Source organism: Marinomonas algarum (assembly GCF_020532605.1).
In the GTDB taxonomy this organism is placed as follows: domain Bacteria; phylum Pseudomonadota; class Gammaproteobacteria; order Pseudomonadales; family Marinomonadaceae; genus Marinomonas; species Marinomonas algarum.
Genome location: NZ_JAJATW010000006.1, coordinates 57,385 through 172,727 on the forward strand (window position 1 = coordinate 57,385; position 115,343 = coordinate 172,727).

Consider the following 115,343-nt stretch of genomic DNA (forward strand, 5'->3'; position numbering starts at 1 on the left):
CTTTGAGTAATGCCGATCCTGCCGCTTTATTGCAAACCTTCTTGGCGGGACACCCCATGTTGATATCAATGATTTGTGCACCAAGTTCGACGTTTTGCTGTGCCGCTTCCGCCATCATCTGAGGGTCACCGCCAGCAATTTGTACGGACCTTGGTGACACTTCTGCATCGTGAATTAAACGATGTCGACTTTTTGTTGAATTCCAAAGACGGACATCCGATGTCACCATCTCAGATACAACTAATCCTGCACCTTGATCATGGCAAAGACGGCGAAAAGGCAAATCTGTTACACCTGCCATAGGAGCAAGAATAACGGGTTTGTCAACGCGATATGGGCCAATAGCAAATGCCATGATTTTCCTGAATACTGGATTGAATGTTAAAGATCGTCGACAGTGTCGAGCGGGCGTGAATAATACCTAGGCAAGGCGTGTTTTTGAAGTCTTGACAGAGGAAAAACTGGCTGTTTTTTGTGCTTTTTTCATAGATAGTAAAAAAAGCACAGAAAACTAATAAGAGCGGGTGTCCGCAGGAAAGGCAATGAGTTGATGGGTGACGGCACGAGCGGCTGGGTCCTGAATGGGAATGACAAGATGGATAGGGGTGTTTGGTGGCATATAGGTGATGTCTAAGAAATCTTTATGCAAATAATTGTTGGGTGAAAATAGCCTGGCCGCTACGGGCAAACCATTGAGGTCAAAAAACTCCAGCGCAATTTTAGGCATAGCCTGAGAGAAATTGCTGGTATTTGTAATAATCGCGTTAACAAGTAGGGCATTAGGGATAGAGGGGTGGCTCTGTATTCGGACATGCTGAATAGACATCGCGCTCATGTCTTCAAATCTTGGTAGAGTGCAGCCGGTATAAGAACAAAACGACTGATAAATGGGTCGAAATGTTGCAGAGCGGCTGCCTTCGTCAAAGTAATGGGCACCCACTTGCACGGCAAACACCATGAGCCCCAGAAACGTGGCAATTAGCCAAGGCCAAGTTCGGGATGAATGGGCTGACGCGTCTGTTTCGTCCTCTAAAAGCGGCGCTAGACTTTGCTGGGCAGACAACTGCTCAAGGGCCGTATGCTGATGCGTTAGATCTGATGGTTGCGTGTTTTCGGCGGCACTTTGGGCTAATGAATGCAGTGCCGTCATGTAATCTGGTTCTTGTACAGGCGTTGCCTTTACGGGTTTCGATGCTGAGGCCAGTGCTGATGCTAACTCAGGAGAGGTTTCAGGTTGCTCTTTGTCAAAGGAGGAATTGTTGAGCGCTTTATTGGTGGACTGTGTGATTTGTGCCTTTGTCTTTGCTTTCTGGGAGGTCGGTGTTGCTGGCACTGAGCTTGTATTGACGGTTGTGGTTGCTTTAAGAGGGGATGCTGTCGCTTCGCTCAAGGCGGCCTCAACTTCCGCCAACTCAAGCTCCCAAGGCGCAAGTTCACTGGTTTTTTTACCGGTATCAGCGTTCGGCTTTATGCCAGTATTGTCAGCGGGCTTTTTTCGGTCAGCTGGGTCGAGGCTGGGTGTGTTCTGTGTTTTCGGCTGCGGCTGAAGATCGTCATCATCAAACAAGGTATCGAGCCAATCAGGGTTGACGACTTCACTGGCGGGTGAAAGAGGAGGCTCGTCGACCGGTGGTGTATTTGGTTTGATGGGGTCGTTTACCGGTTTTTCTAAGGCGTTGGGTGCAGGGGTGGTTTTTGTCTTTTTGGTCGTAGAGGGTGTGTTAGGGCGAGAAGGCTTCCCCGCATCAAAAATATGAAAGCACTGCCCACAGCGAACCTTTCCTTTGGCCATGTTCAACACCTCATCACTCACACGAAATGCAGTTGAACATTTTGGGCAGCGAGTGATTATGCTATTGGCCATATGAAATGATCTTCCTTCTTAGCTTGGGGCAGTGTATTAAATGTGTTCTTGGTGCCAAGTCTGTTGGGTGACATGGCACCTTATATGACAACAAGCATGTTAAGCCTGTTTGGTACCGACAATGCGTACCCATTCCTCTTTCTCGACAACGGACTCAATCGTAAACCATTCTTCATACGCTTCAATGACTTCTTGGGCCTGATTTGCCAAAATGCCCGACAAAGCCAGTTGTCCTTGTGGTTTTACGAGTGCGGAAATAGTCGGCGCTAGGTGTGCTAATGGCCCAGCAAGAATGTTCGCTACCACAATGTCAGCTTGTAAATCGGATTCGTAAGGGGGGAGTTTTACCTCTAATCGGCTTGGATCGATATTATTGCGCCCGGCATTAGCCTGAGTCGCCTGTACCGCTTGAGGGTCGATATCAATGCCTACCATGTTATTCGCACCGAGTAATAACCCTGCGATACCTAAAATGCCAGAACCACAGCCATAATCAATGATGGTTTTGTCTTTGCACTCTATGCTGTCTAGCCATTGTAAGCACAGTGCGGTTGTTGGATGCGTGCCCGTACCAAACGCAAGGCCAGGGTCAAGCATTAGGGTAATAGCATTTGGCTCTGGAACTTCACGCCAGCTTGGGCATACCCAGAGACGCTCACCAAATTGAATAGGGTGGTAACTGTCCATCCATTCTCTTTCCCAGTCTTTGTCTTCGAGGATTTCGATTTTCATATCGATGTCCACCTCACCCAGTGACGTCGCTTTATGTTCTACAACAGGACGAATTTGCTCAACGTCTGCGTCTGCTTCAAACAGGCCAGTAATCTTGGTGTTTTTCCAAAGTGGGGTGGTGTTCAGTTCGGGTTCATAAACAGGGTCGTCATGTACGTCTTCAAAGGTGACAACCAAAGCGCCACATTCGAGCAAGGTGTCCTCGAAGGCAGGAGCGTGGTCGGGTGTGGTATGAATACGAATTTGAAGCCAAGGCATAAAATGAAGTCCAACAATAAACAAACAAGAGAAAAAACGAAGATAGAATAGCGAAGCTTGGCGCTTGAGGCGAGAGGAAAATGATTACCCCTATCGATTTGAATCATCGTTAGGGGCAATGGCTCGGCGTTTATAGGCCGAGTTTTTTCTCTAGATAGTGGATATTAACCCCACCAACAATGAAGTTGGCGTCATTTACGAGCTCTTTTTGTAGCTCAATGTTGGTTTTTATACCATCTATGAAGGTTTCATCTAGCGCACCTGATAGGCGCTTCAATGCAGCAGTACGATCTGGAGCATGACAGATGATTTTTGCAATCATGGAGTCATAGGTCGGAGGAACGCTGTAACCACTGTAAAGGTGAGAGTCAACACGAACACCCATACCACCAGGTGCGTGGAAGTAATCCACTTTACCAGGACATGGCATAAAGGTCTTAGCGTCTTCTGCGTTGATGCGAGACTCAACAGCATGTCCGTTAAGTTTGATGTCTTCTTGTTTCAAAGACAAAGGCTGGCCGCTGGCAATGCGAAGTTGCTCTTTAACGATATCAACACCGGTTACCATTTCCGTTACCGGGTGTTCAACCTGAACACGTGTGTTCATTTCGATAAAGTAGAAATGACCATCTTCGTACAAGAATTCAAACGTACCGGCGCCGCGGTAATTGATCTTAATGCAGGCATCCACACAGGCTTTTAGACACGCTTGACGAGATGCTTCGTCCAGCATAGGAGCAGGTGCTTCTTCTAACACTTTTTGGTGACGACGTTGCAAGGAACAGTCGCGATCGTAAAGGTGAACGGCATTGCCTTGACCATCCGCTAGAACCTGTACTTCTACGTGACGCGGGTTTGTCAGGAATTTTTCCATATAAACCGTGCTGTCACCGAAGTAGGAGCCTGCTTCAGATTGAGTAACGCTGATCGATTTCAATAGGCTGCCTTCGTTGTGAACAACGCGCATACCACGACCACCACCGCCCGCTGCAGCTTTTACGATAACGGGAAAACCAATTTCGTGTGCGATGCGGATACATTCTTCTGGATCGCTCGGCACAGGACCATTTGAGCCTGGTACGGTTGGAACGCCTGCTTCTTTCATGGCTTTGATGGCAGACACTTTATCGCCCATTAGACGAATGGTTTCGGCTTTTGGGCCAATGAAAGTGAAGCCAGAACGTTCTACTTGTTCTGCAAAGTCTGCATTTTCTGCAAGAAAACCGTAGCCTGGATGGATGGCTGATGTATCGGTCAACTCGGCAGCGCTGATAATTGCAGGGATGTTCAAGTAGCTTTGCGCAGATGGGTTAGGGCCTATGCAGATGGACTCGTCTGCTAGACGCACATGGAGAAGGTCACGGTCAATTTTAGAATGTACCGCAACGGTTTTGATACCGAGTTCTTTACATGCGCGTAATATGCGCAGTGCAATTTCGCCTCGGTTAGCAATCAATACCTTATCGAGCATGATGAAACCTTTGCGTTAGATTAAAGGATGGTAATAAGAGGTTGGTCGAATTCAACAGGTTCGCCGTCTTCTACCAAGATAGCACCAATTGTGCCTGCTTTGTCTGCTTCGATCTGGTTCATCATCTTCATCGCTTCAACGATACAGATAGTGTCGCCCACGTTCACTTTTTGGCCAACTTCAACAAAAGGTTTCGCGCCTGGCGCAGAAGACTTGTAGTAGGTTCCGACCATAGGTGATTTAACAGAATGACCTGCAACAGCTGCGGGTGCTTCTGGCGCCGCAGTAGGTGCGCTTGGTGCAGCGGTAGGGGCAGCCATAACAGGTGCTGACATGACGGGTGCTTGAACAGGGGCACCGCCACGGCTGATACGGACTGCTTCTTCGCCTTCTTTGATTTCAATCTCATAAACGTTAGATTCTTCAAGAAGTTCGATTAGTTTTTTAATTTTACGAATGTCCATAGTTACTCTCTTCTGTCTGTGTTAATTGGTTCAGTGATTGCGACATTCACTGATTATTATAAATTGGGTACGACTTACCGTATTCGGTAAACGCAGCTTTTACAGTATGGGCTGTGAAAAGCAGTTGACTGGAAATTATCGGTAAAAAGCAGGATATTGTCCAGTTATGCTATAAAAAAACCAAAAAATGTTTGTGCAGTGTGTTTTTTGATCTCTTGTAAACTGCTTGTTGATTGCGTTTCATTCTGTACGCTATTGAGCAATGTGAGCCTGCAGTCGAGCCGTAAGAGTGGATCGACTCGGCTCCCCCATAAGGGTGAGTTTCTTGCGCTCTTTGCCGCTGTTATCAAGAAAAATAAGAGCCGGTGGACCAAACACATCAAACGCTTGCATTAATGCTTTGTTATCCGCGGTATTTTTTGTAACGTCAACACGAACCAGTTGGATTTTCTCAAGTGTCTCAAAGATCTCTGGTTCAAGAAACATCTCTTCTAATACCTTACAGCTCACGCACCAGTCCGCGTAAAAGTCCAGTACGATAGGACGCTCATCAGAGGCCGCAACAAAGCGATCGAGTTGCACCAGTGACGTGATAGTGGTTTCAAATAACGCGGCTTCAGAGGGTCCGTTACTGGCCGAAGGTGAAGAGAGTTTGTCCAGTGGTTGCAACGGTTTGCTGCTGCCCGTAACGGCTCCTACAAATTGCAATGTGGCAGTAATAAAAAGAATCAAGGCAAAAAACCACCTTACGGGGTGCGATGTGTCCTTAGTTGCGCGATGAAAAAAGAAACTGCTCACTGACAAGGCCAATATTGCCCATAAGAATAAGTGTGTTTCGCTGGGCAGCCAGCGGGTTAACAGCCACACGGCCATGGCCAAAAGGCCAAACCCCATCAGGACTTTAATGTCGTGTAACCATTCACCATTTTTGGGCAGAACTTTGGGGCCAAACAATCCAACTAATAATAGCGGGATACCCATACCGAGCGCCATAACAAACAACATCATGGCACCGTACCAAGCGTCGCCTTGCCCACCGATATACAGTAATGCGCCAGCGAGAGGCGCGGAGACGCAGGGTGAGACCACTAAGGTAGACAACACTCCAGTAATGAACACGCTGACACTGGATTGCCACGTGGAATCGCTCGATTCGTTAGACATCTGTAGACGTTGTTGCCAAGAGGAGGGTAGCCTTAATTCGTAAAGGCCGAACATCGCAAGCGCCAGCAAGACAAACAAAACGGCGCTGAAGGCCAACAAAATAGGATTTTGCAGTTGGGCTTGTAGATTTAATTGCGTACCAAAAACGCCCACTAAGCCGCCGATGGCGGCATAGGTGAGTGCCATACCTAAAACATACAGAACGCTGTAATAAAAAGCCCCTAAACGTGAATCTCTCGTGCCAACAACAATAGCACTGACAATCGGTACCATAGGAAGAACACAGGGCGTTAAAGACAGCAATAACCCCAGACCAAATACAATCATGAGGGTGGACCAAAGGTCATCTGATCCAAGTAAAAGGCTAACGGACTCCGCTTCGGATGGTGCCACGTCTGGCGTTGTTGCGTTCTTTGTATTTTGGGTTGTTACAGGCTTTGCCGCTTCTATTGCCTCGATGGATGTTGTATTTGATGAAAGTGTATTCAATGAAGGTGTATTGGATAAAGAAAGTGGCACGGTGAATTGAACCGGCAGTGTTTGAGGCGGGTAACATAATCCTTGATCCGCACAACCTTGATAGGATAATTGTGCACTGATCTGCGTGCCCGGCGGTAGCTTATCTGTGTATTGAATAGGAACAGAAAGCTGCTCTCTGTACACAACCACTTCGCCGTAATAAGGGTCTTGTTTTAATTCGCCATTAGGGAAAGACGTAAGATTGAGGTGTTGCGCATCTGGGCCTGATAAAGAAAGTTGTGATTGGTATAAGTAGTAGCCAGGTTCTATGATCCAAGAGACGGTCACTTGACCTTCTTTGGGGTCGGAAAGGGTCGGTTTAAAGACTTGCTCTGCAGGCAAAAAGTCAGGTTGTGAAAAAGCGGAGGTCGCCCCAAATGTGAATGCAAAAGAGGTTGCTTGAAACATTAAAAGGAACAAGAACAAAAATAGGCGCATAAATCATCTTCAAGTCAGTAAAATTCGCAGCGAAGCAAGAGGTGTTGGTTTCACTGTGTCGAAAGGAACGTGTAGACTACCAACCCACTGTAATATTGCCAATCACAAGGGGGCAAATTGGTTATCTATCGGTTTACTTTTCTATTTTTTGCACTTTGTTTGGCGGGTTGTCAGGAAAATGTAAGGTCTTCCCAGTCTGTTGAAACGCGCACGGAGTCATCTGCCACGACGGCGGATCAACAAACAAGTACAGAACGCTCTGACGACACGGCTTCTGCTAAAAATACGAATACTCGCAAAAACAGAGTCAATAAACTGACCGAATCTGAAAAAATCACCTTGCGCTTACTTGGTCAAGGCGAAAGCGCCTTGTTGGCACAACGTTTACTGACGCCTGCAGAGGATAATGCAAACCTGTATTTTCAAGCCGCGTTGGGTCGTGATCCTGGTAATTTTAGAGCCATACAGGGAATTACCGCGATTGTTGACCGATATACCCAGTGGGCATGGCAAGCAGCTCAAGGCCGGAATTATCAAGCAGCAGAGCGATATTTAGACTCTGCTCGCTCAGTGAACCCAGAAGACCCTGCGGTGACGGAAATGTCGGGGCGTATAAAAGATTTAATGCAACGAAGAGCTGAGTCGGTAACCGCAGCAAAAATAACGTCTGGCAATAATGCGTCAACGAACGCCGTTGAAGCGGACTCATTCTTTTTGCCTAAAAGTCTGTTTCGTCAGTCCGAAGAAGAGATAATTGCTGACATTCAGCCTATTATCGATAAAGTATCTAGCACCAAACAGACAATTGCCATTTATTGGCCGAATGATAAAGAGGCACGTTTGATTTATCAGATTATTAATAGTCGAGTGACCGAGTTTCGAGTCCGCGCCATGATTTTTCATCGTGCCGACTACGCAGTCAAAATGGTTAATGAATAAAATATAACGGGATTAAGGTAGGTAAAAATGTCGCGGTTAACAAATAAGTTACAAGGTGTGATACCAAAGGTGAACCTTTCTGGTATGGGAAAAGGCGTCGCCATCGTTATTTTGGCTTTACTGGTCATATTGAGTGTGCTCGGAATGTATTGGAGTAACGAGCCGGATGCTTTTGATGTGGTGGCGTCTGCGAAAGAGAAGGCGGCTTCTCAAGGGTATCTTAACAACAGTAAAAAGCTAGCGGCAGGTTACACCACCGCCAGTACTCTGCACACTATGGTGGAAACCTTACTGGAAAAACCGGGTGGCTTTATTACCAATGACATCATGCCCCCAGGTTTGATAATGGATAATATGCCCGCCTGGGAGTTTGGTGTGTTAGTGCAGTCTCGTGATTTAGCGCGTGCTTTTCGTAAAGAATTCAGCCGTTCTCAGTCGCAGTCCACAGAAGATGTGAACTTAAAAATTGCTGAGCCACAGTTCAATTTTGACACCAAAAGCTGGGCGTTACCATCAAGTGAAAGCGAATACCGCCGTGGTAACAAAGAGTTGATGGCTTACCTTGATCGCTTGGCAGGCGCATCAGACAGTAAAGCGCAATTTTATGCACGAGCGGATAACCTGTCGGACTGGTTGTCAGATGTAAGCACCCGTTTAGGAAGCTTGTCGCAGCGCTTGTCTGCCAGTGTGATTGACGAAAGTGCACAAATTGATACGGATGAGAACAATCGCTATGTTCGTACGCCTTGGTCAAAAATAGACGATGTGTTTTATGAAGCAAGAGGAACCAGTTGGGCGCTTGTGCATATCTTACGTGCTGTGGAGGTAGACTTTTATAATATCCTACAAGACAAAAATGCTTTGGTTAGTTTGCGTCAAATTATTCGTGAACTAGAAGCCACGCAGACCAGTGTTTGGTCTCCGTTTATCTTAAATGGTAGCGGTTTTGGTCTGTTAGCCAATCATTCATTGGTAATGGCTTCTTATGTCGCACGTGCGAACACGGCCATCATTGATCTACGTCGTTTGCTAGAACAAGGTTAAACGATCCTGTGACAAACCCGCTAGGCCCAGTAGTTGTTCGCCTGTCAGAAATAGACGATGTGCCCGCACTGTTGGATATCTTCCAGCAGTGTGAAGCAGAGGCAGCTCCAGCCACAAACAGTGCTGATCATGACAAAGGTATTTGTCTTCTTGATGTGTTGGACTGGCAAGAGAGTAGCTCAGCACGACACCCTCTGCTGGTGGTTGAGCGTCAGGGTGAAGTCATTGCTTGGTGTGCACTGGAGCCTTTTTACGGTTTACCCGCCTTCGATCTTGCTCTAGAGATCAGTCTTTACGTCATGCCAGCTTGGCAGGGGTGTGGGGTTGGGCAAGCTGTTTTTCGCTATATTGTGGCCCATCGTGATGAGATTGTGTTCACTCATTTGGTCGCTTATGTCTACGCGAGCAATGTGAATAGTCGAACTTTCTTTTCTCGTCAGGGGTTTGAGCAATGGGGGCGACTGCCACGCATTGCTCGTCATCAAGGTGTGCAAGAGGATGTATTACTGTTGGGGCGAATATTTTAAGCTTTTCGCCGCTTTCCAATTAGCCTGCTACATAGGGTCAAATACAGAACCAGAGCTGGGTACGAAGAGTTTATTGTACATGCGACTGGCATAGTCATCCGTCATGGACGCCATGTAATCACAAATGATGCGTAAGCCACTATGGCCTTGTTCCTGATTTCTTCGCCATTCAGCGGCAATGTCCTGAGGTAACAGACGCTCAGGGTCAGCAGAGTAGGCTTCAAACATTTCTAACAGCATTTGTTGGCCCTTATAAACTAGCATTTGCACCTCTGGTCGCTGAATAATATGTTCCATCTCAAATTGTTTCAGCAGTGATAACGCTTGTTGTTGAGCAATGGGCAACGTCACCTGATAATCCAACAATGGGTGCTCAAATTGCGCTTTCTTCGTCACTTGGCAAGAAGTGATGAACCAACTCACCAGGCTGCCAATGGCTTCTTTGCGCAAATGACTTTGGCGACTAAACAGTTGTGTGCGTAGGGTGTTTAAATTTTCGTTCAGAAAAGGTGTATCAATGGCGGCAAGCTCAGGTTCAAGATGAGTGAGCCAAGTCTCTTTTGTGACCATGCCAAGCACGACGGCGTCTTCTAAATCATGAACGCCATAGGCAATGTCATCAGCAAGATCCATAATGCTGGTATCAAAACTGGCGTGTTGTGCTTTCGCATGCCTACTATGATGAGTCTTAATGGTTTCTTGTAGTGCTTGCTTATCCGAAGCAGAGAAGGGAGTCAGTACCCAGTCCAGCAAGGCTTGTTCTTCCTGGTAAACGCATTTCGGCGGTGCCCAGTCAGACGCTTTTAACTGTCGAAAACTGGTTAAATCGGCCGGGTAGTGACCCACAACCTGGTTGTTTGTGACGGGGTATTTCAGTATGCCTAACAGGGTACGCCGCGTGACGTCCATACCAAAGGTCGGAGAGTAAGAGCCTCGTTTACCAAGAATGCGCAGTGACTGAGCATTGCCTTCAAACCCACCGTGAGAACGCATCATATAATTGAGCGCCACCTCCCCACCGTGCCCAAAGGGAGGATGACCAATATCATGGCTTAAGCAAACGGTTTCAATGAGAGCGTCATCGGCAAGCCAATCTTGGAACGCCGCGTCGACTGGATTGCTGTGTTTTAGCTGATGGGCGATGCCGCTGCCAATTTGTGCCACTTCTAAAGAGTGAGTGAGACGAGTGCGGCTGTAGTCATTTTGGCGAATGGCAAGGATCTGCGTTTTAGATTGTAAGCGGCGAAAGGCGGCGCTGTGAATAATGCGTGCGCGATCTCGTTGATAGGGAGTTCGGTAATCGTTTTGTCTGGATGCTTTGGGGCCGGATTGTCTTTCGTGCCAAGTGGACATGGAATAAGGTGTGGTGGTCATGTCTAACGTCCGTAAAATGAATAATTCTCAGTCTTTCATGAAAACACGATATAGGTCAATGATAGACCAAAAACCCTTGTGCATAATGCGATCTACTATAAGGAACCTTTATGCTCAATACACAACATCTTACGACCTTTAAAGTATTAGTAGAAACAGGCAGTTTTACTAAAACAGCCCAGCGACTGGGTTTAACACAGCCTGCTGTGAGCCAGCATATCCAGAAGCTAGAAAGAGGCTTGAACGAACCCTTGCTTGTCAGACACGGCCGGACAACTGTCATTACGTCGGCGGGTAAATTACTTTTACGCCACATAGAAGAGTTAGAGGGGTGTTACTGCGGTTTTAAAGAAGCATGGCAGGATTTTCTACAAAGTGAGAAAACGACGTTAGACGCTTAAATAACGGTGGCTTAGATAGGCTAATAAAAAGTTAACATACGAAAAAAGTGGCGTCAGTCTGCCACTTTAGATTCAGTGCTTATTCTTGACTGGTTGAGATCAAATTTCCTACGTGTAAACCACATTCTTTGTGGGCAGATTCTTCCCACCACCAGCGACCTTCACGTTCATGTTGATTTGGCAGCGTTGGTCTTGTGCAAGGTTCACAGCCAATACTAACAAAGCCCTTTGCGTGCAACTCGTTATAAGGCACATCAAACATTTTTATGTAATTCCAGACATCCTCCGATGTCCAGTTGGCCAACGGGTTAAATTTAATAAGAGGGTGCGTTTCTGTGCCGAAGGTCGAGTCTTGTTCGGCAACGGCCAGTACGTTTCTTGTACCAGGGCTTTGGTCTTTACGTTGACCGGTTACCCAAGCATCAAGCGTGGCCAGCTTGCGTTTTAGGGGTTGTACTTTACGGATGCCGCAGCATTCTTGATGACCGTCATCAAGAAAGCTAAACAACCCTTTTTGGCGAGTAAAGCCCTCTAAAGCGTCGCGATCCGGCGATAAAATATCCATATTGAGTTGGTAGTGTTTGCGAATCTTTTCAATAAATTGGTAGGTTTCTGGGTGTAGTCGCCCTGTATCAAGCGAGAAAACTTGGACGTTTTTATTGGCTTTGACCGCCATGTCGATCAGCACCACATCTTCAGCACCGCTAAATGATAAGGCGATGTTATCAAAGGCGCTCATGGCATTGTGTATAATACGTTGAGGGTTGTTTTCTTGCTGGAGACGAATAAAGGAATCAACATCAAAAGTGGACATAACAGGAAATACCAAGGTCTGAATTACGTTGTCTTTACCATAGCAACTTGTTGTTGAAATGGAAAAGACGAAAGCGCGCTAACCTTATAATGGATCTTGCAAAGGTTTGTTGATGTGCTCTGCAAGTGTTTGATAAAAGCCGTATAAAATACCGGCAGTCACACCCCAGATGCGAATGCCATGGTATTCGATCTCAAGGAAGCTGCGTGTGATGGCCCCCACTTTTTTTTCTGTGAAGCAGTAATTGCTGGGCGTCAGTAAATAACGCAATGGGATCCAGTGAACGGAATGCACTTCATCTTCACACAGACAAAGTTCTCTTCTTGTCGTCATTTCCGCGACAATGGGTTTCACGCAATAACCCGAGATAGTGCAGTACTCACCAAGTTCACCAAGTAGGTCAAAGCAGTCAGGCGACAACCCAACTTCTTCCAATGTTTCACGTAATGCGGTGTATTCCATACTGGCGTCTTCAGGGTCGTGCTTGCCGCCAGGAAACGCCATTTGACCTGGATGGTTGCGCATGTGTAGAGCGCGTTGAGTAAACAAGACAAACAACTCTTGGCTTTTAGGCTCACGCCAAATAGGAATCAACACCGCTGCTGATTGGTATTGGGTATCGTTGTCGTCCGAAAGTCGGTTTTCGTCCGGGTTGTGGATTTGTTGCACATAGGGCGTTCGATCTAACGCGGTGCGAATGTCATCCAAATCCAAATAAATAGGTGGAGCATTTAGAAACTGCTCAATGTCAGACATGGTTCGGCCTATTTCAAAAAGTCTTGTTCTAGAGTATGTGTCAATTTACCCACCTTGGTAAAGGTTTCTTGGTATTCTTCTTGGCATTTTGAGTCTGCAACCAGCCCGCCTCCTGCCCAACAATGCAGATTGCCTTGGTCGGCCACGAGTGTTCGGATGGTGATACTGGAGTCCATTTGCCCGTTGGCGCTGAAGTAAGCGATGGATCCGCAATAAACTGAACGCTGATGTGGCTCCAGTTCATCAATGATTTCCATGGCGCGAATCTTGGGTGCTCCTGTAATAGAGCCGCCAGGGAAACTTTGGTGAAACACCTTAATTGCCTGATCTGCTTGATCAATGCGACCTTCCACTGTCGACACAAGATGATGAACATTGGCATAGCTTTCTAGTGCGAACAGCTTCGGTACCTTGATACTGCCTGTTAGGCAGGTGCGCCCTAGGTCATTTCTGAGTAAATCCACAATCATAAGGTTTTCTGCACGATCCTTGGTGGAATTCAGGAGTTGATTGGCGTTCGCTTGATCTTCCTCTGGCGTCTTGCCACGCGCAATGGTGCCTTTGATGGGTTTGGATTCCATTCGTCCCTGGTCGCACAATAAAAAACGTTCCGGCGAATGGCTTAGCAGGCTTTGTTCCGGTGATAGCTGCAAATACGCCGCAAAAGGCGTAGGGCAGGCCTCACGCAAACGCTGGTAAGCAGTGAATGTGTCCCCTTCATAGGTACTGGAAAAGCGTTGCGCCAAGTTGACTTGATAACAGTCGCCCGATTGAATGTAATCTTGCACTGCGGCGAATTTTTCCGCGTATGCATGTTCAGTGGTGTTTGATACAAAAGGGCTTGTTAAGCGAAAGGCTTGGTGATGGTGTAAATGATGTTTGACTAAAACATCGTCGCACGCACTGGTAAAACGATTAATTAGGTCAGCCGCAACATCACCATCACACCAAGGAGAGAGAATCAGTTTGGTCGTCTTATCCTGATGAGAGGTGACCACCGCCCATGAATACAGACCTAAGCTTAGGGTATCCAGCGCAATATCGTGTTTCACCGTATCAGGCAGTTGTTCAATATAATGACCCCCTTCATAAGTGTAATAGCCGAGCAAGCCACCAATAAAAGGCAGATTTTTAGGGGCGTTTTTTGCCCAAGGCTCTTGGCAAATTAAGCTCATAAGCTCACTAAGAAGCGTCATTGGGTTGTCAGTATAAGATAAGGTGTATAGAGGCTTGGTTAACCAGGTAATGGGTTGGTCACCCTTATTTGGATGAATTCTAGCCAAAGGGTCAGCGACCAGAATGTCATAACAAGTGTCTTGAAAGTGCGCGTGATTGCTGTCGAGTAAAGCAGGGTAAGGCAGGTCTCGTACTGCCGAGAAAAAGGACAACAACGACGATTGGTAAGGCAATTTTACTTGTTCGACTTCTGACATTTTAAATAAATACCTAGTAACATAGAATTTCACATGACAAGGACGCTTTGCCTACCTTGCAAACATAAAAAATAAAGCCATTTAGCTAATAGCAAACATTGTATTCTTTTAATAAGGCTCCTCACAGGTTAATTACAAGTGTCTGACGTATTTTTTCTTACTTTACCCAATGCGGACATTGCGTACCGCCTTTACGAAAACACCCACGCAGTCACCGATCGAGTGTGTTTATTGTTGCATGGTGCCGGTGTGGCAGGGGAAATCACTTATTCGCCGATGCTGCCTTATTTTACCCAATGGCGATGGATGTTGGTGCCCGATTTAAAAGGCATGGGAGAATCTTTTCATCGGCCGGGACACGAAGCCGCGGTGAGTATTGACGAGTTGACCGATGAAGTCGCCGCGTTGTTAGCCCATCTTCAGTGGGAAGATTTTGATGTAGTGGCTTACTCATTAGGCGGGCTTGTTGCGCTCAACTTAAATCGACAGCGTCGTTTACAGGGTAAGCCTGCGGTGAAGTTAGCACTGTTGGAGCCGGCGTCTTTAGATCGGGAAGACGTCAGTGATTTAATGACGGTACGCCAAAAATACCGACAAGCTTCGCAACTGATTCGAGATACTGGGGATGTGGAGTTGGGGGTCGCTAATTTTATGGACGGTGTATCGCCCAATCGACGTAAGCACCCTGTGGCAGAAGCCACCACACAATCTCGTTTGGCCCATCGTCCCTTTGGTTTTGCGTATGCGCTGGACGCCGTGACCGACTACGTGGAAGAAATGGCGAAACAGCCTGTACTGCGCCAAGCCATGATCGAGGCTTCTGAAGAGGTTTTTTTGTTTTCTGGTGCGTTAAGTCATGAGGCATTAAAACAACATTACGATCTATTGAGTGAGCAACAGGCAAACTGGCAGCACGCCTCTTTAAGCGCGTGCGATCACTCTTTGCCTTTTCAAAAGCCAAGACAAATTGCTCACCATATTAACAAATGGTTTTCAGTCGTGTAGTTTTACTAGGTCACTAAAAAAACAAACAAGGAGGTTTGTTTATGACTCATCAAGCGGGGTTCTCCCTCTTAGAACTGATGTGCGTTTTGGCGGTTATCAGCCTATTGGCATACATCGGTGCTACGCCAATATTGGCATTAGGTCAGCACAATCAAGATAAAAGTACGCTCAATATGGCTCGGCAGCAGTTGGCCGATGCCCTTACTCAGGCGCGTCAACTGGCCGTAGTGAGTGGTCAAGCCAGTTATGTGTGCGGTGGTACCGGCTGTGATGGTGATTGGTCATCGGGTATCAGTGCTCATCAAACAATGGCGTCGGGCGACATCGTCAACCCGTTTCTACAACATCGCTTTGCTTCTTCGATAAACATGGTGTGGTCAGGCTTTCCAGTGCAAAAAACGTTTATTGTGTTTGAGCATCACGGTTTGTCGGGTTATCAGAATGGTACCTTTGAGTTTTGCCTAGGCGACCTTCAAGCGGATCTTGTGTTAAATCAAAACGGTCGATTTTACACCACACCGCTGAAGCAAAAAGAGCAGGAGGCTTGTCAATGAAAGCGCGCCTTCCTGCTACTTTTTATTCACATCAAGGTGGCTGGGTCATGATCGAGATGATGCTGTGTCTGGTCTTGTTTTCCGTGGTGTTGCACCTTGCCCAACAACAGTCCAAAAGTCATTGGCAAACGATTCAATTGTCACATCATCAGCAAAGAATCGCTATAAACAAAGACAAGCAAAGCGCCATGGCAAATCTTACGCACTCGTCCTTTTGGCGATCAGTCAATGGCACATATGCTATAGAAAAAAAGGCTTACCCTAATTGTGTCGTGTGTCGAGGAGATTCCTTAAAGCAATGGTTTTCTGCGTCTCTCTATGGGGTGTATGATGGGGTAGATGATGCCTCTGACAGTGTATTTCCTGTTGTATCGACGATGGATCAGGAGGAAACACCATGAGGCTGAGTGCGTCTTTGAAAGGAAGTCTGTTGCTGGAAGTGTTGGTGGTGTGTTTATTGATTGCGTTGTTTTTGCCTTTTTTGGTTTCCGCTTTGGCGAATGTGCAAAACCGTCATCTTTTAGCACAGCAATACCAAAATCAATTTGCTCTTCAGTCCGCCATAGAGACCCACTTTCAAGCTCAATGGACACGCCTTCTTCCTGCGGGTTGTTCTCTAGATGAGCGTGCATCGATTACCATTCAGTCGGGTTCGATACCGCCTGATAGATTGGCTTCTCGTCGGGTGTTTTCCGAATCAGATTGGTTGTATGGAGAAAGTTATGGGTTGTGCCAAGGATCATTCACAGTGACGGAAAATCCCCAACAAGAGATAGCATTGGCGTGTCATTGGAAGGAAGGTGAGACAGCGCGCTTTATAACGTGTCGTGACCATTACCTTGGACAAATTATCGATATTAACAGCCGTGGCAATGTAAGTGACATAATGTTTGAGAGTGATGATGTCATTGGGCAGTCCGGTATCTTGGCCAGCCAAGATGGTTTTTATTGGTATTTATCGCCGGGTAAAGATGGCAGCCGTGCATTTTGGCGAACCCCTGCCATTAAGGGCAATTCCAGAGAGTTATTTAAAAATATTGAGCGCTTAGCGATATTTCCACTGCTGGACTTAGACGGCGATGGCGCTGTTGACGCGTTAGCAACAGAATACGGCGAATTTTCGTTAGAGCAGGTGCGCGCCTTGTGGGTTGAGTATCAATATCGTCTGAGCGATTGTCGTGAGAGCTTGAGTGATCAAGCAGCGCAGGAATACGTGTCGATGCGTGGGGATCAATGGATCTATCGGTCTCCTTGTCAACATGTTGGCAATCAAATTATCAACTTACAGCCGTGATCTGATGTGAGTGAACAGGTCGATTTATTACGACAGCGAACAAGGATGTAGCAAATGCACTATAACAACATCAAGACAGCGCAGTCTGGCTGGGTTTCTTTGCCGATTATTGGTCTTTTATTGGCCGTGGCAAGTATATCAAGTCATTATCAAGAGACGCTCATGGCGTCGTATCAGTGGCGGGGTAAGTTAAAAGCCGCACAAGAGGAACAGCGTTTCTGGACAGGGTTTGAGCAGACGTTTGTGTTGTCTGCCAATTTTTCTCAGGCGTTTTCCAGTCAATGTGCCGGGTTTTGTGATTTGAGTTCTGCTCAATACGGTCTGCAAGAGCAAATATGGCAGGGAGCCAGTGATCAGCCATTGATTTTTTACCAATGGCACACGTTTACAGAAACAGAGCAGAGGGTGTCCCATCGGCTGTGTGCGTCACAAAATCAGCGGCAATATCGTTGCTGGTGGTGGCGTGATGAGCAAGTCGTCGCAACAGGGTGGGTTACTGCTGGGAGTGAAAGGCTTTAAGGTGCTCATTGCTGCAAAAGGCGCGCGCTTCTTGATCGTGAACGGCGTGAGACCGCGGTACAAAGGTGCCACAATGTTCACATCGAACCATGGGTTCTTGCTGGTCTGGTTTGGTTTTAGCGTTGCCCGTTTGGCTCTGTGATTTTTTAGCTGGCGCTTGGCTGTGCTTAAAAGCAACAAACTGACGATATAACCACCAACCAATTGAGAAAATAGCAACAAAAACGATCAAACGTACAATCATATACTTTACCTAGCTTAGGGAATTCCAGACAATAACAGGCATATTCTAACAGAGTTCACGAGATAGCAACTGTATGACATTACGAATAGCAATGGCCCAGCTGGATATGCTGGTCGGCGACATCACGAAGAACACCCAATCCGTCATCGATGCGGCGCATAACGCCCGCGATGAAGAACAGGCTGACGTGGTGGTGTTTCCTGAATTAACACTCACTGGTTATCCGCCAGAAGATTTATTGTTGCGTTCTAGTTTGGATTTGCGCATTGAATCTGCTTTGGCAAAGATCTTGGCAGAGGTTCATGACATTTATGTGATTGTGGGCTACCCACGTCGTATTGATGGTGAGTTATTTAACTGCGCTGGGGTGATTTATCAAGGTGAGCTTTTATTAGAGTACGCCAAGCAAAAACTGCCGAACTTTTTGGTATTCGATGATAAGCGTTATTTCCGTGAAGGCGAGGAAGCGGGTATTGTCGACATTCGTGGTGTGCGTGTTGGCCTGAGTATTTGTGAAGATATTTGGCATCCACAGCCAATTGCACAGGCAAAAGCGGCCGGTGCTGAGCTGATACTCAATCTCAACGCTTCACCGTATCACACTGAGAAAATGGGTGAGCGCGAGGCTTTGCTGCATCAGCGCGCTACCGAAGTCAGTTTGCCTATTGTGTATGTCAATTATATGGGGGCGCAAGATGAATTGGTGTACGAAGGTGGCTCTTTTGCGGTGAATGCAAAAGGCTTAAAAGTCAGACAAGCGCCTTGGTTTGAAGCGGGTTTATACTGTGTCGACATCATTGTTGATCAAAGCCAACCAAACAAAGTAGAACCGGTTGCAGGGGCGATTTCCCCCGCGTTAGGCTTAGAGGCCAGTGTGTATCAGGCGATGGTGCTGGGTCTGCGAGACTACATCACTAAAAATCGCTTCAAAGGCATTGTATTGGGTCTGAGCGGTGGTATTGACTCTGCCTTATCCCTTGCGGTGGCCGTTGATGCCATTGGTGCCGATCGAGTGCAAGCGGTGATGATGCCCTACACCTACACGTCGTCGATCAGTTTGCACGATGCTGAAGAGGAAGCGAATTTGCTTGGCGTGAAATACAGCGTGTTGCCCATTGAACCCATGGTATCGGCCTTTACTGAGGTGTTAGCACCAGAGTTTGACGGCTATGGCAAGGACACCACCGAAGAGAATTTACAAGCGCGCACCCGTGGTGTGGCCCTGATGGCCATCTCCAATAAAAAAGGCTTAATGGTTCTGACCACCGGCAACAAGAGCGAAATGGCCGTAGGCTACGCCACTTTATATGGCGACATGGTGGGTGGCTATTCGGTGTTAAAAGACGTGTTTAAAACGCTCGTCTTTAAGCTATGCCGCTACCGTAACACGCTTGGTTATGTCATCCCAGAACGTGTCATTACGCGCCCGCCCTCGGCGGAATTAGCACCGGATCAAAAAGACGAAGATTCGTTACCAAGCTACGATATTTTGGATGAAATTTTGCGCCTATACATAGAAGAGGATCAAAGTGCTGGCGCTATTTTAGCGACGGGACAGTTTGACCGCGATACTGTGTATCGCGTGCTGCGTTTGGTCGATGTTAACGAATACAAACGTCGTCAAGCGCCAACAGGTGTACGTATCACTGCCCGTGGCTTTGGCCGTGATCGTCGTTATCCGATTACCAATGGCTGGCATATCGGTGAGTAACGGTTGTTGGGCCGCTTGCCCAGACTGCCAAGGCCGAGGTAAAAAAAGTCGTCGGCTGAGAAAAAAGGTACGACTCAATTACCTACAGGCCGTAGAAAAGTTTACTCAGTCCAATGGGAGGGGAGCGGCACCTGAGAAGCCCAGAGGTCATCTTGAGTCTTGTCAGACGTGCTCAGGTTCGGGGCTATTAGCCTCCCCTGTTTTTCCTGATGCCAACACGCAAGATTACCCTCATGTGGCGATTATAGGCGGCGGTATTGGCGGTGTTGCTCTTGCCGTAGCCTGTTTGCACCGTGGTATTCCTTTTACGCTTTACGAACGTGACGAATGTTTTGATGTGCGCTCTCAAGGTTATGGGCTTACTTTGCAACAGGCGAGCCGAGCCATTGAAGGGCTAGGCATTTTTACGTTAGACCAAGGCGTTGTGTCGACACGACATGTGGTTTACACCCCGGAAGGTAAGCAGGTGGGCGAGTGGGGCATGCGCAAGTGGATGGCGTCGTCAGAGCAAGCCAGTGTAAAACGCTCTAATGTGCACATTGCCCGGCAGTCATTGCGTTTGGCTTTGCTAGAGCAATTGGAAGGGCAAGAGCAACTGGAAGGAAAAGAGCAAGTACAGTGGGGCCATCAACTGGTGCGGTTTGAGCAACACAATAATGCGCCAGCCAGTCTTGTTTTTGATGTGAATGGCGAACAGCGAACAGCGACGGCTGACCTTGTGGTGGGCGCGGATGGTATTCGCAGTATGGTACGTCAACACTTGATTAACGAGGAGATTGCGCCATTAAGGTATTTAGGGTGTGTGGTGATCCTAGGTATTTGTCCATTGCGTGATTTGCCCGACACCGACGACGCGTTATTGGATTCAGCGACCGTTTTCCAGACGGCAAACGGCAATGAACGCATCTATATTATGCCTTATGATGCGGAATCCGTGATGTGGCAGTTGAGTTTTCCAATGGCAGAGAGTGAGGCCAAAGCATTGAGTGCACAGGGCGCGGAGGCGTTGAAGAAAGAAGCGTGCCGACGTACCCAGTGGCATGATCCTATCCCGCAAATTTTGGCGGCGACTCAAAGTAATCTGGTGTCAGGCTATCCGGTTTACGACCGAGCCCTGTTACAACCTGAGTGGTTACATTATGCGACACAGGCGACCTTGATTGGGGATGCGGCTCATCCTATGAGTCCTTTTAAAGGACAAGGAGCGAACCAAGCCATATTGGATGCCCTGTCGTTGGCCCGTGAAATTACCAAAGGTTGCTGGTCTTTATCTAATTGGCGTGAACAAGGCATTAGAGACCATGTTTTAGTGCCTTTTGAAGAGGAAATGACGGCTCGTAGCTCGGTAAAAGTAAAAGACTCTGCTGCAGCGGCGGAATTTCTTCATTCTGATATTGTTCTTTACGAAAGCGATGAGCCCCGTGGCCGTTGCCTTAAAAAAATACTTTAAACAGGGCGGTATTAATGCCCTGATGATTTCTTACAGATTGTTATTCATTCATTTCAATAAAACGGCGCTTTATGTTTAATGCTTCCTCAACACGACTAAATAAATACATCAGTGAAAGCGGTATCTGCTCCCGTCGAGATGCCGATCGCTTTATCGAGCAAGGCAATGTTTTTATCAATGGTAAGCGTGCCAAAGTCGGTGATCAGGTCACAGCGGGCGATACAGTGCGCGTGAACGGTCAAATTATTGAACCACAAGACGCAGAGGATTTTGTTTTTATTGTGCTGAATAAGCCGGTCGGTATTGTCAGCACCACGGAAAGTTCCGAAAGAAACAACATCGTCGATTTTGTCAGTCACGGTGTTCGAATTTTCCCTATTGGGCGATTGGATAAAGACTCGCAAGGGTTGATTTTCCTGACTAACAACGGCGACCTTGTCAATAAGGTGTTGCGCGCTGGGAACAATCACGAAAAAGAGTATCTGGTTACTGTGAACAAACCCATCACAGACGATTTTATTGCAGGATTAGCAGGTGGTGTGCCTATTCTTGGCACCATGACGAAAAAATGCCCTGTTAAAAAAGTGTCGCCCAATGTGTTTAATATTACCCTGGTGCAAGGTTTAAACCGTCAGATTCGTCGTATGTGTGAACATTTCGGTTACGAGGTGATGAAGCTTGAGCGCACGCGGATTATGAATGTCAATCTGAAAGGCTTGCCAGTGGGTGAATGGCGTGATCTCACGCAAAAAGAGTTGTCGGTGTTGCTAAAAGCCATTGAAGACTCTTCTTCTGAAGCCGCAGCGCCGGCAAAAAAATCTCGTCATGGTGCGAAGAAAACCAATAAGCCAAAAGTAGCGACGAAGCCATCGCTAACGGCAAAAGGCAACACCAAGCATCCACCAAAAGATTCCCGTCATGATGGTCGAAAATCAGGTGGCGCCAAGGGCAAAGACAAGCGGCCATTTGGGGAGGGCAAAAACCCAGTTGGAAAAGGAAAGCGTCCAACGGGTAAACCCTCTTCTGATTCTAAGCGTAACGGTAACGGCAAACGTCCGGTAAAAAATAAGGGCGGCGCATAAAGATAAAGGCTTTTAACCTATGCAGGTAAACAGTGACCGTCCTATGTTTTATGAAACAGTAACCACTTGTGAAGAGTGTGACTTTGTTCATCGCGTGCCACGTTTGCAACAAGGTGAGCGCCTTCGGTGTGAGCATTGTGGTCATGTTCTTATTACTCTTCATAAGCATGCTTTTGCACGTATTTTAGGGACGGGATTATCGGCATTATTAATGTTGATATTGGCGTTGAGCTTTTCCTTTCTCGGCTTTTCAGTGAATGGCCTTGAAAGGACCGTTAGCCTTTTTAACACCTTGAGTGTGCTGTTAAGTCAAGGTTACTTGATGTTAGGCGCCATTATTACCCTCGCTTTATTTGTATTCCCCGTTGTTTACCTTTCCTCGGTGCTCTTATTGGTCGCGTCTTTTCGATACCCAGATCGGCTTCGGAACATTCGGCGTTTTTGTCTGCGTTGGCTGGTCGTGGTACAGCCTTGGCTTATGGTCGATGTTTTTCTGGTAGGTATATTAGTGGCCTTGGTAAAGCTAAGCAGTTTGGCGGATATTTCTTTTAAACTGTCGTTTTGGGCTTTTTGTGGCTATGTTCTCTTGTTGTTAAAAACCGTTGTGTTAGTGGATAAACGTTGGTTTTGGAATCGGGTGGCCGGTCCATCGTCAGATCATCCCATTGTGAGTGGTACGGCAAAGCAACAGGGCTTGATTGGTTGCCGCTTCTGTGGCGCGACACTAGCAGGCAATGCGCATCACTGTGATCGCTGTGGGCACAGTGTCTACAGTCGTCGACCTCGAAGTGTTGTTTTCACGGTGGCGTTATTGATTGCCGCTTTAATTATGTACATACCCGCCAATGTTTTTCCCATCATGGAAACAACCTTTTTAGGCGGGACGGAGCCCTCAACCATTTTAGGTGGGGTGTTCGTGCTCTGGTCAATGGGGTCCTACCCAGTGGCGCTTATCATATTGTTTGCCAGTGTGGTTATTCCACTGGCGAAGGTCGTTTCTCTCAGTTGGTTATGCTGGCAAAGCTGTTACCCAAGCCGACGTTTAACCTCACAAAAAATCACGCTGTACCGCTGGACAGAATTGGTCGGACGCTGGTCGATGATCGATGTTTTTGTGGTCGCGATCTTAACCAGTATCGTACAAATGGGTCAGTTTATGTCAATTTTACCTGGGCCTGCTGTGCTGTCGTTTACCGCTGTGATCGTATTGACGATGTTGGCGGCGATGGCATTTGATCCTAGATTGTTGTGGGATAAAGATGCATCACGTACCCAAGCTCAAGAAGGAGAAGCCTGTGAGCGAGACACATAAAGCCATCGAAAGTGTTCGTAAGGTGCGCTTTAACTCCATTTGGTTGGTGCCATTGATTGCGCTGTCGGTTGCCGCTTGGATGCTGTACCAAAATTGGTCTAGCCAAGGCCCCATGATCACCTTAATTGCAGCAAATGCCGATGGCTTAGAAATGGGTAAAACCAAACTAAAGTCACGTAATGTTGATGTCGGGCGTGTGGTCGATATTCGTTTAAGTGACGACTATCAAAACGCCATCATTCAGGTGCGCATGAATGAGGGTACCCAACAAATGCTAAAAGACGATGCGCAATTTTGGGTGGTGAAACCTCGTGTGGGAAAAGAGGGTGTCAGCGGCTTGGGTACTCTGCTGTCTGGTCCTTATATTGATATGACCCCTGGGCTGGATGGTGAGCAGCAATCCAAATTTCGTCTGCTTAATCAGCCGCCTTTGTCTACGGAAAACGAAGGGGTACGAATTATGTTGTCGAGTCTAGAGGGCGCAAAGCTTGATGTCGGCTCCCTAGTGCACTTTCGGGGTTATGAAGTGGGTTACATTGAGAAAGTAGGGTTTGATTCCGAGCAAGAAGCGATTACATATCGCGTGGTGATTCGTTCCCCTTACGATGCTTTAGTGAGCAGCAATGTGCAGTTTTGGATGACTCCAGGCTTTCGCTTGAACAGTTCGGCCAGTGGCTTTGAGATGCGTCTGGATTCGTTAGAAACGTTATTTTCAGGTGGCATCTCATTTGGTTTGCCGAAAGGTAAGCAAGAGGACGCGCCAGTAAAAGACATGGCGACTTTCCGTTTGTACGAATCACGAGAAGAAGCAATAAATAACCGTTACGAGGACGTTTTAAACTACGTTTTTCTGTTTGACAACAACATCAGTGGCTTGATGCCAGGGGCGGCGGTGGAATACCGTGGCATCAGAATTGGTACGGTGCTGGATGTGCCTTACAAAGGTGTGTCTTTGTCTGAATTGGCGTCTTTGGAAACGCCGGTGTTGCCCGTTAGAGCGCGTATTGAGCCTCAGCGTTTAAACTTTCTTGACCCCGATGGGGTGGTGACCATGGATAAGTGGGAAGCGTTCATTGAAGACCGTATTGCGCATGGTTTGCGGGCAAACCTGATGATCAGCAATTATTTAAATGCAGCGAAAGTGATCAGTCTGGATTATGTAGAAGACCCTGAGCCTGCTAAGTGGCGACGTTATGATGGTCATTTTATCTTTCCAACGGCCCCCGATACCTTCGCCAACATCGAAACCAAGGTGAGCCGTATCTTGGATAATTTAGCCGAGGTGCCGTTAGCGCAAACCTTTAACCAACTTGGTAACACGATGGAAGAAGCGAATGAGACCTTGCGTGAATTGCAGTCGCTGAGTGCCAGCGTCACTCAGCTGTTAAATAAGCCAGAAACGCAACAACTGCCTGCGGACCTAGTTGGCACCATCAATGAACTTAACCTGACATTAGAAAGCTATCAAGCCAATGGGCAAATTGGTCGTCCTTTGCGGGAGAATATGATCTCACTGGGACGTGCCTTAAATGAGTTGCAACCCTTACTGCGTCAACTGAGAGAAAACCCCAATACACTGATTTTTGACCGTCAGCCGAAAACAGATATGGTCCCTAAAGCCGCAAAATAATCATAAGGATGACTATGAAAGGGTATAAAAAAATCGCCTTCATTGGGCTATTGAGTACGTGGTTAATAGGCTGTGCATCTTCAGAGATGCCGACCAGTAAAGAATACTTGTTGTTAGACACTTCTCTGGTGAATGCGCAGACGGTATCCACCGAGTCGCAGCCCATTCAACTGATGCCAGTGGTGGTGGCAAATTATTTGGCAGGCAATGAAATTGTGTTGATCAGTCAGCAAGGGGTTGTGCATCGTTCGCAAAATAATCTTTGGGCAGAGCCTTTGTCAGCACAGCTCACTCGTTTGACACAGCAGCGTTTGGAAAAAACACTGCCCAGTCTGACGTGGTTTGGTGGCCAACGTTTACCGGCTTACGCCATTGCACAACTTAACATTGACGTTGATAAATTTTACGCCGATTTAGAGGGCAAGGTGCACTTGTCAGGGCGTTGGCAGCTTATTTCGGCCACGGGAGAAATAGCGGCATCGCATACTTTTACCACACAACGCCGTTTAGCCTCTGATGGTTATACGAGTTTGGTGCAAACTTTATCGTCCGCTTGGTTTGACGATGTGATGACCCCCATGTCGAAAGCGATTGCAGAAGCACTTTAACGATCAAGCGTCGCTGTCTTTTGCCGCTTGGATGCTCTTCTCGATAAGCGGTGAGATGGTCAAGCCCTGTACTATAATGGAAAAAATCACCACAACGTAAGTAATAATAACCATGATGTCGTGAAGATCTAATCCTTCTACCGCAAACTGACCCGGAGGGATGGCTGCTGCCATGGCCAAGGCAAGACCACCACGCAAACCTCCCCAGGTGAGAATTTTTACTGAGTGTTTGTCGTATCGACGAAACTGTTTGAAAATTATGTACGGACTCCCGACGCTGATAAAGCGAGAAAACAGAACCACCGGCACCATGACCAAGCCTAAGCCGATGACCTGCCAAGTAAGGGGCATGGTAACAATCAGCATACCGATGATTAAGAAAAGTAGCGCATTCAAAAAGCTGTCTGTTGCATGCCAAAAGTCTTGCACATAACGCGTACCACTTTCGCCACGTCGTTTTGAGGCCGTGGCTCGAGTAATGTTACCCAGCAATATACCGCTAGTGACCATGGCCAATGCGCCAGAAATTTCCCAAATATTGGCTAAGGCAAAGCCTGCAGAAGGGATGGTGAGTGTTACCAATAATCTGGTGTTGATGTCCTTGCAGTTGATGATGACAAAATGCCCGATTAAGGCGATAACAAGACCAAAAACAATACCCCCCACCGCATCGACAAGGAAGAGCTCGGCGACTTCCTGAAAGCTGGCTTCTGTACCGTAAAAAGCCACGGCAAAAATGGTGGTGAAAATCACCAAACCAACGCCATCATTGAATAAAGACTCACCCTCGACTTGAATGGAAATCCCCTGCGGCGCGCTCATCTGCTTAATAATGGCTAAAACTGCAATGGGGTCGGTTGGGCTAATAAGCGCGCCAAACAGCAAGCAGTAAATAAAGGGAATAGGAAATTGGAGCGCAGCAAACAGATAGTAGCTAAGATAGCCGACCATAAACGTGGAGACTAGGGTGGAGAAGAGCACCAGAATAGTGATTTCCCAACGTTGGCGTTTCAATGCAGCAAGATCGATTTCCAACGCGCCAGCGAACAACAAAAAACCTAACATGCCTTTCAGCAGTAATTGGTTGAAATCAATACCAGACACAACCTGGGTAATAAAGAGGGCGGTTTCATCGCCTAACATTTTTACCGCAAGAATCAGTAAAAGCGAAATCACCACCGACCCCGTTGTGATCGCAATCGTGGTTTGCATCTTTAGGATGTATTGGTTGGTAAAGGCAATGATGACCGCTAAAGCGGATAGGAAGCAGATGAGGTACCAAGCGTTCATATGAGAACCTTAACGTTGTCAGTGAAATCGAAGATCAATAAGGGGAAGTCGTTGGATCGATATGGTAGCGTTAGGGTTTAACGCTGTCACTTGATGATTAAGGAAAAAGTTCCCAAAAAACTCATTTTTTTTGCGTTTTCTTCGATTTGCTATAAAATCCTTATTATTTGACGTTTTGAAGAAGCTAAGAAAAAGCGAGTAAGGCGTGCTGTAGAAATATTACCACCCAAAACGTAACAAAAAGTAAGCGATGGATGACGGCTTTTTATTCAATAATGATGAATTGTAATTTTTTCTGCCTCACAGGTGTTTTTTAAAGCGTGAAGTGCTAGTTTACCGATCAAAATTAACCATCCGGTTAGCTCATTATCATAAGGACGTGATGTTTTGAACAATAGAAATAACAACATAATTGAAATTTAGTGACATTTTAGGGGTACTTTATATGGCAACACCTTCTCAGCATGATTTACGCAACGACTTCAGAGCCTTGTTAGGCAGTGGGAAATGTTATTACACCGCGTCTACTTTTGATCCCATGTCTGCTCGTATTGCTGCGGATCTTGGTTTTGAAGTGGGTATTCTGGGTGGTTCGGTGGCGTCTTTGCAAGTGCTTGCTGCACCAGATTTTGCGCTTATTACACTCAGTGAGTTTACGGAACAAGCCACTCGTATTGGTCGGGTTGCTCGCTTACCGATTATTGCCGATGCCGATCACGGTTATGGTAATGCCTTAAATGTCATGCGGACGATTGTTGAACTAGAGCGTGCAGGTGTTGCCGCACTGACGATTGAAGATACGTTATTGCCAGCCAAATATGGCCATAAATCGACGGATCTGATTCCTATCGAAGAAGCCGTAGGCAAATTAAACGCCGCACTGGAAGCACGAATCGATCCTGTGATGAGCATTATTGCTCGTACCAACGCGGGTCAGTTAAGTGTCGAGGAAACCATTACACGGGTGAAAGCCTATCAAGCGGTGGGCGTTGACGGCATCTGTATGGTGGGCATTCGAGATTTTGCACACTTAGAAGCCATTAGTGCTCATCTGTCGATTCCGATTATGTTGGTGTCATACGATAACCCTGAGTTACGTGACCGTGAGCGTTTAGCAGCGAACGGCGTACGTATTGTCGTGAATGGTCATGCGGCCTATTTTGCGGCTATAAAAGCGACCTACGATTGTTTGCGTGAACAAAGAGGGATTGCGGAAGGAACCTTGAATGCGTCGGAATTATCAACACGTTATTCTACGCTAGAAGAAAACCGAGTCTGGGCAAACAAATATATGGACGTCCAAGAGTAAAATACTCCACCATCTAAGATAAAAAAGCGCCTCTGTAACTGGCTTCATATTGAAGTGTTATTTTATAGTGACAGGAGCGCTTTTTTTGTTGAGTAGAGTGATTAGCCTAGTTGTGCAAGTTGCTCATAAGTATTACGTAGCCACACTTTCATGCGTTGACGTTCGGCAATGTTCATGATGTTTTTATCGTTTGCCACTGCCCAAAAACTGCTGTTATTGAAGTCAATTTTTTGCGTCAGTTTGCTTTGTAGTTTTGGCAATTCGATGATCAATGCGCCACGGTCTACTGCGTTTTGATAGGTGTCAGACTTTTTGAAGCGTGAGAAATCACTGCCACGCCCCAAGTTTTGTACCACCACAAAATCCACCGAAGGTTGAGCATAGCGCTCTAAAAGATCATCCAATAGGGCGACCGAATCAGCGCCATCATCCATGACATGCCATAGACAAACTTGGTACCCCATTTCATCAAGTAAACCAAACACATCGGTTTCTTCGATCCATTTACCAAGGGGTTGGGCCGCTTGAGCAGCAAGGTCGATGATTAAATCACGATCAGGGTATTCTTCAATGGCCGCCAACATGCCGTCCAAACTGTCTTCTTCTCCAACTAAGATGGGTGATGAAAACTCATGATAAAAACGCGAAAACGTGCCGTGTGATGAATCACAGTCAAAGCCCAAAAAAGGCTGATCTTGGTCGATGCAGTATTGCGCTAGTACTCTGGCGGTCATGGATTTTCCGACACCGCCTTTTTCACCACCAATAAAATGTACTCTACCCATTGAGATGTCCTCTTAGCTGTGAAGCCATTGGTTAACGAAGAAGCTAGATTAGGCCAAGTTCTTCCATGATGTTGCGAATAGTGGCTTTTGTGCTGTCTTGTAGCGGTACCATGGGTAAACGGCATTCTTCTGTGCATAAGCCGAGTAATGACATGGCGTATTTTGGTCCAGCAGGATTTGGCTCAAGAAAGAGTGCGTTGTGTAATGCGAACAACTTATCTTGCAACTGAGCGGCTTCAATGTATTTGCCTTCTCGACACAAGCGTTGCAGTTCTACGACCTGCTTTGGTGCCACATTTGATGATACAGAAATACAGCCATTGCCGCCGCCCACGTTATAGGCCACAGTGGTAATGTCGTCTCCACTCAAGTAGTTAAATGGCTTATTGATTAAACCACGTTCACGAATGGGTCGAGTCAGATCCCCTGTCGCATCTTTCACACCGATAATGCGTGGCAGCTCCGCAAGGCGGGCGAGGGTACCGACTTCCAGTCCAACCACAGAACGCGGTGGAATGTTATAAACAATAATGGGTAATCTGCTGTTGTCGTGGACGTATTTGAAATGTTCGTACAAACCGGCCTGGTTAGGGCGGTTGTAATAACCCGCAACGTGTAACGTCGCATCAGCGCCCGCTTGGTAGGCATAGTCTGAGTAGGTGACGGCTTCAACAGGGTTGTTTGATCCGGCACCTGCTAATACGGGCACCGCTTTATTGGCTTCTTGAACGGTAATCTCAATAACACGTTTATGTTCATGCTCACTTAGAGTTGGCGATTCCCCTGTTGTTCCAACAGGGACAAGGCCATTGATGCCTTGATCAATTTGCCAGCGTACAATATTGCGCAAAGCGTTTTCGTCTAGTTGACCATCTCGAAAGGGAGTAATTAATGCTGTGATTGCACCGTAAAACATAACGTTGTCTCGTTTTGGCCGGTGTACAGTCTGCTGAAAGAGAGAGAAGCCGTCAGCAGAAATGCCGCCGGGAAATTATAGGGATCTTAATTCCACACGTCAGCGCCGCAGAGCTTTTTTGCCTTACGTTTATCGCCGTTGAGTTTTATTAAGAAAAGGGTTGTCATAAAAATACAAATTGTCAGTGTTTTTAAAGTTTTTCTATGCTCACCTTTTTCCTATTAAAGGTCAATATGCAGAGAACTTTTTATTTCCTTCTTTCTTCTGTTGAAGCCACTTATTATTAAGCCAAACGTGTTTGTGGTGATAATTGTTTCGTTTTTGGTAGGCGATTCGATATGATAAGCCGCGATTCTGTGGCGCTGTTTAGGGTATGTCAGGATTTTTTTGCGCCGTGATGGCTTTTCACTGCGGTAAGGCATTAACAAAGGAAAGGAATATGGACATAACAACCTGGCTATCACTGGCGACCGTTTGTGTTATGGGGGCTCTGTCACCTGGGCCTAGTTTGGCGGTGATTTTACGTGTCTCTATGTCGCAGTCATCTTTACACGGTGCTCTTGCAGCTGTTGCCCACGGTCTAGGTATTGGTTTCTGGGCTTTTTTATCCCTGCAAGGTTTGGCCATTTTGATGGCACGGTATGAAACGACTTTTGCTGTTTTAACCCTGTTAGGTGGTTTGTACCTTGCTTGGTTAGGTACAAAGGCTTGGCGTTTTGCTGGGCAAGGTCAGGACACAACGACATCGGTTTCGCAGTCATCTTATTGGGAATCGGCCCGTGACGGCTTTATGATTGCGATTTTGAACCCTAAGATTGCTTTGTTTTTTCTTGCTCTATTCAGTCAAATCATGCCCGCGGAGATGAACTCACTGGTTAAGCTGGAAATCTGGCTGACGGTGGTCTTAATTGACAGCGGTTGGTATGTCATTGTTGCGTTACTTTTGGCTGGTGGGCCGCTGTTACTGTGGTTACGACGCCACACAATCTGGGTCGATCGTATCATGGGGACGATTTTGATATCACTGGGATTAAAAGTGGTCATCGGTACGCTGCTGACCATGTTGTCATCGACCGTTTAATACTGTATTTAAGGTCTGATAGTGTGGTGAAAACGCCCCAAACTAACGAGAGTTTGGGGCGTTTTCCTGCAAGATGAGACTTATTTTTGAAAAATAAAAGCGGCTGTGGTTAGGAGCTTTTCAGTCCAAAGATCATATGCCTTGTGATTTAAGTGAAGTCGGTCGCCTTCAAATAAGTTCTCTTTTATGTTTCCTTGTCTATCCAACAAAGTAGAAAATAAGTCTAAATACTGTGTATTAGGACGCGTTCTCGCCAAACGCTCGATTTGTTGGTTGGCCTTTTCAATGGTGCTGCGCATCGTCAGTCGAGTTGGGCTGCATTTAATGCTGATCAAGGTGACTGGAATGCCGGGCAAGTGCTTGTCGATTTTTTGCAGTAACTCAACATACAGTTCCACCACTCGATTGCTGTCGCAGTGATTGCCAATGTCGTTGTCACCGGCATAAATGACCATTGATCTTGGTTTGTGCGGCAAAATAATGCGTTCGAAATAGTACACACAGGCCTCCAGTGTCGCGCCACCAAAGCCTAAATTAATGGCGTTATGGGGGCTGAAGTGTTTTGAGAAATCTGTCCATAAACGCATGGTTGAGGAACCATAAAATGCGACGGGAGGCTCTTTATATTCCTGATAAGCGAGATGGAATTCCAGTTCCCTAACGTCCGATTCAAACTCTACGTCAATCTGGTTTAGACTCATAACATTAGAGCGATAGCCGTTTTTACCGCTAAAAATAGGGTATTGGCGAATTTCTCTAGACAAGTCCACCGCTTCATCGACATAGCTCTTATATTCTGCTTGGTAAGACAGTAAAAAAGCATCTAATGCAGCTTTATCTTGATAATCCACTTTACTGGACAATTTAAACGCAGGTTTGATAATGACCGTATAGATATTATGGTCGGCACGTTTGTCAAAGTTGGCAACCGCGACCGGTACGATCCAAGGTTCGTCTTCTCCCATTGAGCCGGCAAGCTCAAAAGCGTGAGGCAGGAAAGCCCCTGGGGACTGCTGTGTGCTAAAGCTTTTACCCTCTGGAGAAATCATCAAGGGGAAATTCTGTTGTAATGTCTCCTGTGACTGACGAATAAACTCATCGTATTCTGGGGTGTCTCTTGTTAAATGTTCCCAGCTGTCGATGAACAAGTTGCCGAAGTGGCTGTAAAAGTCATCACGCCAAAATTCGCTTTCTTTACTGCGACGCACAACGCGCTGCCCAGACACACCGTATTCATTGTCAATCACCATAGAGCCGATAAACTGTGCATCCATGGAGAAGCGAAAGCCGTTCGGTAATCGATTGGTAGGTGAACCTAATAGGTGGTTATAAATAAACAGCGAGCCTGCTTTTTTAGGCAAGTTTTCCAAGCCTTTAATCACATAAGGAACCTGTTGGAAGGCTTGTTTAAACAGCTCGGTTCCTAAGCGTCGAGCATCCAGTGCAGGGGTTTCTTTTGGTAGGTTGTTGATGTTGTCGTACACGTTTTGTAAATGGCGATAAAAGGCATTTTCACGCTGTAAATCTTTTAAAATGTCCAAACACATCCCCGATATTGTACGCTCCAGTACGCAACCAAAGTGCAGGCATTTGTACAATACGCCAAAGGCTTCGTCTGTGGTAACGGCGCTTTTAAGCAGCTCACTGACTTTGTAAAGGGGAGAACTAACAGACAAAAGTGCCGCATTTTGTTCGATGACATTGCTAACGGCCAGCACCTCATCGTTGGCAATTTGCGATAAGTAGCGCATCCGTGCGGCCAGCAGGTGAGTGCCAACGAGCCAGATCAGTCGATACAGGTATTTAACGGAAAACTTAGGATTTTCAGCGAAAATCTCTAATAGATCGGCTTGTTTTATGAAAAGCACGCTGCTATCGCGAGAAGAAATGATTGAAGTACGATTTTTTAAAGTTTGGTTTTGAGTCGTCCAAGCCAATACGGTCCCTGCCCGAGATATAGAGCGAGTGGTGATTAAGTCCCCGGCATCGGTCTGATAACTGACAATTACCTTGCCTTTGATTAATAGGTACAAACCGTTTGCCGGCTGATCTTGTTGACTCAGTATGTCCCCTTGGTGTGCGAGTAAAATAGAGGACTTCTTGGCAAGGGTATGAATTTCGGCTTGCGTGAAAGTGTCGCAAAAGGCGGCATAATTCAGTAACGCGGTGGCATCTTTGATGGCATAGGCTTGTGTTTCACCATTAATCAGCGGTCGTATTTCGTCAAAGGCCAATGATTCATTTGAGAAAAATGGCTTTGTCTGATTTTGAATGTTCGTTAGAACCGGTAAAGACTCTTGGTAAACATACTGCAAAAACTGGCTGGCGAATTCATGATGTGCATCGAGGATTTTTTGTAATTCGATAATAGGCCAAGCCAGCAGTGTCGCAGAGCGAGTAACGGTAAAGGTGGTTGCATAACGAGATGGGTGTCGAAACGCTGACCAGCCAATTGGGGACAATGGGCGACTAATTGCCCCAACATTATAGGATTTGCCACTGTCCTTTAGAGGCACAGAAATGGCTATTTCGCCCTCCAGTAAAAAGTAAAGGTACTGACCAATTTCAAACTGCTTCGCCAATACCTCACCGGACTTCAGTGTTTTGATGCTAGCAAGCTCGACAAAAGCGGCAGCCAGCGTGCTATCAACCTTGTCCATAAAGGGAAAGGCGTTTATCTGTTGTGTGACATCCATTTTTGTTACCTCAAATCTGCAAGCCCTAGCTAGGACGTTGTATCGTGACAGTTTTGCCTAGGAGTGCGTAGTCATTGCCCCCTAGTCGTGAAATTGGGCTTAGCTGCTGACTGTCGATGTTTGTACGGTCATCTTCTTGGGTGATTAAGTGGTCACTAACATAGAGATCCAGTACTTCTAAGTACAAAACATCAAACGCTGCTTCAGCCAAATTATGTACGTCAAACAGGCGACAATGTAAGGCCACATGAGCGTCTGAAATACGTGGCAAAGAGGCTACAAAATCGCTAAGAGATAACCCTGTCCGTGGCAGTTCTGAGTGATTGTATTCCTCATTGGCGGCACTTTCATTGAGGGCTTGCATCAAAGGTTCGCTGGCAATGTGGATCACACACTCTTTTTCACGCAGTAGATTGCGTTTAGTGTCTTTGGGGATGTTGGGTGCTTTATTGCCAATGGAAACGGCAAGCAAAGCAGGCTCTGGACAAATGGGGGTGAAATAAGAAAAAGGCGCAAGATTGAAGCTGTCGTTTTCGTTTTTAGTCAGTATCCAAGCAATGGGGCGTGGAGTGACAGTTTGGGTGATAAGATGATAACGCTGGTTACCACTGAGTTGAGCAAAATGAAAACGCATAAAATTCCCCGTTAACAGCAAACATGACTTGTTAAATTACTACAAATACCAAGTTGTTGTGAATCTTTGAGGGGAAAGTTATGGCTTTTCTTTTATAAAAACACCAAAAGTAACCCTATTGCCAATAGATGCGTCGTTAATACGCTTCTATTACACAGTTAAATGCAATGACAACTCGGTCTTTGTCACCAAAATAGGGCAAAGCAGAGTGTTTCAAATAGGAAGGAAAAATAATAATTTGACCATCGGTCGGGGTGAAGTCCCAAACACCATGCCCGCCTAGGTAAGCGGTGCCCGGGTCGGCATAATGTTCGGCATTGACTCTTGGGTCATAGAAGCGGTTGAGCCCACCTTTGCCAGTAAGATGCGCATCGCCGGGTTCCAGGTAATAAATACCGCACCAAGAACAGTTTGGATGAGAGTGTGCATCATGATAGCCGCCATTTTGTGTGACGTGATACCAAGATTCGATAATATGCGCATCGGCTTGCATCTCCTCTGGCCAAAAGCCATGGTTCACAGAATACGCCACCTCTAACACTAACTCTTCTAGGGCGCGTTTCGCTTCCATCACATTGGCGTCGGCCAACTCTAAAAAGTCCAAGGTGCTTTCATGGAGCGCGTGTTTGGCTTTTGGGGCAATGCCACTGTCAATGGCGGTCAGTTGCGATGCTTTTGCTTGGTAAACCGCAGCGAGCAAGGCGTCTTTGAGAAACGTATGATCTGGCATTTGCGTGACAAACAAAGGCGTTGTCCACACATGGATTTCTTCTAAGACGTTGTGTTCTTGGTTCATATCTTGGCCTAATGCTGATTAATAACACATTTCATTATAGATGATCGGCGGTCTTTAAGTTTTCTAACACAGCCACTTCTTTATCAATTTCTCCCATACGAGTGGTCATACTATGAATGGCTTGAATGCTCTCATCAACGTCTTTACCGGCCATATTGGAAGCGTCACCGAGTGATTGAATTTGTGTGGTGAGGGCTTGGGTATTGTCATTCAGCCTTGTCATGAAGGCTTCCATGGTATGAATGGAACGACTAATGGCCTCAGTAGACTGTGTGACAGAAGAAATTGTCTCGCCTGTTTTATCAAGACTGTCTTGGGTGTTTTTAGACAACTGCCTTACTTCATCGGCCACCACCGCAAAGCCACGACCGGCTTCCCCGGCACGAGCGGCCTCAATGGCAGCATTCAGCGCCAATAAGTTTGTTTGGTCAGCGATGCTCGAAATCACCTTCAAAATAGACAATACCTGCTCAGAATGGTCTTTTAACTGAGTTACGTTGCTGGTGAGCAGATTTCGACCTTCTTCTTGAGCGTCAATGTCGGATTTGAGCTGCTGGAAGGTGTTACTGACGTTGTCGATAATGTCGTCGGTTTGATGAGAGTATTGTGTGATTTGGTTGAAGCTTAATACCACCCGTTCGAGCAGAGGTCTGTATTCAGAAAGGTAGCGAATAAGATCGGCTTGTAGGCGATTGATTTGAGTGAGACTGTTTAATTTCGACAGGGTGAAGAACTCTTTAAAGTGACTGTAATGGATCGGAAAGTTATCCACGATGGGGTCAGAAAAAGGCACTCCTTTTGCCAATTTGAAGAAAAACAAGGCGGTTAAGGTTTGGTTCATGTGTACGCCGAGCAATTCACCAAACGTGGAGAAACCAGCCGCTTTGATGGATTGAAATGCGGTCATGCTTTGTAGTTCCTTGGCGTTGTTAACGCGACGCAATACACAGTCGTTGGCCAACATGGCGATAGGTTGCGGTTTACCTCGCATGAAGTCGTCAAAGGCTCGTTTGGTGCTGTCTGCAAAGTTATTCGCCTCGGCGAGAATCAGTTCGTCACCAAAGTCCAAATCACAGAAAAAATAGATGACTTTATTGTTTAAATCGATGTTGGCGATAGAGCGGATAAAAAGTTCGTTGCCAATTTCAACCGCAAAAGAATGCTTGGTAAGTTTGCTTTCTAGCTCAGAAGCCTGGCAGCGAAAGTGTTCGCAAAGATGGTCAATAATGTTGACAATTTTACCCGTTGATTTGGAAATAACCGTTTTTACGGTGCGTTTTACTGGGTCGGATTCGGCAATGTAGAAAGAGTGTTGGGTTTTCTTAAAGTTGTGTGTTTTCAAGATGCCATAGCGAACTTGATCTGCCAGCTTGGTGAAAATAACCACCGCACAGTTATGGGCCACCTTCTTGCCGTCGTAGACAGAGGCTTTTTGGAAATCCAGTTTACCGCCTGCTGAACCTCCAATGAAATGGCAGGGAAAGCGTTGACTGTCGTATAAGGCCTTCATAAAGAAGTTTTCGCTGGAAGACAAACCATCCATAAAGGTAATCGCAATGGTGTCTTGATAATTGATGGGCATGGCGACGTCAATTTTTTCGATGTCAGTCTGAATCGCTTTTATCCGATCCGCTTTATTGATCGTCATTGTCCCTTTTTTCAAATCTTCACAATGTAAGGGAATGGTTTTGATGTCGGTGGCCGCAAAGATCTCTTCACTGAAGCTCTGCAAGACAATCGAATCCCATTTGCCTTCCGTTGTTTGGTAAAAGTGTTTTTGTTGACTGTTGAGTTCACCGGACGTCATGACAGCAACCACCTTGTCACAAAACGGTGTGGCGCTTTGGATTTTTTCAACCGTGCTTTCAAAATCAAGATTAGACGAAACAAACGCAAGAATAAGGTGTGTTTTGTGATGGGGGAATTGCAATGCTGACAAGTGACTTTCAGACAACTCAGAGTGTGTTAACTGTAAAATATTGACGCCACTCGTGCTGTCTTGCTTTGTTTCTTCCACCAATAGATTACGCTTAAACCAAGCCATTGTTTGCTCCATCTTGTTAACTGATGGCTCCAATCATAGTACAAAGGCCGTGGAATTATCAGCGTTGACGCATCAAATAAGCAAAAACTTAATGTAAGTCATGGGTGAGCAGGGTATCGCGCTTTAAATCAGGTCCAGTTCGGTAACAACAGGCTTGTAGCCACAAAACATCATTACCAGATTGCGAAATCCAGTGTCGGTGCTTGGCCCCTCTAAGCCTTTGATCGATTTGTCGAGCAGAGCCAGGTAGTTCTGCATATAGGGAAGCGTTATGGTGTTGTGGCGGGATAGGGCGCTTTCATAAAAGGGGATGCGCTTATCCCAAATTCTTTCAGCCTGACAGGCTTGTCTTAGGCTTGAAGTGGACATTTTGGTGAGCAAATTTGCCAGGGTCTGAATTTCACGATTAAACAACCACAATATAATGCTTGGCTCAGTGCCTTCAGCAAGAAGTTGGTTCAGACAATGCATAGCGTCTTTGGTTTTACCCATTAACAAACGATCACTCAGGTCATATATGGAGTAGCGACTGCTGTCTGCAACCGTATCAACGACACTTTCTGCATTGATACTGGCGCCTTCACCGTGAATAAGTGCCAGTTTTTCGAGCTCTTGTGACAATGCTAAGAGATTGCCTTCGCCTCGTTCACAAACAATACTGGCCGCGTCTCTTGTGAGGTTAAGGGTAAGCTGTTTGGCTCTTTGTTGTACCCAAGCAGGCAATCGACTGGCATCAATTGGCCAAATCTGCACAAATACCCCTTGAGATTCGAGTTGAGTAAACCATTTGGCTTTTTGAGTGCGAGCATCCAGCTTAGGCAAGGTGAGTAAGATGATATTGTCTTCCGTGAGTGTTTGCCCCAATTGTGCCAAGGCCTTGCTGTGCTTTTCTCCCATTTTGTCGATTTGAATATCGAACAAACGACGACTGGAAAACAGTGACAAGCTTTGACTTTCACTGATGACATCTTGCCAATCGAATTGTGCGTCTGCCACAAAGCGTAATCGCTCCTCAATACGATGCAACTGGGCCATTTTTCTGACACTGTCAGCCGCTTCTTGAACCAACAACACCTCATCACCAGAAATAATATAAATCGGTGCCAGGTTCTTTTTTAGCTGTTGGGCCAGTTGATCTGCTCTGACTTTCATGGGTAAGGCCTAATGAGATGAGGGTTTATCGTGGCGCGTAATTTAGATCGTAGAGCAGTTGATCGGCCAGAGTTTCACTCATTTTTTCAGTCTGAGCCTGATTATAAGACGCTTTTGAACTGGCTTCAGCGTCTTGATTGGTTAATGTTTGACTGGTGCTGATAGTGCGAGGTCCATAGATTGCTTTGCCACTGGTATCACGGACAAAATATTGACTGCTCAGAGTGCGTTGCACTTGAGAGACATCATTATCACTGTTACGCGCCAGTTCAACATCAGACGAGGATATGTTGTTAATTTTTAGGTTAAAGGTGTCTTTCGTTGCATTGGCCTGATCAATGACAGTGACGCCCGCCTGCTCTAAAGCGATACGCAAAGCGCGATCAAAGGTATCCGAACCGCTGGCCGATGTTAGGGTCAGAGTTTGCAGTCGTTCTGGAATATTGATGGCACCGCGAAGCTGAAAGCCACAGGCAACAATGCTCAAGCTCAACAATATTAATGCGAAAAAGCGCGTGGTGGTTGTGAAAGTGGCACTCATAGCCTAAAACCTCTGGGTGATGAACGTAGCATACAGCCATAATGCAAGAAGCGACGTGGTCGCCTCTTGCGCTTGGGGCGATCAGTTAGCGACAATATTAACCAAACGACCTGGTACAACGATAACCTTGCGCACCGTTTTGCCTTCAATGTGCTTTTGCACACCAGGATGCGCTAACGCTTCCGCTTCGATGGTTTTGTTGTCAGCACTGGCAGACACGGTTAATTCCGCACGTTTTTTGCCAAGGACTTGAACCACAATCGTTAGCTCGTCTTTTACCAAGGCGGCTTCATCCAATGTAGGCCAAGCGGTATCAACCACGTTGTCAGTATGACCCAGTTCCATCCATAATTGATGAGCAATATGCGGCACGATAGGCGATAACAACAGGGTAGCCGCTTCCAATGCTTCACGCTCAACCGCTAAGCCAAGCGCTGACGTGTCTTCAAATTTACTGATTTCATTACACAATTCCATCACAGCAGCAATGGCCGTGTTGAAGGTTTGACGACGTTCGATGTCGTCTGTGACTTTCTGAATGGTTTCATGAGTCTTACGACGCAAAGACTTTTGCGCGCCGTTCAGCGCATTAACATTCAGTTCACCCACGGTACCGGCATTTGTGTGGCGGTAAGACAAAGCCCACAAACGACGTAGGAAGCGAGAAGCGCCGTCTACCCCTGCATCATTCCACTCAAGAGATTGCTCTGGTGGTGCCGTAAACATGATGAACAGGCGAACCGTATCCGCACCGTATTTCTCAATCATTTCTTGAGGGTCAACGGTGTTGCCCTTAGATTTTGACATTTTGGTGCCGTCTTTGTTGACCATGCCTTGTGTTAATAGGCGTTTAAAGGGTTCATCCGATTTGACTAGACCCGCATCGCGAAGCAACTTATGGAAGAAGCGCGAGTACAACAAGTGCAAGATAGCGTGTTCTACACCACCAACATATTGATCGACGGGAAGCCAATAGTTAGCCTCTTCGTTCAACATAGCGTTGTTTGAATCGGGGCAGCAATAACGAGCGAAATACCAAGACGATTCCATAAAGGTATCGAAGGTATCGGTTTCACGCTCGGCTTCTTCACCGTTAAAAAGGATCGAAGAAAAATCTGGATTGTTCTTAATCGGTGAGTTGACACCATCCATTACTACATCAGTAGGGAGTTGAACCGGTAGCTGATCTTCTGGAACAGGAACCACGGAGCCATCTTTTAAGTTAATCGTTGGGATCGGTGTGCCCCAGTAGCGTTGACGACTCACACCCCAATCGCGCAGACGGTAATTAACTTTTACTTCGCCTAGGCCACGTTCTGTCATCCAGCTTGAAATAGCATCGAAGGCTTCTTTAAACGCCAAGCCATCAAATTCCCCTGAGTTACACAGGGTGCCTTTTTCAGTAAAGGCTTCTTTTTCAAGATCAAAAGCGTTTTCGCCAGCAGGTTGAACAACCTGTTTGATGTCTAAACCGTATTTTTTCGCAAATTCAAAGTCGCGTTGATCGTGAGCTGGAACCGACATGACCGCCCCAGAGCCGTATTCCATCAAGACAAAGTTAGCTGCGTAGACAGGTACGACATCGCCAGTGATTGGGTGAACCGCTTTAAAGCCGGTGTCCATGCCTTTTTTCTCAACCGTCGCCATATCGGCTTCTGTGGTCGACATAAGCTTGCTTTCTTCGATGAACGCGGCAAGGTCTGCGTTGCCTTGAGCGGCTTCAAGAGACAGTGGGTGTTGAGTGGCCACCGCAACATAGGTCACACCCATGATGGTGTCTGGGCGTGTGGTGTACACGGACAAGCGGTCTACTTTGCCTTGCACTTCAAAGCTAAATTCAAGTCCTTCAGAGCGACCAATCCAGTTACGTTGCATGGCTTTGACTTTTTCTGGCCAACCGTCCAGTTGATCTAAATCGTTTAACAATTCTTCTGCGTAGTCTGTGATACGAATAAACCATTGAGAGATTTCTTTGCGTTCCACAATAGCGCCAGAGCGCCAGCCACGACCGTCGATAACCTGTTCGTTAGCCAATACCGTTTGGTCGATAGGGTCCCAATTAACGGCAGCGGTTTTCTTGTAGGCCAAGCCTTTTTCAATCAATTGAGTGAAGAACCACTGTTCCCATTTGTAGTATTCAGGCGTACAGGTGGCAATTTCACGATCCCAATCATAACCAAAGCCCAGTTCTTTTAACTGACCTTTCATGTAGGCAACGTTTTCCATGGTCCACTTAGCCGGTGCGGTTTTGTGTTTAATGGCGGCGTTTTCTGCCGGTAAACCAAAAGCATCCCAGCCCATTGGTTGAAGTACGTTTTTACCTTGCATGCGCTGGTAACGAGAAATGACATCGCCGATTGTGTAGTTACGGACGTGTCCCATGTGCAGGCGGCCACTTGGGTAAGGGAACATAGAAAGGCAGTAGAATTTCTCTTTATTGGAATCAGCGACGGCTTTGAATACCTTATTTTCGTCCCAAAAAGACTGTGCCGCTTGTTCGATTTGCTGCGGATTGTATTGCTCTTGCATGATGTATTGTTATCCCGTGATCGACGTAAGGTTGGTAGACCTGTATTCTTTTTTAACAAAAGAAAGCCATTATAGCGACATAGCGCAATAGAAGAGTGTAATGGCCTGCAGAGTCTGAATTTTTGCGTTATTTTATAGAGATGAAGCCCTAATTAGAAGGTGCATTGCAGAGGAGTTATGAAAACTATGAAAAAAGATCCTGTAAACCCATCAAGTGATTCCAGTTTGGTCGAAGAAGCACGCAAAACATTGGTGGGGGCAAAAGATTGGTTATTAGAAGATGCGTCTTTAATGGCTGCCTATTGGCACGACAAAATGGGCTATACCGAGGCATGGGTTGATGCAAATTGGCATCTTGTTTTGGATGAAGGTCATGAATTAGCGGAAGAGTTAGATGAAAAAGAAGATGCGGCCTTACTCTGGTTAATCAATCACGCTAACAACAATCCGGTGCCACTGGAGCAATGTCACGTGGCAGGCACCGACGTTGAAGCGGGAACGTACGTTTGCATGGCTTGTGGCCATGAGAATAAGCTAGAGAGCAAGCAGCCTCTTGCTCCCTGTGAAATCTGTCATTACGGGTTAATGTCTAGTCATTAAGCCTTTTTCGTCCGATCAAGTGGCTGAAGTAGCCAATCATGAAGCAGAGACCCAGCAGTAATAACGCTGGCCCATTGCCCCACTGCACATAAGGTGTGATGCCGGTAAAGGTTTTGGTCTCTGCGGTGAGGGTGGTTTTTTCAAACTGTGGCGCTTGATGGACGATTTCCCCTCTCTCATTAATGAAAGCAGTGATACCGGTATTGGTCGAGCGAATGACGTAGCGTCCGGCTTCCTTGGCGCGAAACTGCGCGATTTGTAAATGCTGCCAAGGGCCGATAGACGTACCAAACCAACCATCATTACTGATGGTGATAAGGAAGTCACTGTCTCGAACCATGGCCCTGACTTGTCCGGCGTACACAATTTCGTAGCAAATAAACGGCGCGGCGCCCCATTCTCCTATCTGCAATACGGGCTGATTGCTGTCTCCGGAGCGGAAGTTTGACATGGGCATACCAAACACATCCAAAATAGGGCCTATGTACTGCGCTAATGGAAGGTATTCACCAAAAGGCACCAGTCGTTGTTTGTAATACAAGCCGAAACCCTCTCCTGTCGCCCAAATCGCATTGTAATAATCACGACGATTATCACTGACATCGGGAATGCCGGTGACCAAGGTGGTGTTGGTATTGGCCAATTCTTGGCGAAAAGACGTGAGATGGGGACGAATCTGAGAATAGCTGTAAGTGATAGCGGTTTCTGGCCAGACAATAAGGTCACTATCAAGGTGTTCCATGGTCGCTTGCTGGTAGTCGCCAAGAGATTGTCGCGCCATTTCAGGCAACCACTTCTGGTCTTGTTTGACATTGCCTTGTACCAAGGTGGTTTTCAGTGTGCCGGTTTCTTTTACCCAGGCAATAGGTACGTAATGCAAATAGGCGGCACTGCCCCAGAGGAAAACAACAGGGATTAAGAGCGCGCGCGATTGGTGATGGTTTAGGCATAAGCCCGCTGCGACACTGGATGTGAGTACAACCACTGCGCTGGTCAGTGACACGCCTCCGATGGGTAACAGCTCAAATAACCAGGTATGTTCAATAGCATAACCGGGCAATAACCAAGGGAAGCCGGTAAAAAACGTACTCCGTGCCCACTCGCCGGTGAGCAGTGCAAGGGTGACCCAAAGGCTCGGTGGTAGCTGTGAAAAACGCCGTATCAGTCGCCATGCCCCCCAAGCACTGATCACCCAAAAAGTACACAAAACACCGATAAAAGCGAGTGTGATCAGCCCCGCAATCAGACTGCCCACTTGACCGTATTCAGCGATACTGACATAAACCCATGAAATACCGGCGCCAAAAAAGCCCAAGGCTACGCTTAGGCCGCGCCATGCAACCGATTTACCGCTTGGGCTCGACATGATCAAGAGCCCAAACACGAACAAACTGATAAAATAGCCCGGCCAAAAATCAAACGGAGCGAAACTGGTGACACCCAAAGCACCGGCGATCAGACCGATTAGGTTTAATAACAGGGGCGAGGCAGAAGAGAGAATGTTTTCTAGACGGGATACTCGTCCCGCCTTGGTATTGATTGCGTCGGGACGAGTAGCGTTCATATTACTCAGCTGTTTGTGACGTCGGTTTGGTCACATGGATGGTTTTGATACGACGTCCGTCAGATTTGACAATTCGGAAGTGAAAGTGACTGAACGTCAGTTCTTCGTCACGTGCTGGCACATGACCAAACTGCTGAACCAAGACACCGCCGATGGTGTCAAATTCTTCTTCGTTCAGGTCTGCTTTAAAAAACTCATTGAAATCTTCTACCGAACACAAGGCGGGCACCGAATAAACACCGGGCTCTGTCGTAACTTGAATGGTTTCATCGTCTAGTTTGTCGGTTTCATCTTCGATTTCGCCAACAATTTGTTCCAGTACATCTTCAATGGTGACCAAGCCTGAAACACTGCCGTATTCGTCTAGGACTAACGCCATATGGTAGCGCTTGGTGCGAAAGTCGTTTAACAGTACGTTAAGACGCTTACTCTCAGGAATAAAGTTAGCAGGGCGCAGGCAAGTCATGATGTCTTCAAGGGTGACTTGTCCTTCTTTAAACAAGAAAGGCAGTAGGTCTTTTGCCAATAAAACACCAAGGATTTCATCTGAATCTTCTCCCACCACAGGAAAACGCGAGTGGGAAGAGTCAATAATTTTTCGAAGTGATGTCTTTGGGTCATCTTCTGATTTAATGATCACCATTTGAGAAGGGGGGATCATAATGTCTCGTGCTTGAACCTCAGAGACCTCTAACGCGCCCTCGACAATAGTAAAGGCGTCGCGGTCAATAATATCGGATTTAACGGCGGCTTCTAACAATTTAACGATATCACCACGACTGCGTGGCTCATCGTTGAAGGCTTGCGTTAAACGCTCAAACCAAGATTTATGTTGATCGTTGGATAAACTCGATCGGTCGTCACTCATTAGGGTGTTAACTCACTCTTCAATCAAATAGGGGTCTAAAATGGACAGGGAAGCCAGTAGCTCCGTTTCTAATGCTTCCATTTCATCAGCTTCATCATCAGTTATATGGTCATAGCCGCACAAATGCAAGATGCCATGAATGGTCATATGAGCCCAATGATGGGATAAGGGTTTATTTTGCTCTTTGGCTTCTCGTGAGACGACTTGATGACAGATAACCAAGTCGCCGAGCAAAGGAAGTTCCAGCCCGGGTGGAGCTTCGAAAGGGAAAGACAAAACGTTGGTTGATTTGTCTTTACCACGATACTCATGATTGAGTGCGTGGCTTTCTTCTTCGTCAACAATGCGAATAGTGACTTCAAATTCTTCTTCTGAATGCTGGAGGGCCGTCTCAGCCCACCGCCTGAAATCCTCTTCGCTAGGAAGGCTGCTTGTGTCTTCTGTTGCGATTTGTAAGTCCAACTCTAAATGCGCCATCAGTTATTGCCTGCTGATGACTCGGACTGTGCCGCTAAACGCGCTTCAGTGCGAGCTTTCTTTTCGGCTTCAGCTTCAACATCAAAACGGTCATAGGCTTCAACAATGCGTTGTACAAGTGGGTGACGTACTACGTCAGAGGAAGCAAATGTGGTAATACTGATGCCGTTTACGCCTTTTAATACATACATGGCGTGCGCCAAACCGGAGGAGGTGCCACGAGGTAAGTCGACCTGAGTGGTGTCACCGGTGATCACGGCGGTTGAGCCAAAACCAATACGGGTTAGGAACATCTTCATTTGTTCACGGGTCGTATTCTGACTCTCGTCTAAGATAATGAAAGCATTGTTTAGAGTACGGCCACGCATAAAGGCAAGAGGAGCGATCTCGATCACATTTTTCTCGATCAGCTTGTCCACCAGTTCAAAGCCAAGCATTTCATATAAGGCGTCATACAAGGGGCGCAAGTAAGGATCGATTTTTTGTGATAAATCCCCAGGCAGAAAGCCAAGTTTTTCACCGGCTTCAACAGCAGGACGAACCAACATAATACGCTCAACACGATCCGCTTCGAGTGCTTCTACTGCACAGGCGACCGCCAAGTAGGTTTTACCTGTACCCGCTGGGCCAATACCGAAGTTAATATCATGCTTACGGATTTGTTTAACATAACTTTGTTGATTCGCGCCTTTGGGCTTAATAAAAGCTTTACGCGTCTTGATAACGACTTGATCGCCTTTTTCTCGCTTGTTACTGGTCAAAGACTCAATGGCAGATTCTTGTAGATAAAGATGAATCGTTTCAGGTGAGATGGTTGCATTGGCCAAGGCTTCTCGATAAAGATTTTCGAGTAACACTTTAGTGGCGGCAACGTAATCAGAGTGCTCACCAGAAATATCAAACAGGTTATCACGGTATTTAATAGACACATCAAGCCGTTTTTCAATGAGCTTGAGGTTTTCGTCCAGTTGACCGCACATGCCTGCCAAAGCATTGACTTCGGCCGGTTCTAAACGTATTTGTTGAGTTGTCTGTGTAGTTTCCAAGAGTTACCTTATATTAAAGTGCAAAGTCAGAATCGAGCTCAGAGCCAACCAATTCCCCCAGTAAGGAATTCGGGTAAGCATCCGTGATGACCACGTCGGCAAATTTACCAATAAGTTGTGGGTCAAATGCACGGAAGTTAACGATCCGGTTATTTTCGGTACGACCTTGAAGTTGCCCTGGATCACGCGGAGAGTAGCCGCTGATTAAAATACGCTGTACGTCACCCACCATAGACAAACTAATATCGTAGGCTTGCTGACTGATGCGACGTTGCAAGATCGACAGGCGCTCTTTTTTCACGTCATCTGACGTTTCGTCTTCTAAGCTTGACGCAGGCGTACCAGGACGTTGACTGTAAACAAAACTAAAGGAGTGATCAAAGCCAATTTCCTGAATCAAGTTCATGGTGTCAATGAAATCATCGTCCGTCTCCCCAGGGAAGCCAATAATGAAATCAGAAGATAAACTGATGCCGGGACGCGCTTCTTTAATACGATTGATTTTGTCAATGTAGTACTGACGATCATGGCCACGTTTCATCGCGCTTAGAATATTATCGGCACCACTTTGTACCGGTAGGTGCAAGTGACTCACCAGTTTTGGCTCTGTGCGGAATGCTTCAATCAGGCTGTCTGTGAACTCAACCGGATGAGACGTGGTAAAGCGAATGCGTTCAACACCGTCAATCTGTGCAACGGCATGAATAACATCGGCTAGGTCATTTTCTTCACCGTCGTCTGACTCGTCTCGGTAGGCATTGACGTTTTGGCCCAGCAGGTGAATCTCACGAACACCTTGCTCTGCTAACTGCGCGACTTCCACCAAAATATTCTCAAAAGGCCGACTGACTTCTTCGCCACGCGTATAGGGCACAACACAGAAAGTACAGTATTTACTGCAGCCTTCCATAATAGAAACAAACGCTTCTGCGCCTTCTACACGAGGGGCTGGTAAATGATCAAATTTTTCAATTTCAGGGAAGGTAACATCCGTAATGGGGATGCTTTTGCCTGCAGAATTCACCATATCGGGCAGTTTATGCAGGGTTTGTGGACCGAAAATCATGTCCACGTGTTTCGCACGCTTACGAATGGCGTCGCCTTCTTGGCTTGCCACACAACCGCCGACACCGATTACGAGGTCAGGATTCTTCTGTTTCAGTTTTTTCCAGCGGCCAAGCTGGTGATAAACCTTGTCTTGCGCTTTCTCACGAATAGAACAGGTATTCAACAAAAGCACATCGGCTTCGTCAGCGTTATCTGTTAATTCCATTTCATGGCTTTCGCCAAGGAGATCTGCCATACGAGAAGAATCGTATTCGTTCATTTGACAGCCGTGAGTTTGAATAAAAAGTTTTTTTGCCATGTAACGTATAAACCTAAAAAAATGTTCGTCTGATCGACTTTGTCGCTATTATATTGGGCTTTGCTTGCGAATCCCAGAGGAGTTCTTAATTCCCTTCATTTTATCAGAAAATACTGAGGGTTTTTGTGACTGGAGCTTTTATTTGATACCCGTCACAATAGCAGGCTAACTTATTGTTGATGTGGTGGTATTGTGCGTTTTTTATCTGGTGTGTTTGTGTTTTCAATGGCGATGTGCAGTCACCTTTACGCTGACGATTTGCCGTCGCAAGAAAGGCACCCTAATTTTGTGTTTGGCTTAGGTTATGGTTTGTTAGACGAACAGTCTCTGTTAAACATTGATTTTAAAATTAATATTCCCTTAAATCATTATGCATCGACTCAGCTTCTTCTTAATAGTAATTATTTGATTACGGGCAACACAGGCACCAGTGTGGCTCAGTCTGAATTCTCTTCAAATTGGTTTTTAGAGAACGATTATGGTCGTGTTGGGCTGGGTGCGGGTGTCAGTGAAGTCGAGCCATTGAACGACGAACTGGAATCGGAACGCGATGTGATTGTGCAGTTCATTGGCGAGGCGTTTTTAGGCGATGTGTCTTTTACAACGAATTACATTTCGACCGAAAAGACCTTGAGTAACATCACCAGTTCACGAGTGGGGGTCAGTTATTATTTTAACGACGATGTACGCACATCATTGTATCGAGAAAAATATAACGATAACGATGAGGGTTGGCGGTTAGAAACCTACTTTCAGCCTAAAAAATACACTCGACAAGGCAGTATTGGCGTTATCGCACGTACCAGTGATGATTATAACTACTTAGGGGTGGTCGCTCAGTATTACTTTGATCACGCTATCTCCCTGAAGCAAAGAGAGCGTGAGTTTCATTAGACTGGGTAGCATGATTAGGTGTATATCCGTGGATTATCTGTATGGGAAGACAGTATGCGAAATAATTTAACCCCCGTTGACTCAAACCCAGTGGCCAATTCTGCTCCACACTTATTGCCCCTAGTGTATCACGATCACTACAGTATCCCTTTTCCTGCGGGCCACCGCTTTCCTATGAGAAAATTTGGTCTGTTGGCAAAAACGTTGTCCGAACTTGGGATATTGACGCCAGAGAACACCTATTCACCTTCGCCACTTTCATTGACCACTCTGATGGCAGCTCATGATAAAGAATACGTGCGACGTTTCATTCGTGGTCAGCTGACTCAACAAGAAGAAAAAAATATTGGCTTGCCTTGGTCTGAATGGTTGGTTGAGCGAACGTTACGTGCAGTATCGGGTACCATTTTGACCAGTGACTTGGCATTGACTCATGGCTTGGCCTGTCATCTGGCGGGTGGTACCCATCATGCAGGGCCCGGTTATGGCGCGGGGTTTTGTATTTTCAATGATTTAGCCGTTGCGGCGTTGGCGCTGGTGAATTCCGGAAAAGCGAAGAAAGTCCTTATTTTGGATTGCGATGTGCACCAAGGAGATGGAACGGTGGCTTTTTTCCAAGATCGAAAAGACATTATTCCTATTTCTTGGCATTGTGAAGAGAATTATCCAGCTATTAAACAGGCAGGTGGGATAAATATCGCCATTCCAAAAGGGGCAGCGGACGACGAATATTTGGCTATTATACACGATACCTTGCCGTCTTTATTAGCCGAGCATCAAGCGGATTTTATTTTTTACGATGCGGGTGTGGATGTCCATCGTGATGATCGGCTTGGTTATGTGAATTTGACCGATGCGGGCGTGTTGGCTCGGGATAAGTATGTCATCGAAACATGTCTTGCGCTCGGGTTGCCAACAGCGTGTGTGATTGGTGGTGGTTACGATAGACAAGAAGAAAACGTGGCGTGGCGACACAGCTTGCTTCATCAAGCTGCGCATCAGGTTTGGTCAAACGTCGTTGGTGGTCAGAATAGGGGGCCTAAAACGGGCAAGGCGCCACAAAAGCCACCCAAGCTTTTGTAAAAGGGTGTTGAAATTCCAGTCGGTAAGCATGCAATAACAAACGAGGCTCATCCGTAAATTGACTGTCATAAAACTCATCGCCGACAATGCCATGCCCTAAACTCTGCATATGAACGCGCAATTGATGGGAGCGTCCAGTAAAAGGGACGAGTCGCACGCGGGTATGGTTGCCTTCATAAGCAATGGGCTCCCATAATGTTACAGAGTCTTTGCTCCACTCATCAGTGCAGACGATTTGTCTCGGCCGGTTTGGCCAGTCACAACGCAAAGGTTTACGAACTTCTCCGCGGGCTCCTAACAGCCGACCACGAACCAAAGCGCGATACTCCTTTGTTACCTGCCGATCTCGGAAATTGGCGTACATGCGTTTCTGGCATTCATGGGTTTTCGCCACCAAGATCAAACCCGATGTCGCTTCGTCTAAGCGGTGAATCACAAAGGCCTCACCAAATTGGCATTCGGCACGATGTAAAATCGAATCTAACTTATCTGCCCCCCTACCGGGGACAGATAAGCAGTTAGCGGGCTTGTTGATGACGGCAAACCAATCATCTTCGTAAAGGATCTCTAGACTGAGCATGGTTAAGGCTTAGTGGTTAAGATAATACGAATGGCATCGAGACGAATTTGATGCTCATCGATACGAGTTAAACCCTCCTGCATGTTGGTTTCGAGTAACTCAATGTCTTCGTCACGAATGGTGTTATTAAAGGCTTTTAGCTCAACTAAACGTTCAATTTCGTTTTGACAACGGTGTTGATACGCGGTTTTCGCGGCATGAACAATGGGACGAGCCTGATCTTGCGCGTTAAGCTGGTGGGATTGCAATACCTCAATAAGGTTTTTACGTAATGCTGCAACCCATTGCTCGGCGACACGGTTAGGCACGCCTTTGAGTTTTTCCGCCCACTTATCTGCCGTAAACTGCTGGTGGAGAAATTTGCCATTTGAGTCAGACAATTGCCACATGGGGGTCATAGGCAGGGATTGGGCAAGCTTTAAGCGTGGATGCGCGGTGGCCTCAATGACAAACATACTTTCAACCAGAACCGTCCCTTCAGGAAGGGCACCAATCGGTAAAATAGCCGAGGTTAGTTTGCCGGAGTCAAACCCTTGTACTTCGTCCATGAGCATGGTGATCAGCGGGTGTTCCCATGTGGCAAAGGCCACATTTTCACGCTGGCTAGCCTGGCGACGGTCTAACATCAACATTTTGCCATCTTCATCGATGCCAGGCAGTGCTTCGAGCATCATGTCAGTCGAAGGTCGCAAAAACCAAGCGGCTTGATCAGGGTCATCGTTGATGCAGTCGGCGTAAATATTGAACGCATGGGTCACTTGTTCAATGTAATGGTGCAGCCCTTTCGTCGCTTGATTGTTAATTTGATCGATGAGCGCACGGGCCTGTTCGGGTCGGCATGAACTCATTTCTAATAAGCGGTTACGACCTTCTTCCATCTGTTTTAACAGGGCTTCATGGTAAGCGAATGCTTCCGCCAATAAGTCTGTGTCGTCATCTTGTCCGGTTAAATACGCATGCAGGCTGTCGCCAAAGGCTTCTTCGACTTTATCGCCTGACCCAGTGGTACGACAAAACGCATTTAAAGCATGGTGGTACCAGTGAAACAGACGTTCTTGCACGCTCTGCTTGATATAAGGCACATGAATTTGTACATCGTTTAATTGCCCTAAGCGATCGAGTCGACCAATACGCTGTTCAAGTAAATCAGGGTGTTCAGGCAAGTCATACATGACAATATGATGGCTAAACTGGAAGTTTCGACCTTCACTGCCAATCTCAGAACACACCAAGATTTGTGCGCCATCTTCATCCGCAAAGTAGGCGGCTGCACGATCCCGATGGATCAGTGGCATTTGTTCATGGAAATCGGCGCTTTGGAAGCCGGCAAATGTCAATTGGTCGTTAAGCCATTGAGCCATGTCGGCAGTGTGACAAATGACTAAGACTTTATCCGCTTGGCACTCAAGGAACTCTTTTAACCAGCTCCAACGAGGGTCTTTTTCCCATAAACCATCGGCGACCTCTGTTTCAGGTTGCACATGGCGATTAGCGGATTCAAAAAACTCGTTATTTTCAAGTGGGTAAGTATGAACAAAGCGCTCTGGGAAGCCGCCAACAGCTGCACGAGTGTTACGGAACATCTCGCGGCCAGTGCCATGGCGATCGATTAGCCAGCTAATGGCCTCTTTTGCCGCGTCAGACACGGCGTCGCCTTGTTGTGTTGTTAGGGTTTGGAACCATTCTTTTGCATTGACTTCGCTTAAATACTCGCTGAATAGATTTTGCCAGTCTAACGCATTCGCCGGATGGTTTTCTTGAGTGAAAGGCAACAGGGCTTCCGCCAGCTCAGCGGCTTGTTTAAAGGTGTTTTGTTGCACCTGATAGTGTTCAAAGTCGTGGTAATGGTCGGCATCAATCAGTTGTAAGCGAGAAAAGTGCTCGCGTTCGCCTGTTTGTTCGGGGGTGGCGCTGAGTAGCAGCAAAGACTCCGTTTGCGCGGCCAAACGTGCAACCACTTGGTAGCTGATGCTGGGCGTGTCTGGGTGCCAGGCAAGGTGGTGAGCCTCGTCGACAATGATCATGTCCCACTCGGCCTCAAGCATATGTTGTGTGGCGTTAGGGTGCTGGCTTGCCCAATCAATAGGAGCGATAACAAAGGGTTGTTGCTCAAACGGGTTGTCGTCACCTTCCATGTAATCCGCGTAGACCGCATCATTGATAAGTGCAAAAGGCTGGTGGAAGCGACGTAGCATTTCGACCAGCCATTGGTGTTGTAGATTGGTTGGCGTCAAGATAAGCGCACGTTTACACAGGCCGTTGAGTAGGCGTTGGTGCAAAATCAGCCCAGCTTCGAGGGTTTTCCCCATTCCTACTTCGTCGCACAAAAGAGCCCGTGCCTTTGGGCGATTGGCAATATCGTGTGCTAGGTAAATTTGGTGTGGTAGAAGTTCGGCCTTTAAACCCATAAGCCCGCGTACTTCTGACGCTGCGTTTTCTGCTTGGTGTTCAAGAGTGTGGCGACGTAGATCAAACCACATACGACGTGCAGGCGACAACGCCAGCAGTGAATCCAGTTCGTTTTTGTCATTACGCGGAAATTGGATAAGCGACTCTTCTAACCAATCATCGTCTTCGCTAATGCGGTATTCGATTAAGTCATTAACGTCTTCGACTTCCAATACCGTGAAGGTTTCGTCTTGGTAATGCAACTGATCGCCGACGGTGAGAGTGCGTCGGACAAGACTGGTCTGGTCATTTGAGTATTGACGGTCAGATTCTGCGTCAGGGAAGTGCAGGGTGAAAGACTTATTTTGTTTGTCTACTATCATGCCGACGCCGAGATCAGGCTCGTTGCGGCTACTCCATCTTTGTCCAGTTTGATACATAGTTATGCGTTGTCCGGTTCGATTAAAGTTAAGCTGCCTTGGCATAAATCGACTAAGGCGATTTTTTGCTCAGGCCAAGTGCGTTCGATGACAGCAAGGTCAAGAATAATGCTGTCACTGAACGTTTTATTGGTGATTTCTATGTCGCTCTGTTCTAGCCAATATTCTACCTTACCTAATAAAGGGTAGGTTATTTTTAGCTGAACGGGGCAACGTGGGTAAATATTTTCGTATTCAGTATGGGATAGGGCTTCTTGTACCGCCTGACTGTACGCTCTTACAAGGCCGCCAGCCCCCAGTTTAATACCCCCAAAAAAGCGCGTGACGACAACGGTGGTTTCGCCAAAATCAGAATGTTGCAACACATTGAGCATGGGTTTACCTGCCGTCCCCTTAGGTTCACCGTCGTCACTTTGGTCCCACAAATGGGCGTTATTGGGCACGCCTGCAACAAACGCCCAACAGTTATGATTGGCATCTGGGTAACGCTGACGCATTTCTTCAATAAACGCCTTTGCCGCATCACGACCTTTTGTGCGACAAACATGCGTGATGAATTGACTGTTCTTAATTTCAAGATCAAAGCGTTGTGTGTGTGTTGGGCTTAGGTAGTAATCCATGTAAACTCATGCGCCTAATTTAACAATGATTGTTTACGTTTAAACATAGCAGGTTGTCACTATGACTGATTGGCTCTCGCAGTCCATTTGGGCGTTATCGGGCTTTTTTGTTGGAGCCGTCTTGGCCTCCGGTATTGCTGTTGCCATTGTACAGGCTATGCGTCGGCAGTGGCACCATGCAGAAGCAAAAAGCCAGCAACAAAATGAGGCGTTGCAGCGTCTTTTGCAACAATCGAAAGATCACATACATTATTTGGAAAAAGAATCCCTCACGTTGGAGCAGCAGTTTGCTGCGTCACAAAGTGTCTGGCAAGAAAAAGAAGCCTTTTATCGTGAGCAAAAGAAGCAGAATGAAACAGAGTTTAAACAGCTGGCCCATGACATTATGAGTCATCAAGGACAACAATTGGCCAAAGAGAATGAGCGTCAATTGGGCTCCTTGCTCACGCCGTTGGGGTCTCAGATTCAAAAGTTTCAAGAAAGTGTGGAAAAAAGTTACCAAGAAGAGGCGCGCGAGCGGTTTTCTTTGGTGAAAGAAATTAAAGGACTGCAGCAACTCAACCAAAAGATCAGTGACGACGCCGTGAGTTTGACTCATGCCCTAAAAGGACAAAACAAGCTGCAAGGCGGTTGGGGGGAAGTGATTCTAGAGCGTATTTTAGAGCGTTCGGGTTTGGAGAAAGGGCGCGAATATCAAACACAGGCTTCCTATCAGACCGAAGAAGGGCGTCGTTTGCAACCGGATGTGGTGATACATTTACCTGAGGGTAAGCAAATTATTGTTGATTCTAAAATGGTCTTGATCAGCTATCTTGCTTACATGGAAGCAGAAACAGACGAGGATCGAAACCGTGCGTTGAAACAACACCTAGATGCGGTGCGTCGACACATGAAAGAGCTGAGTGCGAAGTCCTATCATGATCTACCTGGGGTTACATCGCTAGATTTTGTGCTCTTATTTATTCCTATTGAAGCGGCTTTTGGCCTGGCGTTGCAAGGGGATAACGGTCTGTTCAGTGAAGCGTTTGAGCATAATATTATCATTGTGGGCCCTTCAAACCTGTTAGCGACGTTGCGCACCATTCAAAATATTTGGCGTAACGAAAAGCAGAGTCAAAATGCCATTGAGATTGCTCGTCAGGCGGGTGCTATGTACGATAAGTTTTCAGGCTTTGTCCAAGATATGGACGACATCGGCACAAAACTAGAGGCAGTCACCCGTACGCACGATGGGGCATTGAAAAAACTTACATCAGGACGGGGTAATCTTGTATCAAGAGCAGAGAAGCTGAAAATAATGGGCGCAAAAACCAGTAAAGTATTGCCTGCAGCGTATCTTGATGACAAAACTGCAGACGATTAAAGCGATGCTTTGCCTTGGGGGATCGTTAATCGATTCTACTCAGTCGGCAAATAGCCAGAGCACACTGGCTTTACTGATATAGGCGGTATTCTGTAAATCAAACAAAATGCCTGCGGTTAATTTATTGAGATTTGCACCGTCAGGCACTGCTTTACTGTTGGCGACCACTTCGATTTCTAATCGGTTATTCAAGTAGTGCAATCGCGTATTAGGTATGTCGACATACTTGGTGTGTTGACGCAGTAGAAAGCCTAAATCGGCCATGACTTGATAGCGTGCAGGTAACTGAAGGTGAGGTGGTCTGCCCGATGAGTGGATAAAACTTTCAGTTTGTACGGTATCATCGGTATCCACGTGGACCATAACATCTTCCACCTGCGGATGGGCTTTTTTAATGGTGTAGGCAACCAGGTCACCCAAGTAATGACCTTCGCTCACACTGGCATGACTTGGCACGTGGATGTGCATATCCAGGTAGACTTTCCCAGCCATTGAGCGTGCACGCACATCATGGGGCGCCATAACGTGTTTTAGGCTGTTGGCGGTCTCTTTAATTTGTTCAATTAGCTTTGGATCTGGGGCGGTGTCAACAAGCTCGGCCAAATTTTCCCACACCATGCTAATGGCCATTTTACCAATCAACAGCGCCACCACAACCGAAGCAACCGTGTCTGCCCAGCCGTAGCCAAAGTACACACCCACAAGGCCCACCAGTACCGCAATAGAAGACAGTGCATCGCTGCGACTGTGCCAGGCATTGGCGACCAGCATCTTGCTATTGATTTGATCGCCTGCGCGTTTGGTGTAGTGAAAGATCGCTTCTTTTACGCCAATCGTAACCAATAAAGCGGCGGTACCGTACCAAGTAAATTGTACAGCGGACGTGGTCGCGGTTAAGGAGTCGTAGGCAATGCCAATGGCCACTATCATAAGCACCATGCCAAGAAAAACCGTCGTTAGGGTTTCAAAGCGCAAGTGACCGTAAGGGTGGTTTTCATCTGGGCCTTTTCGGGAGTTGGCCGATGCAAAATACACAAAAACATCCGTGACTAGATCGGATAAAGAATGAATCCCATCTGCAATTAAGGCTTGGGATTGCGAAAAATACCCGGCGACTATTTTTGCCAGCCCAAGGACGCCATCCCAAAATGCACCTACTAGGGTCACTCTTACGGCGATGTCTTGCTCTTGTTGTTGCTTTGTCATGGGGAGAAACCTGTCTGTGGAAATTATTTACAAGAGAATACGAGTAAACAAATAGTACGGCTCATTTTTAAATAATGGAATCTGCCTGCGTTCGTTTATTCGTGCAAGTTTTGTGTGTTTTCGTAAGAAGTGCTTGTTGTCTGGCTTAGCCAATGTTCTCCCCAAGCTTATCCACGATATCTGTGGAAAAGCCTAGAAAAGTGAGTCTGTGTTAGAGGTTATTGAATTTCAAACCACAGGCAGTAAGATTGAAAAAACTCACGCAGTGTTAATGACATTAGAGAGAAGTTTGCGTCCATATCTGACAGACCGCCACCTTGAGAATCGTTAAAGGCCGTTTCTTTTAGGGCGTCGTCTATTTTTATTTTGCGCAGTGTTAAGTCGTCATGCAAAACAAAGCTCAGCTTGTCTGTCCAGCGTAGGGCAAGGTTCTTAACCGCCATGCCTTGTTCAAGATGGCGAGTGACGTCTTCAGAAAGCGGTTCAAGTGCTTTGAAGCGAATCGTCGCCTTGTCTTCTGAGGCGTCTTGAATTTCACATTCGGCGCCTGTTTCTAAGCTCGCTGGCACCGCATTTTTCATTAACCATTCTGTCATCACGGATGATGGAGCAACCTGCGCTTGTAATGGCGTCATTGGGAAGCTTCCCAATGTGGTTTGCAAATGCTTAAACAATTGCTCGGTCATGCTTGCGTTGGTGCTATTAAGAACCAGTATTTTTGCTTTTAGATCAATATACGCCCAGATGTCTGTACGTTTTGAAAAGGCCTTTGGGCGCAGCGTGAAAACCAATTCGTCTTTCATATCGGCTTTTTCTTTACGACCCACCTTACGGCCTTCAACCAATTCAATTTCTGCGACCTTGGCTTCTAACTCCTCACGCACCACGGCGGAGGGGAGGACTTTTTCTTCTTTGCCGGCACGAAATAACAAGCACTGATCGCTGGCCAGTGTCCATTGTTCGCTGTTGCGAATAAGAGGCAACCAGCCAAATGAAAATTCTTCTTGTGAGCCACATTCTTTTAACGGAAAACTTGGAATCTTATCAATGAGCTCATTTGTATCAAGTGATTCGGTGTCTTTTAATTGGAAAATTTGTGCGTTTTTGAACCACATAGTTACTCTCTTACCGCTTCTTTAAAGTGTGTTCGACAAACAGATAAATATCTGTCATTGCCGCCTATTTCTACTTGTGCGCCTTCTTTGACCGGCACACCCTGTTCATTAAGTCGAATGACCATGGTGGCTTTGCTACCACAATGGCAGACGGTTTTCAGTTCAATGAGTTTATCTGACCAAGCAAGCAGTGCTTGGCTTCCCTCAAACAGTTCACCTTGAAAGTCCGTGCGTATGCCAAACGCCAGCACAGGAATACCCAGTTTATCCACTACCTCAGACAGATCGTAAACTTGTTGTTTGGTGAGAAACTGCGCTTCGTCAATTAGGATACAACTGAGTTTTTGAGGCTGGTTGTCGCCCTTAACCAAGGTTAAAAGGTCGGTTTGTTTATCAAAGAGACTGGCCTCAGCCGAAATGCCAATGCGCGAAGCGATTTGCCCTGCCTCAAAACGGTCATCAATTGAGGCGGTTAATAATAAGACGCGCATGCCACGTTCTTGATAATTATGCGCCGATTGCAGAAGGACAGTGGACTTTCCTGCGTTCATTGCCGAATAATAAAAATACAGTTTGGCCATAAGACGTCTGTTTGGTCGCTTGCAAAATAAATGGGTCAGCTAGTATAGCAAACCGATATGAGGATTGAGTCTATTTTTTTGCTCGCGGTGCTTTGGTGCTACTGAGGCTTTTGTTGATTTGTTGGCTAATCCACTCCGCTCGTTTTAAGCCACTTTGCTCACACAGTAGATCGAGCTTTTCAACGAGCTCTTGTTCTATGATCAGTTCTAGGCGCTTCAGTCCTTGAGCTTTTTCTTTTTGACGCTGTGCTCTTTTGTTGATTTTTAGCTGGTCTTTTCGAGTCAGTGGTTGGGTGCGAGGTCGCCCTGGGGACTTGCCAAAAAGATCAATGGTATTACGGTCGGATGACGCTTTAGCCATGGTGTTATTCGTTTCATGTTAGGTTGAGAGGAGACGCCCAGTCCACTGAGACTGGGCGTTACGATTGAGAATAGGATTAGTTCTGCGCTGTTTTTTTCTCGTTTTGTTGTTGCGCCATTTGATTGGTGGCAATGAAATCAAGAAGAATTTCAGACGCTTCTTTGGCGTAAGTGTCTTCTTCAATTGCTTCAATATCATCCACCGATTCAAGCGTCTCAAGCCCCAGCGCTTGACGTCGAGTGTTTTCTCTTAACAGTTCTTTGGCTTTATTGTCTTCTTGTTGCTGAAGACGTGTGCTTTCTTTCAGCGACAGTGTTTTGTAGGTTTCTGCTTGCTGCTTAAAGTCTGCAATCTGTTCGTTAATGGCAACAAAGTTTGCGTCTTCTGCCATGCGCGCTTCATGGCGTGGCGTTAGAATTGGCAAGTAGGCTGGCATGTTCCAATAGACAGGGTAGCGTGTTTCATGAATTTTATCCCAAGGTAAGGGGTTATCCAGAGCGCTTTCGCCGATGGTGTCTTTATCAATAAGAGAAGGAAACATGATGTCTGGCATCACGCCTTTGTGTTGGGTGCTTTCGCCAGAAATGCGATAAAATTTGGCTTGGGTGACTTTCAGTTGTCCCTTATCCATTTCTTGTAATACTTGGACAGTGCCTTTGCCAAAGGTCTGATCGCCCAAAATTAAGGCGCGACCATAATCTTGTAATGCACCCGCGACGATTTCAGAGGCAGAGGCACTCATGCGATTCACAAGCACGGCCATGGGGCCGCTGTAGGTGATGGAGGTGTCTGAGTCTCCCAGCGGCGTTACGCGACCGCCTTGATCACGAATTTGCACCGTTGGACCAGAAGGAATAAATAAACCCGCCAGGGCGTTTGCTTCTTGCAATGAGCCGCCGCCATTGTTTCTTAGATCAAGAATAAGCGCGGAGATGTCTTCTTTACGGAGTTCTTCGATGAGTTTTTTCGTATCACGAGTGGAGCTTTTGTAGTCTTTGTCGCCCGCTTGAATGGCGGCAAAATCAGAGTAAAAGGTGGGCAAGCTGATAACGCCCACTTTAAAAGTTTCACCATCTCGTTCTATTTCAACGATTTCCTTTTGCGCCGATTGATCTTCCAGTTTGACTTTTTTGCGCACGATTTCTACGTGTTTGCTGGTTTGGGTATCGCCTTTACTTGGGGTGATCTCAAGGGTAACGGTGGTGTCGCGTTCGCCACGAATCATATCCACCACGTCATCCAGTCTCATGCCGACCACGTCCACCATGGGCTCGCCTTCTTGACCCACTGCTATGATGCGATCGTTTGGCGCGATGTCTGTTTGTGTCTCGGCAGGGCCACCCGGAACAAGGCGAACGATCTTAGTATAATCGTCTTCCATTTGCAGAACAGCGCCGATGCCTTCTAGAGAAAGACTCATGTTGATGTTAAAGGTTTCTGATGCACGAGGGGCGAAGTAGCTGGTGTGTGGATCAATGGCAGCGGTAATGGCGTTGGCAAATGTCTGGTATACGTCGACAGCGTTGGTTTGATCAACCCGTTTAAGTTGGTTTTTGTAGCGGCGTTCAAGAACGGAAATGATTTCTTCTTGGCTCTCACCATTCATTTTCAATGTCAGTGCGCGATTTTTTAGACGCTTACGCCAATAGTCATCAAGCTCTGCGTCTGTTGTCGCCCATTTTAGGTTTTCTGGGTCAATAGTGAGCGTTTCATCGAGGTCGTAATTGAAATTTGCTACCATCTCTGGCAAGTTCTCTTGCAAAGAAGTAAGCCGATTTTCTAAGCGTTTTAAATAGAGATTGTAGATGGTGTAAGCAACTTGTGTGTCGCCTTTTCTCAGGGCATCATCAAATTGATTGCGGTATTGCGATAACTGATTAATATCGCTTTGTAAGAAAAAGCTTTTGCTTGGGTCAAGTGCGTCGATGTAGTAATCAAAGGCTTGCGCTGAGATGGCATCATCAATAGTCGGCTTGTTATAATGAATGCCTTCCAGCATCTCAACAAGTTCTTTAGACACCTTGTCGTATTCGTGCGGTGGCTGTAGATCTTGGTAAGCCAGCGCTGAGGTGGAGGCGAAGGTATAGCCAGTTAAAAGGCAAAGTAAAAGGCGTTTATAGTTCATCCTGTGTGGGCTCTCTCAGTCTATTAAATACGTCATTGCCAAAATCATATTAGACACTGGGCAGTAAGACCAGCCAAAGTGTTAAAAAGTCACTTTTTTACAGCATTGTGCTGATAAGGACATTATGAATATTTCCAGTTTTAACGAGGAGTTGTTGTCGTTTTTAAACGCGTCCCCAACCCCTTTTCATGCAACCGATACCATGCGTTGTGCTTTATTTGACGCGGGTTTTGTTGAGTTGTCTGAGCGAGATACTTGGTCCATTGAAGAAGGCGGAAAGTATTTCGTGACTCGCAATGAGTCCTCCATTATTGCTTTCACTTCGCCACAATTAAATGTTCATCAAACCGGCTGGCGGATGATAGGGGCACACACAGACAGTCCGTGTTTAAAGCTTAAGCCCAATGCACAGGTTGACCGTTTTGGTTTCCATCAGTTGGGCGTCGAAGTCTACGGTGGCGTGTTGCTTCACACCTGGTTGGACCGAGATTTATCCATCGCGGGTCGTGTCACATTGAAGACACAGTCTGGGGATGTTGTTAGCCGTCTGATTGATTTTAAAGCACCGATTGCGGTGGTACCTAATTTAGCGATTCACTTAAATCGACAGGCGAATGAAGGGTTTTCAGTCAACCCTCAAGAAGAGATTTTGCCTATTTTATGTGGAGCAGAAAACGAATTTGATCTACATACTTTACTGATTTCTCAACTCAACAAAGAGCACAGTGACTTAGAGGTTGACTCTGTGTTGAGCTTTGAGCTCAGTCTTTACGGTACACAGTCTGCTACTCTCGTAGGGCTTCACGAAGAGTATATTTGCTCCGCGCGACTGGATAATTTGTTAAGTTGCTATGTTGGCCTACAAGCGTTGTTGGATTCAAATAATCAGCGTCCGAGTCTGCTGATTTGTACTGACCATGAAGAAATTGGCAGTTTGTCTGCGTGTGGCGCGAACGGTCCTTTCTTAGAGGATGTATTGCGTCGACTCACGCCAAATCAAGAGCAGTATGTTCAGGCAATGCAGCGCTCTATGCTGATTTCGGCGGATAATGCCCATGCGCTTCATCCAAATTACGCCCATAAGCACGATAAACTTCATGCTCCAGGCATTAATAAAGGCGCCGTCATCAAGGTTAATGCCAATCAGCGTTATGCCACCAACAGTGAAACAGCCGGTGTTTACCGTGATATCGCGGGGGAAGAAAATTACGATGTGCAGTGTTTTGTCGTAAGAAGCGATATGGGGTGTGGCAGTACGATCGGTCCTATTACGTCGGGTGAAATTGGCGTACCCACCATTGATATTGGCTTACCAACCTTTGGGATGCACTCTATTCGTGAGCTGGCGGGGAGTAAAGACGCCTTTGGCCTCTATAAAGTGTTAGCGAGGTTCACACAAAGAGATCATTTGATTTCTCGTTGATCAATAGAGCGTTCGGCTTTGTTTACCTAAGACCCCGTAAAACACTGTTTTACGGGGTCTTTATTGTCAGCGCTGGCCGACGAATATTGGCTCTAAGTCATTCTTTTTTAGGAAAAGAGTGGCAAATTTGTTACAGTCGATCGTTAGTTTAAAATAAGGTAGCCTTTTCTTATCATGCCCATTCGATCTTTATTTGATTCCGCACCTTCGTTTGCGATTAACGCAGACTCGTTCCATGTTTTGCATTCCCCCAAGGAATATCATTCAGCACTGCTAAAGTCTATTCAAAATGCCGTGTCGAGAATTTATTTGGTTGCTCTGTATTTAGAAGATGATGAGGCGGGTAGAGAAGTTTTGACCGCTGTTTATGAGGCAAAGCAGCGTCGCCCCGATTTGGATGTGGTGATCTGCGTTGACTGGCACCGCGCTCAGCGTGGTTTAATTGGTGGACAAAAAGGTAAGGGCAATGCGGCTTTTTACCAAGCGTTTGCAGAAAAATATGAGCACAAGGTACCTGTGTATGGCGTGCCAGTCCGCAATCGTGAGGTGTTTGGGGTGTTGCATTTAAAGGGGTCCGTGATCGACGATACCGTCATTTATACGGGGGCCAGCATGAACAACGTCTACTTGCATTTTCAAGAGCGGTATCGATTTGACCGTTACCACCTTATTGACCATGTGGCCTTAGCAAACAGCATGGTTGACTTCATTGACGTGAACCTGGTTCAGAGCCCAGCGGTAATCGATCTTTCTGTGGGGGATCTGCCGACTACGAAAGAAATTAAACCCTTGATCAAGGCGTTTCGTGCCGATTTGGCGCGTTCGAGTTATTGTTTAAAAAAGGAACAGGCACAAGAAGGGCAAGTCGCGCTAACGCCCTTGGTTGGGGTTGGGAAGCGGGGTAACGCGTTAAATCAGGGTATTGTGCGGCTTTTAAAAGAAGCCAAGCAAGAGCTGATTTTATGTACGCCGTATTTTAACTTACCTAAAGTGGTGCTGCGTGAAATTAAGCGCGCCATGAAGCGGGGGGTTGAAGTGCATCTTATTGTCGGAGACAAAACCGCCAGTGATTTTTACATACCCGTAGATCAGCCTTTTAAAGCCATTGGTGGTTTGCCTTATCTCTATGAGATGAACTTGAGAAAATTCGCGCAGGTGAATCAGTCTTATATCGCCAATGGGGCTTTGTCGATACACTTATGGCAACATGATTCAAACAGTTTTCATTTAAAAGGTATTTGGGCTGACCGACGTTTTATGATGCTGACGGGGAATAATATTAACCCAAGGGCGTGGTCTTTAGACTTGGAGAATGGTCTTTTAATTGATGATCCAAAGGGGTGCTTGTCTGAAAAGTTCTTAGCGGAATACGATGTGATTTATCGCCATACGCGAAAGATCTTATCTGCTGACGAATTCGATGTCATGGCGGATTATCCGCCAGCGATACAGCGCTTGCTGAAAAAAGTGATTCGTACACGAGCAGACAGATTACTGAAAAGGATTTTATAACGTTTTGCTTTGCAGAACGTTACTAAGAAAGCGGTACGAAAGCCTTGTGTCTTTGTTTATTCTGTTATTTCCACATTCACATCAGAGGTGTCTGATAGGCTTTCTTCCGTTTCCATCTTGGCTCTGTCTGCTTTTGAAATATATTTAGGTTTGGCTTTTTTAGGGTTGGCCTTTAGGTTTGCCTGTTTGTTTTTCTTCGTCAGAATATCTTTTATCTTTTTACGACGGTTCATTGCTACTTTCCTAGGGGGTTCTGTTATTGATTGATAGTAGGTTATTCATTTAACAATGGGAGGTAAACCCGCTTTTCATGGTTTAGCTAATAAAGAGGCCAATTTTGCTGAGTCAAGAAGGATTTAAAGCTCAGAAGCAAAAAAGCCCTAACTAAGTAAATAGTTAGGGCTTCATCTAAATGGTACCAGTAGGCGGACTCGAACCGCCACGCCTTTCGGCAACGGATTTTGAATCCGTCGTGTCTACCAATTCCACCACACTGGCCTTGAAAAAGGTGTTGCGTATCTTAGGGTATTTGTAATTTTAGTCAATGCTTATCGGGAAATATTTTTATCTTTTTGACCGAAGGGTTTGAGAAAGTACCTTTTTTCAAGGATGTTCGTTAGAATAGCGCTCTGTTTTTCTAGGTAGTGTTTTCCATGCTCGTTTCAGATTATCATTTCGATTTGCCCGATTCTTTAATTGCCCATTATCCTACCCCTGATCGAACGGCAAGTCGTTTGCTTCACCTTGATGGCCCAAGTGGTCATCTTGTTCATCGTCATTTTCCTGAGATTTTGGATCTTGTTCAGCCTGGTGATTTAATGGTGTTCAACAATACGCGAGTCATTGCTGCTCGTGTTTTTGGCCAGAAAGAGTCCGGTGGTAAAGTTGAAATATTGGTTGAGCGTGTCATTAATACAAATGAGGCTTTAGCGCATGTTCGTGCCAGTAAGTCGCCAAAAGAAAATACTCAGCTTTTTTTAGGAACAGACAAAGGCGAGCAAATAGAAGCGACCATGGTGGGGCGTTCCGGTGCTTTGTTCCATTTGGTCTTTAAAGAGCCTGTACTGGACGTTTTAACACGTGTTGGTCATATGCCATTGCCGCCTTACATCGAAAGGCCTGATGAAGACAGCGACCAAGAGCGTTACCAAACGGTTTACAATCAAAAGCCGGGCGCAGTCGCCGCACCCACGGCGGGTTTGCACTTTGATGATGCCCTGTTGGAGAAATTAAAGGCAAAAGGCGTAGAAACGGCTTTTGTTACGTTGCACGTTGGGGCTGGGACATTTCAACCCATGAAGGTTGAAAATGTACAAGACCATATCATGCATGCGGAATACGTTGAGGTTGAACAGGCCGTTGTTGACCAAGTAAAAGCAACAAAGGCAAGGGGTGGACGAGTCATTGCCGTAGGTACCACCAGTGTGCGAAGCCTAGAGTCAGCGAGTCAAAGCGGTGAGATTGCTCCTATGCAAGATGACACCAGTATCTTTATTTACCCAGGTTACTCATTTAAAACGGTTGATGCCTTGGTGACGAACTTCCATTTGCCGGAATCGACGTTGATTATGCTGATCAGTGCTTTTGCAGGTTATGATCATGTGATGCAAGCGTATAAAGTCGCCGTTGAAGAGAAGTACCGATTTTTTAGTTATGGCGATGCCATGTTTATTACACGAAATGCGCAGGCGACCGGCCCGCAGAGTGAGGATTAAGACGAATGTCTGAGAAACGTCCAGAATGTTTTATGGATTTTGAATTGCACACTACGTCAGGGAAAGCGCGCCGCGCCACCTTGACGTTCCCCCGAGGTAAAGTGGAAACACCAGCGTTTATGCCTGTCGGCACCTATGGCACGGTTAAGGGGATGCTAACCAAAGATATTGAAGAAATCGGTGCGGATATTATTCTTGGTAATACGTTTCATCTTTGGCTGAGACCTGGCACAGAGGTGATCAAAGCCCATGGTGACCTTCATGATTTTACTCAGTGGAAAAAGCCAATTCTGACCGATTCCGGTGGCTTTCAGGTTTTTTCCTTGGGTGAAATGCGCAAAATCACGGAAGAGGGTGTGAGCTTCCGTTCACCTATCAACGGCTCAAAGGTCTTCTTAAGCCCTGAAATTTCAATGCAAGTGCAACGTGATCTGGGTTCTGACATTGTCATGATTTTCGATGAATGTACGCCTTATCCGGCTACGGCGGATGTTGCAGCCAAATCCATGCGTATGAGTTTACGTTGGGCGAAGCGTTCTAAAGACGAGCATGGTGACAGTCCGTCGGCGCTGTTTGGGATTATCCAAGGAAGCATGTATGAAAGCTTGCGTGATGAATCTCTTGAAGGCTTAGTCGATATTGGTTTTGATGGTTACGCCATTGGTGGCTTGTCGGTGGGTGAGCCAAAAGAGGAAATGATCAAGGTCCTAGATCATACGACGCCTAAGATGCCAAAGGATAAACCCCGCTATTTAATGGGAGTAGGCAAGCCTGAAGATCTTGTGGAAGGCGTGCGTCGTGGGGTTGATATGTTCGATTGTGTTATGCCAACACGGAATGCTCGAAATGGTCATTTATTCACGTCTGATGGCATTGTGCGTATCCGTAATGCGCAATACCGTCATGATACAGGGCCATTGGATAAAGAATGTGATTGCTACACTTGTAAAAACTTTTCTCGGTCTTATCTACATCATTTAGATAAGTGTCAAGAAATGGTGGGTGCGCAGTTGAATACTATTCACAATCTACGTTATTACCAAACGCTCATGGCAGGATTGCGTAAAGCACTCGATGAAGGTAGATTTGACGCCTTTGTTGATGAATTTTATGCAAAGCGTGGTCTGACAACCCCCGTCTTGAGTGATTAATAAACAAAATTACCTCCCACTCTTTATTGTTTGGCTGATTGTCTTATAAAGAGTGGGAAATCGTTTCATAAACCATTGGAGAGTTAACAACATGATCTCATTGATCTCACCCGCTTATGCCGAAGCCGGCGCACCGGCTGATGCCGGTATTTTTAACCTAGTATTGCTTGCAGGCTTTGTGGTTATTTTTTACTTCCTTATGTGGCGCCCACAAGCAAAGCGTACAAAAGAACATAAAAACTTGATTGCTTCTTTGGCGAAAGGCGCTGAAGTGGTAACAGGTGGTGGTGTGTTGGGTAAAGTATCAAGAGTTGACGACAACTACGTTGTTTTAGAAGTATCAGAAGGTGTTGAAATGAAATTCCAAAAATCTTCTGTTGCGGCTGTATTGCCGAAAGGAACATTGAAGTCCATCTAATGTTCTTGGAAAGGCGCTCTTTGATGATGTATTAAGAGCGCTTTTCTGCTTTTCGACCCATTTAATTATACAGGTTCAAAGGATTTTTCATGCTTAACAAGTACCCCTTGTGGAAGTATTTGCTAATTCTTCTTGTTTTGGCTTTGGGGCTACTTTACGCCTTCCCAAATCTTTATCCGGATGATCCAGCACTACAATTATCAACGCAGAAATCCACTGCGACAGTTGACGAGCGTGCACTAGAAAAAGCTCGAACAGCACTCTCTCAAGCAAATATCGATTTAAAAGAAGCAGAGTTGACCTCTGCGGGTGGTACCTTACGCTTCAATAGCGGTGAGGACCAGTTGGCAGCGAAACCTGTGGTGGCCGCTGCGTTGGGTGAAGATTATGTAACGGCTCTGAATTTGGTGCCTACGACGCCAGAATGGTTGTCTTCTTTGGGTGCGGGTCCTGCAAAATTGGGTCTGGATTTACGGGGCGGTGTACACTTCCTATTAGAAGTTGACACGCCGGCTGCACTTAAGCAGCGCCTTGAAGTGACCTCCAGTGAGATGAAGGCGGCATTACGTTCAGATCGTATTCGTTACCGCAGTGTGGATATTGCAGAAGGGATTTTATCAATTCGCTTTTTGCAGCAGTCTGATTTAGACCTGGCCGAAAATTTGCTTACTGATGAATTCTCTGAATACCGCTTTGCGACTCGACAAGTTGATACAGATTACTTCTTAGACGTGAGTTTTACAGAAGCGTCAAAAGCAGAAATTGAATCTTATGCTCTGCAACAAAACCTAACAACCCTGCGTAATCGAGTTAACGAGCTGGGTGTGGCTGAGCCTTTGGTGCAACGTCAAGGAAGTAATCGCATTGTGGTGGAGTTGCCTGGTGTGCAAGATACCGCAGCGGCAAAGCGTATTATCGGCGCCACAGCGAACCTTGAATTTCATTTAGAGGCCGGTCTCGATACGACGGGCAGTGATTTGGAAACGCTGACATTTCGTGATGGCAGTGGTCGCTCTGCTCAGCTAGAGCGAGATATCATCATCACAGGTGACAGTGTATCGGATGCCAGTTCTTCGTTTGATGAAAATGGTCGTCCTCAAGTTAACATCAGCTTAGACGCCAAAGGCGGTAAGCAGATGAGTAAAGTGACGCGTGCTGCGGTTGGTCGTAATATGGCAGTGGTGTTTATTGAGCACAAGTCACGCAGCCGTTTTGTTGAGCAAGAAGACGGTTCTCTCGAAGAAGTGCGTCGTAGCTACAGCGAAAAAGGCATTATTTCACTTGCGACAATCCAAACAACCCTAGGTAATTCTTTCCGTATTACTGGTTTAGATAGCCCTCGTGAGTCGTCTGAGTTGGCTCTACTGCTTCGTGCTGGCGCTTTGGCAGCACCCATTTATTTTGTCGAAGAGCGTACAATAGGGCCGAGTTTGGGTGCTGAAAATATCAAGTTAGGTGTGGGTTCCGCTCAGATCGGCTTGTTAGTGGTCATGCTGTTTATGTTGGTCTACTACAAGGTGTTTGGTATTTTCGCCAACGTTTCTTTGGCTCTGAACATTATTTTGTTGATGGCCTTTATGTCTTTGTTGTCGGCGACCTTAACCTTGCCAGGTATTGCTGGGATCGTGTTGACTATGGGGATGGCGGTGGATGCGAACGTGCTGATTTTCTCAAGGATCAAAGAAGAGCTTGCGAATGGTACGCCAAGTCAACAGGCGATTCACTCAGGCTTTAATCGCGCCTTTACAACGATTTTCGATGCCAATATCACCACATTGCTGGTGGCCGTCATCTTGTTTGCGGTAGGTACAGGGCCCGTTAAAGGCTTTGCGGTGACCTTGTCGTTGGGTATTTTAACGTCCATGTTTACGGCAATTGTCGTGACGCGTGCACAAGTGAATCTTGTGTATGGTGGTCGTAAAAATAAGAAATTGTACATTTAGGAGAGCGCCATGAAAGTGACACAAATTCCATTTATGGCAATGCGAAAGATCGTTGCTGTGTTTTCTCTGACGCTAATCTTGATCTCTATTGGTTCTTTGGCGACAAAAGGGCTTCAGTTCGGTTTGGACTTTACGGGTGGTACCTTAGTTGAGGTGAATTACCAAGAAGCGCCAAAACTGGATGATATTCGTGGTTTGCTGGCTGAGAATGGTTACGATGACGTGGTTGTGCAGAACTTTGGCTCACCCACCGATGTGGTTGTTCGTATGGCAAACGCATTCACACCCACTTTGGGTGATGAGGTGCTGTCGACCTTACAAAGCAACGGTGAGATCAGTGTTTCCCTTCAGCGTTCTGAGTTTGTGGGTGCGCAAGTCGGTGAGGAGCTACGTGAGCAGGGCGGCTTAGGCATGTTATTGGCCTTGGCCATCGTGATGATCTATGTGGCTGTGCGTTTCCAGTTCAAGTTCTCTGTGGCGTCTGTCGCAGCGTTAGCGCACGACGTGATCATAACCCTAGGTTTCTTTTCATTGTTTGATGTTGAGTTTGACTTAACTGTCTTGGCGGCATTGTTGGCTGTGGTAGGTTACTCCTTAAATGACACCATTGTTGTCTGTGACCGAATCCGTGAGAATTTTCGTATTATGCGTGATACCACGCCTTATGATTTGGTGAATGAGTCGATCAACCAGACACTGGGTCGAACTTTGATTACGTCATTAACGACTTTGTTTGTACTTATCGTCTTGTTTGTCGCAGGCGGGGAGGCGATACATAATTTCTCTATGGCTTTGCTGGTGGGTATTGTGATTGGTACTTACTCGTCTATCTTTGTCGCAGCCAATTTGCTGTTAGCATTGGATGTTAAGCGGGAAGATTTGATTCCGCCACCGAAAGAAGAGCTAGAAGACGATCTTCCATAATATTCTTTGGTGATCGATTGTTCTAGTCAATAAAAAAGCCTGCTGTGCAGGCTTTTTTATTAAATTTTATCGTTGGTAATGCCTATGAATGGGGCTTACGAAATGATCTTACCGAAGTGCATGCCCATTTTAGTTGGTGTTTCTGCTTCAAGCGCATCTTCCCATTCAACCGCGCCTTTCCCAAATAAAACAATGGCGGTTGAGCCGAGTTTGAATCGTCCCATCTCTTCACCTTTTTTAAGCGTGATGTCGTGTAGTTCTTCATAATCCCATGTTACGACATTTTTATTGAATGGTGTGACTTGTCCTGCCCAAACGGTTTCTATACTGGCAACGATCATGGCTCCGACTAAGATGACGGCCATTGGACCCGCTTCTGTCTCAAATAAGCAAACGGTGCGTTCATTACGGGCAAAGACATTAGGAATTTGCTCTGCCGTTACCTTGTTAACAGAAAAAAGCTTTCCGGGAACGTGGATCATTTTAGTCAGTTTGCCCGTTAAAGGCATGTGTACACGATGGTAATCTTTCGGCGACAGATAAACGGTTGCAAAGGAGCCACCAAGGAATTGGCTGGACAAAGCGGCATCGCCGCCAAGTAAACTGGTTAAACTGTAAGTGTGGCCCTTTGCTTGGAGTAGAGTGCCGTATTCAATGTCGCCCAGTTGGCTAATAGCACCGTCTGCGGGGCACGCAATGCCGTCTGATTTGTCGCAAATAGGACGCAATTCAGGTCGAATTGCGCGAGTAAAAAAGTCATTGAAGTTTTTGTACGACTTAGGGTCGCTGTTGACGGCTTCTGACATATTCACTTGGTACTTTTTAACGAATTGACTGATGAATGTGTTTTTCACCCAAGTGTTTTTGCACTCTGCGACTCTGCCCAAAGTGCGAGATAGTGTTTTTTGAGGTGTGATATGTTGTGCAAAGGCAAAAAGTTGGTCTTTCGTCACGTTCTTTATCCTAGTTCAAATAAGTAAATTTTTCTGTTTATGTTGCATCATAGCGAATGATAGAGGCAATTTTCTTCAGTTTCTTGTAATCCTCTTGATTAAACGTCTCATTCGTCTCTAGCCAAAACAACAACATTTCATTTTCTGACATGGGGGTAGACAATAACACCAAATGACTGTTTTTATCGATCAATTGGTCGGCTGTATGAGGGAGTTCTTTCAAAACCTTGTTTAGCTTTGCGCCGAAAAAGTGCGCTGCGGCGGGTTTTTTTGACAGTTTTGCAAATGCACTTGAAGGTGCATTCCACTTGATGCTTTTTAATGCCTTTGTTTCATAGCCGAGTTGAAATAAAGGAGATACCTGGTTTTTCTTTAGCGCAAATAAAATACAGTGCTGAGCGTTAGACAGACTTTTTTTCAGTGCTGAAAGGGCCAAATGGGCTTTTTGTTTGGTGTCGTATAGGTCATGTTTGCCAAGTCGCCTTTTGAGTGATGTTATTGGGCAATCGTCCGGTTTTTTCGGAGACGTTGGCGTCAATGATTTATACAGTTCAGGATCAAGCAGTTGCTGCGCTAACGGGGCTTTTCCGCCGACGTTGTATAAATGAGCGGCATCGGTGGCGGCTTTATGAGTGAGTTGAATCACATCAACGGGCAAACAGTGAGTAGAAGCCGCAACGACTCGGTAGAAAAAGGGGAGATGCTTTGAATCCCAGCGCATTAAATGCGCTTCATGAGCGACCTTGTTGGCGCAGTAAGACAGTATAAGGGGATTGTTTATTAGGAAAATTAGGCGCTTATCGTCTGTATCATTTGGTAAGCTTGTTGGTTCATGGGCGAGATGAGCAAGCGCTTGCAGTTCATTCGCATTAGGTACATTTTTTGTTAAAAATGCCTCGATAATTTTGTGTGGTGTGTTCCAAAGCATAAAGAGGTGAGTGGTTATTTCATCGATTCGACAACCGAGTAGGCGACGTTCAACGTCGCTTGCCCGTTCGCCTTGTTTCACTCGTTGGTCGATCTCTATCATTATCGGATAGGCGTAAAGCCAAAGTAACCATCTTGCCACGTCTTTATAAAGCGTTATCCAAAAAAGACCGTCTGTGTTGCCTAATCGTTTTTGTGTTGCCCAGCGTTTGGCAATACAGGCGGCTTCGTAGCTGGTTTGTACTTCGCTGAGAAATGCCGTGAGATGTGGTGAGGGCAAGGCTGGATTAAGGTGATAAGACGAAAAATTTGGTAGTAGGCGGGTAAGGCCGTTAATACCGACAATGGCAGCAGCATGAACTGGGCTGGTAATGTCATTGTTTTTATTGGCAATCATGCGACTTGCTTCATTGAGAATGGCGAAAGACAGCATGGGTTCAGAGACGATGTTGTCTTGCATTTTGTCCAGCGCATCGGCATTTTTAATCTGCTTTTTAAGGCGTGTAAGATGTGCGTCTTTAACGGGGAGCTTTTTATCTTTTAAGAACAGCAGCCATTTATTGAGGCTATTTGGGAAAGTCTCTTTCATAATGGGTTGTATTTAGCTCGTTAGTAGTTGACTGGCCGATAGAGCGATATCTAATCATGTATATTAAACTTTTATCATACTGTAAATTTACCCAAGCGCCTACACGCTTATGGTTGCGTGCTTAGGGTAATATTACGTCGCTTACCTTTCCCGTTATAGGACGCTGCTTACCTCTCCCGTTATAGATGGTTAATATGACAAAAGTGATGTCATTTGCATCACCGAAGAAATCAGTTAAACGCTTGATTTTCTCGAATAGAGTGTTTGATTCTAAGAAAGCTTTGAAAACGATGCTCAGTGATTTCTCCTTTGTCCAGTGCTTCTAAAATGGCGCACCCTGGCTCTTTTTCGTGGGCGCAATCACGAAATCGACAATAACCAATGTGTGGACGAAACTCGATAAAACCATTTAACAGCTCGTCTTCGGAGATGTGCCACAAGCCAAATTCACGAATGCCAGGTGAATCAATCAGATCGCCGCCCTTCGGCATGTGAAAAAGACGGGCCGTTGTTGTGGTATGCACGCCTTTTTTACGCTTTTGCGACAGTTCGCCAACGCTAATGTCAATGTTGGGGAGCAGGGTGCCGATTAAAGAGGATTTACCCACGCCGGACTGGCCAACAAATACACTGGTTTTGTCCTGTAAAAAGTCATAAAGAGATTCCATGCCAGCTTGGTGCTTGATGGAGGTTCTAATGATGGGGTAACCAAGGTCTTCGTAGGTTTTTAAAAGAGCATCAAGGTCTGTTTTGTTCTTTTCATCAATTAAATCGCATTTGTTTAATAGAATGACCGGAGGGATTCCCACGGTTTCTGCCGCAACAAGATAACGGTCAATTAAGTTGGCATGAGCCACGGGTTCTGCTGCGATAACAACCACTATATGATCAATGTTAGCAGCAACAGGTTTAAGTCGACCGTGCATGTCTGGGCGCGACAGTGAGGTGTGTCTTGGGGTGGTTGCAACGACAACCCCGCCTTCATTTTGTTTGGGGCGCCAGACCACTTTGTCGCCTGTCACTAACTGGCCAAGGTTGGCGCGTAAGTTACAGCGAGTTGACGAACCGATATGAGGGGCTTGAGTGCCTTCTACCTCAACTTGGGTGCCAAAATGCGAAATGATAATGCCTTCGGTTTCTGGTCCAAGATCTGAGGACTGCAGAAGCTCTTCTGCTAGGTCACCGCGCTTTTGTGTACGTTCAACGCGTTCTTTGTGAATACGTTCAATTCGCCATGTTTGCTGTTTAGTAAGTTTTCGCTTCGACATTCTGCTCGTCTGATCATATTATAATGCGCATAGAGTATAATGCTTGGCATTGATAATAAAGGATTTGCAAGACGATGAGTTTAAATGACGAAAATTTAGTGTGGATTGACCTTGAAATGACCGGGTTAGAGCCAGATACAGATACCATCATTGAAATTGCAACAGTGGTGACGGATAAGCATCTTAATGTACTGGCAAAAGGGCCAAGTTTGGCTATTCACCAAGAAAAAGCGGTAATGGATGCCATGGATGAATGGTGTACCCAACATCATGGTGATTCCGGCTTGACCGCACGGGTGCTGTCATCAAGTATCAGCATGGAAGAGGCGGAAGCACAGACCATTGCTTTTCTAGCAAAGTATGTGTCGCCGGGTAAATCCCCCATTTGTGGTAACAGTGTGGGGCAAGACCGTCGATTTTTGTATCGATATATGCCGAAGTTAGAGACGTTTTTCCACTATCGTTACCTGGATGTCAGTACAGTGAAAGAGTTGGCCCGTCGCTGGAAGCCGGAAGCGCTAGAAGGTTTTAGTAAATCGGGTTCGCATCTGGCCATGGATGATATATTGGAGTCCATTGGTGAGTTGAAGCACTATCGTCGAACGATGTTTGGTTTTGATGAGTAAGGGGTTAAATGCCATGCAACTGGCGCAGGATGTTTACGGTGAAGAGGCGATGGAAAGCTTGGGTACCGCCTTGTCCTCTGTATTGCAGCAAGGCGGGGTGGTTTTTCTCGAGGGAGACCTCGGGATGGGGAAAACGACCTTGGTCAGAGGGGTGCTTAAGGGCTTGGGCTACGACGGTCCAGTAAAAAGCCCAACTTACACCTTGGTGGAGCCTTATGAGTTAGTAAACTTAGACGCTTATCATTTCGATCTCTACCGTGTGGGCGACCCTGAAGAGCTTGAATTTATGGGTGTGCGGGATTATTTTACTGACCAGAGCTTGTGTCTTATTGAATGGGCTGAAATGGGTCGAGGTATATTGCCAGACGCAGATCTTGTGGTGTCTATTACGTTGCTTTCACAGGGGCGACATCTTACTTTCACTGGCCAAACGGAAAAAGGGGCTGAGGCGCTGATGGAGCTTGGGGCAAGGTTAACACCTTGATCGATCAAACTCTTTACCATAAGTAAGATTGAGATCCATTTAATCAGCAGTTATAGTGTGTCAGATATACTGGCCAGCTGTTTGATATGCATACTAAAATCCGAATTTACATCGTTATTTTTTTCCAACTGATTCTTTCTTTGGCCGCTTTTGACCTTTATGCCGCTCAAGTTCGAGATATTCGCGTTGCCCAGCAAGATGGGGTGACGCGATTGGTCTTTGAGCTATCAGAAGCGTCCGACCATCGTATTTTTCCCTTATCAAACCCTGAGCGTATCGTGCTTGATGTCAGTGATGCGGCCCTTGATGCGTCTGTGGTCAACGGCCTGTCGGCGCTCACATCGGATGTTTTGATGCGTGTCCGTTATGCCCGTCGTGAAACTGGTGTGCGGTTTGTGTTGGATTTGGCGCAAAAAGTAAAAGCAAAAAGTACGGTATTAGCCGCGAACGCGACTTATGGCCCTCGCATTCTGGTGGAATTAGAGTATGGCGAAAGAAAGCCCGCCACCATTGTAAAAAGCTTGGCGAACCTATCCAAAGAAAAACGGGACATCGTGATCGCTATTGACCCAGGCCATGGTGGGCGAGACCCAGGTGCACTGGGGCAATATAAAGTTCGAGAAAAAGACATTGTTTTGTCGATCAGTAAAGAGCTGGCAAAGCGAATCAATGCAGTCGATGGCTTTAAGGCGGTATTAACACGGTCAACGGACGTGTATTTGAAATTACGTGATCGTTCCCGTGTTGCGCGAGAAGCGAACGCGGATCTGATGATATCGGTGCATGCGGATGCGTTTACCAAGCCCAGTGCACGGGGGGCATCGGTTTGGGCTTTGTCGTTGAGTGGAAAAAGCTCTGAGATGGGGCGTTGGTTGGCTCAGCAAGAGAATTCTGCGGACCTCGTTGGTGGTATATCCTTGGATGATAAAGATCAACTGCTCGCTGAAGTATTATTAGATATGTCAATGAACTCAACGATTCAGATGAGTCTCGATGTGGGTGAAAGTGTTTTGGGTAAAATGAAAAATGTCGCTGTGTTGCATCAGCATACCGTGCAGCAAGCGGGTTTTGTGGTGCTTAAATCCCCAGATATTCCATCTATTTTAGTAGAAACAGGGTTTGTGTCTAACAAGACAGAAGCGAAAAACCTGTCAAGTAGAACATACAGAGTCAAATTGGCGCGCTCAATCTCAGAAGGTGTCGTGGATTATTTCACCAAAAATGCACCTGAAGGCACTTTGGTTGCTTGGCGTAAAAATAAACAATCCAGTTATGTCTACACCGTCAGTCGCGGCGATACTTTATCAGAAATTGCGCGCCGTAATCGGGTGTCACTGTCGACGTTGCGTCAAACCAACAGCTTAACGAACGATGTTATCTGGATTGGCCAAAAGTTAGTTATCCCTGCGGGCTGACTACTCGCTCTCTAGTGTGCGCACGAGCGTTACATTTACGGTTACTCTCACTCTCACAGCGCTTTTACAGCGTTTTATTTGTAAAGGTTGTTCATGCAAAGAATTCATCTTTTATCCCCACGTTTAGCTAACCAAATTGCCGCAGGGGAGGTGGTCGAACGACCGGCTTCTGTTGTAAAAGAGCTACTAGAAAACAGCCTCGATGCCGGTGCTTCACAGCTAGATATTGAAGTGGAGCAGGGTGGCGTCCGACGCATTAAAATTCGAGATAACGGTACAGGCATCATAAAAGACGATTTGTCTTTGGCTTTAAGTCGTCATGCAACCAGTAAAATTATTACGCTGGACGATCTCGAATCGGTTAACACACTAGGGTTTCGTGGTGAGGCACTGGCAAGTATCAGTTCTGTTTCGCGGATGCATCTGACATCGCAAGCTGAAAGTGAATCTGAAGCTTGGCGAGTTGAAGCGGAAGGGAAAGACATGGCTACGGCGGTGAGGCCTGCGTCTCACCCTCAAGGCACCACAATCGATGTGCGAGACTTGTTTTTTAATACGCCGGCGCGAAGAAAGTTTTTGCGTACGGAAAAAACCGAGTTTAGTCATTTGGAAGAAGTGGTAAAGCGACTGGCGTTGAGCCGCTACGAAACAGGCTTTCGACTCAGTCACAATGGTAAACAAGTCTATGATTTGCGTCCTGTTACGGATCAATTGCATGCGGAGCATCGTTTAGCCACCTTGTTAGGGAAAAAGTTCATCGAGAATTCCCTAACGCTGGATGTGGAGGCGGCGGGGTTGCGTCTCTGGGGGTGGATAGGTTTGCCCACGTTTTCGCGTTCACAGGCCGATTTGCAATATTTCTTTGTCAATGGTCGAGTGGTAAAAGATAAGCTAGTCGCGCACGCTGTTCGCCAAGCCTATCGGGATGTTTTATACAATGGTCGCCATCCAACGTTTGTGTTGTATCTTGAATTAGACCCAGCGACAGTTGACGTTAATGTGCACCCGACAAAGCATGAGGTTCGCTTTCGTGATGGGCGTTTAGTTCATGACTTTTTGTTTAGCCGAATTCACAAGGTGATTGCCGATGTTCGACCTGAATCGGGTGCAGCGCCGGCAGGTTTACAAGAGGACAGCGTACCATCGACGACAAAACAAGATGACATAACCGAGCAGCCAGCTTTACCTTTAGCAAGCCGTTCTTCCGATGGGGCATCGGATTGGATGTCGTCTTCGAGAAATTCTGTGACGCCGAATCAAGTTCGAGGTCAGTTGGATGGTATGCGACGTCTGTCTGGTTATGCTAGTGAGTACGCGTCTTCTCGAAATGAGACAGTAGACCCTGAAACGGGTGAAGTTAAAGAAGTAGACGTGCCGAGAGAGTTTGCAGACAATACCGTAGCACTGAGTGTGCAGGATGATTCGTCTGTTCCGCCTTTGGGTTTTGCTGTGGCCCAATTGCACGGTATTTATATTTTGTCAGAAAGTCAGTCAGGTATGATTCTTGTGGATATGCATGCGGCTCACGAGCGTATTGTTTATGAGCGCATGAAAACCGCTTTTTATCAGAAAAATATTGCATCACAGCCTCTGTTGGTGCCGATTAATGTTGCGGTTTCCCAAAGTGAAGCCGATTTGGTGGAAGAGAGTGGTGAGGTGTTCGAGTCGTTCGGTTTTCGTGTTGAGCGCACTGGGTTAGAAAGTGTGATGGTGCGTGAGGTGCCTGTTATTCTGATTCGAGGGGATGTTGAGGGGTTGGTGCGTGATGTGATCAGTGACTTGTCTGCTAATGGTGTGACGGACTTAATGGCGTCGCGAGCTAATGAGTTGATGGCTTCCATGGCTTGTCATGGTGCAGTGCGTGCTAATCGTAAGCTAACCATTCCGGAAATGAATAGCTTGTTGCGCGATATGGAAGTGACCGAGCGAAGTGGTCAGTGTAACCATGGTCGTCCAACTTGGGCGCATTTGAGTATGTCAGATTTAGATAAGCTCTTTTTGAGGGGGCGTTGAGATGAAAAAGCCACAAGTGGTGTGTTTAATGGGGCCAACGGCATCGGGTAAAACCGGGTTGGCGGTTGAACTAGCAGAAAAACACAACTTTGAAATCATCAGTGTGGATTCTGCGTTGGTGTATAAAGGGATGGATATAGGCACAGCTAAGCCGGATGCCGCCTTGCTGGCAAGAGCGCCTCACCGGTTGATTGATATTATTGAACCGACTGAATCCTACTCCGCGGCAGATTTTGTAGGAGACGCCGTCAGGCACTCACAAGAAATATTGGAAAAAGGTAAGACACCACTCTTGGTTGGCGGCACCATGATGTATTTTAACGCCTTACAAAAGGGGTTGGCGCCAATGCCTACGGCCAACGCTGAACTTCGTGCGGAGATTGAACAAGAAGCGAAAGAGAAAGGTTGGGATGGTCTACATGAAGAATTGCAACGTGTCGATCCTAAGGCCGCATTACGTATTCATCCTAATGACCCGCAACGATTACAAAGAGCGATTGAAGTGTATCGTCTTACCGGTAAAATGATGACCGCTTACTGGGCTGAGCAAGAGGCGGTGTCATTGCCGTTTGATATGGTGAATATGGCGGTTATGCCCCAAGAGCGCTCCATTTTGCATCGTCGCATTGAGCAGCGGTTTGATGACATGATGTCCCAAGGCTTTTTGGCCGAAGTGGAGGCACTTTATCTGCGTGGTGACTTAACCGGTGATATGCCATCTATGCGTTGTGTGGGCTATCGCCAGCTTTGGCAATATTTATCAGGTGAAGACTCTTTGGACGATGCGGTTTTTAAAGGTATTGTTGCGTCTCGTCAATTAGCAAAACGACAGCTGACATGGCTAAGAGGTTGGGAGGATCTTCAAGTTTTTGACAGTTTGTCAAAAGATCTCTTGCCAGAGGCCTTGAATTACATAGAAAGCAGGATTATATAGGGGTAATAGAAAAAGATTTGGTGTAGTATCTACAAAGTTGTTTTATCAATATTTTATTTAATATTTTTTGCTTGTTTAAGGAGATCACAATGTCAAAAGGGCAATCATTACAAGACCCTTATCTGAATATTCTGCGTAAAGAAAGAGTGCCTGTTTCTATCTTTCTTGTAAACGGAATTAAACTACAAGGTCAAATAGAGTCATTCGATCAGTTTGTGATTCTGCTAAAAAATACAGTAAGTCAAATGGTCTACAAACATGCCATTTCTACTGTTGTGCCTTCCCGAACCATTCGCATCCCGTCTCCTGATCAGCCGGAAGATGACGCTGAATAACTTGTCTTTTAAAAAGGCAAGCAGAGGAATATAAGATTGTTTTTTGAACGTCCTGATAGTGGTGAAATAGCTGTATTAGTCCATATTGATTTTCATGACCAACATGAGTCTTATGGTCCAGAAGAGTTTGTTGAGCTGGCTATCTCGGCCGGTGCTGACCCTGTAGCGGTCGTTACTGGGTCGCGTCAACGCCCAGATGCTAGGTATTTTGTGGGTACCGGCAAGCTAGATGAAATAAAAGACATTGTTGATCGAGAAGAAGCACAAGTGGTTCTTTTTGATCATGCTTTGTCTCCCTCCCAAGAGCGTAACCTTGAAAGCGTTTTGCAGTGCCGTGTGCTTGATCGTACTGGGCTTATTCTTGATATCTTTGCTCAACGGGCAAGGACTCATGAAGGTAAAATGCAAGTCGAATTGGCTCAACTCCAGCACATGTCTACTCGGTTGATTCGAGGTTGGACGCACTTAGAGCGTCAAAAAGGCGGGATAGGGATGCGTGGGCCTGGTGAAACTCAGCTTGAAACCGACCGTCGATTGTTAAGAGAGCGTATTAAAGCCATACAAAAGCGCCTCGCAAAAGTGGGTTCTCAACGAGATCAGAATCGCCGATCCCGTGATCGTTCTTCCGTACCCACTGTTTCTATTGTTGGCTACACCAATGCGGGTAAATCAACTTTGTTCAATCGAGCGACAGGAGCGGATGTATTGGCTGCCGATCAGTTGTTTGCAACGCTCGATCCAACCCTGCGACGTTTGGATATTGAGCAAATTGGCTCGATTGTTCTAGCCGATACGGTGGGTTTTATACGACAGCTGCCCCATAGGTTGATCAAGGCATTTCAAGCGACCTTGAAAGAATCTTCCGAAGCAGATTTGCTACTACATGTTGTAGATGCGGCGGATATTTCTCGTGATGAGAATATGAAGCATGTAGATTCTGTGTTAGAGGAAATTGGTGCTAAAGAAGTTCCAACACTCATTGTCTTTAACAAAATAGACGCATTACCGACGGCGGAGCCGCGCATTGATCGTGATGCTGACGGGAACCCTTATAGAGTTTGGTTGTCTGCTCGTGATGGTCAAGGTATTGATCTATTGAAGTTAGCGATTGCTGAGTTATTGGCGGAAGATGTTTTCAATGAAACGCTGTGCTTACCAGGCAGTTATGGGCGTTTAAGAGCCATGTTGTTTGAGCAGGGTGCAGTCAAATCCGAGTCATTTGATGAAGCGGGTCGCTGCGTTTTAGATGTAAAGTTACCGAAAAAAGATTATTTGCAGATTCTGGCTCGTGCAGGCATGTCTGAAGATCAGATTGTGGCTGCCTAGCTTCGCAAGACTATCATTAAAATAAAGTGGAGATGCAGTATGGCCTGGAATGAACCGGGTAATAACGACAACGACCCTTGGAACCCAGATAAAAATCGTAATAACGGTACGGGTCGCCAAGAGGGTGAGCGAGAAAAAGAAACGAACAATGATCCTTGGGGTCGCAAACCGGGTGGAAAAGATCAAAGCCCACCGGATTTAGAGGAAGCGTTTCAGAAACTCATGGGTATGCTAGGGGTTAAAAAATCCCGCAAATCGGGTGGTTCTGATGGTGGTAACTCTGGAATGCCGGGTAAATTCAGTGGCGGTCTTGTTGCTGTAGCGCTTATAGCGGCTATTGGTTTATGGGCTGCGACAGGTGTTTACCAGGTTGATCAGCAGGAGCGTGGTGTCGTGCTTCGTTTAGGTAAGTACCACTCTACCGTTATGCCTGGTCTTCATTGGAATCCACCAATGATTGACATAGTAAGCAAGGTCAATGTGACGAAAGTACGTTCGCATGATCACAAAGCGCTGATGTTGACTGTAGATGATGCCATTGTTGAAGTGGGTGTCTCTGTTCAATACTCTGTACAAGAGCCAAAGGACTTCCTACTAAATGTGCGCAGTCCTGAAGAGTCATTGGCTCAGGTGACAGAAAGTGCATTGCGCCATGTGGTTGGTAGCTCCGAGATGGATCAAATCCTAACCGAAGGTCGTGAACTCTTGGCGGCAGAGGTTAAGACGCGTATTCAGGATTACAGCAGTGCTTACGGTACGGGTTTATTAATTTCCAAAGTGAACGTCGAAAATACTCAAGCGCCAAATCAGGTTCAGGAAGCATTTGACGATGTTATCAAGGCCAAAGAAGATGAACTTCGTGTCCGTAACGAAGCAGAATCTTATGCCAACGGTATCATTCCTGAAGCGCGTGGTCGTGCTCAGCGTATTCGAGAAGAAGCGGAAGCTTATCGCTCTGAAATTGTTGCTCGTGCAAGTGGTCAAGCCGATCGTTTTGATCGTTTGTATCGTGAGTACACGAAAGCGCCAGACGTTACTCGCCGTCGTTTGTATATTGAAACAATGGAGTCAGTTTACAAAGACGTTAATAAAGTCGTTGTCGACACTGAAGGTGGTAATAACATGATGTATTTGCCGCTGGATCAACTTATGAAGCAGCGTGCTGATTCATCCGTAGCGGCGGGTTCAATGAGCTCTGGCAATATCAGTAGCTTAACTGACCAAGTGCTTGATGAAATTCGTAAGCGTCAAAGTGCAACTATCCGTAGAGAGGGCAGAAACTAATGAAAGGCTTTTCTTTTTCAATTTTATTTGTCGCTTTGTTGGGTGTGCTGATTGCTTCTCAAACTTTGTTCGTTGTCAATGAGACAGAGCGTGCCGTGGTATTGAAGTTTGGTGAAATCGTTGAAGACGATGTAAAGCCAGGTATTCACTTCAAGCTACCGATCATGAACGACGTTAAAAAGTTTGATGCTCGAATTCTAACCATGGATTCTCGCCCTCAGCGTTACCTGACACTAGAGAAAAAAGCGGTTGTTGTTGATTCTTACGTTAAATGGAAAATCGACTCTGTTGCAAAATTCTATCAAGCGACTTCAGGTGATGAATTTGTTGCGAACCGCGTTTTGTCTTCTCGTGTTGATACGGGTCTTCGTAATAAGTTTGGTGAGCGTACCATGCACGAAGTTGTATCCGGTGAGCGTGACTTATTGATGACAGAATTGCGTGACGATTTGAATCAAGTGGCACAGACGGAATTAGGTATTTCGATTGTTGATATTCGTGTTAAACGTATTGATTTACCGCCAGATGTCAGTGAATCTGTTTATCAGCGAATGAGAACCGAACGTGAGCGTGAAGCTCGTGAGCATAGATCGAAAGGTCTTGAGCTTGCCGAAGGTATTCGTGCTGACGCTGACCGTCAGCAAGTAGTTCTTGAAGCAGAGGCGCAACGTGACGCAGAAATGATTCGCGGTGATGGCGATGCTAAGGCCGCCGCTATTTACTCGAAAGTGTACACGCAAGATCCTGAATTTTACGAATTCTATCGTAGTCTTCAGGCTTACCGTGAAAGCTTTAACGGTAGCAGCGACTTGTTCGTTCTAGAGCCAGACAGTGAATTCTTCAAATACTTGAACAGTTCTACGAGTCGTAGCGCGAATTAAGACTATTCATTAATAATCGTGTTCCAGCCTATTTGTTAAAATAGGAAACATGATACTATTACGCAAACCGGGCCAAGCCCGGTTTTTTAATGGTCAAAATACAGAAAATCTATGCGGATGTGTCGGCTGTCATGCTTTTGATGTCAGTTTTTATTGATCGCAGAAGCCGATGTTTTTATTCAGTACAATGGTAAAAGTATCGTCTCAGTGTAAACCGCTATAAAGTGGTGTGCGCCTTCTGAATCTGATTGGTATGTTATTTCGCTTAATGCTTCTTATTACTTGACCGACGTTAAGAGGATAATTTAATGACATTAGCAGATCGCTGGTTGCTTCCTGAAGGTGTGGATGAAGCTTTGCCTGAACAGGCCGCTAAGATCGAACACCTCAGAAGAACTCTGCTGAACCTCCACGAAAGTTGGGGTTACCAATTAGTAATACCCCCCCTTTTAGAATATCTAGACTCCCTTTTAACAGGAGCAGGCTCAGATCTTGAAATTGAAACTTTTAAGGTAATTGACCAGCTCTCGGGGCGTTTGCTGGGTATTCGTGCTGATTTTACTTCCCAAGTTGCTCGTATTGATGCGCATTGTCTTAAGAATAATGCGGTTGAACGTTTGAGCTACTGCGGCAGTGTCCTGAGAACAACACCGGCGGGTCTTGATGGTACTCGAAGCCCTATTCAATTAGGTGCTGAGATATATGGTCATGGTGGTGTTGAGAGTGATATTGAAGTGTTGTCTTTGATGTTGCAAACACTGTCGGCTGCAGGTTTGACAGATTTGGTTTTGGATCTAGGGCACGTTGATGTTGTGAGTGGTGTTCTCGCGGCTTGTGGTTTGGACGCAACTCAGGAGTCAAAGCTTCTTGCACTTTACAAAGCAAAAGATTTGCCAGAGCTAGATCGGTATGTTGAAAGCTTGGACACAATGCGTGCCGAACAAAAGCAGTGGCTTATTGGATTGCCTCGTTTGTGTGGTGGCAAAGAAGTTTTGGATCAAGCGCATTCATTGTTGGGTAACGTGAACGAGTCTATTCGTGATGCGATTGCTTTGCTAAAAAGTGTCAGCGACTGTATCTCATCGCGTTTTCCGATGGTTGGCTGGCATTTCGATTTAAGTGATCTGGTATCCTATAGCTATCACACAGGCGTCATCTTTGCAGCTTATGTGCCTGGGCATGGTAACGCCATTGCGCGTGGTGGTCGCTATAATAATATTGGGCAGGTGTTTGGTCGTTCTCGTCCTGCGACCGGTTTTAGTACCGATGTAAAGGCGTTGGTTGCCCTCGCAGATGTGGTGGTAACACCGCCTAAAACAGTCTTGTCGCCAATTTGCTCAAATGCAGCGCTTTGGCAAAAGGTTAACTCCTTGCGCAATGAGGGGTATCGAGTGGTCGAAGTTTTGGATGATTTCTATGCTGAAGATGCTGATTTTAAGTTAGATTTCGTTGATGGAAGCTGGCAGTTGATGCCGGTTCAAAGCTAGAGTTTTCTTTAAGAACAATCTAAGTGAGACCTGATATTATGGGTAAAAATGTTGTAATTCTAGGCACTCAATGGGGTGACGAAGGTAAAGGTAAGGTTGTAGACCTACTAACTGAAGATGTTGCTGCTGTTGTGCGCTTTCAAGGTGGCCACAATGCAGGCCATACTTTGGTCATTGACGGGAAAAAGACAGTATTGCATTTGATTCCTTCTGGTATTTTGCGAGAAGGTGTTCAATGTATTATTGGTAACGGTGTTGTTTTGTCTCCTGCTGCACTGAAAACGGAAGTGCTTGAACTTCTAGAGCAAGGTATCCCAGCGGTAGAGCGTTTGAAGATCAGTGCGGCATGTCCATTGATTCTGCCTTACCACATTGCGATTGACCAAGCGCGTGAGCTTGCAAAAGGTGAGAAAAAAATCGGTACGACAGGTCGTGGCATCGGTCCTGCCTATGAAGACAAGGTGGCACGTCGTGCTATCCGTGTTGGCGACTTGATGGATGCTGAGCGCTTTGCTGGCAAGCTGAAAGAAGTGCTGGAGTACTACAACTTTATTTTGGTCGAGTACCATAAAGTTGAGCCGATTTCTTTTGATGAAGTGTATGCAGCGGGTCTTGAAATGGCGGAGTTCCTTCGCCCAATGGTCGCTGACACTATTACCTTGCTGCATGATCTTCGTAAAGCCGGTGCGAACATTATGTTCGAAGGGGCTCAAGGCTCGTTGCTTGATGTTGATCACGGTACGTATCCTTATGTGACTTCTTCTAACACCACGGCTGGCGGTGCGCCAACGGGGACAGGTTTTGGTCCTTTGTACCTAGATTATGTGCTTGGTATTACTAAGGCTTACACAACTCGCGTTGGTTCAGGTCCTTTCCCCACAGAATTGTTTGACGAAGACGGCGAGCGTTTAGGTCAAAAAGGTCATGAGTTTGGTGCGACAACAGGCCGTTCTCGCCGTTGTGGCTGGTTTGACGCTGTTGCCGTTCGACATGCTGTACAAATTAGTTCGGTATCAGGTATTTGTCTGACAAAGTTAGACGTGCTTGATGGGTCATCCGTTGTGAAAGTCTGTACTTCTTACGTCAATTCAAACGGTGAGCCAGTTCAAGGCTCCTTGGTAGACAGTGAAGGCTATGAGCAAGCTCAGCCTGTTTACGTTGAATTACCTGGCTGGTCTGAGTCGACAGTGGGTGCTGAAAGCTTTGAGGCTTTGCCAGCGAACGCACAAAACTACATTCGTTTTATTGAAGAGCAAGTTGGAACTCCTGTAGATATCGTTTCTACTGGTCCTGATCGCAATGAAACGATTGTTATGCGTGATCCCTTTAAATCTTAATGATTTTTTAGAGTCACCAAAAAAGCCGCTGATTGCGGCTTTTTTCGTTTTAGGGCTTACTAAGTTCACCATCTTAGCATTCTTTGTAAATAGAGCGAAAAGAGGGGCGGGGGAACCCGAGTGCTAATGTAATATTTACAATTGATTACATGATCGGCCTAATGGCTGTGAAACGACGAACAACGAGAAGGAAGTATTTATGGTTAAATTATTACTGGCTGATGATGATGCGCGCTTGTCTGACTTGATAAAAGAATATTTTGACGGTGAGGGCTATGAAGTAACACACGCTTGGAATGGTCGTGAAGCCTTGGACTTGATGGCTGAAGATATGCCAGACATCGTCATACTGGATGTTATGATGCCAGAGTTGGATGGCTTTGAAACACTAAAGCAAATCCGAAATAAAAGCGCTGTCCCTGTGATTATGCTGACCGCAAAAGGTGATGATATTGACCGTATATTGGGGTTAGAAATGGGGGCTGATGATTATTTGTCAAAACCGTTTAATCCCAGAGAGTTGTTGGCGCGTATAAAAGCGATACTTCGCCGTGCAAGTCAGGAAAAAGAAGAAGACCCTACCGCAAATATTGAGCTTTCAGGTGTTTTGCTGCGCCGCAAAGATCGAACTGTGTATTTGGAAGGGGAGTTGGTTGAGTTAACAACGTCAGAGTACACCTTATTAGAATGCATGCTAATGGCGCCAGGTCAGGTGTTGACTAAGCAAGAGCTGTCTGAGAAAGCGCTTGGTCGTAAGTTGACCATGTATGACCGCAGTTTAGATATGCACATTAGTAATTTACGCAAAAAAATTGGCAACCTAGATAATGGTGACCCAAGAATTAAAACGGTACGAGGTGTGGGCTACATTTTTGTATCAGAAGAGCAAGGTGCTTAATCGTCTATGAAAAATACTTTTCTGCGTGTGTTTCTGGTGGTGCTACTGTCCAATATTGTTGTGGTGAGTATTGGTTTGGGCATGGTTCAGTTTATCCAGAAACGCAACCAGGTGTCGGCTGATCTGCTGGGGGACGTTGGCGTTCAGTTAGTCGCTGGGTATGAAAAGTTTGGGCTGACATCCTTAGAAGAAGAGACGAAAAAAGCAGAAAAACGATTATCTGGTACGATTTATTTGTATCAAGAGAATGGGCGTTCGTTGTTAAAGTCGTTGCCGCGCAATTTTAGAGAGCAAAGTGCGCCTAATGTCTCTGGACGACCCTCTGCAGATTTTTTAGACAGTCAATTTATTCAAGTGATTGGGGCAAACAATGTTCAATATTTGTTGATTTTTCAGCCTAACCCCGAGATGGAGTCTTTGGCTATTGAGGCTGTGGTGGGCTTTTCTCTTTTAGGTCTACTTGTTTCAAGTGGCGTGCTGGCCTATTGGTTATTGGGGCCCTTGTTAAAGCTTCAGCGGGTGGCGCGTTCTTTTGGCCAAGGTGATATGGCGGTTCGGGTTGACAATAAATTGGCGCGAAGAAGTGACGCAGTCGGTAAATTGGCTTTAGAATTTAATGAAATGGCTGTCAGGATTGAGACACTGCTGTCTTCAAAAGAGCGTTTAATGCGAGATGTTTCTCACGAGCTTAGGACGCCTCTTGCGCGGATTGAGGTTGCGCTGACCATTGCTGAAGATAAGCACGGAACTGAAGCGCAAAAGGGATATTTATGTCGCATTCGTACCGAACTACACGAATTAGACGAATTAATTGGCCAAGTATTAACGTTGAGCCGATTGGAAGCGGCGTCATTATCAAAAGAGAAAATGGATCTGCAGGAATGGCTTGACGATATCGTTGCCGATGTGAGTTTTGAGAGTCAGTTGAAGGGTACTTCCGTGATCAAGCTGGGTGGTTCTCCTAAAACGTTATTGGGTGACCCCCTGCAGTTACGCCATGCAATTGAAAACGTTTTGAGAAATGCCTGTTTTTATGCGGGTGACGGGGGCGTGATTGAGTTAGAGACGCAAGAAAAATCTGGTTTTGCTTATGTTTATGTTCGCGATAATGGCCCAGGTGTCTCTGATGATAAATTAGAAAAAATCTTTCATGCTTTTTATCGCTCCTCCGAGGCGCGAGAGGCGAACAGTGGTGGATTTGGTGTGGGGCTCACTATTTCTCAGCGTATTATTGGTGCCCATAAAGGTAAGATAACAGCGCGCAACCGTGAGCAAGGTGGGCTTGAGGTGTGTTTTCAATTGCCTTTGGCTTGATTGGTTTCACCGATTGGTGTCTTTTTTGTCTTACGTAGAGAAAAATCTTGTTATTGGTGGTGTTGATCAGTAACATGCGCCTCGCAAGTTGGCTAGGCAGTCGCCGCTCATTTTTTGAGGGGAGGAAAGTCCGGGCTTCGCAGGGTAAAGTGCCAGGTAACGCCTGGGGGGCGTGAGCCTACGGAAAGTGCAGCAGAAAATACACCGCCTAAGCAGTTTACTGCCGGTAAGGTTGAAATGGTGTGGTAAGAGCGCACCGCGCGACTGGCAACAGCTCGTGGCAAGGTAAACCCCACTTGAAGCAAGACCAAATAGGAACTCTTTGGCGTGACCCGCGCTGAGTTCGGGTAGGTTGCTAGAGACGTGCAGTGATGTACGGATTAGATGAATGACTGTCCACGACAGAACCCGGCTTATCGGCCAACTTGTACTCATTCTTAGCGTTAACGCTTATAAAAAAAGCTGCTTTTCAAGGCGGCTTTTTTTATGTCTGCGGTTTGATTGTTTGGTCAATCTTTTTACTATTTTTGTTAAAAGTGTTAAATTGTGGGATGAAGTGCCGATAAGTGGGATAGGTTCATGTTTAGGGGGATTCATCAGGTAAGCATCGATGCAAAAGGGCGTGTGTCGCTTCCTGCTCGTTTACGTGATGGTCTTGCCTGTTACCAGAGCCACAGTATTGTCATAACCATTGATCCTATTTCTCGTTGTTTGCTGCTTTATCCTTTAGCGGAGTGGGAGATTATTCAGGCTCAGCTTAATAGCTTGCCTACATTTCAGCCGCAAGCGCGGCGTTTGCAGCGTTTATTAGTAGGGCATGCAACAGATTTAGAGATCGACAAGGCGGGCAGGGTTTTGTTGCCAATGCCGCTACGAGAGTTTGCTCGACTTGAAAAAAAAGTAACACTGCTTGGTCAAGGTAAAAAGTTAGAGATTTGGAGCCAAGACGAGTGGGAGTTGCAGCGCGATCATTATTTATCTCAAGACTCTCTTGAGAATACACAAACAGAAACCATGATGGACATTTCCTTATGACAAAAACGATGGCAGACCACATTAGTGTCATGCTGAATGAATCCGTTGATATGTTGGTGACCGACAAAGACGGTTTTTATGTAGATGGTACTTTTGGTCGAGGCGGGCACACTCGTTTGGTGTTAGAGCGTCTTGATCAAGGTCGTCTCCTAGGTTTCGATAAGGACCCTGTGGCCATTTCTTATGGTCATGCACTTGAGCAAGAAGACTCTCGATTTTCCATAGTACAAGACAGCTTTGCTAACATGTCTGAACAGATTGTTCGCGTCTTCGGTGTTGAAAAAGTGGATGGCATCATGATGGATCTTGGTGTGTCCTCCCCTCAGATTGATGACGCTGAGCGTGGCTTTAGTTTTATGAATGATGGCCCGCTTGATATGCGCATGAACCCTAATGCTGGGGTGAGTGCGGCTGAGTGGATTGCCAGCGTGAGTGAAAAAGAGATGGCCGATGTCATGTATCAGTTTGGTGAGGAGCGTTTTTCACGACGTATTGCCAAAGCAATTTGTGAATACCGTGCTCATACTCCTATTTTGACGACTTTGCAGCTTTCAAAAATTGTTGCTGAAGCCAATCCTGCTTGGGAAAAAGGGAAAAATCCAGCTACCCGTGCCTTTCAAGGTATTCGTATTCACATTAACAATGAGCTGGGTGATTTGGAAGTGGGCTTAGAAGCCGCTGCCAATGCTCTAAAAGTGGGTGGGCGTTTGGCGGTGATCAGCTTTCATTCACTAGAAGATCGTATGGTGAAACGATTTATGAAATTGAAAGCGAAAGGGCCCGAATTGCCGCGACATTTGCCTATTCGTAATGCGCACCTTGACATCAAATTTAAAACCATTGGTAAAGCGATTAAGCCTTCTCAATCAGAAGTGAGCGATAATGTGCGCTCTCGCAGTGCTGTGTTGCGTGTTTTGGAGCGCGTAAGTGATTAAAGTGCGCTTTTCACTGTGGCGTTTTTCGTTTGGTGTTGTGGTGTTAACGGTATTGTCGATGGCGGTTGTTGTGCAAGTTTATGATTTCCGTAAAGATTTCTCTTACCTGCAAACGTTAAAAAAAGACGAAATTAACTATGAAGTGAAGTGGGGGCAGCTGCTACTTGAGCAAAGTGCGCTGACCCAGCCTGGCCGCCTAGAACAGGCCGCTATTAAAGATTTAGATATGCACGCTCCATCCCAAGATGAACTCATTATAGTGAAGCCTTAATCATGGAAATCAACGATCATATCCCAGGTAAATGGCGCTTTAGATTTGTCTATGGTGTTGCTTTGTTGTTGTTTCTGGTTGCGGGCGGAAGATTGTTTTATTTAACTGTGGTTGATAAAGCGTTTCTGCAGAATCAGGGTGAGATGCGAGCCGTGAGAACGGAATCTATTCCAGCGACTCGAGGAATGATTCTTGATCGTCGCGGTGAGCCTTTGGCTGTTAGTACGCCAACGTGGACGATAGTGGCAAGCCCAAAAGATCTTTGGGCGTTGGAAGAAGATGATTCCGTTGATGTTGCGCCGGAGGATGAAATTAAGCGTTTAGCGGAAGCAATGGGGGTTGGACGATCTTGGTTGCAAGAGCGTTTTGAGAAAAATAGAAATCGCTCGTTCATGTACTTACGCCGTCAAATTTCGCCAAGTGAAGCAGAGACCATTATGGCCGCGAATGTTAAGGGTGTGACTAAGACAAAAGAATATAAGCGCTTTTATCCAGCGGCTGAAGTGGCTTCTCACGTGGTGGGTTTCACTAATATAGATGATAAAGGCCAAGAAGGAATAGAGCTTGCCTACGATAAAGCATTAGAAGGCCAACCGGGGCAGCGTCGTTATTTAAAAGATTTAACCGGGAATATTATTCATGGTGTTGGCGTAGATAAAGCAGAACATCCTGGAGATAACATTGAGTTAAGTATTGATCTTAGATTGCAATATTTAGCGTATCGAGAGCTAAAGGCTGCCGTTACCGAGCATCGCGCTACTTCTGCATCCGCTGTGATATTAGATGTGAAGACGGGCGAAATACTGGCCATGGTGAATCAGCCTTCATACAATCCTAATGACAGATCAAAGCTCGAGTACGAAGAGTTACGTAATCGCGCGGTGATTGATTTGTTTGAACCTGGCTCAACGATGAAGCCGTTCACGGTTTCTGCGGCTTTGATGTCAGGTCAATACAATACTGAAACCACCATAGATACCTCCCCTGGCTTCTTGCGATTTGGTCGTTTTACGATCCGAGATGCAACAAACTATGGCGTGATTGACTTTGAGAAATTGTTGATCAAATCCAGTAACGTAGGGGCATCGAAAATTGCTTTGTCGTTGCCGCAAGATGCTGTTTGGAATATGGATTATGAGTTAGGCATTGGAACGCCTGTCGGTATTGGTTTTCCTGGAGAAGCATCAGGGAACTTACCTTCTCACCCAAAATGGCACCCATCAGAAATTGCGACCTTGTCTTATGGTTATGGCTTGTCAGTTTCCACCCTTCAGTTAGCGCAAGCTTATATGACATTGGGTAACCATGGCTATCGAGTCCCTGTCTCTATTTTTAAGCAAGATGTTCCCACTCAAGGCAAACAAGTGATTCCGCGACAAGTGGCGAAGGATGTTGTGAAAATGATGGAGTCTGTTGTTCAAAAAGGCTCTGGTAAGGCCGCTCAAATTCCTGGTTATCGTGTCGCTGGTAAAACAGGAACCGTGCATAAAGTGGGCTCGAAAGGTTATGAATACGACCAATATATCGCCTTATTTGCTGGTGTTGCGCCGGCCTCTGACCCAAGGTTAGCGATGGTGGTGATGGTTAATAATCCAAAGGGCCAGGAATACTACGGTGGTGAAGTGGCCGCGCCGGTTTTCTCTCGTGTCATGGAGGGGGCGTTAACCACGTTAAATGTTTATCCTGATCTGCCAGAAGGTCTTAGGGAAGTGCGCTTAGAACCTAAAAAGACGCCTTATCAAGTGGTTAAGGGGCCATAAGGTGAATGGTTTTACACGCAAAAACTTATACCATGCAGCAGGTATGGCTGCAGAGACTAAGATAAGCCAAAGCTCGTTCGTTCCAGCGATTTACACTCATATTGAAACGGACAGTCGCCAAGTCGACGATAAGTGTGTGTTTTTTGCCTTGCCTGGCATAGCGTCTAACGGTTGGGACTACCTAGATGATGTGGCAGCGTTAGGCTGTACTATTGCCGTGGTGCCTGCCCATCTTGCTTTGCAGGAAAAAGGAATAGAGCTTATTCGGGTTGAAGACCCAGCCAGTCTGATGATTACTTGCCTGCAGCGCTTCTTTGGTTCACTGCCTGCTAAGGCCTTGGCGGTAACAGGCACGAATGGTAAGTCTTCTATCTGCTTTTATATTGCGCAACTGGCGAACAGTCTAGGGTTTCATGCTGGCTTGGTGGGTACATTTGGGGTCGGGGGATTAGATGCTCTCCAGGAGGCTAAGCAAACGACGCCGGATTTATTGTCGATGCACCGTTTGCTGATGGATATGAGAAAAACTGGGGTCGACTTGGTTGCGTTTGAAGCTTCCTCTCACGCGCTCGATCAAGGCCGTATCGAGGGCGTGCCCTTTCAAACTGCGGTGTTTTCCAATCTTTCTCGAGACCATCTTGATTACCATGGTGATATGGCCCATTACGCCGAGGCTAAGCAACGTCTGTTTGCCTTCGACAGTGTGGATCAGGCGGTATTCTGTTTAGACGATGATTACTGTGAATTTATGGCTTCGGCCGCTTCGCAGAAGACGCGTTACTATTACAGCGAACAGAATGTGAGGGCTGACTTTTTTACAAAACAGTTGGCTTTTGAGCCGACAGGGTGTCGCTTTGTCCTGTGTCATCCCGAGGGTGAAAGTGAGGTCTTTTTGCCCTTGTTGGGGCGTTTCAATATTCAGAATGCGTTAGCGGCTTTAGCGAGTTTGTGGCCTGATGCATCAGACAAGAGGATGTTGATAAAAGGTCTTTCTACTTTAAAGGGTGCACCGGGTCGGATGGAGAAAATTCATCGAGAAAATGCGCCTTTAGTGGTGGTGGATTACGCTCATACACCCGATGCCTTACAGGTTGCTTTACAGGCGTTAAAAGAACACTCTAAACGGCGTTTAATCTGCGTCTTTGGTTGTGGTGGTGACCGAGATAGGGGTAAGCGCCCTTTGATGATGTCCGTCGCCCTTGAGCACGCGGATTACGTTTGGTTGACATCAGATAATCCCCGAACTGAAGCGGTTGAACAAATATTTTCTGATACATTAAGTCAAGTTCAAGAGGGGGCTTCGTTCAGTTTTGAAACCGATCGTCACCACGCTATTTCGCAAGCGATTTTATCGGCATCGCCCGACGATATGATACTCATCGCGGGTAAAGGCCATGAGACCTACCAAGATATCAATGGTACTAAATATCATTTTGATGACAGAGAAGTGGCGTTAGCGGCTATGGAAACTTATGTTAATTGAGTTGCGTTTATCCGAAATCGCAGCGTTATGCGATGGGGAGCTGATTGGTTCAGATCAAGTGATCACTTCTGTTACAACTGATACGCGTGCGATCAGTGAGAGTTGTTTGTTTGTGGCGCTAAGAGGACAGTACTTTGATGGCCATGATTTTGCCGCTGCGGCCATAGAGCAAGGTGCTGTTGGTGTGCTTAGCGATCATGATCTTGAATTAGCATGTTACGTTAAAGTGAGCGACACACTTTGTGCCTACGGTAGGGTGGCACGTAGGATTCGTGATGCTTTTGCTTTTCCAGTGGTAGCGATTACTGGCAGTAATGGTAAAACAACTGTAAAAGACTGGCTGGCACAATCCCTTGATGACAAAAATGTGTTAAAAACACGCGCTAATTTGAACAATCGCATTGGTGTGCCGCAAACCTTGCTCGCTTTGTCTGCTGATCATGATGTTGCTGTCATTGAAGCGGGGACCAGTTTTACAGGTGAAATTCCTTTATTGGTCAATATTATTTGTCCCGATGTTGTTATTTTGACCAACGCCAGTGGCAGCCATTTTGAAGGGCTGGGCAGTATTGAGGGTATAGCAAAAGAGAAGGGCGCCCTGATTACTGGGGCGACAAGCCACGCTAAGGTGATTCTAAATGCAGATGATGCATTTTTTGCCTATTGGTGTGATTTGGCAGAGGGTAGAGACATAATGTCCTTTGGGTTTACTTCTCAAGCCTCTCTTTATGCGTCCGATGTGCGACTCGGCCCTGAGTCAAGTAAGGCTGTTTTTCATTATAAGGCTTGGTCGATTGGGGTAACGATTGCGGGTGCAGGGCGACATCAAATTGCGAATGGCATGGCGGTTGTTCTAGCGTTAGTTGCCTTAGGGGTTGATTTTCCCCTTGCGGTAACAAAGCTACTACAGCCTATTTTAGTGCCCGGACGTATGGCTCGGTTAAAAACGACATTGGGTGCTTTGCTAATCGATGACAGCTACAACGCGAGTCCAACGTCAGTTGAGGCGGCGATTGATGTTTTGGTGTCGCAGCAAGTGCAGCAAACTTGGTTGGTTTTAGGGGCACTCGGCGAGCTCGGCGATCAAGAGCAGACAATACATCGCCAACTGGGTGTTTACGCAAAACAAAAAGGCGTCAGTCACTTGATTTGTGTTGGTTCTGTTGCGTGTACTGCGGGAATTGCTTTTCGAGAACAGGGTGGTCACGCCATATTATGCGATACCCACAATGAAGCGGTACAGATCGTCGACGAATTAGATGAAACACACGCTATTTTGGTTAAGGGTTCCCGCTCTGCCAAAATGGAAACTGTTATTAAAGCGTTATTAAACTAGGATAACCACGACCCATGTTACTTCTGTTGACTGCTTATTTGAGCAAGTATCACACCTTTTTTACTGTTTTTGATTATTTGTCTTTGCGAGCCATTTTAGGTGTTTTGACAGCACTTGCTATTTCACTCTTGGTTGGTAACAAAGTCATCGTGTTGTTACAGCGTTTGCAGATTGGTCAAGCCGTTCGTGATGATGGTCCACAGTCTCATCTATCAAAAGCCGGCACACCCACTATGGGCGGTGCGCTGATTATTTTTTCTATTTCGGTGAGTACGCTCTTATGGGGCGATCTTAGTAACCAATATGTTTGGGTAGTTTTGCTGGTGATGTTGGCGTTTGGTGCGATTGGTTGGGTAGACGATTATCGTAAAGTAGTGGAAAAAAACCCGCGAGGTTTACCTGGAAAATGGAAGTATTTCTGGCAAAGTGTTTTTGGTTTGGCAGTGGCTTTCTATTTGTATTTCACCGCGACTACGCCAGCAGAGACAGCGCTTATCGTGCCTCTTTTCAAAGAGGTGGCTATACCCCTTGGGCTGTTCTTCATTGTGTTGACCTACTTTGTCATTGTCGGTACCAGTAATGCGGTTAATTTGACGGATGGCTTAGATGGTTTGGCCATTTTACCGACCGTATTAGTGGGTGGTGCGTTGGGTGTCTTTGCGTATTTGACAGGCAACATTCGTTTTGCAGATTATTTATTAATTCCCTATGTACATGGTACAGGGGAGTTATTGGTGTTTTGTGCCGCCTTGGCTGGAGCAGGTCTTGGTTTTCTGTGGTTTAACACTTACCCTGCACAGATTTTTATGGGCGATGTTGGCTCGTTAGCACTGGGGGCTGTTCTTGGAACAATAGCGGTGATTGTTCGTCAGGAGTTGGTGTTGTTTATCATGGGAGGCGTGTTTGTGATGGAAACCGTTTCGGTGATTTTGCAGGTGGCGTCCTACAAGTTAACTAAGAGACGGATTTTCAGAATGGCGCCTATTCATCATCACTTTGAGCTTAAAGGATGGGCGGAGCCAAAAGTCATCGTTCGCTTCTGGATCATCACGGTTTGTCTGGTTTTAGTCGGTTTTGCTACTTTAAAAGTTCGTTAGGAGTCTTTGTATGTCGTTGATTGGGTCAGATCGGGTAAGAGCCGTTGTCGGCTTGGGGGCGACGGGGCTTTCTTGCGTACGGTTTTTAGCCAGTAAGGGAATTGAATTTCATGTTGTCGACTCTCGTGATATGCCGCCAGGTTTGGAAGAAGCGAAACGTTACTGTGCGCCAGAACGTATTCATACCGGCGGATTAGACGTGCTGGAAACACTTGGGGTAACAGAGTTATTTGTTAGTCCAGGTATTGCTCTGCGAACGCCGGTCCTAGCTCGATTGGCCGAACAAGGCGTTGCCATGCGTGGCGATATCGACTTGTTTTGTGATTATGTTGATGCGCCTTTTGTGGCTATTACAGGGTCGAATGCGAAAAGCACCGTCACCACGTTAGTTGGGTTGTTACTTCAAGCATGCGATAAGAAAGCCGTAGCAGGGGGGAATTTAGGGCTTCCTGCTTTAGACTTGCTTTGTGAAGAGGCCGATTTTTATGTGCTTGAGTTGTCGAGTTTTCAGCTTGAGACAACCGATGCGCTTAAGGCCGATTTGGCGTGTTTACTCAATGTGTCTGAAGACCATATGGACAGATACAAAGACCTGTATGAATATCAGCGAGTTAAACAGAAAGTCTATCGTGGTTGTAAAGCGGCTGTCTGCAATAAACAGGATATCTTAACGGCTCCCTTACTTTCAGAGAATGTGCCAGTTAGAGCTTTTACTACTAAAACCCCCGACTTAAAAGAATTTGGTTTGATTAAAGAGAGCGACGGTGCATGGTTGTGTCGAGGCGTTGAGCGTCTTTATCATACTTCACAGGTTGCTTTAAAAGGGTCCCATAATCACGCTAATGTGTTGGCGGCTTTAGCAATGCTAGAATTATTGGGACAAGAGCTTAGAAGCGATGCGGTTGCGACAGTATTGAAAACCTTTAGAGGCTTGCCACACCGTTGTGAAACGGTCGCAATTAAGAAAGGGGTGACCTATATTAATGACTCCAAAGGCACGAATGTTGGCGCAACACTAGCGGCAATGGAAGGATTAGGTTCTGTTGCTCAAAAAAACATTCTTTTAATCGCGGGTGGTGATGGCAAAGGGGCGGATTTTAAGCCTTTGGTAAAAACCATCGGACTGCTAGTGAAAAAGGTCTATTTATTTGGTAAGGATGCTGAAAAAATAGCAGTAGTTTTGTCGCCAGACACCGATGTTGTTCTTTTTAATACGCTCGATGACATTATGTCCTCTTTGAGTGAAGAGTGTACAGAAGGCGATATTGTGCTTTTTTCTCCTGCCTGTGCAAGCTTAGATATGTACCAAAACTATGAGAAACGTGGTGAGCACTTTGCTCGTTTGGTTGAGGCATTATGAATTGGTCAAAACTCTTTGATCGTGTCACGTTACGAGAGTTTGCTCAGGTTGATGGTATATTTTTAGCATCAACCCTCTCTATTTTAGCCCTCGGCCTTGTCATGGTGTCGAGTGCGTCTATCTCTGTTTCTGAAACCAACCATGGTCACCCTTATTACTTCATGTTCCGTCAAAGCCTGTATTTGATTCTAGGTCTAATCGGTGGCGGCGTGTTGCTGTCTTTGCCAACCTGGCGCCTGGAACAGTGGGGAGTTTGGTTGGTTTTTATTGCCTTTGTTTTACTTGTTCTGGTTTTGGTGCCGGGGATTGGTAAGGTGGTAAACGGAAGTCGTCGTTGGATTAACTTGGTCGTATTCAACCTGCAGGCCTCCGAAGTGGCGAAAGTTTGCATGGTCGTTTATGTGTCAGGTTATTTGGTACGTAGGGTTCATCATGTCCGTAAAAGTTATATTGGCTTTATCCTACCTCTAGTAATCTCTATCGTCTTTTTGATGCTCTTATTGTTAGAGCCTGATTTTGGGGCTTCTGTTGTTCTTCTAGGGACTGTCATTGTTTTATTGTTTCTCGGTGGTGCCCCTCTTATTCATTTCTTAGTCTTGGTTTTCTTCTCAATTGGGGGGCTTAGTGTAATGGTGATTTTAGAAGAGTATCGTGTTCAGCGTTTGATGAACTTTACGAATCCTTGGAGCGATCCTTTCAATGAAGGTTATCAGCTGAGTCAGGCGTTGATCGCTTATGGTCGTGGCGAATGGTTTGGCTTGGGATTAGGTAATAGTGTTCAGAAACTCGCTTATCTGCCTGAAGCTCATACTGATTTCGTGTTTTCAATCTGGGTTGAAGAGGCCGGTATGGTGGGTGGCCTGGTTTTGATTGCGTTGTTTGCTTTGATGCTGCTGCGTATTTTTCATATTGGTCGAAAAGCGATGACGCTATTTCGGCCTTTTGCCGGTTATATGTGTTTTGGCTTTGCCATTCTTATTCTGGCACAAGTGATCATTAATATCGGTGTGAATACAGGCTTTCTCCCTACAAAAGGCCTGACATTACCCTTAATAAGTTACGGTGGCAGCAGTCTAATTATTACGCTAGGCAGCTTGTTTGTTGTTGCCCGAGTTGATGTAGAAAACCGCCGTATTGAGCAAGGCGATACGTTAAGTCAGCCAGAGAAAGCACAAGAAGGTAGACATGAACAAAGCACATAAAATCATGATTATGGCGGGTGGAACGGGCGGTCACATCTATCCGGCTCTGGCTTGCGCACAGCTTTTTAAGGAGAAGGGACACACTGTCCATTGGCTTGGTTCCAAAGGTGGAATGGAAGAAACACTGGTGCCTAAGCACGATATTCCGTTGCATGCTCTGTCGATCAAGGGTGTCCGAGGTAAGGGGCTTGCGGGGTTATTGGCAGCGCCCTTTCGAATTATGCGCGCTATTGGTCAGGCTCTTGCTATTTTAAAGAAAGAGCGTCCTTCTGTCGTACTCGGTATGGGGGGCTTTGTTGCGGGGCCAGGTGGTGTTGCCGCTAAACTATTAGGCATTCCATTGGTTATTCACGAACAAAATGCCGTTGCTGGAACAACAAATAGACTCCTTTCTAAGATAGCCACGACAGTCCTTCAGGCGTTTGATGGTGCGCTCAAGGGCGGTATAACAGTGGGCAATCCTGTTAGGAACAGTATATTGACACAGCTTGCTCGTTTACCACGTGAAGGTATGGCCAAGCCCATACGATTGTTGGTGGTAGGGGGCAGTTTAGGGGCAAAAGCAATCAACGATATTATGCCTGAGGTGATTGCAAATTGGCCTTCATCACAGCGACTTGATGTATGGCACCAAACAGGCGTACGTAACTTTGAAGAAGTTATAGCGAATTATCAGTCTGCCCGTGCTGAAGCGCGTGTGGATGCCTATTTGGACGACATAGATAAAGCGTATTATTGGGCAGATATTGTGCTATGTCGTGCCGGTGCTATGACAGTCAGTGAACTTGCAATTGCTGGATTACCCTCCATTCTAGTGCCGTACCCCCATGCAATTGATGATCATCAAACCGCGAATGCGTGCCATTTAGAGCGAGCGGGTGCGGCACTGTTGTTACCTCAACCCGGGTTGAGTAGCCAAAAAGTCATTTCCTCCTTGGTTCATCTTATTGACCACGACGGAGCATTATTAAAAATGGGTAAGCAAGCCAGTAAAAAAGCGCGCCCTGATGCAACGCTTGACGTTGTTAAACATTGTTTAAGGTTAATAACATCATGATAGATTATAAGTCTCAATACGATATACCAACTATGCGCCGAATTAAAAATATTCATTTTATCGGTATTGGTGGCGTCGGTATGTGTGGCATCGCTGAGGTGTTGCATAATCAAGGCTATCAGGTGTCTGGCTCTGACTTAAAGCCATCTGCTGTGACGGAACGTTTAGCCAGTTTAGGTATCACTATTCATCTAGGTCACTTCGAAGAAAATGTTTACGATGCCCATGTGATTGTTGTGTCAACGGCTATCAACGAGGAAAACCCTGAAATTATTTGGGGTAAAGAGCATCGTATTCCCATTGTCCGTCGTGCTGAAATGCTGGCTGAGTTAATGCGCTATCGTCATGGTATAGCGGTTGCGGGTACGCATGGAAAGACGACAACAACGAGTCTAATGGCCTCTATATTGGCGGCAACGGGTGAAGCGCCAACGTTTGTTATTGGTGGTCGTTTGACCAGTGCCGGTGCGAATGCTCAATTGGGCAGCAGTGCGTATTTGGTTGCCGAAGCAGATGAAAGTGATGCGTCCTTTTTACACTTGCAGCCGCAAACCGTTATTGTCACTAACATTGATGAAGATCATATGGATACTTATGGTGGAGATTTTGAAAAAGTAAAGCGTACTTTTATTGAGTTTATTCACAATCTTCCCTTCTACGGTTTGGCTGTGCTGTGTGTTGATGATGCCAATGTTCGTGCTGTCCTTCCTTCATTAAGTCGTCCTGTTTTAACGTATGGTATTGAAGAAAAAGCAGACTTTTATGCAACGGATATTGTGCAAATAGGACGCTATTGTGAATTCTTTGCCCATCGGCCTGAGGGTGAGCCGCTTAAAATTCGTTTGCCTATGCCAGGGGTTCATAATGTACTTAATGCATTGGCAACCATTGCCGTATCAACAGATTTAGGTGTTGATGCCGCCGCGATTCAAGCCGGTTTAATGGGTTTTGAAGGCGTGGGGCGTCGTTTCCAAGAGCAAACGCCACTTGCATTGCCGAGCGGTGGTGAGGTGATGTTTGTGGATGATTATGGTCATCATCCAAGTGAAGTGTTGGCGACTATTAAAGCCATTCGCGCTGGTTGGCCTGAGAAAAGGCTGGTTATGGTTTATCAGCCTCATCGTTACACACGAACCCGTGATTTGTATGAAGACTTTGTGCGTGTTCTATCTCAAGTGGATGTCCTACTGTTGTTAGAGGTGTACTCGGCTGGTGAAACCCCCATCAACGGCGCAGACAGTCGTTCTCTATGTGGTAGCATCCGTCAGCGCGGTACGGTAGACCCTATTTATGTAGGAAGCGAGGTTGAGTTGCACGCTATTCTAGGCAATGTTCTTCGCCAAGGCGATTTGCTTATTACCCAAGGTGCTGGTGATATTGGTGCATTGTCTAAAAATCTATCTGCGAGTGGAATCTAACGATGACAGAGCAAAAGCGAAAAGAAGCAACCATTGCTGTCATTTATGGTGGACGTTCTGCTGAGCGTGACGTGTCTATGCAAAGCGGCCCGCTGGTGGCTAAAGGATTGCGTTCAAAAGGATATCACGTTATTGAGTTGGACCTGTATGGCCCAGGTGCCAAGTTAGATCCCATTGTGCAGCTGCAATCCATTTCTTTTGACCTGGCTTTTATAGCGCTACATGGTGGAGAAGGCGAAGATGGTCGTGTGCAAGCATTGCTAGAAATGTTGGGTAAACCCTATACAGGCAGTTCTCCTCTCGCTTGTGGCTTTGCCATGGATAAGGTGCTCACAAAGCGCTTTTGGCAGGGCATTGGTATTCCAACTCCCGCGTATTTGTCTTTTGTCGGTCAGGCCGATGCGGACCTTATTGAGCGTCAGATGTCTTATCCTGTCATCGTTAAGCCTTCTCGAGAAGGTTCAACAATTGGGATCAATAAGGCGACGAATCGACAGGAGCTTGATGAGGCCTTGGTAAAAGCATTGACTTACGACTCGGATGTGCTTGTTGAAGAGTTTGTTGACGGTGCGGAGTTTACGGTTACGATTTTATCGGATGTCGCTTATCCAGCAATTGGTCTCAAGCCGGCACCTGAACATAAATTATATGACTATGAAGCAAAGTACCTTGCGGATGACACAGAATATTTATTGCCCTGTGGATTGTCTGAGGATGACGAAACAGAATTGCAAGGGCTTGCTCTTGAGGCCTACCAATCGCTTGGCTGTTCTGGCTGGGGGCGCGTTGATATTATGCGAGATCAAGAGGGTGTTTTTTGGGTGCTGGAAGTGAATACAGCACCGGGAATGACGTCCCACAGTCTCGTTCCTATGGCGGCCAGTTTTGTCGGTATAGATTATGCTTCTTTAGTAGACAGCATCGTAGTGGATGCATTTGGTAAAGCGGCGTGTGAATAACTGATGAGGATGATCGCGCTGATTGGCGCAGTGCTGTTGATAATAGGCGCCCTTCTTCAGCAAGAAGAAGGCAGTAACTCTTCGGAGGATTGGTTTGCCATCCGTCATATAGAAATAGTGGGAGATCTCAAGTATGCAACTAAAACGTCGCTGCAATCGGACTATATCTCTTTACTTGGACGCAACTTATTAAGCCTTTCTCTGTCCGACACTTTGGATGTGGCTTTGTCATCAGAGTGGGTGAAAAGTGCAGAGGTTCGTAAAGTTTGGCCAAACACCTTGCAGTTGCTTGTTTATGAGCATACTCCTCTCGCATACTGGCGCGATGGGCAACTAATATCCACTACGGCGGATATTTTTACACCTCAAAGTGTTCCTGAGTTGCCGCTTACTAGACTAAATGGCCCTGATGATTCCAGTGATATAGTTCTTGATCAGTTTGGTTTAATCAGTCAGGTGTTGTCTTCGACTTCTCTTAGAGTAGCGCAGTTGACGCTCGAAGCCAGGGGGGCATGGCACTTAACATTTACTAATGGCATCACGGTAAAGCTAGGAAGGGACGAAATTATCGAGCGTTTACAACGTTTTATAGCCGTGTATGAAAGTGATTTATCGGGTAGAATAGAAACAATTCACTCCGTTGATGCACGCTACCCGCATGGTGTTGCGGTGAGTTGGAGAAAAAACTTATGACATTGGCCTATTTGTTGCTTTTTTGTACGACATATGTGTTTTGTCAAACAATATTTAATGCCGGGAAGGTAAAATGATAGTCGGTTTAGATGTAGGCACATCAAAAGTTATCTGTTTGGTTGGCGAAGTCCAAGCTGATGGAAGTTTAGAGATTGTGGGTATTGGTTCGCACAGCTCAAAGGGCATGAAGCGTGGTGTTGTGATTAATATTGAATCCACGGTTCAGTCTATTCAAAGAGCAGTAGAAGAAGCGGAGCTAATGGCGGGCTGCAATATCCACTCGGTGTATGTGAGTGTGGCTGGTAGCCATATACGTAGTCTTAATTCCCATGGCATTGTCGCTGTTAAAAATGGTGAAGTGCAAAAAGAAGACATCGAAAGAGTCATTGATGCTGCTCAAGCTGTGCCTATTTCTTCTGACCAGCGAGTACTGCACATCCTACCGCAGGAGTACAACATCGACTCGCAAGAGGGAATAAAAGACCCTCTTGGTATGTCCGGAGTTCGCTTAGAAGCAAACGTTCATCTTATTTCTGGCGCATTAAATGCTGTGATGAACGTTGAAAAATGCATTAAACGGTGTGGTTTGGGTGTTGATGGTGTGATTTTATCGCCGTTAGCGTCGAGCGAATCGTCGTTAGGTGAAGATGAAAAAGATTTAGGGGTTTGTCTAGTCGATATAGGGGCTGGTACTTCTGATATTGCGGTATGGATCGATGGCGCTCTCCATCACACCGCGGTTCTTCCTGTCGCAGGAGACCAAGTAACGAATGATATATCCATGGCGCTACGAACACCGACTCAGCATGCTGAAGAGATCAAGATTCAATACGCTTGTGCCATGTCTTCTTTATCAACCTCGGATCAGGTGCTTCAAGTGCCGAGTGTAGGCGACAGACAGCCTCGCTCAATTAGCCGTCAAACGCTTACTGAAGTGGTTGAGGCTAGGTACGAAGAAATCTACACCATGGTTTTAGATGAATTAAGACGCAGTGGATACGCTGAGAGAATCCCTGCGGGCGTTGTGATTACAGGTGGTGCGTCGCTAATCGAAGGTGCCGCTGATTTAGCAGAAAAAGTTTTTCAAATGCCAATCCGGTTAGCTTTACCAGATTGTGCTAAAGGAATGTCTGATATTGTCGATAACCCTATATACTCAACAGGCGTTGGTTTATTGGTTTATGGGAGTAAGGAAGTGGATATATCCGATACTTCCAAACAAACAATGTCCAAGACTCAAATTAAACGCGAAAAATCGGTTCTGGCTCCGAAAGAATCCAAATCTTCCATTAATGTATTGGAAAAGATTCAGGCAGCGAAAAACTGGATTAAGAGTCATATTTAAACAGAACCGATTGTTAACTTATTGAGGAGCAAACCCAAATGAATGTCTTTGATTTAGCCGAAGATAACTTATCAGACAACGCCGTTATTAAAGTCATTGGTGTTGGTGGCGGTGGCGGTAACGCTGTTCGCCATATGTTAGAAAATCGATTGGAAGGCGTAGAGTTTATTTGCGCTAACACGGATTCAAAGGCGCTCACCGGTTTTGAAACGGGTGTTTCTTTACAACTTGGTTCAACCATAACGAAAGGTTTGGGGGCGGGTGCAAATCCTGAAGTAGGTCGAGATTCAGCGCTTGAAGATCAAGAAAAAATCACCCAGCTGTTAACAGGTGCCGATATGGTTTTTATTACCGCTGGAATGGGCGGTGGTACAGGCACGGGAGCAGCGCCAGTGATCGCTAAAGTGGCTCGTGAGTTAGGTATTTTAACGGTTGCCGTTGTGACTAAGCCGTTCCCTTTTGAAGGTCGCCGTCGTGCGAAAGTAGCCGAGGAAGGGGTTAAAGAATTGCGTGAGAATGTCGATTCTTTAATTACGGTTCCAAATGAGCGTCTTTTGCCAGTGCTAGGGAAAAACATCTCTTTATTAAAAGCATTTGGTGAGGCGAACAATGTATTATTCAATGCGGTTCAGGGTATTACAGACCTTATCATGAGACCTGGCCTTATTAACGTTGACTTTGCTGACGTTAGAACTGTGATGTCTGAAATGGGCATGGCAATGATGGGGACAGGTTCGGCTTCAGGGGAAGACAGAGCAAGAGTGGCGGCGGAAGCGGCTATTCATAACCCACTACTAGAAGATATCAATCTTCGTGGTGCCCGAGGTGTGTTGGTTAACATCACGGCAAACGAAGAAGTAGGTTTGTCAGAGTTTACTGAAGTGGGCGGCATTATTGAAGAATACGCTTCTGAAGATGCGACAGTGGTTATTGGTTGTGCCATTGATCCTGAAGTCGGTGACGAGATGCGTGTTACTGTTGTTGCAACTGGTTTAGAAGGTCGTTCAGGTGCTGAGATACAGGCGGCAGTCGGTTCATCGGTTACTTCTTCACAGCCTTCGGCTGCTCAGCCTACTGCTCCTAAAGCGGACGTAAGCCCAGAACCTATTGTTGAGAAGGTAGCGATTGCTCCTCAGCAGGCTCCGGTAGAAAAATCACCGGCAGCCGCCAGAGTAGAGACAACAGAAAAAAGCGTAGAAGATAAGAAGGACTCAGTGGATTCTTCCTCTGCTTCAAGCAGCGATAAATTATCGTATTTGGACATTCCGGCCTTTTTGCGTCGCCAAGCTGACTAGTTTTAGCAAAAACGATGCAATGTGTAAGTGTCAGATTGTATTAAAAATATGTTATTGATATTATTTTCTTATAAATAGTATCCAGTCATAAAAATGTAGGAATAAAATGGTACGCCAACACACACTAAAGAACATTATCCGAGCAACTGGAGTGGGTCTGCATTCTGGCGAGAAAGTGTATTTAACACTTAAGCCTGCGCCCATTAATACTGGCATCGTATTTGTTCGTACTGACTTGGATCCTGTTGTTGAGATTCATGGTAATGCGCGAGCAGTTGGATCAACAAGCTTTGCTACAGCTTTATGCAAAGGCGATGTAAAAGTAAGTACTGTTGAGCATTTACTTTCCGCTATGGCAGGCTTAGGGGTTGATAACGCCTACGTTGAAGTCAGTGCTAGTGAAATTCCTTTAATGGATGGCAGTGCTAGCCCATTTGTTTTCTTACTTCAGTCTGCAGGACTTGAAGCGCAAAGTGCGCCTAAAAAGTTCATTCGGGTGAAAAAACCTATTCGTGTAGATGAGGGCGATAAGTACGCAACACTTGAGCCGCATTCTGGTTTCCGTCTTTCATTTACGATTGACTTTGAACATCCAGCCATTGGTGAAGATGTGCAAAGTACCTCTTTTGATTTCTCCACAACAACATTTGTGAAAGAAATCAGTCGTGCTCGAACCTTTGGTTTCATGAAAGATCTTGAGTATTTTAAGAATAACAATTTAGCTCGTGGGGCAAACATGGAGAACGCGATTGTTCTTGATGATTACCGAGTACTAAATGACGAAGGTCTACGCTACCGAGACGAGTTAGTGCGTCACAAGGTGCTGGACGCGATTGGTGATTTATATTTGTTAGGTCATAGCCTAATTGGTGAATATAAAGCGTATAAATCAGGCCACGGTTTAAACAACAGATTACTATTGGCTTTGCTTGAGCATCAAGACGCATGGGAGTATGTTGTGTTTGAAGATGACGCAATGGTTACGCCGATATCCTATGTTGAACCTGCCTTCGTGGGTGCTTAGTGAGCTAATTTCTCACAGATCATATTTCTTAAAAGCCAGACAAACCGTCTGGCTTTTTTGTATCTAGGTGCTTGATATTTCATGTTTTGTCACACATTACCGTGATAGACTATCTTTCATTACTAATTGGCTACGTTGAGTTCAAGATGTTAGGAACCGTAATTAAAAAAATTGTCGGCACAAAGAATGACCGAGAAGTTAAGCGCTTTAGAAAAGTTGTTACACAAATAAATAAACTGGAAGAGTCCTTCCAATCCCTATCGGATGATGAATTAACGGCAAAAACAGGTCAGTTTCGTGATCGCCTTGCGAGCGGTGAGTCACTTAACGCTATTTTACCTGAAGCCTTTGCAACAGTGCGCGAAGGCAGTAAGCGCGTTATGAATATGCGCCACTTTGATGTTCAGCTCATTGGTGGCATGGTTCTTAATGAAGGTAAGATTGCAGAAATGCGCACGGGTGAAGGTAAAACACTGGTTGCAACCCTTGCCGTATATCTTAACGCCTTGTCTTCCAAAGGTGTTCATGTTGTTACCGTGAATGATTATTTAGCGAAGCGTGACGCCAATTGGATGAGACCTCTTTACGAGTTTCTCGATATGAGTGTTGGCGTTGTTTTTTCTGGTCAGGAAAAAGAAGACAAAAAATCTGCTTATCTATGCGACATCACCTACGGCACGAATAACGAATTTGGTTTTGATTATTTGCGAGACAACATGGTGTTTCGTTTAGAAGATAGAGTTCAGCGTGATCTACACTTTTCTGTTGTCGATGAAGTTGATTCTATTTTGATTGATGAAGCAAGAACACCGCTTATCATCTCCGGTGCTGTTGAAGACAGCTCTGAGCAATATCGTAAAATCAATATGTTAGCACCCTTGTTGGTAGAGCATGCTGAAGAAGGTGAGAGCGCTTCCGGTCATTATGTTTTTGATGAATCTCAGCGAAGCATTGAGCTGACAGAAGAAGGTCACTCCTTTGTAGAGAGTTGGTTGGTTGAGCAGGAGATGCTGGGAGAAGGCGAAAGCTTGTATGCAGCAGCGAACCTATCGTTACTGCACCACGTTCACGCTTGCCTTAAAGCTCATGTCATCTTTAAGAAAAATGTTGATTACGTTATCCAAGGTGATCAGATCGTCATTGTGGATGAGCATACCGGCCGAACCATGGCAGGTCGCCGTTGGTCTGAAGGAATTCATCAAGCGGTTGAAGCAAAAGAAGGCGTGACGATTCAGGCTGAAAGCCAAACGTTGGCTTCGACGACGTTTCAAAACTACTTTCGACTGTACGACAAATTGTCTGGTATGACGGGTACTGCCGATACGGAAGCGTTTGAATTTCAACAAATTTATGGTCTTTCTGTTATTGCTATACCACCTAACCGACAGGTACAAAGAAAAGACTTTAACGATCTGATTTACATGTCTACTGAAGACAAATTTCAAGCGATTGTTTTAGATATTGAAAACATTGTGAAGCAGGGGCGCCCAGTTCTTGTTGGTACCGCTTCAATAGAGTATTCAGAGTTATTGTCTAACTATTTAAATAAAAACAATGTTAAGCACAATGTATTAAACGCCAAGCAGCATGAGCGCGAAGCCGACATTGTGGCGGATGCAGGTCGTCCGGGTGCGGTTACTATTGCGACTAATATGGCAGGTCGAGGCACAGACATTGTTTTGGGTGGTAACTTACAAGTAGAAATTGCTCAATTAGGTGATGCGGCCAGTCCTGAAAGTATTGAAGCATTAAAAGCCGATTGGGCAGCGCGTAATGAGGCGGTGTTAGCTGCTGGTGGTCTCCATATTATTGGTACTGAACGACACGAATCACGTCGTATAGACAATCAGTTGCGTGGTCGTGCTGGGCGTCAAGGTGATGTCGGTTCTTCTCGCTTTTATTTGTCTTTAGAAGACAATCTAATGCGTATTTTTATGTCTGATCGCATCAAGAAAATGATGATGGCGCTGGGTATGGAGAAAGGGGAAGCCATTGAGCATAAAATGGTTTCTAACGCGATCGAAAAAGCACAGCGTAAAGTGGAAGGTCGCAACTTTGACACTCGTAAACAGTTGCTTGAATACGATGATGTGGCGAACGATCAACGTCAAGTGATATACCGTCAACGCTTTGACATGATGGTAGCAGATGATTTATCTGAAGCGATTTCTGCGATGCGTGAAGAAGTCGTCACTACATTGATTGATGAATTTATTCCACCACAAAGCATTTTTGATATGTGGGATCTTGAAGGGTTAGAAGAAAAGACTCGTAATGAGTTTGGGCTGGAAATTCCTGTCACGAAATGGGTGGAAGAAGATAAGAAACTCTTTGAAGAGCCTTTACGTCAAAAAATCTTGGATGCTTTTGTCGACGATTATAAAGCCAAAGAAGCGATAGCGGGTGAACAGCCCTTTAGATCTTTTGAGAAACAAGTTCTTCTTCAAGTTTTAGATACGCTGTGGAAAGAGCATTTGCAAACAATGGATATGCTTAGACAAGGGATTCATTTGCGAGGCTACGCGCAGAAAAACCCAAAACAGGAATACAAGCGTGAGTCGTTTGAGCTGTTCCAAGGCTTATTAGAGCAAATTAAGTTTGAAGTAATTCAAGTCATTACTCGTGTTAAAGTTCAATCGTCAGAGGAAGCTGAAAAGATTGAAGAAGCACGCCGTAAAATGGAAGAAAAAACCACGCTTAATATGGTCCATGATTCGTCAAATTCACTGGACAGTGAAGGGCAGGCAGAAGACGTTAACGAATACCCTAAAGTTGGTCGTAACGAGCCTTGTCCGTGTGGATCAGGTAAAAAATACAAACAGTGTCACGGTCGCTTAGTCTAACTGGAGAAGGTTCAAATGGCAGTAGGATTACAAGATTTCCCCGTTATTCCAGCAATTAAAGGAATACGGATTGGTGTTGCCGAAGCAGGCATTAAAAAGCCAAATAAAAAAGATTTGGTAGTTTTTGAGCTGTGTGAGGGTGCTTCAGTTGTTGGTGTCTTTACTCAGAATGCATTTTGTGCGGCGCCTGTTCGAGTTTGTCAGAAGCATTTGGTGTCGGCAAAGACTCGTTATTTGCTTATTAATACAGGGAATGCCAACGCTGGGACCGGTCGTTCTGGCCTTGATGCCGCGCTTAAAACGTGTGATGCGTTGGCCGATGCTGTTGGTGTGTCTAGTGAGGCTATCCTGCCTTTTTCGACAGGTGTGATTGGTGAGCCTTTACCTGTCGATAAAATTGTTGCTGCGATTCCTAGCGCAGTGGCGAACTTGTCAGGCGATAACTGGAAATCGGCTGGCTTAGGCATTATGACCACAGACACCTTACCTAAGGGAGCTGTGCGCACCTTTCATTTTGAAGGCGTCGCTTATACGGTTGCTGGTATTTCAAAGGGGGCTGGCATGATACGTCCTAACATGGCGACTATGTTGGGGTATGTGTGTTCTGACATCGCTATGGATGCAGATGTGCTTCAGTCGATCTTGGCGAAAACAGTAAATCAAAGCTTTAACCGAATCACCATTGACAGCGATACATCAACGAATGACAGCTGTATTGCTGTCGCAACAGGGCTTGCTGGTAATAAGAAAATCCATTCGGCAGACGAGCCTCTTGCTCTTGCTTTTATTGCGGCGTTTACCGAAGTGATGCAAGCGTTGGCGCATGCTATTGTCCGCGACGGGGAAGGAGCAACGAAGTTTGTCACAGTTGAAGTGATTGGGGCAGCGATTGAGGAAGATGCAACGAAAACTGCATTTGAAATTGCGCATTCCCCCTTAGTGAAAACAGCGCTTTTTGCGTCCGACCCAAATTGGGGCCGTATCCTTGCGGTTGTTGGCCGTGCGGGTGTGGAAGGTTTAGATGTAGACAATGTTCAGCTTCATATTAACGGTGTTGAGATAGCGAGAAATGGTGGTCGCTCGCCAGACTATCTTGAAGAACAGGGCAAACAAGCAATGACACCGGAAGAGATTCATATCGTTTTGGATCTGGGTATGGGAAATCAGAGTGATACTGTTTGGACGACAGATTTTTCTCATGAGTACGTCACCATTAATGCCGAGTACCGTACCTAATGGTCATCAAAGTCGCTGCTGGTATTATTTGTCAGGATGATGCTTTCTTTATTGCATTGCGTAAAAAAGAGCAACATCAGGGAGGACTTTGGGAGTTTCCTGGTGGTAAGTGTGATGATGGGGAATCTCCTGATACGACCTTGGTGAGAGAGCTTAAGGAAGAGTGTGGTATTACTGCGACAGAATATTACCCTTTTAAGCTTATTTCCCATGACTATGGTGATAAGCAGGTTGAGCTGCATTTTTACAAAGTTATTGCGTTCGAAGGCATTGCAGAGGGTCAAGAAGGACAGGAAACTCGCTGGGTGACTGCGTCAGATTTGCATTTATATGCTTTTCCAGAGGCAAATCAAGCGATTGTTTCAGCTCTATTGAATGTTGATTAAAGAGCGTTAAAAAGCATTGGTTGCTTGCTCTGTTTTTTGATGGTTCACAAAAAAAGCGCCTCATTCATTTTAAAGGCGCTTTTTTGTTATATGGCGAAATTGATGTTACGCGCGAGTTCGTTTATGCAATACGTCGCGAAGGGCGTCTGCCATCGCTAAAAGTGATTTTTCCGTTGTTTCCCAATCAATGCAGGCATCGGTAATCGACACGCCATATTGTAAATCACAACGGTTTTCTGTCATTTTCTGATTACCCCAACCGATATTACTTTCAATCATCAGTCCCATGATAGAGTGGTTACCGTTCAGAATTTGTTGGGTACTGTCTTCTACAACGGTCACCTGACGCTCTGGCTTCTTGTTGGAGTTCTCATGCGAACAGTCGACCATAATGTTGTGCTTCAGTTTGGCTGCACTTAATGCAGACTCACTTTGGGCAATATTTTCTGCGTCATAGTTAGGTAGGCCATTTCCGCCACGTAATACAAGATGACCGTATGCGTTGCCTTTTGTATTTACGATACTAACCTGCCCATTTTCGTTGATACCAAGAAATGAGTGGGAATGAGAAACGGATTGCATGGCGTTGACGGCAACGGTGAGTCCCCCGTCTGTGCCATTTTTAAAGCCAACTGGGCCTGATAAACCTGATGCCATCTCACGATGTGTTTGTGATTCAGTTGTGCGTGCGCCAATAGCGGACCAGCTAATGAGGTCTTGAATATACTGAGGAGAAATAGGATCAAGGGCTTCTGTCGCAAGAGGTAAGCCAAGTTCTGCCAAATCAATCAGCAGTTTGCGGCCAATCCGAATGCCTTTGTCAATATCAAACGTACCATCTAAATTTGGATCATTGATCAAGCCTTTCCAACCTACCGTTGTACGAGGCTTTTCAAAATAAGCGCGCATAATAATGAAAAGGGTATCGTCAACCTTGTCTGCAAGTGCTTTTAGTCGAGTTGCATAATCCAGTGCGGCTTCTGGGTCATGAATAGAGCATGGGCCGATAACGATAGCGAGGCGATGGTCTTTTCCATCCATGATGTTTTTGATGGTGTCACGTGACTCAGCAACCTGTTGACTGATGCTGTCACTGACGGGCAACGCTTCTTTCAATTGGCTCGGTGTTACCAGTGAGGTAAAAGAGGCGATGTTTAAATCTTCAAGACGTGTGTTACTCATTACGAGGTTTCCTGCTTTTTACTTTTGTTTGTAGCGGTTTACGATATCGTGTTTGTCGCTATGGATGAACCGCCAGATAATGATTTTTAATTATTATTGGGATAGTTATTTTACACCAAAAGTAAAATCAGCGGTGGCAACCCTTAAGATTTTTAATTATTCTATAAAGTAATATTTTATTCTATTTTTAACGCCTTTTCGTATAAGGAAAATAATGAAGCTACAACAGCTTAGGTACATATGGGAAGTGGCGCGTCATGATTTAAATGTATCTGCGACAGCGCAGAGTCTATATACCTCTCAGCCAGGTGTGAGTAAACAAATTCGCTTACTTGAAGATGAGCTGGGTATAGAGGTTTTCGCTAGAAGTGGTAAGCATCTAACGCACGTGACACCTGCTGGAGAAAAAATCATTGCCTTGGCTGGTGACGTGCTGAGTCAGACGCAAAATATCAAGCGCGTTGCAAAAGAGTTTAGTAATGAGCGAAAGGGGTCTCTTGATATTGCGACCACGCATACACAGGCGCGATACGCTTTGCCCAAGGTGATTAATCAGTTCATTGATGGTTATCCGGAAGTGAGTTTGCATATGCATCAAGGTACGCCGATGCAAATCGCTGAGATGGCGAATGATGGTGCGGTCGATTTTGCTATCGCGACGGAAGCGCTTGAGCAATTCGGCAACCTAGTTATGCTGCCCTGTTATACATGGAATCGCTCAGTTGTCGTGCCTAAAGGGCATGCTTTAGCAAGCCTTGATATATTGACATTAGAAGCATTAGCGGCATTTCCTATTGTTACTTATGTATTTGGCTTTACTGGGCGTTCTCAATTAGACCAAGCTTTCCAAGATGCAGAGTTAGAGCCTAATGTTGTTTTTACGGCAGCCGATTCTGATGTGATTAAAACTTATGTGCGGCTTGGTTTGGGAGTGGGTATCGTCGCGTCTATGGCACACGATGAGCTACAAGATGCGGACTTGGTTGCATTGGACGCCTCTCATCTTTTTGCGGACAGTTGCACTAAGATTGGCATCCGAAGCAATACTTTTATTCGGGGCTACATGTACAAGTTTATTGAATCTTTTGCGCCCCATTTAACGAAAGAAGTCGTCATGTCGGCGATGGAAGCGGGCAACCGGCAAGACGTTGAGAAATTATTTAAGAATGTCGAGTTGCCAAGGTATTGATTGAGGGCGGGTCGTTAGGCTTGTTGTGAATAAAATGCCACTTTTGTGGCGTTTTATTCTATTCCATCCATCGTAGGCTTGTTTGCCTACTGTAGTTTCAACGCCATTTCAGCAATACGCTGACCTTGCGCTTCACAGAGTGCCTTTTCATCCTCCGTTAGTGTTGTGTCATTCGTGCTATTGGCTAAATGGCTAGCGCCGTAAGGTGTACCGCCGCTTGTTGTGCTAATGAGTGCTTTGTTTTTGTAAGGCAATCCTACCCAAACCATACCGTGATGGAGTAAAGGCGTCATCATGCTATGCAGGCACTGTTCTTGTCCTCCGTGCATGGTGCTGGCGCTGGTGAAGCCGCAGGCAGGTTTATCGATAAGGCGACCTGTTAGCCAGAGCGTGGAGGTCTGGTCAATAAAATGCTTAAGAGGCGCAGCCATGCTTCCGAAGTAGGAAGGCGACCCCATGGCTAACGCTGAGCAATTAGCCAACTCTTCTAGCGTACAATAAGGTGCACCCTCATCGGGTACAGCAGGAGAAGCAATGGTTGTCGTGTCGGAAACATCGGGAACTTGACGAATCTTAACGTCCATTTTTGTAACTTTGTTTACGCCTCGTGCGATAAATTTAGCCATTTCAGCAATAGAGCCATGGCGACTGTAAAATAACACCAGTACATAATTGGAATTGCTCATCTGTTTATTCCTGATTTAATATTTAGTTAAATAAAGTGAGTACGTTTTCAGGCGGGCGACCAATTTTTGCTTGTTCATTATGGATTACAATAGGGCGCTCAATAAGAGCAGGGTGGCTATGCATGACTTCAATGCAGGCGTCATCGCTCATTGTTTCCGATAGGGCTAACTCTTTATAAAGAGCATCCTTTGTTCGCATAAGTTGTTGTGGTTTGATATTCAGTTGCTGAACGAGTGTGTTAAGTTCTGCGGTACTCGGAGCATCTTTAAGGTATAAGCGTATGTTGGGTTTAATCTGGTTATCGAGTAAAAGTTGTAAGGTCTGACGAGATTTTGAGCAACGTGGATTGTGATAAATAGTAGTCATTATTTACGCCTATTTGTCAGTGTGAATGGAAAAGTAACGCAAAAAAAGCACCCCTAAGTTTAAATAGAGGTGCTTGAGCGGTTACTGTTTGCTAATAATGAAATCAATAACATCAGCGATGGCAATGTCTTCGTTGCTGTCTGATTTACGGTAGCGGTATTCTAGCGTTCCTTTTTCAAGCCCCTTATCACCAACAACGATGCGGTGTGGGATGCCTAGAAGTTCACAGTCAGCAAATTTAACGCCTGGTCGTTCTTTTCGGTCATCGAGAAGGACATCCATGCCTTTTGCTTTTAGCTCTGTGTAAAGGCGGTCACATTGATTTCGGACTGCTTCAGACTTATCGTAATTCATGGCGACGATGGCAATGTTGAAAGGAGCGATACTTTCAGGCCACAAAATACCCTTGTCATCGAAATTTTGTTCGATCGCCGCTGCTACAATACGAGACACACCAATGCCGTAACAACCCATGTGCATGACTTGAGCCTTGCCATTTTCATCCAGTACCGTTGCTTTTAAAGCTTGGGCGTATTGTTGGCCTAATTGAAAGATATGACCCACTTCGATACCACGTTTAATAACAATGGTTCCCTTTCCATCTGGAGAAGGGTCACCTTCCACAACGTTGCGAATGTCGGCGATTTCTATGTTGCCGCAGTCTCTAGCCCAGTTGAGTCCGACATAATGGTAATCGTCTTTGTTGGCACCCGCACAGAAATCAGACATAACGGACGCAGATCGATCTGCGATCACGCGAATGCCTTTTTCGGCTAAACCTTTAGGGCCAATAGAGCCTGGAGCACAGCCAATTTTGTCGACGATATCGCTTTCGTCAGCAAACTCAAAAGGGGTCACTAGCCCCGCAAGTTTTTCTACTTTGATTTCATTGATGTTGTGATCACCGCGCAGTACCAGAGCAACTATAGTAGGTTGGTCGTTTTCATCTATTGCTTTTACAAGCATGGTTTTCACTGTCTTAGTGACATCGAGTGATAAGAATTCAGCGACTTTCTGTATGGTTTTGCAGTCGGGTGTGAATACTTCGTTCAGTGTTTCTGTTGGCTCATCTGCAGCCTCTTTAAGACAAATGGCTTCGGCAAGTTCTATGTTCGCAGCGAAGTCCGAGGAATCACTGAAAGCAATATCATCTTCGCCTGAATCAGCAAGAACATGGAATTCGTGTGAAAAAGCACCACCGATGCTGCCCGTATCGGCACGGACAGGGCGATAATCTAGGCCAATACGATCGAATACATTGCAATAAGCTTGGTGCATAACGTCGTAAGTTTCTTGAAGTGAGTCGGCACCAACATGGAAGGAGTAAGCGTCTTTCATGCAAAACTCACGTGAACGCATAACGCCAAAACGAGGACGAACTTCATCGCGAAATTTGGTTTGAATTTGGAAGAAGTTCATAGGCAGTTGCTTGTAGCTAGTGATTTCGTTTCTAGCCAATTCGGTAATCACTTCTTCGTGGGTTGGCCCGAGGCAGTAGTCACGGCCATGACGATCTTTTAAACGGAGTAACTCGGGTCCATATTTTTGCCAGCGGCCTGTTTCTTGCCAAAGCTCTGCTGGTTGAACGCCAGGCATCATGACCTCAAGTGATCCTGCTTTCTCCATTTCATCCCGTACGATCTTTTCTACTTTGCGGAATACTTTGAGGCCGGTTGGGAGCCAAGTGTAAAGGCCCTTTGAAATCTGGCGGATCATGCCAGCACGAATCATGAGCTGGTGGCTGGTAACAACCGCATCGGTTGGGGCATCACGTAATGTTGAGAATAAATAATTGCTAGCGCGCATAATAATATCGTCTGTGCTTCTTTAGTTTAGAGTGGTGAATAGATTTTGCTGTTGTTTATATCATGCTGGGGAGCTTTAGCCAGCAAAACGCGGTTCAATTTGTCCTGTGGCGTCTGTTTCCAGCATAAAAATACCGCCGGCCTTGGGGAACTGGTGTCGTTCTT

Annotated in this window: 104 protein-coding genes, 1 tRNA gene and 1 other RNA gene (2 of these 106 only partly in view); 62 read left to right on the forward strand and 44 right to left on the reverse strand. The window is 46.0% G+C overall.

Features of this window, described 5'->3' with window-relative positions; genetic code table 11:
- The 6 genes from dusB to dsbD form a co-directional block, all read right to left on the reverse strand.
- A protein-coding gene (gene dusB, locus LG368_RS05355) for a tRNA dihydrouridine synthase DusB (RefSeq protein ID WP_226753707.1) crosses the window boundary here: on the reverse strand, nt 1-355 show its 5' portion. Its footprint begins 614 nt before the window's first position; only the first 355 of its 969 coding nucleotides appear in the window; it begins with the start codon at nt 353-355; its stop codon lies beyond the left edge, outside the window.
- 156 nt (nt 356-511) lie between these two features.
- Nucleotides 512-1,864, reverse strand: coding sequence for a zinc-ribbon and DUF3426 domain-containing protein (locus tag LG368_RS05360; RefSeq protein ID WP_226753708.1), 1,353 nt, complete (start codon nt 1,862-1,864; stop codon nt 512-514).
- A gap of 99 nt (nt 1,865-1,963) precedes the next feature.
- Entirely contained in the window at nt 1,964-2,854 is an 891-nt protein-coding gene (prmA, locus tag LG368_RS05365) for a 50S ribosomal protein L11 methyltransferase (RefSeq protein WP_226753709.1), read from the reverse strand.
- A gap of 130 nt (nt 2,855-2,984) precedes the next feature.
- On the reverse strand, nt 2,985-4,325 hold the full coding sequence (gene accC, locus LG368_RS05370; RefSeq protein WP_226753710.1) for an acetyl-CoA carboxylase biotin carboxylase subunit: 1,341 nt from the start codon (nt 4,323-4,325) through the stop codon (nt 2,985-2,987).
- 20 nt (nt 4,326-4,345) lie between these two features.
- Nucleotides 4,346-4,789 (reverse strand): acetyl-CoA carboxylase biotin carboxyl carrier protein, encoded by a 444-nt coding sequence (accB, locus tag LG368_RS05375; RefSeq protein ID WP_226753711.1) that lies wholly within the window; start codon nt 4,787-4,789, stop codon nt 4,346-4,348.
- 252 nt (nt 4,790-5,041) lie between these two features.
- Nucleotides 5,042-6,910, reverse strand: coding sequence for a protein-disulfide reductase DsbD (gene dsbD / locus LG368_RS05380; RefSeq protein ID WP_226753712.1), 1,869 nt, complete (start codon nt 6,908-6,910; stop codon nt 5,042-5,044).
- Between the two features lie 117 nt (nt 6,911-7,027).
- Between dsbD and LG368_RS05385 the strand changes: the two genes are divergently transcribed.
- The 3 genes from LG368_RS05385 to LG368_RS05395 are packed head-to-tail and all read left to right on the forward strand — an operon-like array spanning nt 7,028 to nt 9,420.
- On the forward strand, nt 7,028-7,849 hold the full coding sequence (locus tag LG368_RS05385) for a hypothetical protein (protein WP_226753713.1): 822 nt from the start codon (nt 7,028-7,030) through the stop codon (nt 7,847-7,849).
- Nucleotides 7,850-7,876: 27 nt separating this feature from the next.
- Nucleotides 7,877-8,893, forward strand: a complete 1,017-nt coding sequence (locus LG368_RS05390) for a DUF2333 family protein (protein ID WP_226753714.1) — start codon at nt 7,877-7,879, stop codon at nt 8,891-8,893.
- Between the two features lie 8 nt (nt 8,894-8,901).
- Nucleotides 8,902-9,420 carry a GNAT family N-acetyltransferase gene (locus LG368_RS05395; RefSeq protein ID WP_226753715.1) on the forward strand — a complete coding sequence of 173 codons (519 nt, stop codon included), beginning with the start codon at nt 8,902-8,904 and terminating at the stop codon, nt 9,418-9,420.
- Between the two features lie 27 nt (nt 9,421-9,447).
- Here the strand turns inward: LG368_RS05395 and LG368_RS05400 are convergent, their stop codons facing one another.
- Entirely contained in the window at nt 9,448-10,794 is a 1,347-nt protein-coding gene (locus tag LG368_RS05400) for an anti-phage deoxyguanosine triphosphatase (protein WP_226753716.1), read from the reverse strand.
- 110 nt (nt 10,795-10,904) lie between these two features.
- Between LG368_RS05400 and LG368_RS05405 the strand changes: the two genes are divergently transcribed.
- Nucleotides 10,905-11,195 carry a LysR family transcriptional regulator gene (locus LG368_RS05405; RefSeq protein ID WP_226753717.1) on the forward strand — a complete coding sequence of 97 codons (291 nt, stop codon included), beginning with the start codon at nt 10,905-10,907 and terminating at the stop codon, nt 11,193-11,195.
- A gap of 79 nt (nt 11,196-11,274) precedes the next feature.
- Here LG368_RS05405 and LG368_RS05410 read toward each other — a convergent pair whose 3' ends face one another.
- From LG368_RS05410 to pabB, 3 genes are all read right to left on the reverse strand, one after another.
- Nucleotides 11,275-12,009 (reverse strand): phosphoadenylyl-sulfate reductase, encoded by a 735-nt coding sequence (locus LG368_RS05410; protein WP_226753718.1) that lies wholly within the window; start codon nt 12,007-12,009, stop codon nt 11,275-11,277.
- An 84-nt stretch (nt 12,010-12,093) separates the two neighbouring features.
- Complete coding sequence (locus LG368_RS05415) at nt 12,094-12,765, reverse strand: NUDIX hydrolase (RefSeq protein ID WP_226753719.1); 672 nt, start codon at nt 12,763-12,765, stop codon at nt 12,094-12,096.
- 8 nt (nt 12,766-12,773) lie between these two features.
- The gene (pabB, locus tag LG368_RS05420; RefSeq protein ID WP_226753720.1) at nt 12,774-14,198 is read right to left on the reverse strand and encodes an aminodeoxychorismate synthase component I; all 1,425 of its coding nucleotides are present in this window, start codon (nt 14,196-14,198) and stop codon (nt 12,774-12,776) included.
- 138 nt (nt 14,199-14,336) lie between these two features.
- On the opposite strand from pabB, the gene LG368_RS05425 reads away from it, so the two are divergent.
- From LG368_RS05425 to LG368_RS05445, 5 genes are read left to right on the forward strand one after another with little or no spacing between them, the layout of a single operon-like run.
- Nucleotides 14,337-15,203, forward strand: coding sequence for an alpha/beta fold hydrolase (locus LG368_RS05425; protein ID WP_226753721.1), 867 nt, complete (start codon nt 14,337-14,339; stop codon nt 15,201-15,203).
- Nucleotides 15,204-15,244: 41 nt separating this feature from the next.
- Nucleotides 15,245-15,757, forward strand: a complete 513-nt coding sequence (locus LG368_RS05430; RefSeq protein WP_226753722.1) for a GspH/FimT family pseudopilin — start codon at nt 15,245-15,247, stop codon at nt 15,755-15,757.
- Nucleotides 15,754-16,158 carry a hypothetical protein gene (locus LG368_RS05435; RefSeq protein ID WP_226753723.1) on the forward strand — a complete coding sequence of 135 codons (405 nt, stop codon included), beginning with the start codon at nt 15,754-15,756 and terminating at the stop codon, nt 16,156-16,158. The genes LG368_RS05430 and LG368_RS05435 overlap by 4 nt, the downstream gene beginning before the upstream one ends.
- Nucleotides 16,155-17,051: a hypothetical protein gene (locus LG368_RS05440; RefSeq protein ID WP_226753724.1), complete on the forward strand. Its 897-nt coding sequence runs from the start codon at nt 16,155-16,157 to the stop codon at nt 17,049-17,051. Before LG368_RS05435 ends, LG368_RS05440 begins: the two co-directional genes overlap by 4 nt.
- A gap of 54 nt (nt 17,052-17,105) precedes the next feature.
- Nucleotides 17,106-17,570, forward strand: a complete 465-nt coding sequence (locus tag LG368_RS05445; RefSeq protein WP_226753725.1) for a hypothetical protein — start codon at nt 17,106-17,108, stop codon at nt 17,568-17,570.
- Here the strand turns inward: LG368_RS05445 and LG368_RS05450 are convergent.
- On the reverse strand, nt 17,545-17,814 hold the full coding sequence (locus LG368_RS05450) for a PP0621 family protein (RefSeq protein WP_226753726.1): 270 nt from the start codon (nt 17,812-17,814) through the stop codon (nt 17,545-17,547). The genes LG368_RS05445 and LG368_RS05450 overlap by 26 nt on opposite strands.
- Before the next feature lie 73 nt (nt 17,815-17,887).
- On the opposite strand from LG368_RS05450, the gene LG368_RS05455 reads away from it, so the two are divergent.
- From LG368_RS05455 to LG368_RS05480, 6 genes are all read left to right on the forward strand, one after another.
- On the forward strand, nt 17,888-19,525 hold the full coding sequence (locus LG368_RS05455) for an NAD+ synthase (RefSeq protein WP_226753727.1): 1,638 nt from the start codon (nt 17,888-17,890) through the stop codon (nt 19,523-19,525).
- Nucleotides 19,449-20,975, forward strand: a complete 1,527-nt coding sequence (locus tag LG368_RS05460) for an FAD-dependent monooxygenase (protein WP_226753728.1) — start codon at nt 19,449-19,451, stop codon at nt 20,973-20,975. The genes LG368_RS05455 and LG368_RS05460 overlap by 77 nt, the downstream gene beginning before the upstream one ends.
- A gap of 71 nt (nt 20,976-21,046) precedes the next feature.
- On the forward strand, nt 21,047-22,057 hold the full coding sequence (gene rluF, locus LG368_RS05465) for a 23S rRNA pseudouridine(2604) synthase RluF (RefSeq protein WP_226753729.1): 1,011 nt from the start codon (nt 21,047-21,049) through the stop codon (nt 22,055-22,057).
- Between the two features lie 19 nt (nt 22,058-22,076).
- Nucleotides 22,077-23,369, forward strand: a complete 1,293-nt coding sequence (locus tag LG368_RS05470; RefSeq protein ID WP_226753730.1) for a PqiA/YebS family transporter subunit — start codon at nt 22,077-22,079, stop codon at nt 23,367-23,369.
- Entirely contained in the window at nt 23,353-24,999 is a 1,647-nt protein-coding gene (gene pqiB, locus LG368_RS05475; protein ID WP_226753731.1) for an intermembrane transport protein PqiB, read from the forward strand. Before LG368_RS05470 ends, pqiB begins: the two co-directional genes overlap by 17 nt.
- Nucleotides 25,000-25,013: 14 nt before the next feature.
- Nucleotides 25,014-25,607 (forward strand): PqiC family protein, encoded by a 594-nt coding sequence (locus LG368_RS05480; protein ID WP_226753732.1) that lies wholly within the window; start codon nt 25,014-25,016, stop codon nt 25,605-25,607.
- 3 nt (nt 25,608-25,610) lie between these two features.
- On the opposite strand, the gene LG368_RS05485 is transcribed toward LG368_RS05480, so the two are convergent.
- Nucleotides 25,611-26,897: a cation:proton antiporter gene (locus LG368_RS05485; protein ID WP_226753733.1), complete on the reverse strand. Its 1,287-nt coding sequence runs from the start codon at nt 26,895-26,897 to the stop codon at nt 25,611-25,613.
- A gap of 445 nt (nt 26,898-27,342) precedes the next feature.
- Here LG368_RS05485 and LG368_RS05490 point away from each other — a divergent pair, with 445 nt between their 5' ends.
- On the forward strand, nt 27,343-28,206 hold the full coding sequence (locus LG368_RS05490) for an isocitrate lyase/PEP mutase family protein (protein WP_226753734.1): 864 nt from the start codon (nt 27,343-27,345) through the stop codon (nt 28,204-28,206).
- A 101-nt stretch (nt 28,207-28,307) separates the two neighbouring features.
- Here LG368_RS05490 and LG368_RS05495 read toward each other — a convergent pair whose 3' ends face one another.
- Both LG368_RS05495 and dapA read right to left on the reverse strand, forming a co-directional pair.
- Entirely contained in the window at nt 28,308-28,991 is a 684-nt protein-coding gene (locus tag LG368_RS05495; protein ID WP_226753735.1) for a P-loop NTPase family protein, read from the reverse strand.
- A 43-nt stretch (nt 28,992-29,034) separates the two neighbouring features.
- Nucleotides 29,035-29,907 carry a 4-hydroxy-tetrahydrodipicolinate synthase gene (dapA, locus tag LG368_RS05500; RefSeq protein WP_226753736.1) on the reverse strand — a complete coding sequence of 291 codons (873 nt, stop codon included), beginning with the start codon at nt 29,905-29,907 and terminating at the stop codon, nt 29,035-29,037.
- A 439-nt stretch (nt 29,908-30,346) separates the two neighbouring features.
- Here dapA and LG368_RS05505 point away from each other — a divergent pair, with 439 nt between their 5' ends.
- On the forward strand, nt 30,347-30,988 hold the full coding sequence (locus LG368_RS05505; protein WP_226753737.1) for a LysE family translocator: 642 nt from the start codon (nt 30,347-30,349) through the stop codon (nt 30,986-30,988).
- Nucleotides 30,989-31,068: 80 nt separating this feature from the next.
- On the opposite strand, the gene LG368_RS05510 is transcribed toward LG368_RS05505, so the two are convergent.
- The 7 genes from LG368_RS05510 to leuS form a co-directional block, all read right to left on the reverse strand.
- Nucleotides 31,069-33,684, reverse strand: coding sequence for a GDSL-type esterase/lipase family protein (locus LG368_RS05510; protein ID WP_226753738.1), 2,616 nt, complete (start codon nt 33,682-33,684; stop codon nt 31,069-31,071).
- Nucleotides 33,685-33,709: 25 nt separating this feature from the next.
- Entirely contained in the window at nt 33,710-34,318 is a 609-nt protein-coding gene (locus LG368_RS05515; protein ID WP_226753739.1) for a flavin reductase family protein, read from the reverse strand.
- A gap of 136 nt (nt 34,319-34,454) precedes the next feature.
- Entirely contained in the window at nt 34,455-35,114 is a 660-nt protein-coding gene (locus LG368_RS05520) for a putative 2OG-Fe(II) oxygenase (protein ID WP_226753740.1), read from the reverse strand.
- Nucleotides 35,115-35,148: 34 nt separating this feature from the next.
- Nucleotides 35,149-37,158, reverse strand: coding sequence for a methyl-accepting chemotaxis protein (locus LG368_RS15535; RefSeq protein WP_276572994.1), 2,010 nt, complete (start codon nt 37,156-37,158; stop codon nt 35,149-35,151).
- 123 nt (nt 37,159-37,281) lie between these two features.
- Nucleotides 37,282-38,310, reverse strand: a complete 1,029-nt coding sequence (holA, locus tag LG368_RS05535; RefSeq protein ID WP_226753741.1) for a DNA polymerase III subunit delta — start codon at nt 38,308-38,310, stop codon at nt 37,282-37,284.
- Between the two features lie 25 nt (nt 38,311-38,335).
- The gene (locus LG368_RS05540; protein WP_226753742.1) at nt 38,336-38,851 is read right to left on the reverse strand and encodes an LPS-assembly lipoprotein LptE; all 516 of its coding nucleotides are present in this window, start codon (nt 38,849-38,851) and stop codon (nt 38,336-38,338) included.
- An 81-nt stretch (nt 38,852-38,932) separates the two neighbouring features.
- Nucleotides 38,933-41,380, reverse strand: a complete 2,448-nt coding sequence (gene leuS / locus LG368_RS05545) for a leucine--tRNA ligase (RefSeq protein ID WP_226753743.1) — start codon at nt 41,378-41,380, stop codon at nt 38,933-38,935.
- 186 nt (nt 41,381-41,566) lie between these two features.
- On the opposite strand from leuS, the gene LG368_RS05550 reads away from it, so the two are divergent.
- On the forward strand, nt 41,567-41,980 hold the full coding sequence (locus LG368_RS05550) for a hypothetical protein (protein WP_226753744.1): 414 nt from the start codon (nt 41,567-41,569) through the stop codon (nt 41,978-41,980).
- Here the strand turns inward: LG368_RS05550 and lnt are convergent.
- Genes lnt through miaB form a run of 5 tightly spaced genes read right to left on the reverse strand, consistent with a single transcriptional unit; the run spans nt 41,970 to nt 47,301 of the window.
- Entirely contained in the window at nt 41,970-43,544 is a 1,575-nt protein-coding gene (gene lnt, locus LG368_RS05555; protein ID WP_226753745.1) for an apolipoprotein N-acyltransferase, read from the reverse strand. The genes LG368_RS05550 and lnt overlap by 11 nt on opposite strands.
- Nucleotide 43,545: 1 nt before the next feature.
- Nucleotides 43,546-44,412 carry an HlyC/CorC family transporter gene (locus tag LG368_RS05560; RefSeq protein ID WP_226753746.1) on the reverse strand — a complete coding sequence of 289 codons (867 nt, stop codon included), beginning with the start codon at nt 44,410-44,412 and terminating at the stop codon, nt 43,546-43,548.
- A gap of 12 nt (nt 44,413-44,424) precedes the next feature.
- Nucleotides 44,425-44,889, reverse strand: coding sequence for an rRNA maturation RNase YbeY (gene ybeY / locus LG368_RS05565; RefSeq protein WP_226753747.1), 465 nt, complete (start codon nt 44,887-44,889; stop codon nt 44,425-44,427).
- On the reverse strand, nt 44,889-45,935 hold the full coding sequence (locus LG368_RS05570; RefSeq protein ID WP_226753748.1) for a PhoH family protein: 1,047 nt from the start codon (nt 45,933-45,935) through the stop codon (nt 44,889-44,891). The genes ybeY and LG368_RS05570 overlap by 1 nt, the downstream gene beginning before the upstream one ends.
- Nucleotides 45,936-45,948: 13 nt before the next feature.
- Nucleotides 45,949-47,301: a tRNA (N6-isopentenyl adenosine(37)-C2)-methylthiotransferase MiaB gene (miaB, locus tag LG368_RS05575; RefSeq protein WP_226753749.1), complete on the reverse strand. Its 1,353-nt coding sequence runs from the start codon at nt 47,299-47,301 to the stop codon at nt 45,949-45,951.
- 192 nt (nt 47,302-47,493) lie between these two features.
- Here miaB and LG368_RS05580 point away from each other — a divergent pair, with 192 nt between their 5' ends.
- Together LG368_RS05580 and LG368_RS05585 are read left to right on the forward strand one after the other, a co-directional pair.
- Nucleotides 47,494-48,195, forward strand: coding sequence for a hypothetical protein (locus LG368_RS05580; protein ID WP_226753750.1), 702 nt, complete (start codon nt 47,494-47,496; stop codon nt 48,193-48,195).
- Nucleotides 48,196-48,249: 54 nt separating this feature from the next.
- Entirely contained in the window at nt 48,250-49,278 is a 1,029-nt protein-coding gene (locus LG368_RS05585) for a histone deacetylase family protein (protein ID WP_226753751.1), read from the forward strand.
- Here the strand turns inward: LG368_RS05585 and LG368_RS05590 are convergent.
- From LG368_RS05590 to LG368_RS05600, 3 genes are read right to left on the reverse strand one after another with little or no spacing between them, the layout of a single operon-like run.
- The gene (locus LG368_RS05590) at nt 49,235-49,858 is read right to left on the reverse strand and encodes an RluA family pseudouridine synthase (protein WP_226753752.1); all 624 of its coding nucleotides are present in this window, start codon (nt 49,856-49,858) and stop codon (nt 49,235-49,237) included. The genes LG368_RS05585 and LG368_RS05590 overlap by 44 nt on opposite strands.
- Before the next feature lie 2 nt (nt 49,859-49,860).
- Nucleotides 49,861-52,731, reverse strand: a complete 2,871-nt coding sequence (rapA, locus tag LG368_RS05595) for an RNA polymerase-associated protein RapA (protein WP_338086303.1) — start codon at nt 52,729-52,731, stop codon at nt 49,861-49,863.
- On the reverse strand, nt 52,689-53,306 hold the full coding sequence (locus LG368_RS05600) for a YigZ family protein (RefSeq protein WP_226753754.1): 618 nt from the start codon (nt 53,304-53,306) through the stop codon (nt 52,689-52,691). The genes rapA and LG368_RS05600 overlap by 43 nt, the downstream gene beginning before the upstream one ends.
- A gap of 61 nt (nt 53,307-53,367) precedes the next feature.
- On the opposite strand from LG368_RS05600, the gene LG368_RS05605 reads away from it, so the two are divergent.
- Complete coding sequence (locus LG368_RS05605; RefSeq protein ID WP_226753755.1) at nt 53,368-54,669, forward strand: DNA recombination protein RmuC; 1,302 nt, start codon at nt 53,368-53,370, stop codon at nt 54,667-54,669.
- A gap of 39 nt (nt 54,670-54,708) precedes the next feature.
- Here the strand turns inward: LG368_RS05605 and LG368_RS05610 are convergent, their stop codons facing one another.
- The 5 genes from LG368_RS05610 to LG368_RS05630 all read right to left on the reverse strand — a co-directional run bounded on the left by LG368_RS05610 (nt 54,709) and on the right by LG368_RS05630 (nt 60,057).
- Entirely contained in the window at nt 54,709-55,875 is a 1,167-nt protein-coding gene (locus tag LG368_RS05610; RefSeq protein WP_226753756.1) for a cation diffusion facilitator family transporter, read from the reverse strand.
- Between the two features lie 218 nt (nt 55,876-56,093).
- Nucleotides 56,094-56,990, reverse strand: coding sequence for a recombination-associated protein RdgC (locus LG368_RS05615; RefSeq protein ID WP_226753757.1), 897 nt, complete (start codon nt 56,988-56,990; stop codon nt 56,094-56,096).
- Between the two features lie 2 nt (nt 56,991-56,992).
- Nucleotides 56,993-57,571, reverse strand: coding sequence for a thymidine kinase (locus LG368_RS05620; RefSeq protein WP_226753758.1), 579 nt, complete (start codon nt 57,569-57,571; stop codon nt 56,993-56,995).
- A 70-nt stretch (nt 57,572-57,641) separates the two neighbouring features.
- On the reverse strand, nt 57,642-57,932 hold the full coding sequence (gene ybfE / locus LG368_RS05625; RefSeq protein ID WP_226753759.1) for a LexA regulated protein: 291 nt from the start codon (nt 57,930-57,932) through the stop codon (nt 57,642-57,644).
- Between the two features lie 76 nt (nt 57,933-58,008).
- Complete coding sequence (locus LG368_RS05630) at nt 58,009-60,057, reverse strand: carboxy terminal-processing peptidase (RefSeq protein WP_226753760.1); 2,049 nt, start codon at nt 60,055-60,057, stop codon at nt 58,009-58,011.
- A 124-nt stretch (nt 60,058-60,181) separates the two neighbouring features.
- On the opposite strand from LG368_RS05630, the gene LG368_RS05635 reads away from it, so the two are divergent.
- Together LG368_RS05635 and pssA are read left to right on the forward strand one after the other, a co-directional pair.
- Nucleotides 60,182-61,480 carry a M18 family aminopeptidase gene (locus LG368_RS05635; protein WP_226753761.1) on the forward strand — a complete coding sequence of 433 codons (1,299 nt, stop codon included), beginning with the start codon at nt 60,182-60,184 and terminating at the stop codon, nt 61,478-61,480.
- 174 nt (nt 61,481-61,654) lie between these two features.
- A complete protein-coding gene (gene pssA, locus LG368_RS05640; RefSeq protein WP_226753762.1) occupies nt 61,655-62,992 on the forward strand; it encodes a CDP-diacylglycerol--serine O-phosphatidyltransferase in 1,338 nt (445 codons plus the stop codon).
- Between the two features lie 56 nt (nt 62,993-63,048).
- On the opposite strand, the gene LG368_RS05645 is transcribed toward pssA, so the two are convergent.
- Nucleotides 63,049-63,225 carry a DUF2986 domain-containing protein gene (locus tag LG368_RS05645; RefSeq protein WP_226753763.1) on the reverse strand — a complete coding sequence of 59 codons (177 nt, stop codon included), beginning with the start codon at nt 63,223-63,225 and terminating at the stop codon, nt 63,049-63,051.
- Nucleotides 63,226-63,405: 180 nt separating this feature from the next.
- Nucleotides 63,406-63,490 (reverse strand) — tRNA-Leu (locus LG368_RS05650).
- Between the two features lie 155 nt (nt 63,491-63,645).
- Between LG368_RS05650 and queA the strand changes: the two genes are divergently transcribed.
- The 5 genes from queA (at nt 63,646) to secF (ending at nt 69,143) form a co-directional block, all read left to right on the forward strand.
- Nucleotides 63,646-64,707 carry a tRNA preQ1(34) S-adenosylmethionine ribosyltransferase-isomerase QueA gene (queA, locus tag LG368_RS05655; RefSeq protein WP_226753764.1) on the forward strand — a complete coding sequence of 354 codons (1,062 nt, stop codon included), beginning with the start codon at nt 63,646-63,648 and terminating at the stop codon, nt 64,705-64,707.
- Nucleotides 64,708-64,739: 32 nt separating this feature from the next.
- Nucleotides 64,740-65,858 carry a tRNA guanosine(34) transglycosylase Tgt gene (gene tgt, locus LG368_RS05660; RefSeq protein WP_226753810.1) on the forward strand — a complete coding sequence of 373 codons (1,119 nt, stop codon included), beginning with the start codon at nt 64,740-64,742 and terminating at the stop codon, nt 65,856-65,858.
- Between the two features lie 91 nt (nt 65,859-65,949).
- The gene (gene yajC / locus LG368_RS05665) at nt 65,950-66,276 is read left to right on the forward strand and encodes a preprotein translocase subunit YajC (RefSeq protein ID WP_226753765.1); all 327 of its coding nucleotides are present in this window, start codon (nt 65,950-65,952) and stop codon (nt 66,274-66,276) included.
- Between the two features lie 89 nt (nt 66,277-66,365).
- On the forward strand, nt 66,366-68,219 hold the full coding sequence (gene secD / locus LG368_RS05670; RefSeq protein ID WP_226753766.1) for a protein translocase subunit SecD: 1,854 nt from the start codon (nt 66,366-66,368) through the stop codon (nt 68,217-68,219).
- Between the two features lie 9 nt (nt 68,220-68,228).
- Nucleotides 68,229-69,143: a protein translocase subunit SecF gene (gene secF / locus LG368_RS05675; protein WP_226753767.1), complete on the forward strand. Its 915-nt coding sequence runs from the start codon at nt 68,229-68,231 to the stop codon at nt 69,141-69,143.
- Nucleotides 69,144-69,238: 95 nt separating this feature from the next.
- On the opposite strand, the gene asd is transcribed toward secF, so the two are convergent.
- From asd to rsgA, 3 genes are all read right to left on the reverse strand, one after another.
- Complete coding sequence (gene asd / locus LG368_RS05680; protein WP_226753768.1) at nt 69,239-70,096, reverse strand: archaetidylserine decarboxylase; 858 nt, start codon at nt 70,094-70,096, stop codon at nt 69,239-69,241.
- Between the two features lie 37 nt (nt 70,097-70,133).
- Nucleotides 70,134-71,612 (reverse strand): HDOD domain-containing protein, encoded by a 1,479-nt coding sequence (locus tag LG368_RS05685; protein ID WP_226753769.1) that lies wholly within the window; start codon nt 71,610-71,612, stop codon nt 70,134-70,136.
- Nucleotides 71,613-71,842: 230 nt separating this feature from the next.
- Nucleotides 71,843-72,880, reverse strand: a complete 1,038-nt coding sequence (gene rsgA, locus LG368_RS05690; protein ID WP_226753770.1) for a small ribosomal subunit biogenesis GTPase RsgA — start codon at nt 72,878-72,880, stop codon at nt 71,843-71,845.
- Between the two features lie 74 nt (nt 72,881-72,954).
- Here rsgA and orn point away from each other — a divergent pair, with 74 nt between their 5' ends.
- From orn to mutT, 33 genes are all read left to right on the forward strand, one after another.
- Nucleotides 72,955-73,506 (forward strand): oligoribonuclease, encoded by a 552-nt coding sequence (orn, locus tag LG368_RS05695; protein ID WP_226753771.1) that lies wholly within the window; start codon nt 72,955-72,957, stop codon nt 73,504-73,506.
- Complete coding sequence (tsaE, locus tag LG368_RS05700; RefSeq protein ID WP_226753772.1) at nt 73,499-73,990, forward strand: tRNA (adenosine(37)-N6)-threonylcarbamoyltransferase complex ATPase subunit type 1 TsaE; 492 nt, start codon at nt 73,499-73,501, stop codon at nt 73,988-73,990. The genes orn and tsaE overlap by 8 nt, the downstream gene beginning before the upstream one ends.
- A gap of 86 nt (nt 73,991-74,076) precedes the next feature.
- The gene (locus LG368_RS05705) at nt 74,077-75,405 is read left to right on the forward strand and encodes an N-acetylmuramoyl-L-alanine amidase (RefSeq protein ID WP_226753773.1); all 1,329 of its coding nucleotides are present in this window, start codon (nt 74,077-74,079) and stop codon (nt 75,403-75,405) included.
- A 93-nt stretch (nt 75,406-75,498) separates the two neighbouring features.
- On the forward strand, nt 75,499-77,418 hold the full coding sequence (gene mutL, locus LG368_RS05710; protein ID WP_226753774.1) for a DNA mismatch repair endonuclease MutL: 1,920 nt from the start codon (nt 75,499-75,501) through the stop codon (nt 77,416-77,418).
- Between the two features lies 1 nt (nt 77,419).
- On the forward strand, nt 77,420-78,352 hold the full coding sequence (gene miaA / locus LG368_RS05715; RefSeq protein ID WP_226753775.1) for a tRNA (adenosine(37)-N6)-dimethylallyltransferase MiaA: 933 nt from the start codon (nt 77,420-77,422) through the stop codon (nt 78,350-78,352).
- A gap of 89 nt (nt 78,353-78,441) precedes the next feature.
- Nucleotides 78,442-78,687 carry an RNA chaperone Hfq gene (gene hfq, locus LG368_RS05720; protein WP_012070321.1) on the forward strand — a complete coding sequence of 82 codons (246 nt, stop codon included), beginning with the start codon at nt 78,442-78,444 and terminating at the stop codon, nt 78,685-78,687.
- A gap of 36 nt (nt 78,688-78,723) precedes the next feature.
- Nucleotides 78,724-80,013, forward strand: a complete 1,290-nt coding sequence (hflX, locus tag LG368_RS05725; RefSeq protein ID WP_226753776.1) for a ribosome rescue GTPase HflX — start codon at nt 78,724-78,726, stop codon at nt 80,011-80,013.
- Nucleotides 80,014-80,052: 39 nt separating this feature from the next.
- The gene (gene hflK / locus LG368_RS05730; RefSeq protein ID WP_226753777.1) at nt 80,053-81,297 is read left to right on the forward strand and encodes an FtsH protease activity modulator HflK; all 1,245 of its coding nucleotides are present in this window, start codon (nt 80,053-80,055) and stop codon (nt 81,295-81,297) included.
- The gene (gene hflC, locus LG368_RS05735; RefSeq protein ID WP_226753778.1) at nt 81,297-82,178 is read left to right on the forward strand and encodes a protease modulator HflC; all 882 of its coding nucleotides are present in this window, start codon (nt 81,297-81,299) and stop codon (nt 82,176-82,178) included. Before hflK ends, hflC begins: the two co-directional genes overlap by 1 nt.
- A 308-nt stretch (nt 82,179-82,486) precedes the next feature.
- The gene (locus LG368_RS05740) at nt 82,487-83,665 is read left to right on the forward strand and encodes an ATP phosphoribosyltransferase regulatory subunit (RefSeq protein WP_226753779.1); all 1,179 of its coding nucleotides are present in this window, start codon (nt 82,487-82,489) and stop codon (nt 83,663-83,665) included.
- A 38-nt stretch (nt 83,666-83,703) separates the two neighbouring features.
- On the forward strand, nt 83,704-85,002 hold the full coding sequence (locus tag LG368_RS05745; protein WP_226753811.1) for an adenylosuccinate synthase: 1,299 nt from the start codon (nt 83,704-83,706) through the stop codon (nt 85,000-85,002).
- Nucleotides 85,003-85,201: 199 nt separating this feature from the next.
- A complete protein-coding gene (locus LG368_RS05750; RefSeq protein ID WP_226753780.1) occupies nt 85,202-85,900 on the forward strand; it encodes a response regulator transcription factor in 699 nt (232 codons plus the stop codon).
- A 6-nt stretch (nt 85,901-85,906) separates the two neighbouring features.
- A complete protein-coding gene (locus LG368_RS05755; RefSeq protein ID WP_226753781.1) occupies nt 85,907-87,214 on the forward strand; it encodes a HAMP domain-containing sensor histidine kinase in 1,308 nt (435 codons plus the stop codon).
- Between the two features lie 84 nt (nt 87,215-87,298).
- Nucleotides 87,299-87,646, forward strand: an RNA gene (gene rnpB, locus LG368_RS05760) — RNase P RNA component class A.
- Between the two features lie 147 nt (nt 87,647-87,793).
- Nucleotides 87,794-88,249: a division/cell wall cluster transcriptional repressor MraZ gene (mraZ, locus tag LG368_RS05765; protein ID WP_226753782.1), complete on the forward strand. Its 456-nt coding sequence runs from the start codon at nt 87,794-87,796 to the stop codon at nt 88,247-88,249.
- Entirely contained in the window at nt 88,246-89,184 is a 939-nt protein-coding gene (rsmH, locus tag LG368_RS05770; RefSeq protein ID WP_226753783.1) for a 16S rRNA (cytosine(1402)-N(4))-methyltransferase RsmH, read from the forward strand. Before mraZ ends, rsmH begins: the two co-directional genes overlap by 4 nt.
- Nucleotides 89,177-89,455 carry a cell division protein FtsL gene (ftsL, locus tag LG368_RS05775; protein WP_226753784.1) on the forward strand — a complete coding sequence of 93 codons (279 nt, stop codon included), beginning with the start codon at nt 89,177-89,179 and terminating at the stop codon, nt 89,453-89,455. Before rsmH ends, ftsL begins: the two co-directional genes overlap by 8 nt.
- Nucleotides 89,456-89,457: 2 nt before the next feature.
- Nucleotides 89,458-91,215, forward strand: a complete 1,758-nt coding sequence (locus LG368_RS05780; RefSeq protein ID WP_226753785.1) for a peptidoglycan D,D-transpeptidase FtsI family protein — start codon at nt 89,458-89,460, stop codon at nt 91,213-91,215.
- A 1-nt stretch (nt 91,216) separates the two neighbouring features.
- Nucleotides 91,217-92,698 (forward strand): UDP-N-acetylmuramoyl-L-alanyl-D-glutamate--2,6-diaminopimelate ligase, encoded by a 1,482-nt coding sequence (locus tag LG368_RS05785; protein ID WP_226753786.1) that lies wholly within the window; start codon nt 91,217-91,219, stop codon nt 92,696-92,698.
- Nucleotides 92,688-94,034 (forward strand): UDP-N-acetylmuramoyl-tripeptide--D-alanyl-D-alanine ligase, encoded by a 1,347-nt coding sequence (locus tag LG368_RS05790; RefSeq protein WP_226753787.1) that lies wholly within the window; start codon nt 92,688-92,690, stop codon nt 94,032-94,034. Before LG368_RS05785 ends, LG368_RS05790 begins: the two co-directional genes overlap by 11 nt.
- A gap of 14 nt (nt 94,035-94,048) precedes the next feature.
- Nucleotides 94,049-95,131, forward strand: a complete 1,083-nt coding sequence (mraY, locus tag LG368_RS05795; RefSeq protein ID WP_226753788.1) for a phospho-N-acetylmuramoyl-pentapeptide-transferase — start codon at nt 94,049-94,051, stop codon at nt 95,129-95,131.
- A 10-nt stretch (nt 95,132-95,141) separates the two neighbouring features.
- The gene (murD, locus tag LG368_RS05800; protein ID WP_226753789.1) at nt 95,142-96,491 is read left to right on the forward strand and encodes a UDP-N-acetylmuramoyl-L-alanine--D-glutamate ligase; all 1,350 of its coding nucleotides are present in this window, start codon (nt 95,142-95,144) and stop codon (nt 96,489-96,491) included.
- Nucleotides 96,488-97,693, forward strand: a complete 1,206-nt coding sequence (gene ftsW, locus LG368_RS05805) for a putative lipid II flippase FtsW (protein WP_226753790.1) — start codon at nt 96,488-96,490, stop codon at nt 97,691-97,693. Before murD ends, ftsW begins: the two co-directional genes overlap by 4 nt.
- A complete protein-coding gene (gene murG, locus LG368_RS05810) occupies nt 97,677-98,750 on the forward strand; it encodes an undecaprenyldiphospho-muramoylpentapeptide beta-N-acetylglucosaminyltransferase (protein WP_226753791.1) in 1,074 nt (357 codons plus the stop codon). The genes ftsW and murG overlap by 17 nt, the downstream gene beginning before the upstream one ends.
- The gene (gene murC / locus LG368_RS05815; protein WP_226753792.1) at nt 98,747-100,168 is read left to right on the forward strand and encodes a UDP-N-acetylmuramate--L-alanine ligase; all 1,422 of its coding nucleotides are present in this window, start codon (nt 98,747-98,749) and stop codon (nt 100,166-100,168) included. Before murG ends, murC begins: the two co-directional genes overlap by 4 nt.
- Nucleotides 100,169-100,170: 2 nt before the next feature.
- Nucleotides 100,171-101,127, forward strand: coding sequence for a D-alanine--D-alanine ligase (locus tag LG368_RS05820; RefSeq protein ID WP_226753793.1), 957 nt, complete (start codon nt 100,171-100,173; stop codon nt 101,125-101,127).
- Between the two features lie 30 nt (nt 101,128-101,157).
- Nucleotides 101,158-101,820: a cell division protein FtsQ/DivIB gene (locus LG368_RS05825; RefSeq protein WP_226753794.1), complete on the forward strand. Its 663-nt coding sequence runs from the start codon at nt 101,158-101,160 to the stop codon at nt 101,818-101,820.
- A gap of 73 nt (nt 101,821-101,893) precedes the next feature.
- Nucleotides 101,894-103,165 carry a cell division protein FtsA gene (gene ftsA / locus LG368_RS05830; RefSeq protein WP_226753795.1) on the forward strand — a complete coding sequence of 424 codons (1,272 nt, stop codon included), beginning with the start codon at nt 101,894-101,896 and terminating at the stop codon, nt 103,163-103,165.
- Between the two features lie 38 nt (nt 103,166-103,203).
- On the forward strand, nt 103,204-104,460 hold the full coding sequence (ftsZ, locus tag LG368_RS05835) for a cell division protein FtsZ (RefSeq protein ID WP_226753796.1): 1,257 nt from the start codon (nt 103,204-103,206) through the stop codon (nt 104,458-104,460).
- A gap of 106 nt (nt 104,461-104,566) precedes the next feature.
- Complete coding sequence (gene lpxC / locus LG368_RS05840) at nt 104,567-105,484, forward strand: UDP-3-O-acyl-N-acetylglucosamine deacetylase (RefSeq protein WP_226753797.1); 918 nt, start codon at nt 104,567-104,569, stop codon at nt 105,482-105,484.
- Nucleotides 105,485-105,630: 146 nt separating this feature from the next.
- Nucleotides 105,631-108,327 carry a preprotein translocase subunit SecA gene (gene secA / locus LG368_RS05845; RefSeq protein WP_226753798.1) on the forward strand — a complete coding sequence of 899 codons (2,697 nt, stop codon included), beginning with the start codon at nt 105,631-105,633 and terminating at the stop codon, nt 108,325-108,327.
- A 15-nt stretch (nt 108,328-108,342) separates the two neighbouring features.
- Nucleotides 108,343-109,563, forward strand: a complete 1,221-nt coding sequence (gene argJ, locus LG368_RS05850) for a bifunctional glutamate N-acetyltransferase/amino-acid acetyltransferase ArgJ (RefSeq protein ID WP_226753799.1) — start codon at nt 108,343-108,345, stop codon at nt 109,561-109,563.
- On the forward strand, nt 109,563-109,949 hold the full coding sequence (gene mutT, locus LG368_RS05855; protein ID WP_226753800.1) for an 8-oxo-dGTP diphosphatase MutT: 387 nt from the start codon (nt 109,563-109,565) through the stop codon (nt 109,947-109,949). Before argJ ends, mutT begins: the two co-directional genes overlap by 1 nt.
- Before the next feature lie 105 nt (nt 109,950-110,054).
- Here mutT and LG368_RS05860 read toward each other — a convergent pair whose 3' ends face one another.
- The gene (locus LG368_RS05860) at nt 110,055-111,131 is read right to left on the reverse strand and encodes a 3-deoxy-7-phosphoheptulonate synthase (RefSeq protein WP_226753801.1); all 1,077 of its coding nucleotides are present in this window, start codon (nt 111,129-111,131) and stop codon (nt 110,055-110,057) included.
- A 214-nt stretch (nt 111,132-111,345) separates the two neighbouring features.
- Here LG368_RS05860 and cysB point away from each other — a divergent pair, with 214 nt between their 5' ends.
- Nucleotides 111,346-112,320, forward strand: coding sequence for an HTH-type transcriptional regulator CysB (gene cysB, locus LG368_RS05865; RefSeq protein WP_226753802.1), 975 nt, complete (start codon nt 111,346-111,348; stop codon nt 112,318-112,320).
- Between the two features lie 86 nt (nt 112,321-112,406).
- Here the strand turns inward: cysB and wrbA are convergent, their stop codons facing one another.
- The 4 genes from wrbA to LG368_RS05885 all read right to left on the reverse strand — a co-directional run.
- Nucleotides 112,407-113,006 carry an NAD(P)H:quinone oxidoreductase gene (gene wrbA, locus LG368_RS05870; RefSeq protein ID WP_226753803.1) on the reverse strand — a complete coding sequence of 200 codons (600 nt, stop codon included), beginning with the start codon at nt 113,004-113,006 and terminating at the stop codon, nt 112,407-112,409.
- A gap of 22 nt (nt 113,007-113,028) precedes the next feature.
- Nucleotides 113,029-113,373 (reverse strand): arsenate reductase (glutaredoxin), encoded by a 345-nt coding sequence (gene arsC / locus LG368_RS05875; RefSeq protein WP_226753804.1) that lies wholly within the window; start codon nt 113,371-113,373, stop codon nt 113,029-113,031.
- An 81-nt stretch (nt 113,374-113,454) separates the two neighbouring features.
- Nucleotides 113,455-115,179, reverse strand: a complete 1,725-nt coding sequence (locus LG368_RS05880; protein ID WP_226753805.1) for a proline--tRNA ligase — start codon at nt 115,177-115,179, stop codon at nt 113,455-113,457.
- Between the two features lie 75 nt (nt 115,180-115,254).
- Nucleotides 115,255-115,343, reverse strand: the final stretch of a protein-coding gene (locus tag LG368_RS05885) for an SMP-30/gluconolactonase/LRE family protein (RefSeq protein WP_226753806.1). The gene runs 781 nt beyond the window's last position; only the last 89 of its 870 coding nucleotides appear in the window; the start codon falls outside the window, past its right edge — the gene reads right to left on this strand; it ends in the stop codon at nt 115,255-115,257.

Excerpts from the sequence above, each read along its gene's own strand:
- LG368_RS05600 (WP_226753754.1), bottom strand. The coding sequence starts at position 53,306 with ATGGATTACTACCTAAGCCCAACACACACACAACGCTTTGATCTTGAA.
- dsbD (WP_226753712.1), bottom strand. The coding sequence starts at position 6,910 with ATGCGCCTATTTTTGTTCTTGTTCCTTTTAATGTTTCAAGCAACCTCT.
- LG368_RS05440 (WP_226753724.1), top strand. The coding sequence starts at position 16,155 with ATGAGGCTGAGTGCGTCTTTGAAAGGAAGTCTGTTGCTGGAAGTGTTG.
- LG368_RS05430 (WP_226753722.1), top strand. The coding sequence starts at position 15,245 with ATGACTCATCAAGCGGGGTTCTCCCTCTTAGAACTGATGTGCGTTTTG.
- LG368_RS05645 (WP_226753763.1), bottom strand. The coding sequence starts at position 63,225 with ATGAACCGTCGTAAAAAGATAAAAGATATTCTGACGAAGAAAAACAAA.
- LG368_RS05820 (WP_226753793.1), top strand. The coding sequence starts at position 100,171 with ATGACAGAGCAAAAGCGAAAAGAAGCAACCATTGCTGTCATTTATGGT.
- leuS (WP_226753743.1), bottom strand. The coding sequence starts at position 41,380 with ATGCAAGAGCAATACAATCCGCAGCAAATCGAACAAGCGGCACAGTCT.
- hfq (WP_012070321.1), top strand. The coding sequence starts at position 78,442 with ATGTCAAAAGGGCAATCATTACAAGACCCTTATCTGAATATTCTGCGT.
- LG368_RS05405 (WP_226753717.1), top strand. The coding sequence starts at position 10,905 with ATGCTCAATACACAACATCTTACGACCTTTAAAGTATTAGTAGAAACA.
- LG368_RS05605 (WP_226753755.1), top strand. The coding sequence starts at position 53,368 with ATGACTGATTGGCTCTCGCAGTCCATTTGGGCGTTATCGGGCTTTTTT.
- hflK (WP_226753777.1), top strand. The coding sequence starts at position 80,053 with ATGGCCTGGAATGAACCGGGTAATAACGACAACGACCCTTGGAACCCA.
- secF (WP_226753767.1), top strand. The coding sequence starts at position 68,229 with ATGAAAGTGACACAAATTCCATTTATGGCAATGCGAAAGATCGTTGCT.
- LG368_RS05510 (WP_226753738.1), bottom strand. The coding sequence starts at position 33,684 with ATGGATGTCACACAACAGATAAACGCCTTTCCCTTTATGGACAAGGTT.
- ybfE (WP_226753759.1), bottom strand. The coding sequence starts at position 57,932 with ATGGCTAAAGCGTCATCCGACCGTAATACCATTGATCTTTTTGGCAAG.
- LG368_RS05560 (WP_226753746.1), bottom strand. The coding sequence starts at position 44,412 with ATGAGTGACGACCGATCGAGTTTATCCAACGATCAACATAAATCTTGG.
- orn (WP_226753771.1), top strand. The coding sequence starts at position 72,955 with ATGAGTTTAAATGACGAAAATTTAGTGTGGATTGACCTTGAAATGACC.
- LG368_RS05590 (WP_226753752.1), bottom strand. The coding sequence starts at position 49,858 with ATGCTCAGTCTAGAGATCCTTTACGAAGATGATTGGTTTGCCGTCATC.
- ftsZ (WP_226753796.1), top strand. The coding sequence starts at position 103,204 with ATGAATGTCTTTGATTTAGCCGAAGATAACTTATCAGACAACGCCGTT.
- LG368_RS05740 (WP_226753779.1), top strand. The coding sequence starts at position 82,487 with ATGACATTAGCAGATCGCTGGTTGCTTCCTGAAGGTGTGGATGAAGCT.
- LG368_RS05750 (WP_226753780.1), top strand. The coding sequence starts at position 85,202 with ATGGTTAAATTATTACTGGCTGATGATGATGCGCGCTTGTCTGACTTG.
- pssA (WP_226753762.1), top strand. The coding sequence starts at position 61,655 with ATGCCCATTCGATCTTTATTTGATTCCGCACCTTCGTTTGCGATTAAC.
- LG368_RS05860 (WP_226753801.1), bottom strand. The coding sequence starts at position 111,131 with ATGAGTAACACACGTCTTGAAGATTTAAACATCGCCTCTTTTACCTCA.
- LG368_RS05685 (WP_226753769.1), bottom strand. The coding sequence starts at position 71,612 with ATGAAAGAGACTTTCCCAAATAGCCTCAATAAATGGCTGCTGTTCTTA.
- LG368_RS05635 (WP_226753761.1), top strand. The coding sequence starts at position 60,182 with ATGAATATTTCCAGTTTTAACGAGGAGTTGTTGTCGTTTTTAAACGCG.
- LG368_RS05515 (WP_226753739.1), bottom strand. The coding sequence starts at position 34,318 with ATGCGTTTTCATTTTGCTCAACTCAGTGGTAACCAGCGTTATCATCTT.
- murD (WP_226753789.1), top strand. The coding sequence starts at position 95,142 with ATGTCGTTGATTGGGTCAGATCGGGTAAGAGCCGTTGTCGGCTTGGGG.
- hflC (WP_226753778.1), top strand. The coding sequence starts at position 81,297 with ATGAAAGGCTTTTCTTTTTCAATTTTATTTGTCGCTTTGTTGGGTGTG.
- pabB (WP_226753720.1), bottom strand. The coding sequence starts at position 14,198 with ATGTCAGAAGTCGAACAAGTAAAATTGCCTTACCAATCGTCGTTGTTG.
- mutL (WP_226753774.1), top strand. The coding sequence starts at position 75,499 with ATGCAAAGAATTCATCTTTTATCCCCACGTTTAGCTAACCAAATTGCC.
- murC (WP_226753792.1), top strand. The coding sequence starts at position 98,747 with ATGATAGATTATAAGTCTCAATACGATATACCAACTATGCGCCGAATT.
- ftsW (WP_226753790.1), top strand. The coding sequence starts at position 96,488 with ATGAATTGGTCAAAACTCTTTGATCGTGTCACGTTACGAGAGTTTGCT.
- LG368_RS05880 (WP_226753805.1), bottom strand. The coding sequence starts at position 115,179 with ATGCGCGCTAGCAATTATTTATTCTCAACATTACGTGATGCCCCAACC.
- prmA (WP_226753709.1), bottom strand. The coding sequence starts at position 2,854 with ATGCCTTGGCTTCAAATTCGTATTCATACCACACCCGACCACGCTCCT.
- LG368_RS05705 (WP_226753773.1), top strand. The coding sequence starts at position 74,077 with ATGCATACTAAAATCCGAATTTACATCGTTATTTTTTTCCAACTGATT.
- LG368_RS15535 (WP_276572994.1), bottom strand. The coding sequence starts at position 37,158 with ATGGCTTGGTTTAAGCGTAATCTATTGGTGGAAGAAACAAAGCAAGAC.
- miaB (WP_226753749.1), bottom strand. The coding sequence starts at position 47,301 with ATGGCAAAAAAACTTTTTATTCAAACTCACGGCTGTCAAATGAACGAA.
- mraZ (WP_226753782.1), top strand. The coding sequence starts at position 87,794 with ATGTTTAGGGGGATTCATCAGGTAAGCATCGATGCAAAAGGGCGTGTG.
- LG368_RS05490 (WP_226753734.1), top strand. The coding sequence starts at position 27,343 with ATGGCAACACCTTCTCAGCATGATTTACGCAACGACTTCAGAGCCTTG.
- miaA (WP_226753775.1), top strand. The coding sequence starts at position 77,420 with ATGAAAAAGCCACAAGTGGTGTGTTTAATGGGGCCAACGGCATCGGGT.
- lnt (WP_226753745.1), bottom strand. The coding sequence starts at position 43,544 with ATGAACGCTACTCGTCCCGACGCAATCAATACCAAGGCGGGACGAGTA.
- LG368_RS05390 (WP_226753714.1), top strand. The coding sequence starts at position 7,877 with ATGTCGCGGTTAACAAATAAGTTACAAGGTGTGATACCAAAGGTGAAC.
- LG368_RS05435 (WP_226753723.1), top strand. The coding sequence starts at position 15,754 with ATGAAAGCGCGCCTTCCTGCTACTTTTTATTCACATCAAGGTGGCTGG.
- secD (WP_226753766.1), top strand. The coding sequence starts at position 66,366 with ATGCTTAACAAGTACCCCTTGTGGAAGTATTTGCTAATTCTTCTTGTT.
- murG (WP_226753791.1), top strand. The coding sequence starts at position 97,677 with ATGAACAAAGCACATAAAATCATGATTATGGCGGGTGGAACGGGCGGT.
- LG368_RS05485 (WP_226753733.1), bottom strand. The coding sequence starts at position 26,897 with ATGAACGCTTGGTACCTCATCTGCTTCCTATCCGCTTTAGCGGTCATC.
- LG368_RS05450 (WP_226753726.1), bottom strand. The coding sequence starts at position 17,814 with ATGATTGTACGTTTGATCGTTTTTGTTGCTATTTTCTCAATTGGTTGG.
- LG368_RS05540 (WP_226753742.1), bottom strand. The coding sequence starts at position 38,851 with ATGAGTGCCACTTTCACAACCACCACGCGCTTTTTCGCATTAATATTG.
- holA (WP_226753741.1), bottom strand. The coding sequence starts at position 38,310 with ATGAAAGTCAGAGCAGATCAACTGGCCCAACAGCTAAAAAAGAACCTG.
- LG368_RS05480 (WP_226753732.1), top strand. The coding sequence starts at position 25,014 with ATGAAAGGGTATAAAAAAATCGCCTTCATTGGGCTATTGAGTACGTGG.
- LG368_RS05780 (WP_226753785.1), top strand. The coding sequence starts at position 89,458 with ATGGAAATCAACGATCATATCCCAGGTAAATGGCGCTTTAGATTTGTC.
- LG368_RS05505 (WP_226753737.1), top strand. The coding sequence starts at position 30,347 with ATGGACATAACAACCTGGCTATCACTGGCGACCGTTTGTGTTATGGGG.
- accB (WP_226753711.1), bottom strand. The coding sequence starts at position 4,789 with ATGGACATTCGTAAAATTAAAAAACTAATCGAACTTCTTGAAGAATCT.
- cysB (WP_226753802.1), top strand. The coding sequence starts at position 111,346 with ATGAAGCTACAACAGCTTAGGTACATATGGGAAGTGGCGCGTCATGAT.
- LG368_RS05495 (WP_226753735.1), bottom strand. The coding sequence starts at position 28,991 with ATGGGTAGAGTACATTTTATTGGTGGTGAAAAAGGCGGTGTCGGAAAA.
- LG368_RS05550 (WP_226753744.1), top strand. The coding sequence starts at position 41,567 with ATGAAAAAAGATCCTGTAAACCCATCAAGTGATTCCAGTTTGGTCGAA.
- queA (WP_226753764.1), top strand. The coding sequence starts at position 63,646 with ATGCTCGTTTCAGATTATCATTTCGATTTGCCCGATTCTTTAATTGCC.
- LG368_RS05445 (WP_226753725.1), top strand. The coding sequence starts at position 17,106 with ATGCACTATAACAACATCAAGACAGCGCAGTCTGGCTGGGTTTCTTTG.
- LG368_RS05520 (WP_226753740.1), bottom strand. The coding sequence starts at position 35,114 with ATGAACCAAGAACACAACGTCTTAGAAGAAATCCATGTGTGGACAACG.
- rapA (WP_338086303.1), bottom strand. The coding sequence starts at position 52,731 with ATGCCAAGGCAGCTTAACTTTAATCGAACCGGACAACGCATAACTATG.
- LG368_RS05410 (WP_226753718.1), bottom strand. The coding sequence starts at position 12,009 with ATGTCCACTTTTGATGTTGATTCCTTTATTCGTCTCCAGCAAGAAAAC.
- mutT (WP_226753800.1), top strand. The coding sequence starts at position 109,563 with ATGGTCATCAAAGTCGCTGCTGGTATTATTTGTCAGGATGATGCTTTC.
- dapA (WP_226753736.1), bottom strand. The coding sequence starts at position 29,907 with ATGTTTTACGGTGCAATCACAGCATTAATTACTCCCTTTCGAGATGGT.
- LG368_RS05400 (WP_226753716.1), bottom strand. The coding sequence starts at position 10,794 with ATGACCACCACACCTTATTCCATGTCCACTTGGCACGAAAGACAATCC.
- LG368_RS05630 (WP_226753760.1), bottom strand. The coding sequence starts at position 60,057 with ATGAACTATAAACGCCTTTTACTTTGCCTTTTAACTGGCTATACCTTC.
- LG368_RS05790 (WP_226753787.1), top strand. The coding sequence starts at position 92,688 with ATGTTAATTGAGTTGCGTTTATCCGAAATCGCAGCGTTATGCGATGGG.
- ftsA (WP_226753795.1), top strand. The coding sequence starts at position 101,894 with ATGATAGTCGGTTTAGATGTAGGCACATCAAAAGTTATCTGTTTGGTT.
- LG368_RS05755 (WP_226753781.1), top strand. The coding sequence starts at position 85,907 with ATGAAAAATACTTTTCTGCGTGTGTTTCTGGTGGTGCTACTGTCCAAT.
- rsgA (WP_226753770.1), bottom strand. The coding sequence starts at position 72,880 with ATGTCGAAGCGAAAACTTACTAAACAGCAAACATGGCGAATTGAACGT.
- mraY (WP_226753788.1), top strand. The coding sequence starts at position 94,049 with ATGTTACTTCTGTTGACTGCTTATTTGAGCAAGTATCACACCTTTTTT.
- LG368_RS05615 (WP_226753757.1), bottom strand. The coding sequence starts at position 56,990 with ATGTGGTTCAAAAACGCACAAATTTTCCAATTAAAAGACACCGAATCA.
- LG368_RS05585 (WP_226753751.1), top strand. The coding sequence starts at position 48,250 with ATGCGAAATAATTTAACCCCCGTTGACTCAAACCCAGTGGCCAATTCT.
- LG368_RS05610 (WP_226753756.1), bottom strand. The coding sequence starts at position 55,875 with ATGACAAAGCAACAACAAGAGCAAGACATCGCCGTAAGAGTGACCCTA.
- LG368_RS05745 (WP_226753811.1), top strand. The coding sequence starts at position 83,704 with ATGGGTAAAAATGTTGTAATTCTAGGCACTCAATGGGGTGACGAAGGT.
- ybeY (WP_226753747.1), bottom strand. The coding sequence starts at position 44,889 with ATGGCGCATTTAGAGTTGGACTTACAAATCGCAACAGAAGACACAAGC.
- accC (WP_226753710.1), bottom strand. The coding sequence starts at position 4,325 with ATGCTCGATAAGGTATTGATTGCTAACCGAGGCGAAATTGCACTGCGC.
- rsmH (WP_226753783.1), top strand. The coding sequence starts at position 88,246 with ATGACAAAAACGATGGCAGACCACATTAGTGTCATGCTGAATGAATCC.
- tsaE (WP_226753772.1), top strand. The coding sequence starts at position 73,499 with ATGAGTAAGGGGTTAAATGCCATGCAACTGGCGCAGGATGTTTACGGT.
- LG368_RS05455 (WP_226753727.1), top strand. The coding sequence starts at position 17,888 with ATGACATTACGAATAGCAATGGCCCAGCTGGATATGCTGGTCGGCGAC.
- wrbA (WP_226753803.1), bottom strand. The coding sequence starts at position 113,006 with ATGAGCAATTCCAATTATGTACTGGTGTTATTTTACAGTCGCCATGGC.
- tgt (WP_226753810.1), top strand. The coding sequence starts at position 64,740 with ATGGATTTTGAATTGCACACTACGTCAGGGAAAGCGCGCCGCGCCACC.
- secA (WP_226753798.1), top strand. The coding sequence starts at position 105,631 with ATGTTAGGAACCGTAATTAAAAAAATTGTCGGCACAAAGAATGACCGA.
- LG368_RS05470 (WP_226753730.1), top strand. The coding sequence starts at position 22,077 with ATGCAGGTAAACAGTGACCGTCCTATGTTTTATGAAACAGTAACCACT.
- arsC (WP_226753804.1), bottom strand. The coding sequence starts at position 113,373 with ATGACTACTATTTATCACAATCCACGTTGCTCAAAATCTCGTCAGACC.
- argJ (WP_226753799.1), top strand. The coding sequence starts at position 108,343 with ATGGCAGTAGGATTACAAGATTTCCCCGTTATTCCAGCAATTAAAGGA.
- yajC (WP_226753765.1), top strand. The coding sequence starts at position 65,950 with ATGATCTCATTGATCTCACCCGCTTATGCCGAAGCCGGCGCACCGGCT.
- LG368_RS05620 (WP_226753758.1), bottom strand. The coding sequence starts at position 57,571 with ATGGCCAAACTGTATTTTTATTATTCGGCAATGAACGCAGGAAAGTCC.
- LG368_RS05360 (WP_226753708.1), bottom strand. The coding sequence starts at position 1,864 with ATGGCCAATAGCATAATCACTCGCTGCCCAAAATGTTCAACTGCATTT.
- lpxC (WP_226753797.1), top strand. The coding sequence starts at position 104,567 with ATGGTACGCCAACACACACTAAAGAACATTATCCGAGCAACTGGAGTG.
- rluF (WP_226753729.1), top strand. The coding sequence starts at position 21,047 with ATGTTTAATGCTTCCTCAACACGACTAAATAAATACATCAGTGAAAGC.
- LG368_RS05415 (WP_226753719.1), bottom strand. The coding sequence starts at position 12,765 with ATGTCTGACATTGAGCAGTTTCTAAATGCTCCACCTATTTATTTGGAT.